Source organism: Alteromonas nitratireducens (assembly GCF_040812025.1).
Taxonomy (GTDB): domain Bacteria; phylum Pseudomonadota; class Gammaproteobacteria; order Enterobacterales; family Alteromonadaceae; genus Alteromonas; species Alteromonas nitratireducens.
In genome coordinates this window covers 1-105,405 of the sequence record NZ_JBFNPK010000013.1, presented here as the reverse complement: position 1 = coordinate 105,405, position 105,405 = coordinate 1, and the positions used below count along the sequence as shown (strand labels likewise).

Sequence of the window (105,405 nt, the reverse complement as noted above, 5' to 3'; positions counted from 1 at the left end):
CTGCTGGGTCGTCAGGTAGGTGTACCTTACATCATCGTATTCATGAACAAGTGTGACATGGTAGATGATGAAGAGCTGCTTGAGCTGGTAGAAATGGAAGTTCGTGAACTGCTGAACGAATACGAATTCCCAGGTGATGACCTGCCAGTAATCAAAGGTTCTGCTCTGAAGGCACTGGAAGGTGACGCAGAGTGGGAAAAGAAAATCATCGAGCTGGGCGAAGCACTGGATTCATACATTCCAGAGCCAGAGCGTGCGATTGACAAGCCGTTCATTCTGCCAATCGAAGACGTATTCTCAATTTCTGGTCGTGGTACCGTAGTAACTGGTCGTGTAGAGCAGGGTATCATCAAGGTAGGTGAAGAAGTTGAAATCGTAGGTATCAAAGACACTACGAAGACTACCTGTACTGGTGTAGAGATGTTCCGTAAGCTGCTTGACGAAGGTCGTGCAGGTGAGAACGTAGGTGTACTGCTGCGTGGTACTAAGCGTGACGAAGTAGAGCGTGGTCAGGTACTGGCTAAGCCTGGTTCAATCACTCCACACACCAAGTTTGAAGCAGAGGTATACGTACTGTCTAAAGACGAAGGTGGCCGTCACACGCCATTCTTCAAAGGCTATCGTCCACAGTTCTACTTCCGTACAACTGACGTAACTGGTGCGGTAGAGCTGCCAGAAGGCGTAGAGATGGTAATGCCGGGCGACAACCTGAAGTTCGTTGTAGAGCTGATTGCTCCAATCGCGATGGACGAAGGTCTGCGCTTCGCAATCCGTGAAGGTGGCCGTACAGTAGGTGCTGGCGTAGTTTCTAAGATCATTGAGTAATAGAAACTAGACTTCACTATGAAAAAGGTCACTTCGGTGGCCTTTTTTAATGCCCGGAGTCACGTGGCCGTACAGTAGGTGCGGGTGTTGTATCTAAAATCATCGGGTAATCGATAACAGATACACGCTTCACAGCGAATAAGAGAAGGGCCGCATTAGCGGCCCTTTTTGTGTCTGTAAAAAATGTTTCGGTTTGACGGCTTACGAGCCGAATAGCACGACCAGTACAGCAAATACCGCGCCTGCTGCCGCAATCTTGAGACTGCTTTTGTACAGGGGAATATGTGGCATAAACATTAAAAAGGCGGACACCACAAAGAAAAGCAGGGTCAGACCAAAGGCAATGTTCAGCCAGTACAGCGGGCTGTTATTCGTCGCTTTATGCAGCTTAACCATTTTATTCAGCACGGCCGGATATTCTTTAGTGGTAACGGTTGCTGCGCCACTCGCTTTGTCGTACTCGCCCATGTTCAGAATGACTTTCTCCGGTGTCTCACTGACCACTTTCAGCCCTTTGACTTTTAGCGTATCAGCCACGTTTGCGGCGCTAAGTGCGGGGCTTAACTGGTGTACTGTCACATTTTCAAATTTCATAAAATCGGTGGGACGAAAAATCAGAAGAATGCCACTGATTGCGTAAACCGACATGATCCCGGCAAGAAAGAAACCGAGCCAGCGATGATATTTACGTAACGTGTTGTGAAACTTCGGGCTTGCCATACTGCATGATTCCTTTTAGCGAATACGACGTTATAAACGAGAATAAGTCTTATTTAAAGTGGTTGTAGTGGCGGAAACGTCACTTTACGACAGGTTGCACTGACAGGCGACCAGCGACTCCTCCATCCCGCGAACTGTCTGGGCCGGCACCGTTTTTGGGTTGTTAGACTTTAGTCTAATGTCCTCGCGTGACGGTGGTGAAGATGCTCTAATACCGCGGTTTTTTCGTATGAACCCCCAATTACGCGCTTTCCCCCTCGGGGCGAAAGTCTGCGAAACCATGATTCCGGGATGTTCGCTGACGTTATGAAATAACACAGGATATCATTATGCAGTCTATTGCAATCGTTCTGCTTGGCATCGTTGGTATGATGCTCGGCTGGTTTGTTTACTCTAAGTTTATTGCTTCAAAAATCTTCAGGCTGGATGACAAGTTTGTCACCCCTGCGCATGAATTACAGGACGGAAAAGATTTTGTACCCACCAATAAGGTGGTCCTGTGGGGACACCATTTCACGTCTGTTGCAGGTGCCGCGCCTATCGTAGGTCCTGCCATCGCCGTGTACTGGGGCTGGGTACCTGCCGTCCTTTGGGTCGTGTTTGGTACCATCTTATTTGCTGGCGTACATGACATGGGCGCATTGTGGGCCAGTGCCCGCCACAAAGGGAAGTCGATGGGTGCGCTGTCAGAGAGCGTAATCGGCAAGCGCTCCCGTGCGCTGTTTATGATTGTTATCTTTCTGGTACTGCTGATGGTGAATGCCGTCTTTGGTGTGGTGATTGCGAATTCATTTGTGTCACAGCCTAATGCAGTATTCCCGGCCTGGGCTGCGATCGTGGTCGCGCTCATTATCGGCCAGTTACTGAAACTGAACTTCAAGCTTATTCCGCTGTGTCTGGTAGGTATTGTGGTGCTGTACGCGTCGGTCTATGCCGGCAGCTACATCCCGATCAGTCTGCCAGAGACCATGTTTGGTCTGGGTGAAAAAGCCAACTGGATCATCATCCTGTTCATCTACGCGGCTATTGCCTCGTTGCTGCCTGTGTGGATGCTGTTACAACCGCGTGACTTTATAAATGGTATGCAGCTGCTGGTCGGTCTGTTTCTGCTGTATGGCGCGGTGTTCTTCTCGATGCCGGATATTACGGCGCCGGCGTTTAACATGCAGACCGCAGTTGATACACCGAGCATTATTCCTCTGCTGTTTGTGACCATTGCCTGTGGCGCGGTTTCAGGTTTCCACGGCATCGTGTCGTCGGGTACAAGCTCAAAGCAGCTGGATAAAGAAACTGATGCGCGATTTGTGGGATACCTGGGCGCCATCGGTGAGGGCTCGCTGGCACTGATCACCATTGTCGCGGTGTCAGGTGTGGCACTGGCAGCGTCTCCCGAAGAATGGCATGAAGTGTATTCACACCTTGGTGCGGGCAGTGTCTCTGCATTTATCACCGGCGGCGCCAACCTGATTGCTCAGGGCTGGGGACTGCCGACTGATTTTGCATCAACCATTCTGGCTGTAATGGTCGTGCTGTTTGCCGGTACCACGATGGACTCAGGGGTACGACTGCAGCGCTATATTATTCAGGAGTGGGGTGACATCTATAACCTGTCATGGCTGAAAAAAGGCGGCGTAGCAACGCTGGTTGCGGTAGGTACATGTTTGCTGCTTGCGTTCGGTGCTGGCGGGTCGAGCGGTGACGGCGGCATGATCATCTGGCCACTGTTTGGTTCAACCAACCAGATCCTTGCCAGTCTGACGCTGCTGGTTATCTCGGTCATGCTGATTAAGCTGAAACGCCCGGCCATTTACACGCTAATCCCGATGGTCTTTGTCCTGACCATGGCGTTTTTTGCCGGCATTATTAAGCTCAAAGAGTACTGGCTTGCACAAAACTACCTGCTGGTTTTCCTTGATGCTGTCGTACTGGTCGTCTCGGTACTGGTAATGCTGGAAGCCTGGTCGGTCATTGCCCGTTTCCGCCGCGAAGAGCGTTAATTTTCAGCGCTGTTTAGCACGACCAGGGTCGTGATATACTTAAACGCAGTTGCTGCCTGGCAGTGGCTGCGTTTTTTTATTTCTTGATTCGGGACCCTGTCAGGGGAGTGAAGCGTGTGATGGCTGATCTGTTGTTACTGGTAGAAAATTTCTTCTCCTTGTTTATGGAGTCGGCACCCTGGCTGCTTCTGGGGCTGCTGATTGCCGGCATCATGCACGAACTGGTACCGGTTGACCTGCTGAAAAAACACATGGGGAATGACAGTGTGTCGGCTATCACCAAGTCAGCTGTAATTGGTGCGCCGCTACCGCTGTGTTCCTGTGGCGTTATTCCTGCGGCCGTAGGGCTGCGTCGCAGTGGTGCATCGCGACCCGCGACAATGTCCTTTCTGGTTTCTACGCCTGAGACCGGTGTTGACAGTGTGTCAGTCACCTACGCGCTGCTGGGACCGGTGTTCGCCGTCTTTCGCCCGATTGCGGCAGTCCTTAGCGCTATTTACACCGGGCTGCTGGTACGCTGGTTTGCAGAGCGCGATGCGCCCGCACAATCTGCTGCACCCGCAGAAAAAAGCTGTTGCAGCAGCAAAGCCGAGCCGGTCAAAGACAGCAGTTGCTGCGACAGTGAGCCCGCAAAGAACGAAGCCTCATGTTGTGGCGCTGACGTCGCACCTGCCACCCCGTCAGCGCCTGCGCGCATCTGGGCGTTTGCAACCGGTAAGCTGCTGAACGACATTGCCTTGTGGTTATTGCTGGGTTTGTTACTGGCGGCATGCATTACCACCTGGGTGCCCACCGACTTTCTGACACAATGGGGCGATGGTCTGATAGCCATGCTGGTCATGGCGTTAATCGGCGTTCCTATGTACATCTGCGCGACGGCGTCAACACCGCTTGCCGTTGGCTTTCTGGCGGCCGGTTTGTCGCCTGGCGCGGTACTGGTGTTTTTGATGGCCGGTCCGGCGACGAACATTTCTACGATGGGCATGATCATGCAGGAAATGGGACGACGCACGCTGGTCCTGTATCTGTTTGGCGTGATCAGTGCCAGCATCATCTGCGGCTACGCACTTAACGCAGTGGTATCGGCATGGGCGCTGGACAGCATGGTCGCCGGGGCGGCACAGGCGCACCTGCATACAGGACAGTATGAAGTAATTTACGCGCTGTGCGCAGTCATACTCGGCGGACTGATGATAATAAACGGCTGGCAGGCATTGCTTGCCCGTCGCGCCCGCACCACCACGTCAGAGTGCTGTCACTGATTCAGTGATTGACGCTGCTGTCTGTCAGTCCGGCAATGTGCCGGGCTATTTTTTCATCCAGCGCCGGGCGCCATGCCGGTGGGACAGTCTGGTCAATATCGGTTAACCACGCGGGACGCGGGTTATCCTGAGGCACCCTTGCCGCCCAGGCGTGCGACCACAAATAGGCTTTTGCCAGCCAGGCCGATGCCTGCTCAGTGGGTGTCTCGGGTGTGATTTTACTGACATAACGGACTGCCGTTTCAAGGTATGCCGGCAGAAAACCGAGGCTTGCCGCGTGCTCCAGCCAGTAAAGCGCCTGCTCAGGATCAGCCGGCGTTGACTGTGCCAGTGTGAGACCGTAGCGGTATGCTTCCGGTCCGTACTTTTTCGCCGCCACGGATAGCCAGTAAACCGCCTTCAGGTTGCTGTCGTTTTGCGGTGATGCAATGAAATGTTCGATGAGATGCCGCTGCGCATAAATAGACCCCTCGGTTGCCGCCGCCTCGCATTGTGCCAGTGATTGCGGGTATCCGGGCTGGTCGTATGCGGTTAGCGCCATCACGTCACAGCCTGCTGCGACCAGGCCATTATCCACTGCGGCCTGGTAGTAATAGTGTCCATCCTTGTTACCACCCTGCGCGTCAAGTATGCCATCACGAAAACAGTGCCCGGCCTCATGCAGTGCAACAGGAATATGCTTGTCACCGGATAACACAAACCACTGACAGGCCTGCTCACGCTGTTCGCTTTTATCGGTGTCCACCGTCGAATTGTCCGCGGCAACTTTGTAGTGCCAGCCAAGGGCAAACTGAGCGAGGGGATTTCCCCTGTCTGCTTCCTGCCGGTACAACAGCAGTGCGCCCTTTTCATCACCCTCTGCCATAAGCTGGTATGCAGGGGCGAGGGCAGACTGCCACTCATCCCCGGCCATGCTATGCGTGCTGATAATGAGCGACGCTAAAATGATTAACTTCTTGATGGGTACACTCCCTGTAATGAAATGATCCAGTTTATACCGAGGTACGGCGAGCGGTTTTCATGAGGCAGGCCTGCGCCGGTAAAACCTACCGCCGTACCGGCATTGGCACTGGGGCTGACCGAACCGGCGTCGGGCATTGTCACCTGCACGCTGTCTGCCTGCATCGCCACGGTTGGCAGTGACGCTGAATAGCTGCGATACATGGTGTTGGTACCGGATGCCGTTGCCAGTACCTTGTCAGTAGGATCGGCTGACGTCGAACGTCCTGAACTGGCATGGATCTGTCCGTCCACCATAACTGAAGTCTCAACGCTTAGCGTGGTGGTCGCATCATGTGAATGCACAGGCATCTGGGAAATCAGCAGGGTGACATTTTCGCTGCCGCCTTTGCTGCCCAGACGATAATCCGACAGGCCAGGCCCTCGCCCGGCACCAATGATGGTTCTGCCTCTGGCGTCCGGTAACGCAAAGGTGGTTCTGCCGTCACCGCCGTAGATGGTTCCCAGTATGGAAAACAGGGCATCATTGCCTGAAATCGATAGCAACTGCCCCTGCATCGACGCCCAGCCTCGCGGGCTGAAATTAAAGGCAACGGGACACACGGTCGCAATAAAGGGTTCTGCATCACAGGCATGTACCTGTGTATTCATGCCCGCCAGCAAGCACACGGGCGCAAAATATCGGATGATTTTTGACATAATGAGCTCCTCAGTCTCGTGACGGATAGATACCATACAAGGCAATAATCCAGTTAACGGCCAGATACGGCATACGGTTTTCGTGACTCTGGCTGGCACCCGTACTTGTAAGGGTTGTCGATGCGGTCGTCGTCATGGTCGAGGACACACTGGCACTCAGCGCGTCGGGTGACAGACTGACATCGGGCGCCTGGGCCGCGTAAACCGCGCTGCTACTATTTTGTGCTAGCATGCCGCCTGACGGTGAGGTCGAGCTGCCAGGCGCATCGTGCGCCTGCAGCGCTGCATCGATTGTCCAGCTGTCCAGGGTAATATCCACTGTGGTAGTGGCGTTATGGGAGTGGCTGGGCATATCCAGTACGGTCAGAGTGACAAAATCTACGCCACCGCGCTCACCCATACGGATATTGGATAAGCCCGGACCGTTGCCCTGTCCAATAGCACTGCGACCACGCAGATCCGGCAGAGCAAACGTTGTGCGCCCGTCGCCCCCGTAGGTTGTGCCCAGCAAAGAGAAGAGTGCAGTATTCGTGCTGATTGGCAATAACTGCCCCTGGGCCATTGCCCAGTTTCGTGGCGCAAAATTACCGCCGAATACACACATACCCCCAATCAAAGGTTGGGCTGGGCATGCCATGGCTGCTAACGAGAGTGACCACAGTAGCAGTGCGCCCGATGCGGCATACCGTGTTTTGATGTTGATGCGTTTGTTTTTCATCACGGTCTCCTAGCTACGCGAAGGGAATATGCCCTGAAGCGCCACAATCCAGTTCAGCGTAAGGTACGGCATGCGGTTTTCGTGGGCCTGTCCGCCGCCATTGTTGGTAACTGCGGTGGTGGCCGACGAGGTGGTCTCCGCACCAATGGATATCGCCAGTGATTCTGCCGACAGGGTGACGTCAGGCGCCGCCGTGGTGTAGTAACCGGCGCGGCGCTGATTGATTACGCCAAGCGACGTGGCGTTGGGCGATGTCGACCCGGCACGTGTGTTGGCAGCATGCAGGGATACATCAAAGCCAGCTTCGAGCTGCGTCGGATCAATCGCGGCGTCAACCGTCGTCACCGCAGAATGGGAATGGTTGGGTAACTGAGCCACCGTGAGGGTAACCGTTTCCTGACCGCCCCGTTGTCCCTGCCGATAAAAGCTCAGGCCGGGCCCGTTGCCAAATCCAATCGCGGTTCGGCCGCGCAAATCCGGCAGTGCAAACGTGGTGCGGCCATCGCCACCATAAATGGTACCGAACAGTGAAAATAACGAAGGGTTTGAACTTATTGGCAGCAACTGACCGTTGGCCAGTGCATACCCTCGCGGTGCAAAGTTGCCGGCAAAGCCGCAAATGCCGCCCAGCATCGGGTTAGAACCGCACGCTGATGCGAGCGGCGTAACACCTGCCAGAACAAGGCCTGGCAGAGCTACAAGGAGTAAACGAATTTTCATGGTAATTCCCTGAAAAGTTGGTTCCCTACCACGCACTCCAGGGAAGTATGGCTATTATCTCTTTCTGCGAGACAACAGAAGTAATCCAAGTCCGCTCAGCAACAACAAAGACGACAGCGGCGCTGGTGCTGAAACCGGTGGCGGTCCGGACAGGTTTTCGACGCTGCGTAACTGCAGTGAAAAACCGCCACTGGCAATGAAATCACTTTCGACGTCATACACGCCTCCGCGTAAGCCGAACAGGCCATTAAGTGACGCCGAGCTGCCGGCAGCAAGGTCAAAGACAAACACGGCGGTGCCGCGCCGGATCAAGGTGTCACCATTGGAACCAAGATCGGTATCATCTTCGGCATCGCCGAAATCAAGATCGGACACGAGGTATTTATCAAACAGAAACGTCAGCCCGTCGTCGAATGCCAGGGTTGACTCAGCAAAGCTGCTCAGACCATTCGCATCAACCAGTGCATTCCAGGTAAAGTCCCAGGTCAGGCGCAGCAGGTCGGTGGTGGTGTTATCCATCATCACCGACAGGTCAAAGATAAAATCGTTACCAAAATCATCGTAAAGCACACCGTCCTGGTCGTCTCCGCCTGTGCTGGCCGTTAGCGACAGGCCATCACCGGTTTCGGTAAAGACCGCTGACTGACCGGATGGGGCGCTGACATCGGTCGGGCCGGTTATGACACTTGCCTGTGTCAGCTCTGTGGTGGCTGACAAAGCGCCAAACGGATCGGCTTCAAGGGTTCCGGCAGTGCCAGTGACATTCAGTCCCACCGGGATAAGCGCGGCAAATGCCGACTGACTGCCGAGCGCGAACAGACTCAATAACATACAGGGCAGGAATTTCCGTTTTGAGTACATGGTAGTGCGTTCCTTTTTGTTGATTAAAAAATAAACATGCATAATTCTGCCCATAATTTTTATTGTTATCGTTTTCATGTGTTTACATTTTTTTTACATGCGTGACGGGCGGGATCTGTAAAAAATACTGACATAAAATGGTGTGGCGACAGCTTTACTTGTAGTCCTCAGTCAGTCACGCATAATAGTCAGTCGCCATTCTGCGTCTTAATGCGTTGAGGATTATGTTTCTTTTACTGGTTTACATTTTTATTGCCCTTGGTTTTTCGTTTCTGTGCTCTATCGCTGAGGCAGTTATCCTGAGCGTTTCGTCGGCCTATATCTCGGTGCTGGAGAGTGAGAAACGACCCAGTGGCAAGATCCTTCGTCGTCTGACCGACGACATCAATAACCCGCTGTCTGCTATCCTCACGCTGAATACGATTGCCCATACCATGGGGGCGGCGGGGGCCGGTGCCCAGGCGGCAGTGGTGTTTGGCGACGCCTACCTTGGTGTTATTTCGGGAGTGCTCACGCTGCTCATCCTGATTTTCTCTGAAATCATTCCGAAAACACTGGGCGCAACCTACTGGCGCGGACTGGCGCCGGTTACGGCTTATTTCCTGAAATATCTGGTTGTTGTGCTGCTGCCGTTTGTCAAAATGTCACAACTGCTGACCCGCAGTTTTAAGGAAGACAGTCCGCTGCGCGGTCTCAGTCGCTCTGAAATGCATGCCATGGCGGAACTGTCTGGTCAGGAAGGGCAACTGGCAAAGCATGAGGCGGCGTTTCTCAAAAGTCTGCTGAGTCTGCACGAATTAAAGGTGAAGGACGCCATTACGCACCGAACCGCGCTGTTTTCTGTCGCAGAGTCGATGACCGTTGAAACCTTTTTTCACAAACACGCCCATATCGAGTATTCACGTATTCCGGTATACGAGGACAATGACTCAGAGAATATTACCGGCTATGTTATGCGCTCTGATCTGCTGGTGGCGCAGGCTCGCGGTAATACCGACAAGCCACTGAGCGATTACGCGAAAGACATGGTCACCATTCTTGGCACCATGCCTCTGGCCGGCACCTTTGAACATTTCCTCAATAAGCATGTTCACATGCTGCTGGTGGTGGACGAATACGGTGGACTGGAAGGCGTGATCACCCTTGAGGATTTGCTGGAGCGTCTGTTGGGCGTAGACATTGTGGATGAAAAAGACACCACGGTGAGCATGCGACGCCTGGCTAAAATGATGACCCGGCGTAAAGAGCGGATGCTGATAAAAAATGTGCCCGATTCTGCCCTCTCAGGTGCTGACAAGGCTGCGGATAAACGCACCGGCAGCGAGTGATGCCAGACATCTGACGCGCCTTAAAAGGTGAACGTTACGGCAAGCTGTAACAGGGTTTCACTGTGGGTACGTGCCTGATTAATCAGCACCCGGTTGTCGGCGCCGCTTTCAACGTACTGAAGCTCGCCTGACAACGATACCGCTGACGATACCTGATACTGGTAATTTGCCGTTACGCCATACCCTGCACTGGCGTTCCGGTCGCTCTGAAAGTCATCGTTGTCGACCACCTGAAACCAGTCGGCTCTGGCGCTAACACGATGTTTTCCGGTGAGATAAGACAGCGCGGCATAGGCAGCATGAAAGTCGTTATTGACGACCTCCTCGCCCATTAAGGTGCTGCCGGTCAGCACCTGGGCATACCACTGCCATTGCGACGAAATAAACTGCCTGAAAGACAGCGAATGAAAGCGGGTATGCCAGCCATACAATCGCTCGGGGGTTATCGCTGTGGGATTGGCGCGGTTGTCATAGTAGTAATAACGCAGATCGACGGTTCGCCGGTATAGCATGTGTGCACCGGCATACCAGCCCCAGCGACCATCAATTTCATGGAACGGCTCTGTCCACGCCGGTGCACCAATGGCCTCCTGTGAGACCACGCCCGGCCAGCGGGGAAAGTGAATTCTGTCGTTGTACAGTGACTGTCGGTCATGCAGCGCAAAGCCGCGCCATGATATCAGGGTGGCAGTGGTATCGTTGCCTTTAAACATGCCGCCGTGAAGCGACCACGAATAAAGGCTGCGAGCCTGTCTGCCCGGCCGTCTGAGGCTGAATTCAGCACCGCCAGTGCGCACTTCCTCACCTATCCACGAATTGATGGCGCTGTTGCTCAGAAAGTGCGGTGACAACCAGCCGGTCGTGGTATTTTCAACTGACAGTGCAGGATAAAAGGCCCCCACTTTCACTGATGGCTTCCATTGTGCTGCAGAAAGCGGCCGGTATTCAGCGTACAACTGCGAAATGCCGGCCTTGCGTTCGCCGTCTGAGTAGCCGTTGACGACAGCATGCAGCCGCCAGTCATGGTAGACGTCAGAGGAATAGCTAACCAACGCTTGTGACAACGCGACCGTGTCGTCATTAAACCGCTGCAGGCCGGTGCCATGACGCTGAAACGACGGCGGTGCGTCACTTGCCAGCAGGCTGAGTCGCACTACACCGTTGGTTTTTGCCTGGCTGCAGATACTGACTGCACTTACCAGTAAGGCAGCAAGTAATCGTCGCATCAGTACTCCTCAAGCCCGTTTTCGCTGTCGGTTGCGGGGTAAAGTGGCTGCGTCAGGGACACGCTCAGCCGGTCATCCTTGTTCACCGTAATGGTGCGGGACATCGCGATGTCGTCTTCATGCATTCTTGGGTGCCAGACCGACAGGGTAAACGTGTCTGCCGGTACCGTCAGGGTTACCTCGCCACCTTTTGGCGTGGTTGCGAAGTAGGGCGTGTCGGTCACATAAATAAAGCCCAGCATCCAGTCGTGAATGTTACAGCCGAGATCCACCACGCCTGCTTCGTCAAACGTGATTGCTGAAGCGCCCGCTTCCTTGTAGAGCTTCAGCTCGAACTGTCTGGCGGGGGAAAACGAATACACGTGGTGAAAAATATTGTCAGAATTAGGAAACGACACCGTGGTATGCGACTGAACGGCCAGCACATGTGGAACAAACTGCTTGTTGATCTGATTCATTATGGCGGGCGGCGCTGATTGTGGCTGATTACGCTCGGCGTCGGTCAGCGCCCGGTCAGGCGTCAGCACAACCACGGCATTACCGACCGGTGTTCCGTCAGGCTCAGTCACGCTTATGGTAAGCGTGTGTGCCATAAGACCCGGGGAGAGCAATAGCGTAGCAAGTAGCAGAAAAAAGCGTCGAAATGTCACCCGGTGTTCCCTTTGTCAGTTCGGCAATAGTTATTCAGACAGGATCAGCATAGCAAATCTTTCAGCCCTGACACGGGAACAAATATAACGCGTGTTGCTAAAAGGCGTTACAACGCGATCAATGAGTAGCTATTCGCCAAGCAGGTGCTGCCACATTTTAAAATGCATTGCCGCTTTGGCTTTCAGCGTGCCGGATACCGCATCATCATCCAGCAGGTGAGCAGGAATGGCATGCAGCATACGATAGAGCGACAGTGTGCAGGTGCCGGCGGCCCAGATTTGCGTGAGGTGAAGCCTGAGCATGTCGGCCTGATCCGCCAGCGCCTGAGTACGCTGTACCAGTGGCGAAGTAATGTGATCAGCAACCGGAAAACTGGCAACGGCCACCTCGAAGTCGCGCTGTAACTGCTCGGCATACTCATCATTGGGGGACAGATCGTGGCCGGTTTTTTCTGCCTGGTCGACCGCGGCCTGCGCCTGTTCCATGGTGTCAAACAGGCGCATGTGCATGTCTGCAAACCAGGGTTCAAGCTTTGCAATTTCAGGGTGTACTGTCGGTTCTGATGACATCGTCCTTTCACTACCCGTTGATGCCAGCCCATGATGGCTGACAGGTTCGCATGTTTTGGTTAGTTTATTTTACCGGCGAAGTCAGAGGCAGGATCAGCTTCACACACACACCGGTATGATCGGGCAAATCAGACAGGGTGATTTTCCCCTTATGATACTGCGTAATCATGTTGGCGATGTAAAGCCCCAGTCCCAGGTGGGGGTGCGCGGCGTCGGCATAACGGCTGGCATCGGCACGCACTGAGACCATCGACTGCAGTAACTGTTCCGCCATCCCTTCAGGCAGCAGCGGGCCGGGGTTGGTAATGGTCAGATGAAGCTGTCGCTGCTGTACCCAGGCATGCAGTGAAATGGTGTCGCCGGGCTGGCTGAATTCCACCGAATTCGCGACAATTTTATCCAGCATCTGGGCAAACAATTCAGGCGCACCGGTTACCACCGCTTGCTCAGCCGACAGACGCAACTGAAACTCGCGCTGAGGATACGCCTGCTGGTAACCGGCAATACAGCCATCCAGTACCTTCACGGCGTCAAACGGCTCCGGCGATTCCTGCGCAATGGCATGCTCCAGGCGCGTTGCCTCACTCATGCTGTTCAAAATAGTGCTGAGACGGCGCAGTCCCTCCTGCGCACGGTCAATGTACAGCCGGTGGCTGTCGGGTTCGTCTACCGTGGCCAGCATATCAAGTGATGACTTGACCACCGCAATCGGGGTACGCAGTTCGTGTGACAGACGCGACGCCATGTTTTCCAGGTAGCTGTTGTATTGTTGCAGCCGTCCCAGCACGTCGTTGAACGAGCGCGACAAATCGCCAATCTCGTCGTGCTGACGGCTTAATGGCAGCGTGCCGACAATTTTGCCGTTATCGTCAATCACCGCCTCGGTGTCATCACGCAGCTTGCGGATGCGGCCTGAAATACGGTTGGCAAATAACAGCAGGCTGAGCGTGCCAATCAGCATGACCGCCAGAATAACGTGGAAGAGTTCTTCCAGTGCCTGATTACGCAGCGTACGAATGCCGTTGGTGGTTTGCTCAACCACCACTGCGCCCATCACGTTGTCACCAATATAGATAGGGTAGGCGGCCGACAGCACCACCGCTTTGTTGTCGGGTGTCAGGCGCCACAGCGAGTCAGGCTGACCGTCCAGCGCCGAACTGATGTCTTTGCCCACCAGTGCATAGGCGTCGTCCAGTTCATCCACAAAATCTGCCGGTGGCTTGGTCAGCACGTGGTAATACAGGGGCAGCAGCCAGTTGTCTTCCACCCACCGCCACCAGGCCAGATCGCTTTGTGTTCGGCCCGGTGCCCTGAAGCCCGCTGACGACTGAATGTCACCGGCGCGGGCCAATACCCGTTTGTGTTTATCAACCACCCACACCCGCGAGCCGGCGTACTGCAGGCCTGACAAAATACGCTCAATTTCCGGTGACGGTGTAACCACGGTACCAAGCGCGTCGGCCCGGTTTGGGTTAGCGGTACCTATGGCGTACTGTTTCCTGCGCGAGCGCGGATCGTCTACATCAACCAGTGCAAACGCCAGTGAGCCCGAGGTCATCGACAGCGGGAAGCGAAGTTCTATGTTGTAGCCGGTGGGGGTGTTTTCCCAGCGTCCCTGAATATCCAGGGCGTTGTCTTTGGCGCGGTAGCGACTGAGATCGTCATCAAGGGCATAGGCATTCACCCAGCCGGCCTGATAGGGCGCAATAATGTAGCGCTGCAAGTCACCCTCTTCCGTAGTCAATCCAATAAGTAAGTGGTCACTTCGGTCTACTGCCAGACTGTTGGACTGGCGCCAGACCAGCTTGTCGTCGGTCACGTCAAACATCGCGTAAAGAAACTGGCCGTAACGGCCTACCATGTGGGTAAACGACAGCGTGGTTGCCGGGCGGGGAAAGGTGGTGTCGAACCAGTTAACCACCTGATCCTCACCATATTGCTGTTTTAGCGGTGTTACGCTGTCCCAGTCACCCAGCCGGGCGTCCAGCCGGATTGGACTGGGAATAGGCGGGGCATACAAATCGGTACCCGGACGCACGTCCTGCAAATACGCTGACTGGCTGTCGAATAAGGCAGGACGCTCATGCAGCGCCGTGGCGACGGCGCGAGCGGTGCCAATCATGGTCTGCTCCTGGCCGCTGCGCAGGTATTGCTCCAGCTCCCACACATATTTGTAGCCCAGCCACGGAATGGTAAACAGAAACAACGACAGCAGCAGTAGCTGTACCCGGATGGAAAAGCGCGGTCGCAGCATCTTAGCTCTGCCAGCGATAGCCCATGCCATACACGGTATCGATATGATCGAAGGTGTCGTCCAGGGCAATGAACTTCTTACGCATACGCTTAATATGCGATGTAATAGTGGTGTCATCCACAACCATGCGCGACTCGTCCATCAGCTGCTGGCGGCTTTTAACATGACCGGGATGCTTAATCAGGGCGTGCAGCATCCAGAATTCGGTGACGGTCAGCGCCACACTCATGCCTTTCCAGCTCACCGTCATGCGTGATACATCCACCTCCAGATGCCCAATTCGCAGCGTTTCGCTTTGCTGTTGCGGCGAGGCCAGTAAGTCGGTACGGCGAAACAGCGCCGCAATACGGGCAAGCAGATGCGCCAGACTGATATCTTTGGTGAGGTAATCATCGGCGCCCATGCGCAGCCCGCTGATGGTATCCACGTCATTATCACGGGCGGTAAAAAAGATAATAGGTAAAGACTGTGACAACTGGCGAAGCTGCTGACACAGCATAAAGCCGCCTTCCATCTCGTCGTTCAGGCCAATATCAATGATGGCGAGATCGGGCAGTGCCTGCGCAAACGCCGCCGAGGCAGACGGACGGTCTGCATAGCTGTTTACCTGGTATCCCTGATTTTTGAGGGCCGCGGCATAGTTATCACGGATTGCCGCATCATCTTCTACAAGCGCAATGGTTCTGGGCATTGTTTTGTCCTGCAACCTGATTCTGGACACACTATATCCGATTGCATTATCAAATTGCCGAACTCAGGCAAAAAATCCTCAAGCCCGCCATCTTTTTGCCACATTCGCGAAGCATGCGACGGAAAGAGAGGGAGGATCCGGTGCAAAACACGTCGTGCATCCGTCCATGGAGACTCCGCCACCGCATCCCTGCGGTGGAGGGTTTTGCACCGGATCCTCCCACTCTTCCCAACGTCACTTAACAAAATGGCAAACAAGGCGGCAAGTGGAAGGAAGTGTTGCAACCGGGAGCTCTGCCGCAGGGATGCGGCAGTGAAGGCCACAAGGATGGATTTACGCCGTCCCCGGTCGCAACACTCCCTTCTGCTTATATCCAATTCTGCCACCAAACATCGCTGCTTTTCCCCGGTATTGCCATAACGTAGCCCGATTTGGGGTGTGTAATAGCTCCATCAACACAGCAACGGCTGACCCTTTGCGCTGTGTACCGACCAACCCGGGCACAGCGCTTTTTTACCTGATTGGAGAAACACAATGAAAAAAACAGTACTGGCAGTAGCAATGGGCACCATGTTGACCTTACCCGCAATGGCACAGACCACCGCCGACGAGCAGAAAACCCAGGCAATTGGCCTGGGCGCAGGCGCGCTGGTTGGGACAGTTATCGGCGGCCCGGTGGGCGGCGTGATTGGCGCGATCATGGGCGGCATGATTGGCAATGACACCGTGCAGGACGATAGACTGCTGGCGGCACAGCAGGCGTTAAACAGTGCCGAGGACGAGCTGTTTGCGATGCGCGACACGCTGCACACTATGCAGGAAGAAGCACGCTTAACGCGGGTGTCTTATCAGGAAACGCCGAAAGAAAAAGTGCTGGCGGTACAAAGCAGCGTTCAGTTTAAAACGGCGTCGGTGAATGTCGAGCCCGCCTACCATGAGCAACTGGACCTGGTTGCCGATGCCCTGAAACGCCATCCGTCATTGCAGGTGCGTCTGACCGGCCATGCCGATAACCGCGGTGATGAAACGTTTAACGAAGCCCTGTCGATGCAGCGCGCGCTGAACGTAAAACAGTACCTGACCCGTCAGGGTGTGGATGCCGGACAAATTCTCACAGTGGCGGTAGGTGAGAAAGGCAGTAAAGGCCAGTCGTATGAAGACACCTTCTTCGACCGCAAAGTGGTGCTTGAGGTAGCAGACACCGGCGAGGTGCTGACTGCCAGGCGGTAAGCCTCAGTCTGGCGTCGGGACCGTCAGGCACTGTCACAGATGACACGGCTGCCCTGCGTACTTCAGCGCGCACGGCAGCCTGTTTTCCACATGTATAAACAGACGCAGGCGCACCCTGCAGGCCATGTTTTCACTTTTATTTACACACAGTTACCACCCACCTGAAAAACATCTACACTTAGCAGACACAATCACGTTATTAGTACGACGCCGCATGGCGGCGGCGATGGCTCAGGTGCAATGGACAGTCGTTCTGCAATGATGATCAACCCGTTCAGGCCGGGGAATAATTTTAATGTACTGCTGCACAGTCCTTCTGCTGAACCCGAACGGCTGTATACCTATTGTCATGGTTTAGTCCATATACACAAGCGGCGGCTGATCAGACAGCAGCCCGGCCAGCTTGTTTTTATTGGTGATGCCGGACACCGGCGCGGTGTGTTCGGGTCGTTAGCCAGCCACGTAACTGAATTCGGCATTATTGATAACACCATTCTGAACCCTTTTCTGTACAACCAGGAGCCTACCCTGTCGGCGATGGTGCCTGATCTGTTGCTGCTTATCGCCTTATCCCAGATGTTAGAGGAAGAACCGCCGGATAAAGCAATGCGCCGCGCTTTTGCGGATATTACTGAGGCGCTCTGGCAGGCGTACGGACAGAAAGTGTCGTTGCGTCTGTTGGTGGAAACATGCCGTGAGCAGGGTGAGACGTTTGAGGCGGTTGCCGACGCGCTGGCAGCGTTTTATCACCTCAGGAACGAGTGCATCATGCGCCGTGAAGATAATTCACTGCAAAACAAAATGTTACCCGTGTCAGGCATAAAGGAAGCCTTGCCGACCACGGCGCGCGAAGTGCATGTGATGCCCCGTGGCTTTCTGTTATCCGACAGCGCCACGCTGTGCACAATTTACCTGTATTTGTTTGCGCTGCAGCAACAGTCGTTACACAGCAGCGAAAAAGTCAGGGTAAGCGTGGTAATGAACGATACCCTGAATGTGTTCAGTAATACCGAATCAGGTGCGTTCAATAGCCAGAGTTATCGCATTTTTGCTGCCCTGCTTAAACAGGCAAAAGCAGCGAGCATGTCGCTGTCCTATGCGTCCGCCCGCCCGCACGGTGCGCTCTGTCAGCGTGTCATTGCGCCGCATGCAGCGCATCATATGCTGTAAGTGATAACCATCAGAGCATGCCTGATCGCGGTGAGTAATTTTCATGGACATCACTGACCGCACTCACTACATTCACTGGTAACAACCACAGGAATTATTTTATGCGACACGCTGCGCTTTTCTTTGCGTTTATGATGATGTCAGTATCAGCGACCGTGCTGGCTGAGCCGGCATCACTGAAGCAGGCCATCGACAACGACTATCCCTATTTGCAAACCTTGTTTGAGCATTTTCACGCCAACCCTGAACTATCCATGCAGGAGGTAAAGACCGCAGCCCGGATGGCCCGCGAGCTTGAGGCGCTGGGGTATTCGGTACAAACCGGTATTGGCAATACCGGGCTGGTGGCCACCATGAAAAACGGAGACGGTCCGACCCTGCTTATTCGCGCCGACATGGACGCGCTGCCCGTGCAGGAGAAAACCGGGTTGCCGTATGCTTCCACCGTCAGGCAGGTGAACCTGGAAGGGAAGGAAATGCCGGTGATGCACGCCTGCGGGCACGACATGCATATTACGTCGCTGATTGGCGTGGCGCGGCGCATGGCCGACATGAAAGACGCCTGGCAGGGCACACTTCACCTGGTCGGCCAGCCCGCTGAGGAAGCGCTGGGCGGTGCCAAGGCGATGGTAGAAGATGGTCTGTATACGCGGATAAAGCGTCCCGATTATGCGCTGGCTATGCATGTTATAGCCAAGTATCCGGCCGGTAAAATTGCCTTCAGTGACGGGCTGATGTACTCCAGTGCCGATGTGGTGCGCATTAAGGTGCATGGCGTGGCCACCCATGGTGCTTCACCGCACCTGGGCAAAGACCCGGTGTTACTGGGCAGTCAGATTGTGGTGGCACTGCAGTCAATCATTACCCGCGAGGTGTCGCCCATTGAGCCTGCGCTTATCACCGTTGGCGCCTTTCATGCCGGTACCGCTGCTAACGTGATCACGGATGTTGCCGAACTGGATATCACAGTACGCGCGAATACCGAGAAAACCCGTGCGCTACTGCTAAACAGCATTCGTCGTGTTGCCATTCAGACCGCCAAAGCGGCTGGCGTGCCCGACACGCTGCTGCCCGAGGTGACCGTGGCAGAAGACGGCGCACCAACCACCACTAATGACGCGGCGCTTGCGCAGCGGGTGCGTCAGGCCATGGTTGACGGCATGGGCGCTGACGCACTAGTGCCCTGGTATCAGTCCGATATGGGTGCAGAGGATTTTCCCGATTTGGTTAACGTTGCGCCACCTATCCCCAGTGTGTATTTTGAGGTGGGCGGAACGCCTGCACAAAAACTGGCTTCGGGTGACTGGGCCGATCACCACTCACCGCTGTTTGAAATTGCGCCGGAGCCGTCTATTAAGGCTGCGGTGGAAGCCATGACGCTGTCAGCGCTGGCGCTGTTACCCAGATAAACCCAACTTTCCAGGCAGTAACCGGGGGCTTTGCGCCCGGTTACTTGCTGACATAAATGTCACCGTCGTACACGCCCTGAATGGTGAGCTTCTGACTGGACAGCGAGCGCAGGTAGTCAATATGGTCCTGCTTAATTCTGAGGCCCGGCACCAGCAACGGGATACCCGGTGGATACGGGGTGACCAGCCCGGCAGCAATACGCCCAACGCTCTCCTGCCAGGGAATGGCTTCACGTTCACCATAAAACGCCTGGCTGGGCAGCATTTCCAGTTCGATTGGCGGAATGGCCGGTGGCAGGGCAACGCGTGTTTTGCTGCGACGCAGCGTGACACTGCCATCATCCAGCTTTTTCAGTGCGTTATACAGGCGCACAATTTTAGAGCGCATACCGCCTAAGGTCAGCAGTACCAGCAGTGTGCTGTGTGTGAATTTCTCAATTTCCAGCCCTACCTCGTCCATCAGAAAACGGTGAATTTCCTGATTGGAGTAATCCAGTTGCGACACGTCTATCAGTATTTTTAGCGGATCGTGCCCCATATTGTCGGTACTGAAATGCGGGAATATCTGGCTGAAATCGTCCTTATCGAGAATTCGGATGCGTCTGAACTTCGCAACCTGCTGTTTCAGTTCACTGACATTCTTCAGCAGGGTATTGAGGATTTTATACCCTTCCATTTCCAGCTGTTTGCGGCAGACATCCAGCGACGCAATAATCTGATACTTCGGCGATGTGCTGGTATGAATGCTGTAGACCTCTTTGAAAAAGTCTTTATCAAAGTCAGGGTCGTTGACATGAATGTAAGACGCCTGTGAAAACGCCGACACCACCTTGTGCGCGGAATGCGTAACATAGTCTGCACCACTGTGAATGGCCGAATACGGCCTGAAGGTGGGATGAAACAGCGAGTAGGCAAACCAGGCTTCGTCAATAAACACCTTCATCCCGTGCTGGTGGCCAAGGTCAACCACCTGTTTCAGATCGGTCAGCAGGCCATCGTAGGTACAGCCGGTCAGCACAATCAGCCGGGCATCCGGGTTGGCCTCAATCTCGGCTTTTAACTGCTCCAGTTTCGGTGGTGCAAAAATGCCGTAGTCCGGGTTCAGCACGCTGTCTAAATACACCGGCATGGCTCTGGCCTGAATAATGCCGTAGTGCACCGACTTGTGACAGTTGCGGTCAACAATCACCTTGTCGCCGTCACGCAGTAAGGTTTGCAGAATGATCTTGTTTGAGGTTGACGAGCCGTTGGTGACAAAAAACGACTGCTGTACCTCAAAAGTGCTGGCCACCACCGACTGCGCGCGACCAATGGCGTGGGTGCCGTCTGACAGTGACCCTAACGAGTCGACACTGACCGACAGGTCGCTGACAAACACGTTGCGACCAAAGAAACGGTAAAAGTCGCTGATGTAGTCAGAATGGCGGAAACTGGCGCCGCCGCTGTGGCCGGGCGTATGCCAAGAGTCATTCGACTCGGTTACGTATTTTTTATACGCGCTCCAGAACGGCGTTTCGCTGCGATCATCAAAGTCGTTGATGATATAGCCCAGCATAGACTCCGGATCTGACAGGACGTCGCTGCGATAAAAGAATGACTCAATCCCGGCGGTCTGATTAACAATGTCCAGCCCCTCCTGCACATCTGACACCACATAAATGGGCAGTTCGTGGCGCACTGCCTTAATGGCTGATACGACCGACGCATGGTCAGACTGTGCCTGCGTGGCGCTGTCGCTGTTGCCGGGGGTGGCATCCCAGTTAAACACCACCGCCTGGATATCACCGTCGTCAAGGACAAGGCGCAGCCCGTCTGACACCGAGCAGACCCCCAGTATCTCTACGTTAATATCGCGGCGGTCAAAGGCGTTGATTGCTGACATAAGCTGAGCGGTAAGCTGATTAAGCAGGGCTTCAGAGTCTTCAATCAGCAGTATTTTGAGTGTTGGCAGCATAGCGTGGCAGTAAGGAAATATAGTGAATTCTGCGCAACAGACTAACAGAAAACGGGCCGCGAGAAACTGTTGTGATTGCGTGCATAACGAAGCTGACAACACGCCGTGCGGTAAGGTAGTCTGGGTAAAGGACTACTCCCACGCCAAAAAGGACAGGCCTGTGCACGCACTACTGATGGAAATTGCCCTGACCGGCAGCATGGTATTTATTGCCAGCGCCCTGCTGCATTATCTGGCCTATCAAAAGGGCCTGCTGCGCGACCGGGAGGTAAGCACACAACAGCACATTCAGACTGAGGCGATATCAGATAAACAAAAAAAGCAGGTAGCTCACCCCCTAATTAGGAAATGGCTGACGTTTGGTGGCGGCTACTATGGCATTATCGCGTTTGTCAGGCTGATTAGCATTGAAGCCAGTCAGGGCTGGGAGCTTGTCACAAACTGGCCGGGAACAGACGCCTTTACCCGCGGCAGCGGCCTGAACAGCCTGATTCATCTGTTTGTCAGTTTTCTGGTTGAGCAGTTTAAAACCTTCGCCCAGGCTATCTCCTGGCCCGCCCATTATGTGAGTACCTTTCCGATAGGGCAGTGCGCGCTATTCATTGTGGCAACCTATCTGCTGTTTATCGGCGCACGGCAGGTTGCCTGGCGATGGTATCTTCGTGGTGAGGGGTAAGAGGGGATGCCCCCAGCATAGTTCGGTCGGAGGGCTTTTAGAGACAAACAGCAGACGTTAAGGTCTTTGTATTCAAGCCTCCGGTTTGTGTCAAAAGCAGGCCATTTTATGTCCCAGTAAAACGACAACTAACGACCTAAAGCTGACGTTAGAAAATTCGAACTATACGACTATATTGGGCGAAAAATCATCATACTTTTAATCAAACTTGGCCTCAGAAAACGCTGTTTAAATAAAAAATATTCAAAACTGGCTTGCACAACTTTAGGGGACGCTTGACTTGGAAACTTGAGTCTTTAATACAAATTCATTTGATACCCATAAAGAAATCTTTCGTACCATATCACCGTGTTGAAAACCCATTAGGATCATAATGAAGGCTGTGATGAAGAATATGACAGCACAACATCTCGTCGCTCGGCGGTCCATCACGACAGGCCCCGTTACAGCGGCTTATGAACTCAAGGTGGAAGCGGGGGAGGTGCAACGAGATGACGCGCAAGTCGCTCTGGCGGCAAAATTCGATGTCCTGCACGAGTCTCTTGCCTCGCTCCCGCCAGCAGCCGTGCGCACTGAAAATCCGACAAAGAGCAGCCGTACAAGCAGCAGTTCACGTTTACTGGCGCGACCCCTGGCATCCGCCCAGTCATTTCTACGAAAGAAGTTCCATTTGTGGTCTTTTGGTCCACCACCGCGAGGCTTGTACATTCATGGACCGGTCGGGGTCGGCAAGAGCTTTCTAATGGACCTTTTTTACGCGTCGGTTACTGTTCCTGATGATGATTCTTGCTGTAATAATGGCAGCCACAGCCTCAAACACGCAAAAATTACCAAACGCCGCGTCCACTTTCATGAATTCATGCTAGACGTTCATCATCGAATCTTTGTCTATAAACAGAAGCACCCGCGAGATGATGCGATTCCCGTCATTGCGCAACAATTGGCACAAGAAGCCCAACTCCTCTGTTTCGATGAATTTCAAGTAACAGACGTTGCCGATGCCATGATTTTGAAGCGACTGTTTTCATTATTATTAGATTGGAATGTCGTGGTGGTGGCCACCTCGAATCGCGCCCCCGATGCCTTGTATGAGGGAGGCATCAACCGATCCCTCTTTTTGCCATTCATAGACATGTTAAAACACACGTTCGACATTATTTCCATGGAGGATTCCGCCAAGGATTATCGACTCGAAACTCGAGCGGATGGTCAATCCTATTTTTGGTCAAATAAGGATGTTCATGGCGATAATAATAGTAAAAACAACATACAGACGCAGTTGGAAGAAATATTTGGTGGCACTGCATCCGAAACTGAGGCTGAGACTATTCCTGTTCTCTTTGGTCGCACCGTCCAGGTCGCCCGATTGAATGACCGGTGTGCCTGGTTTGACTTTTCCGAGTTGTGCTACCAACCGCTCGGGGCGGCCGATTATATTTCCCTCTGCGACCGATTTCCGGTCATCATTATCGAACGCGTCCCCCAACTGGATGCTAATCACCTCAACGAAGCGCGACGGTTCGTGACTCTCATCGACGCGTGTTATGAATCTCGCACCCGCTTGGTGCTGGCGGCACAAGTCCCGCTCGACGAATTGTTTGTTGATTTTGAAGCGCAAGTCGAAAGCAGTGATGAAGATGGAGAATTGATTGTCAGTGAGAAAGGGGGGAACTCGAGTTCTTTTGCGACGACCATGATTCGCACCAAACAGGGGGAATATTATGAGTGGTCGGCGACGGGGCGAATTGGCGTGTCACTGGCACAGTTATCGTCCGCTAATGATCTCGCCTTTTCCTTTCGACGAGCCGCGTCTCGGTTGGTAGAAATGGGTGGAAAGGAATGGGGGCGGCAATGACGAAATATCTTTATCTTCCATTCGCTAATTGAACACAAGATGCTTTGAAACCCACGAGCTGCGCTGACTGGCATCAAAAGACAAAGAGCAGACATTCAACTTTTAAATAAGGGGCTCAAATACGTGTGCAAAAATGGCAAAGCCGCGCACGTGTTTGCGTCCCAGCTAACGAAGTGAGTGCCAATATCGTTTTGTTAGTTGCCATTGCTTGATACTTCCTTTTTATAAGTTCCAGATGTCCCAAACCAAACAAGCAGCGCAAAAATTCCAAATCGCATAACGATATTAATGTAAAAGCTTCGCGGTTCTGATTCTAAAGAATATTCAATTCCTCTCCTGATAATGAAACCATCTCTAACGTCTATCATGATCCTATAAAAAACATACGCAGCAGCAATGCAGAAAAAAATTTTTAAAGGCCAGAAAAGTGACTTCGGAATCGCTACTTGTACTAATTTCAAATTCATTCCTTTGAGTAAACGATTACCACATGGCAACTAACGCTAAGCTAACGGTCAGTGACGTAGCGGCATCATCGCGAAGCGCCGCTGCGTTACTGTCCCAGTGTGGCACGCAGTGCTGCACATGTTAAGCGCTTTGTTAAATGCCATACACCTCGGTAATTTTGGTTAACCAGCGAGGCTCTTTGTCTTTTGCAAACCATCTAAGCATTTGTGCTGCTGCTTCCGGAAAAATATACACATCTTCTGTATTTAAGAATTGAAAGAATAGAGTGTCCTTGTCCATGATTTGCTGATCACTGTATTTCATGTGAATTGTGGCGTCGCGTGCCTGCTTGAGTTTCTTAAATGACTCCCAAGGGCGCTTACCTTTAGGAGTCGAAACTTTAAGTGCTTTCGGAACTACTACAGAAAGTTTTTCGTCTGTAGAAATCTGACGCTCAAGCTCAGAGGGTGACATGAATTCTCTTTTCTTTTTTCTCTTCATTTCCATGCCTTCCTTCAAATGCCGAGAAATAGTGTGATTGCAAAATAGCTCTAAAGCTTGAAATGAAAATGTAACTGCAGCCATACATTCTTCAAAATAGTCGAATAGCATCGTGTGGCAATGGCTTTTGACCGCCAGTCCCGGTCCTTCTGGTGTAGCCACCTCTAAGTATTCTATTTTTTTAAATAGAATATTGGCTTCCGAAGCGGCCTTTAGCGCTTTATTTAACGCCATTGCAGCAGAGCTTGGTAAGTTGAAGCTTATCCATTTATTTTTTTCGTTTAGAACCAAGCTTGATAAGTATAGAGGTGTTCCTGCTTTATGGCTGGGACCACCGGGATAAGCTGCTGGGACATCTGCAGTTATTCTTGTTACTGCTGCGAATCTAAAGTCACCTAAATCATCATCCATAAAAAGATTTATCCTTTGGCATTTAACATTTAAATGAAGCGAACCCTAAGAACCGCATATTAATTTTTATCATGCCGGGCCATCTCCCGCTATCCTTTACTGTGACCGCGCTGGCGTCACTTTTACTATTTTGCGAATCTATTTATATGCGAAACACGGTTAATATATATATGAATTACTGTTGGTATGGTACAGGTATTTTTATTACGCAAGTGTAGTTTTGGAGCAGTCCGCAAGCCCAGGGAGGTTGCGGCCTGCGCCGCAATGACGGTAGCTTTTATAAGCCCTCTCATCGGCAGCTAGGAGCTAGATGTAGCAACGCTCCAGACCCCGAACCATACCCACTACACATGCTTCCCACCCGTCCAGCCGCCTTTTGCCAGCACCTTTTCTCCCAGTGCTTTAGGGCTGTCTTCCAGGTCGGTGGCCATAGAATCATTCCAGCGGTTAAGAAAACCATACAGGCTGACGGCACCTAAAATTTCAACAATCTGGCCTTCGTCCCAGTGTTGTTTCATGGCGTCCACCAGTTCGGCGGTAACTGCGTTCGGCACACTGCCTGCGGCCAGGGCGTAGTCCAGCGCCACCCGTTCGGCATCGGTGTACAGCGGACTGGTCTGGTAATCCCACACCGCGGCTACCTTCTCATCGCTGATGCCGTGAATGCCGGCGGCAATCAGCGAATGCGCCTCGCAGTACTGACAGCCAGCCGCACGGCTGGCGAAATGGGCGATTAGGCGCTTAAAACCCGGGTCAACGGTCGAGCCTTCGCCCATCACGCCTTTGGTCAGTGCTGCAAAGCCTTTTACCATTTCGGGGCGGCGCTGCATGGTTAACAGGGAATTGGGCACAAAACCCAGAATATCGACAAATACGGCAAAATCATCTGCCAGTTCCGGATGGGTGTCTTCTGGCAGTGGGGACAGGTGTGACATACTAACCTCTTAAGGTAAATAGCGCTTATGCCCTTGAATTTTGCTATTTTGTTCGCACCTATAGGGGCATTGCGCCGTAATGATACGGTAGTGAAAACAACACGTTTACGTCACTATCATTGCGGGAATGTGCGCAGGATGCAAATCATCAGCAGCACGGCACGCGTGCAGGACCACGTATCGCCCGATACGGGCCTGTCAGGCTGCTCTGACGCCCTGGCATGCACCATCACCATGCCAGCATTGCACAACACACAAATCAGGTAAGGTATGAAAGCACTAGATATAACCGGGTTAACCAAAACCTACCGCGGCGGCGTGCAGGCCTTAAAAGGGGTCGATCTGCACGTGGACGAAGGAGATTTCTTCGCGCTGCTGGGGCCTAACGGCGCCGGTAAGTCCACTACCATTGGCATTGTCAGCTCGCTGGTGAATCAGACCAGTGGTGACGTCAGGGTGTGTGGCTACGACCTTGCCACCGAAAAAGAAGCGGCCAAATCCTGCATTGGTCTGGTGCCACAGGAATTTAACTTTAACCAGTTTGAAACGGTCATGCAGATTGTGCTGAACCAGGCCGGTTATTACGGTGTACCGCGTCACATTGCGAAAGAGCGCGCGAAAAAGTACCTGGCACAGCTGGATTTGTGGGAAAAACGCAACGCCCGTGCACGCGAGCTGTCAGGCGGTATGAAACGCCGTCTGATGATTGCCCGTGCACTGATGCATGAGCCGCGCCTGCTTATTCTGGACGAGCCCACCGCCGGGGTAGACATTGAAATTCGCCGTTCCATGTGGCGTTTTCTGAAAGAGATCAACGAGCAGGGTATTACCATTATCCTTACTACCCATTACCTGGAAGAGGCCGAAATGCTGTGCCGCAATATCGCCATTATTAACAAAGGCGTGATTGTGGAAAACACCAGTATGAAAGCCCTGCTGACCAAGCTCAGCATGGAAACCTTTGTGCTGGATATTGCCGAAACCGACAAACCGGTTGCCCTGGACGGCTTTGAATACCGCATGACCGACTCGCATACGCTGGAAGTTGATGTAGAGAAAACCGCCGGTCTTAACCCGGTATTCACCCAGCTTACCGAGCAGGGCGTGCAGGTACTGAGTATGCGTAACAAGGCGAACCGCCTGGAAGAGCTGTTTGTGCGCCTGGTAGAAACCGACGAGCAGGCGAAGGAGGCGTAAGATGTCACAGCAACCACTAGCGAAAGAAAGTAATTCGGCCAGCCCCCGTCAGGGCTACTTTAAACAGAATGCCATTGCGCTTAACACCATCTGGATTAAAGAGTGCACCCGTTTTCTGCGCATCTGGATCCAGACCCTGGTGCCGCCTGCCATTACCATGAGCCTGTACTTTATTATCTTCGGCAGCCTGATTGGCGATCGTATCGGGCAGATGGACGGTTTCACCTACATGGAGTTTATTGTGCCCGGCCTTATCATGATGTCGGTGATCACCAATGCTTACTCCAATGTCTCGTCGTCGTTTTTCAGCGCCAAGTTTCAGCGCAATATTGAGGAGCTGCTGATTTCGCCGGTGCCCACTTCGGTGATTATTTTTGGTTACGTGGGCGGCGGGGTTGCCCGTGCGTTACTTATCGGCGTTATTGTTACGCTGGTTTCGATGTTTTTTGTTGATGTGAACCTGCAGCACCCGCTGGTGGTGATTGTGACCTTACTGCTTACCGCCACACTGTTTGCCACGGCGGGGCTGATTAACGCGGTGTTTGCAAAAACGTTTGACGATATCAGCGTGATTCCCACGTTTGTGCTGACACCGCTGACCTACCTGGGCGGAGTGTTTTACTCGCTTAAGCTGCTGCCGGAGTTCTGGCAGACAGTGAGCCAGGCCAACCCGGTGGTGTATATGGTAAATGGCTTCCGTTATGGCTTCCTCGGGCAGTCTGACGTGGGCATTGAGGTGTCGCTGATCCTGCTGGTGGGTTTTAACGTGCTGATGTACAGCGTGGCCTACTACCTGCTGAAAACCGGTAAGGGAATTCGCAGTTAATGGTGTCGGGCAACTCCCGCGCCATCTCAACCAACCAGCAGGGCGTGCATGACAAGCTGGATGAGCTGGTAAAACGTTATCAGTCATCCGCTACCCGCCGCCCGGTCAGCCAGCACACCCAGGCAGCATTTGATGAGGTGAACGACTGGCTTCACGGTTTTGACGGGCCGGTGGTGCTGGACTCGTGCTGTGGGGTTGGTGAGAGCACGGCAAAACTGGCCGTGAAGTATCCGCATGCCCGGGTCATTGGCATTGATAAGTCGGAAGCCCGGCTGGATAAGCACGCCACCTATGCCAGTGACGCCGACAACTACCGCGTGATTCGCGCTGACGTGAATGACTTCTGGCGCCTGGTGGCACAAAGCCAGTGGCAGGTAGAAAAACACTACCTGCTGTACCCCAATCCGTATCCCAAGTCGTCTCAGGTGCAAAAGCGCTGGCACGCATCCGACGCCATGCCAGCATTAATGGCCACCAGTAACGCCTTTGAGGTGCGCAGCAACTGGCTGGTGTACGTGATGGAATTTGCCCAGGCCGCCCGCCATTACGGGCTTGCCTCAGCATTGCGCGAGGTCGATACCGCACACACGTTTACGCCGTTTGAGCGCAAGTACACCCAAAGCGGGCAAACCTGCTGGCAACTGACACTGGCCTCAGAAGAAGCCGAATAACATCAGAACAGGCCGGCGCTGATACGTGGCCACCACATCATCAGTGTGGCCGCCGCCACACCGGTTGCCGTGGTTGCAACGGCAAACAACAGGGCGCTATTCACAAGCAGTCCGCTGATGGGGCTTCGGCGGCGCTGCGCCCAAAAATACACCTCGGCAATGGCCATCGGCAGCAGATAACTGGCGAACGACAGGAACAGGTCCATCGGGCCGTCCAGTGTTGCGTTGTTGCCGTTAGGCCCCTGGTTGACCATAAACCATCCCATCAGCAGCAGCCTGAACGACCACACCCCGTTAATAAGAATAAACGCGTGAATGGCAAAGCGCTGATGCTGCACAAACTGCCGGGCTTTGGCGTAGTGCCATGCCAGCGCTACCGCAACAGGAATCAGGATGCCATTGAGGGTAACACCTAACCCGCCGATATCGCTCAGGCGGGTGTCACGCCCCCAGGTCAGCCACAATCCGGTCAGCGCGCCACTTAGTCCAATCAGCAGAAAAAAACGTCCGTTTAAGCGGTGAAACGCCGGGTAACGCTGGCGCAGTGAAGGCACCAGTTGCAGTACTCCACTCAGGCTCAGCAGCATCACCGGCAAAATATGAAACAGCATGACGGCATTGCCAACGTCGTCGCCGTTAACAAATCCCTTGATCATATGTGCGGTGGTGGTCTCGCTCATTGCACCGGTAACGGTGGGCCAGGTGAATTGGGCAAAAATATACACCGCAAACATCCACTGACCGGTTAGCACGGCAATTACCCATCCGCGCATCAGTAACGCGGTGGACGATTTACCAGACAACCACAGCGGCAGTCTTATTGAAGATAAGGTGGACAACATCGTGCTCATAACAGACTCCTCATTGCACAAAAAACAGTGCCGAGTGTGCGCGGTGACGGGCGCATCGTCCTGTCAGATTCTGAATCTGATACCCAAAATACGCGTGACCGGTCATATTCATTAACAATTGTTGCGGGCGCAGGACGGTTTTTCGGCGTACACTGCGTATGTCAGAAAAGAGGGTAGGGTGATGAACATCAGCACCGCATATAGTATTTTGCTGTGCGTCAGTCTGGGTCTGATGCTGGCGCAACTGTCTGTAGCCCGTAAACGGGCTGAACACATTGTATTTGCCATTTTCAGTGGCTCGCTGGCAATGGTGTCGGTGAAGGTACTGAGCGCTGATCTGGTGGGGCCATACCAGTACATCATCGGGCTCGGCACCTGTGCCACCTGCAACGTTATTTGGCTGGTCTCGCGCGCGATTTTCCGGGGCGATAATGCCATCGGGGCCGGGCACATTGCTGTGGCGCTGGTGGTTGCGCTGCTGGTGATGATGAATCAGGGCGTGCACTTTGCCTCAGCTACCGCTATGCTCTCGACAGACACCTCACAGCTTATCAGTGGTGGTATCGGCGAGGTCACACAGTTACTCTCATCCACCGTGCTTATGCTGAGCATGTGGGAAGCACTCAGAACCCCTGATAACGGTGCAGTGATGCGTCCCTGGCAATGCTATCTGTTTGCCTTTGCGTTCTTTTCCGGCGTGATGCTGTGCACCGTTGTGATTAACCTGATTACCGATCCGGTACTGCGAGCCCGGCTGCAGCCTGTATTCGTGGTGTTTTCAGCCCTGTTTATCCTTATCACAACGCAGTTGCTGCTGGTGTGTAAGGAGCGGCAACGGGAGCAGTCCGGGCCAGCCATGCCGCAAATGGCCGAAGAGGAGAATGTGCCTGAGGCAGACGCCACGGTCATTGATGGGATCCGCACGCAATTTACCACGCATCAGGTTTACCTGACGCCAAGCCTGAAAATGATAGACGTGGCGAATGCCCTCGGGGTCTCGGAGTATAAAATAAGCCGCGCTATCCGCTATCATTTCGATGCAGATAACTTCAGCCATCTGGTGAATCAGTACCGCGTGGCGCATGCCAAAGCCCTGCTCGTTGCTGCACACAGTGCGCAGTGGTCGGTACTGGTGATTGGGCTGGAAAGCGGCTTTTCCTCGTTGTCGTCATTTAATCGCGCCTTCAAAGCCATTGAGGGCTGTTCGCCCAACGCTTATCGGCAGCAGTACCTGCAGCATGGCAATGCCGCGACGGTGTGAGAGAAAACGCGGTGTTACTGCACCGAATAAGGCGTGGGCTGGGGTTTGCTGAACACAAAGCCCTGTGCGTAGCGAATAGGCAGGCGTGAAATCACGTCCAGTAACTCTTCACTTTCAACATGCTCGGCCACCACATCAATACTGCGTAACTGGCATTCGTTGAGCAGGTGGTCGACAAACGCATTCACTTCCGGATCGCTGTCATAATGCCGGACCAGCCCGCCAGCCAGTTTAATGCCGCGTATCGGCAGTGCCAGTAAGCGCTTAATGTTGCCCGGCGGTGTGCCCACATTATCAATAAACACGCCCAGGCCGTGAGGCCGGCTTTGCTCGATGAAATCGCAGACCTTTTCAGGGTGCGTCAGGGCGGTTTTTGCGCTGATTTCAACGCTCACGCGACTGGGATTGGGGTAGTCGGTAAGACACTCAAGAAACCGTTCCAGCAGCGCCGGATTGGTCAGATCGCTCTCTTCCAGATTGATATTCCACGGCATGTTGAGCGTTTGGAAATAGCGCGCCGACTGGGTAAACATGGCCTCTGCCAGCGCCTGTACGTTACTCTGGCGTTCAAGCAGGTGAAGAAACTGGTTAGGCAGAAAGGTGCGGTCGTTTTCGGTTACCAGCCGGGCCAGGCACTCATAGCGCCATACTCTGGACACCGATAAATCCATAATCGGCTGGAAGTAGGGCACAATGTTGTCCATTGTTAATGAGGTTGCCTGAACGGGTGCGCGCATAAATTACTGTGTATTATTTCCCATAAGGGTAAAGATAGCAGAAAAGGGTATAAAGCTGTAAACAACAAACAGACGGATGGGGCGCGTGTTGTGAGCAGCCCGGTCATCGTCTTTCTCTGCGCGAAAATTGAAAGGGCCAATGATGAAAAGCCAACGACTGATAACCGCATTGTGTGTGCTTACCACCGCTGCCACGGTACAGGCAGCCAGTACCCAGGATTTTCTGGATGCGCACGCGGTAAAGCGTACGTTGTCGGGCGACTGGATCACGGTGAAAGGCAGCCGTAAAATCGACAAAAGCCGCATTATGACACAGGCCGAACTAACTGATTGTCTGACCATGGGCTTTAAAATTGATGCGGTGAATACACGGGTAAGGGCAGACAAACAGGCGTTGTCAAAACAGCAGGGCAACCTGTCATCCTGGCAGCGTGATCAAGCCGGACAGCTCGACCGTGAAGCGCGCAGGCTTGAGCAGGAACGTGCCGACATTGCGCGCCTGCGTGAGCAGGCCGAGGCGCAGCAGCAACAGGTTGATGCCTTAAAGCGCAGCCTCGATCGTAACTCGTCGGTACAGGTGAAGCAGTACAATCAGGCCGTTGATGCCTACAATCAAAGCCAGACCAGTTTACAAAAACGCATTACCGCGTTTAATAAAGCCAATCAGGCGTATCAGCAGCAGCGCGCCAGCTTTACCCGCAGCCAGCAGCAGAAAACCCAGTCATATAATGCCGACCTGGATGCCTCGAAGCAGTCCGCGAGAGAAGATTTTGCGCAGGCCAAGGCGCTGGAAACGGCCTTCGGCCGACAGTGTAAATCGCGGTTTTTCAATATTGCAGATGAAGCTGGGGCGGTGGCAGAAGCACGGCAGCGCGCGCAATAAAAAGCCGGTGCATGGGGCACCGGCAAACAGAAATACAGCTTACTGCGCTTTTTCGCTGGCCGCTGGCTGACCGTAGCGCGGTGAGCGCGGTCCGTACAGCAGGCCATTGTGCGAGTCTGCTGACAGCAACCGGTTTGTGGTAATTGCAGCAATGTCGAAACCGCGATCGGTGATGGTTTCGAAAATCTGGTTCACCGCCGCCTCTACCAGCATGCCAATCAGACCATTGTTGTTGCCGCCCCGGGTTTCTGCCGACGAGGCACTGGCCGCGTCCTGCCACAGCACTGTGCCCGTACGCAGATCAACCAGCGTAGCCGAGACGCTGACCACAGTGTCACTGGATATCACCACGTAGCTGGTACCGTATTGTTCCACCGTCAGATACAGTGCGGCATCCGCACCAAAAATCTCGTGTAGTTTTGTTACCGGTACGGCCTGCACATCACTGGCCACAGTCAGACCGTTGTTTTTAAACGTCTGATCAACCAGGGCTACCGGGAAGACGTAGTAGCCCGATTCAGCAATGGGCGCGACAACCTGTGCCATCACACTGTAGGGGGCAATCACTTCCGGTGAGTTATTGATTGGCGGCAACACCAAAATCGAGTGCGGATCGGCATTGCGAAATGCACTGTAGTCGTGCGGCGCGGGCGAACTTACGCAGCCACCCAGCGAGACAAGCGCAACAAGTATGAATAAATAATTACGATTCATGACGTGCGATGCCTCCGGATGTCAGCAAAAAGTTGAGGAACTGCGCCGACTCAGGAAACAGCTGCATTTCCTGTTCAAAATGGAACTGCCCCTGGGTTGGATTGCCTGCCTCAAAGTACAGCATGCCAAGGTGCGCATGCACGCCCGGCGCTACCGGCTTGTTCTTTGCGCTGGCCTGTTCAATCACGTTCTGTAGCGCGGTGATCTGCGCTTCCAGCGTGATATCGTCGGCTTTGAAATAACTGTATACGGCGGTGGTATAGTCACCATAGTAATACTGCGGCTCGGTCGACTTGCATCCGGACAGCAGGGTGACCAGCGCGGCGGTCACCGTTAGCCATGTTACTGCCTTTCTCATACTCAGATTTTCCAGGCGCCTGATTCAATGCCGGTAACCAGCTTGTTGACCACTTCGCGGATGGCCAGATCCAGTACTTTGCCATTCAGTGTGGCGTCATAGCTGGCGGTACTGCCAAAGCCCAGAACCTCGCGTTCTGACAGGCTGTATTCGCCTGCGCCCTGCACTGAATACACGACTTCTGATGTGGTCACATCCACCACGTTCAGCGTGACCTTGGCATACGCAATTTGCGATTTACCCTTACCCAGCAGACCAAACAGCTGCTTGTCACCCACCGCTTTGCGGCCAAACTCGGTAACATCACCGGTGACAACAAATCTGGCGCCGCTGATGGACTGACTGCTGCCGGCCAGGCCTGCTTCCTGCTGCAGCATTTGCATGTTATCTCGGTCCAGCACGGTAAACCGGTTGGTTTGCTGCAGGTGGCTCATCAGCGTGGTTTTTGCCTGGTTACCCAGACGGTCCTGGCCATTGGAGAAAATGCCGTTCTGGAAGCTGGAGCGGTTGACAAACTGACCTACCACAAGCTTGCTTTTCTCACCACTGTAGCTGGTGTTGTAGGAATCAACGGTAGGGGTGTCTACCACCTTAGACGAGGTGGTGGCGCACCCGGCGGCACTGCCGATGGCAACAACAATGGCGGCGGCAGAAGCCAGACGGCTAACGCGGTTATTAAACATAGTTACTCCTGATTATCAGAGAAAAAAATGAAACACGGTAGTGGACGGAGCAACGATGAAACGTTACCTCCCGGGAGGGGTAAGCGGCATCAGAGAAGTCCTTTTTCCGTCTGCTGTTATACAGAACTCACTGCATGACAGCAATCAAACTCGTCATGCACTTATCAATGACGAATAACTGACCGTCTTGCTCTTCACCAACGTATAGACGAAATGACAGGACAGCGCGACTTGGCTATCGCTGCAATCTGGGGTAAAGTTCGCCTCCCTGAAACCATTGTGTTAAGTTTTCAGGATGGCTAACGAGAGCAGTTGACATCCAGTAATGTCAGTGGCGATGCCGGTATGGGGCTCTGAGAAGAGCGGATGTGCAACGTGGATAGAGGTGTGATGTGTGACTAAAGCTCAGGTTAGTCTGGAGCACATGTATCGGGTCTTTACCAAACCTGAACATAAAGACTCTAAACTTGCACAGATAGAACAGCATCTGTCCGACAATATTCTGGATTTTCTGTCCCAGCACGTGGTGACCAAAAAAACCTCGCTGGAAGAAATTGAGCAGGATTTTTCTGACGCCCGGGTGCCGGAGTCGCCAGAGTTTGTCTCTTCCCACGCCGAAGCCCTGCTTGATAAGCTGGTTGCGCATTCAGTCAATACCTACTCGCCAACCTTCATTGGTCACATGACCTCGGCGCTGCCGTATTTTCATCTGCCGCTGGCAAAACTGCTGGTGGGCCTCAATCAGAACCTGGTAAAAATTGAAACCTCCAAGGCGTTCACGCCGCTGGAGCGACAGGTGCTTGGTATGATGCACAACCTGGTGTATGACGAGGATGATGCTTTTTACGCCCGCCATCTGCACAGTGCACGTCATGCGCTGGGCGCATTTTGCTCTGGTGGTACCGTGGCGAACATTACCGCCCTGTGGGTGGCCCGCAACAAACTGCTGGGGCCTCAGCCGGGCTTTGCCGGCGTCGCCCGTGCCGGGCTCGCGGCGGCCTATCGCCATTACAACGTGAATAATGTGGGGGTAATGTGCTCCCGCCGTGGTCATTACTCGCTGTCAAAAGCCGTGGATGTGCTCGGTATCGGGCGTGAACAACTGCTGGCGCTGCCGTGCCCGAACCAGACCCTTGATCCGGCACTGGCGCTGCGCGAAGGCAAGCGTTATCAGGAAGCCGGCAATAAACTGCTGGCCATTGTTGGCATTGGTGGCACCACCGAAACCGGTCATGTTGATCCGCTCGACGAGCTGGCCGATGTGGCAAAAGAACTGGGGTGCTGGTTCCACGTTGATGCTGCCTGGGGTGGCGCAACGCTGTTTTCCGACAGCTACCGCGATCGCCTGAAAGGCGTTGAGCGTGCCGACTCTGTGACTATTGACGCCCACAAGCAAATGTACGTACCCATGGGCGCGGGTATGGCGTTGTTTAAGAATCCCGAAGACGCCAACGTGGTACGCCACCATGCACAGTATATTCTGCGTCAGGGCTCGAAAGACTTAGGCGCGACCACCCTGGAAGGCTCGCGCAACGGTATGGCCATGATGGTATACGCGTCGCTGCATATTCTGGGGCGTCGCGGTTATGAACTGCTGATTGATCAGAGTATCGACAAAGCACGGGCTTTTGCCGACATGATCACCCGCCATCCTGACTTTGAGCTGGTTACCTCGCCGACGCTGTCGCTGCTGACCTACCGGGTTTGTCCCGCGATTGTACAAGAGGCAATGGATGTAGCAGACGAGCGTACCCGTAAACTGCTGAATGAAAAGCTGGATCGCCTGATAGTGAAGGTGCAGAAACAGCAGCGTGAGGCCGGTAAATCCTTTGTTTCACGTACTCGCCTGGAAGCGCCTCGATATCCCGATTACTCGCAAACCGTATTCCGTGTGGTACTGGCGAACCCGCTGACCACCCACAATGATCTTGCCGCCATTCTGGCTGAACAGCATGTGATTGCAACCGGCACAGCGCTGTGGCAGGAAATCATCAAACTGGCTGAAACAGTATTACCGGCGGCGCGCACAGCCTGATCATTGAGGCTATGCGAGCGTAACCTCAATATTGTCAATCAGCCGGGTTTTACCCAAAAATGCTGCGATCAGAATGACCAGCGCCGTGTCCTCCGGCGATGGCGGGGTGAGTGTGTCAGCCTGCAGCACCTGCACATAGTCGGTGGCAAAGCCGGCCTGATTGAGCGCAGCAGCGGTGTCGTCACACAGCGCGGCATAGTCGCGCTCGCCGTTCTCAATGCGTGCCTTCAGTTTACACATCTGTGCATACAACGTTGGTGCAATACGACGCTGTTCATCATTCAGGTAGCCATTGCGCGAACTCAGTGCAAGGCCGCTGTCCTCGCGTTGTGTCGGCACACCAAACACAGTGACCGACATCGACAGATCGCTCACCATGGCCTTGATGACTTTCAGCTGCTGGTAGTCTTTCTTACCAAAAAAGGCTTTGTCGGGAGACACCATGTTAAACAGCTTACAGACGACGGTAGCAACACCACGGAAATGACCGGGGCGGCTGGCCCCGCATACCACATCGGAAATGCCGGGCACTTCAACGAAGGTCTGCACATCCAGTCCGCGCGGGTACATGGCATCCACACTTGGCAGGAACAGGGCATCGGCGTGATGGGCAACCAGATGGGCTTTGTCCTGTTCGATGGTGCGCGGGTAGGTGTCTAAATCTTCATTGGCCCCAAACTGCATAGGGTTAACAAAAATACTGACAATCACCACATCGCAGTGCTTTTTCGCTTCATCAACCAGTGTCAGGTGACCCTGATGCAGGTTACCCATGGTGGGGACAAAGCCAATGGTTTTGCCGGCCTGACGCCAGCCGGTTACCAGCTCACGCAGGGCATTAATCGTATTTACGGTTTTCATGGCTTACTCAAAACTGTGTTCGTCAGACGGGAAGGCCCCGGAGGTGACCTCGTCGATATAATTTGCCACCGCCCCGCGCAGATCTGACGCCGTGGCCAGGTAGTTCTTTGAAAACTTCGGCATGTAGTTTGCGCTGATAGCGAACATATCGTGCATCACCAGGATCTGTCCGTCGGTGTGTTTACCGGCGCCAATCCCGATGACCGGAATAGTCAGTGACTCACTGATCAGTTTACCCAGCGCCACCGGCACACATTCAAGCACCAGCAACTGAACACCGGCAGCTTCCAGCGCTTTGGCCTCTTCCAGCATTTTCGTTGCCTGCTGCTCGGCACGGCCCTGTACCTTAAAGCCGCCAAACACATGCACAGACTGCGGTGTCAGGCCAAGATGACCACATACGGGCACCCCACGCTGAACCAGTCCGGTAATGGTGTCACACAGCCAGCTGCCGCCTTCCATTTTCACCATACTGGCGCCGGCAGCCATCAGCGCTGCGGCATTCTGATAGGTATTCTGCGGCGTGTCATAGCTCATAAAGGGCATGTCGGCTATCACAAAGGCGCGCTGCGTTCCGTTGCGTACAGACCGTGTGTGATAGGCTACTTCCTCAACGGTCACCTGCAGGGTGTCGTCCTGACCTTTCAGCACCATCCCGAGCGAATCGCCAATCAGCAGCACATCGATGCCCTGTTCATCAAACATCTTCGCAAAACTGGCGTCATAAGCGGTGAGGGCAGTGATTTTTTTGCCCTCCTGTTTCATCTTCAGCAGGGTGGATACCGTGACTTTCTTCATAAATCAGGACCTTTATGCGAACAATGTGTGAGGAACTATACGTAATTTATCGTTAATTGGAAGGGGAGCGCAGGCGACGAAGTCCTTCCAGCGAACAGTTTGCAACCCACTGGGCAATGGGTTTGCCATCCGGCATTACCATGGACGGCGCAATCTCAAACAGCGGTACCATCACAAACTCACGCTCCGCCATGCCGTAATGCGGCACGGTCAGCTCTTTGGTGTTCATGGTCAGGCTGCCATAAAGCAGAATATCCAAATCCAGGGTGCGTGCACCCCAGCGCTCGCCCTTACGCTCACGGCCCTGCTCTAGCTCAATGGCCTGCAGGCTGTGAAGCAGTTCAAGCGGTGATAATGCGGTTTCCAGCAAACAGACTGCATTAATAAAGTCAGGCTGATCCTGCGGCCCCATGGGCTTGCTGGCATACAGTGAAGAACGCGAAAGGACACGGGAGTCGCTGATATGATCCAGCTTTCCCAGCGCCACTTCGATTTGTGCTACCGGCTCATCCAGATTGCTGCCAAGGCCAATGTAGGCATGCTCCTTATGCATTGTCAGACCTTTTGGCTGAGCGTCGGCGTCGACGGCGTGGTGGCGGTGCGCCTTCCTGCTTACGTAACGCGGCCACCATGCCTTTCTGCTTACCGGCGTCCGCGTGCTGGAACTGCGTCCACCACTCAGCCAGCTCCATCAGCTTTCCGCCTTCAATTTCACCACGCGCCAGCAGAAAATCGTAACCGGCACGGAATTTAGGATGAGTCAGTAACTGGAACGCGCGACGACCAAAGCGTTTCGGTAAGCGTTGCTGCATGGCCCAGATGTCACGAATGACAGTAGAGAAGCGTTTCGGGATCATGACACGCTGCACCTGACGGGCAATCACTTCGCCCATGGCAATGTTGTAAGCGTCGTGGGCATTCAGGCCGGACTCGGCTTCCAGCTTTTGCGCATGCTCTTCGAGCGGATACCACAGCAGTGCGGCATACAGGAAGGCAGGCGTAACGCGTTGTCCGGTATTAACCCGCTCGTCGGTGTTGCGCAGTACCGCGCGTACAAAGCTCATTTCACGGCTGTTTTCATCGTCAAGAAACGGCGTTAACTGCGGGAACAGGGGTTGCAGCAGGTGATACTCACGCAGGGCCATGAAGGTGGCCTCACCCTGTCCGGACAAAAACAGCTTTAAAGTTTCCTCAAACAGCCGGGCTGGCGGAATGTCATTGAGCAGAGATGCCATTTTACGGATTGGCGCGGCGGTGTCGTCATCCAGTGTCATCGACAGTTTCACGGCAAAGCGAATGGCACGCAGCATGCGAACGGGGTCTTCCCGGTAGCGGGTGGCCGGATCGCCAATCAGCGACACTTTGCGTTTCTTGATAGCGCCGATGCCGTTGGCAAAATCACGGATAGTGAAATCGGCCACGTTGTAATACATGGCGTTAAAGGTAAAGTCGCGGCGCTCGGCGTCTTCTTCAATGGTGCCAAAGACATTATCGCGCAGCAGCATACCGCCTTCGCTCTGTTTGGCTGCCGGTTTGGTGTCATCATCACCGTCGTCGGCATGGTGACCGCGGAAGGTCGCGACTTCGATGATCTCGCGGCCAAACACAATGTGTGCCAGTCGGAAACGGCGGCCAATCAGGCGGCAGTTTTTGAACAGCCCCTTGATTTGTTCAGGAGTGGCATTGGTCACCACATCAAAATCTTTCGGTTGCAGGCCCATCAGCAGATCGCGCACGCAACCGCCAACCAGGTACGACTCGAAGCCGGCCCCGTTCAGGCGATACAGTACCTTCAGTGCGTTCGGACTGATGTCCTTGCGGGAAATACCGTGCTCTGATCGCGGTATTACCGTGGCGTGAAGCCCCTCGGACGATACTTTGTCTTTGGAAAACGCTTGTTTTACGGTTTTAATCACGCGGCTAATAATGACGGCATCTCCTTCCTGTTAAAGCCCGCTATGATAAGTGGATTCGGCGCTATCGACAATGATTTCGGGTGTTTTTGGCACCTTTTTCATGTTCCAGTGACGTACCGCTTCATCAAGCAGTGAGGAGGGGGAGAGATCCTGCCACGCCGGGTCAGTGTGCTGGCCCAAAAAACGCAGTGCCCGCAGGAGGTTTTGCTGCGGAGTGGATAAGTTAAGTGGTGCCGCTTTATTTTGTTTGCTGAGTTTAAAACCCGCTTCGGCTGCCGCCACCGGAATATGCGCGTAATGGGGTGCCGGCTGATTCAGCAGGCCATACAGTGCACGGTGGGTGAAGGTGGTGGGCAGCAGGTCTGCACCCCGCACAATATTGGTCACACCCTGAAATATATCATCCAGTACCACCACCAGATTATAGGCAAACAGACCGTCACGCCGTTTGACGATGGCATCTTCAATTGAACCGGCCAGCGCAGACTGATGGCCAAGAATCGCATCATCAAAGTCAAGGCTGTGGCAGTGTGAACTGCCATCGTCGTCAGTCAGTATAACCCGCACCGCCGCGTCGTCAGCCGGACGGTTAAGATGTCGGCAGGTACCCTGATAATGCCCGCCCGCTTCGCGGATCTGTTTGCGGGTGCAGGTACAGAAATAGGCGTCGCCGTCTGCCAGCCAGCTATCGATTACCTGCTGATAACGTGCATGCGAGCGTGACTGATAGAGGACCTCGCCATCCCAGTGCAGGCCATGCACCTCAAGGGCGTTCAGAATAAGGGTATCGGTGCCGTCGATACACCGGGGTGTATCAATGTCTTCCATTCTGACCAGCCAGCGCCCCTGATGTGAGCGTGCCTCAAGGTAACTCGCCAGTGCGGCAAGTAAAGAGCCGAAGTGAAGTTCTCCCGACGGGGACGGTGCGAAGCGACCGGTGTATGGCGCGGAATGCTGAAGAGACATGGATGTCAGCGTTAACAGACAGGCGTGTTGACCTGTCTGTTAAGGCTTGCCGGGGGTTAGCCCTGAAGTTGTTTTTCTTTGATTTCTGCCATGGTTTTGCAGTCAATGCACAAGTCGGCAGTAGGACGGGCTTCCAGACGACGGATGCCAATCTCGATGCCGCACTGGTCGCAGAAACCAAAATCGTCATCTTCCAGGCGACGCAGCGTTTTTTCAATTTTCTTGATCAGCTTACGTTCGCGGTCACGGGTGCGCAGCTCCAGGCTGAATTCTTCTTCCTGAGCAGCACGGTCAACAGGATCAGGGAAGTTGGCCGCTTCGTCTTTCATGTGCGTCACGGTGCGATCCACTTCTTCACGCAGCTGATTACGCCACGCCTTGAGCAGCAAACGGAAGTGTTCCATCTGCTTGTCACTCATGTATTCCTCATCAGCGTCCGGCTGATAAGGCTGTAGTCCTGCCAGTGCTAATAATCCCAGGGATTTTTGTTCTTTTCCTGTTGGCATGTGCCACATCTCCTACACTACGACATCCACTATGTCCTGAATGAATCGAAGATATATAGCAGAATCGATCCTATCAGGCAATGAAAGTGTCCCTGCCCGCCACGCCAAGGAGTACACCTTTACGGACACCCGCTTACAGGGTGAGGCGGCGCAGAACAACGCGCAAATATGACGTCACGGGGAGAAAAATCAACCTGTTTTTTACAAATTAAGCGGGAGTGCTTGATTTATATTTACTTTTTGTTCACTGATTTCACAACCTACCGCAAACACGCGCACGCCACATTGCATAGCATGATGCAATGCACGGGCGTAATTCGGGTCGATATCGGCCGCCACGCCAACCTGTTTTATTGCAGTGTGCTGCACACAAAATAGCAGCGAGGTGGCAATGCCACGCTGTGCCAGTTCAGCCAGTTCATTACAGTGCTTCGCGCCGCGCGCTGTCACCGCATCAGGAAAGACGCCGTCGGTGCCACGCGCCAGCGTGACGGATTTCACTTCCAGGTATTCAGTGCCCGTGGTGTGCTCAATGGCAAAATCAAACCGGCTGGTGCCACCCGGCGGTGTGACCTCGCGCTTAAATGACACAATATCGTCCATGCCGGGTAACGCATTGTTTAATAACGCCTCTTCAACCAGCTTATTGGCATTGTGCGTGTTAATACCTATCCAGTCGCCTTGTGGTGTCTGTGCCAGCTCCCAGGTATACGCCAGTTTGCGCTTAGGGTTATCAGACCGGCTAAGGTAAGCGGTAAAGCCGGGTTCCGCGCAACCTGTCATCGCTCCGGTGTTTGGGCAATGCGCCGTAATTATTTCTCCGCTGTCTGTTTCCACATCAGCAAAGAAGCGCTTATAACGCTTAACCAGCGTGCCTTTAATCAGCGGCGTATTGAACTGCATAGTGACTCATCCGTAAAAGCATGAAACCATAAAAAAGAAAAACCAGATAGCACCGCGGCGGTGTTGAGTGCGAGGCGACAGACGGTGTGGGCGGGTAATATGAAACCCTCCAACCGCAGGGAGGCGGTTGGAGAGCCCCCAGGGATGGGTTTACGGCGTGTTTCATATTACCCGCCCGCACCGGCTAAGCGCCCGGCGCCAATGCCGACGCGAGTGCATCGTTTTCCAAAAGTGGAAAAGTTTAACAGATGAGGACATAGAACGAATGACTGATTTTACGGTTACGCTGTCGACCACACCGGCTGATGCCGCCTGGGGTGAAAATGCCAAGGTAAGCTTTTCTGGAAATGGCGCTACCATTCATTTGCCTGAGCAGGGCGATGATGAGCGGGTGATCAGACAGGCTGCGCGCAAGCTGGATGAAATGAGTATCCCGGCGGTATCGCTGAGAGGTGACTGGAGCAAGGCGCAGCAGTGGGCATTTGCGATGAGCTACACCCGGGCACGTAATCCTGGCAGCATTCAGTGGGCCGATAACGCCGATGGTGACGCACTGGCAAAAGAATACAGTGCACTGCTGTTTACCCGTGAACTGGTGAACGATACACCGGAAGACTTATCACCGGAGACGCTGGCGAAACGCGCCGCTAACTGGCTGGAATCGCTGGGTAATGGCAAGGTCTCTCACAGCATGATTGTTGGCGAGGCGCTAAAAGAGGCTGGCTGGATTGGTATTTATAACGTTGGCCGTGGCAGTGAACGTCCACCGGTGATGCTGGAAGTGGATTACAACCCCAGCGGCGACGATAACGCACCGGTTGACGCTGTGCTGGTGGGTAAAGGCATTACCTTTGACAGTGGCGGTTACAGTATCAAGTCCAGCGAAGGCATGCTGACCATGAAGTGCGATATGGGCGGCGCTGCGACGGTAACCGGTGCACTGGGTCTGGCAATTACGCAGGGGCTGCAAAAACGTGTGAAACTGATCCTGTGCTGCGCTGAAAACCTGATCAGCGGTCATGCCTATAAACTGGGTGATGTGCTTACCTATAAAAATGGCGTTACCGTTGAGGTGGTGAATACTGACGCGGAAGGGCGACTGGTGCTGGCCGATGGTCTGATGCGGGCAACCGAAACCGGTGCGCCTCTGATCATCGATGCGGCAACACTGACCGGCGCAGCATCGGTGGCGGTGGGCCCCGATTATCACGCGGTATTTTCTATGGACGATGCGGCGCGCCAGCACATGCTGAGCTGTGCGCAGGATGAGAATGAGCGTTTCTGGCCACTGCCGCTTGAGCCGTTCCATCGTGACCGTTGCCCGTCACCGTTTGCGGATACTGCAAACAGTAAGCCGGTCAAGGGCGGTGGCGCAGGTGGCGCATCGAATGCAGCAGGTTTTCTGTCACGATTTGTGGAGCCTTCCGGAAAAGGCTGGGTTCACCTTGACCTGGCGGCAGCGTATACCGGGAATGCGAACGGTGAAATGCCGGCAGGGGCTACCGGCATTGGTATTAAGTCGGTGGCAAAAATGCTGCACACTTACCGGTAAAACATTCTGACGCACTACCGGTAAAACATTCTGACGCACAATGAAAAAGCGCCCTGTAACTTACGTTGCAGGGCGCTTTATTAATTTTACATGGTAGGGAAGTGACCGGTGCCGGTGTGTTACAAACCGCCTAAACGTTCCGCCAGTTTTTTATAACGCTCAACATCGCCACTATCAAAGAGTGGGTTGTTCTCTGCGTCGCGCTCTTTAGCAACCAGCAGACTTTCCCGTTCGAGACGCTCTACACGAATTTCCTGTACACCCAGAAACTCCGCTACGTCCTTAACTGTCATCAGACTCATTTTTTGTTTCCTCTCTTTGGAATAGTAAAATTTAATAGACAATGCGACAATTTACGAGTGTTTTTTAATGTTGTGTTACCAATCCTGAAAAAGTAACACGCTAAGCCGGTTAACCATAACAGGAGTCACCCGCAACCATGGATACCTGGTCCGCTGCTGTCATGCTCTTTCTTATCATGGATCCACTCGGTAATTTGCCGGTGTTTATGTCTGTGCTTAAGTCGATTGAACCCAAACGCCGCCAGATTATTCTGATCAGGGAGCTGCTGTTTGCGCTGGGTATTCTGTTTCTGTTTTTGTTCAGCGGTCAGTCGGTGCTCAACTTCCTGAATGTGGAGCAGGAAACGGTCAGTATTGCCGGTGGGATCATTCTTTTTCTGATTGCACTGAAAATGATTTTTCCACAGTCTGGCAGTCCAACCGGGCTGGCGGTGGGGGAAGAGCCGTTTCTGGTGCCGCTGGCTATCCCCATGATTGCCGGCCCGTCTACACTGGCCGCCCTTATCCTGCTGGCGAACCAGAATCCGGATCGCATGGTGGACTGGTCGCTGGCGCTTGGCGCGGCATGGCTGGTCAGCGCGGTGATCCTGATGTTTTCAAACCTGTTCCACCGTTTGCTGGGGGAGCGGGGCCTGATTGCGATGGAGCGGCTTATGGGAATGATACTGGTGATGATTGCCATTCAGATGTTGCTGGACGGCGCAACGCAGTACTTTATTGATGCCACCGGAGTAAAATAATGGCAGACAACAAACTGAATACTTTTGCCCGGGTGCGTGCACTGACGGGCTGGCAGGCCGTCGCATTCAGTGCGGCGTTACTTGAGCGCATGCTGCCCAACTATCTGCTGTTCTGTGAGCTGACCGGGTTTGACGACGGCAAGGCCTGTCGCACCTGCCTGGACCTCATCTGGGAGTCGGTGAAAGCACCGAAAAGTAAAATCAATGTGGCAGTGCAGCTGGATAAAGTGGAGGAAGCCACGCCGGATACGGCCGAATTTGATAATTTCGGGGTATACCCGGCCATTGATGCAGCCATTGCCCTTGCGGCGGCACTTAACCTGATAAAAGGCGACGATCCGCAGGGCGCAGTTGTGGTCAGTAAGCTGTCGCAGGGGAGCGTGGAAGCTTATCTGCTGCATACCGGTGAGGCGACAGATGACAACGTCAAACAGCATCCGCTGATGCAGTTTGAAGTGGAAGTGCAGCAGGAACTGCTGGCGATTGCCGAAGCCGGCGGTGCGCGCGCAGAGGTCGCCAGTGCACTCAAAACGGCAGCGCTGGAAGCGGGTATCTCCAATATTGGTATTGAACTGGCCTGAGACAGATAAAGTCAGGCGACCTCTTCAGGCGACCTTTTCTAGGCGACCTCTATCAGGCCATAATGAAGGGACGAGGTTGATTTTTGCTTCGTCCACTCCCATTTATCAGGCAGCGTCAGCGGTGTTGCGGTTGCCTCGTATTCTGCATAAATCAGCGTGCCGGGTTTAACACAACGACTTGCTGCCAGCGCGTCAATGGCTGGTTGTAACAGCGCCTGACCAAAGGGTGGGTCAAGAAACACCAGGTCAAAACACAGGTCTTTGGCTGATGACAATAACTGCAGTGCGTCACCCTGCTCAACGCGGGCATGGGCGCCCAGTGTCACCAGATTTTGTTTAAGCTGCTCAGCGGTTTGCTTGTCTTTCTCGAAGAAAACGCAGTATCTGGCATAACGCGACAGCGCTTCGATACCCAGCGCTCCTGAGCCGGCAAACATGTCCAGACAGGTGGCCTCCTGAACTGAGCTCATCAGCCAGTTAAACAGGGTTTCTTTGTTGCGATCGGTCGTGGGTCGAAGACCATTGGCATCGCGTACCGGCAGGCGGCGACCGCGCCACTGCCCGGCGATCACTCTGACAGTGCCTGCAGCTGACGACGGAGAACGTTTTTTAGTGACTCGCTTCATGATGGCCGACAGTGTTATCATTGACTTTCAGCCGGCCAGTGTAGCCGAATTTGTAGTGATTTTATAAGGATTTGTCCACACCATGTCGAAACTCTTTGGCTGGTTCAACAAGAACAAAAAGGCCGATAAGGCCGCCACTGACACTGCCGACGCCGGGCAGGAGAACAGTCAGGTTTCCGCTGATGAGGCGCATAACGCGTCTGCCAATACGCCTGAAACAGACGCCGGTACGCTGCGCAGTACTGCTGAACCAGAGGCAGACGGCAACGTCACCGCACCGTCTGTGACCGCTGATGAGCCGTCCACTGTGCCCGCCGCTGAGTCTGAGCCTGAAACAACGGAGCCTGAAACGCCTGACGAGGTGGCTCCAGTGTCAGTGCCCGTTGAGCAGAGTCATAACACAAAGGCCAGTAACGAAACGGCAGACAAGCCGTCGTTTTTCAAGCGTCTGAAAGCAGGGCTGTCCCGCACCCGTGAAAACCTGGGTGGCGGTCTGGTAAGCCTGTTTAAAGGCAAGGCTATCGATGACGAGCTGTACGAAGATCTGGAAACCCAGTTGCTGGTGGCTGATGTTGGCATGGCAACCACGCAAAAAATCATTGATTCGCTGACCGAAAATGCCAGCCGTAGGCAGTTGAAAGACGCCGAAGCGCTGGTAGATATCTTAAAAAACCAGATGCATGACATGCTCAAAACGGTTGAAAAGCCGCTGAGCGACGAGATTTCCCGTCACGATCCGGCGAACGGCCCGTTCGTGATCCTGATGGTCGGCGTCAACGGGGTGGGTAAAACCACCACCATTGGTAAGCTGGCCAAACAGTTCCAGCAACAGGGTAAAAAAGTGATGCTGGCTGCGGGTGATACCTTTCGTGCTGCGGCGGTGGAACAATTACAGGTATGGGGTGAGCGAAACGCCATTCCTGTCATTGCACAGCCTACCGGTTCAGACAGTGCATCGGTGCTCTATGATGCCCTGGAAGCGGCAAAAGCCCGCGGCGTGGATATTCTTATCGCCGACACGGCCGGTCGCCTTCAGAATAAAAATAACCTGATGGAAGAGCTGAAAAAAGTCGTGCGGGTAATGAAAAAGCTGAACCCGGACGCCCCTCATGAGGTCATGCTGACGCTGGACGCCGGCACCGGACAAAATGCGGTCAGTCAGGCCAAACTCTTCAAAGAGGCTGTGGGTCTGACCGGGATAAGTCTGACCAAGCTGGATGGTACGGCCAAAGGCGGTGTGATCTTCTCGATTGCTGATCAGTTCGGCATTCCAATTCGCTATATTGGCGTGGGCGAAGGCATTGATGACCTGAGAACATTTGACAGTCAGGACTTTATTGACGCATTGTTTTCAGACTCACAAGGCATCACCAACGATTAACCACAGTGTGACACACGAAACGGGCAGGGGTCAGGGCAGGACATAATGATCAAATTTGAGCAGGTAAGCAAAACCTATCCCGGTGGCCAGCGCGCACTGAGTAAAGTGAATTTTCACATTGAGCCCGGGGAAATGGCCTTTCTGACCGGGCATTCAGGTGCCGGTAAAAGTACCCTGCTTAAGCTGATCAGTATCATGGAGCGCCCGACAGTGGGTCGGGTACTGATTAACGGACATGACCTCAACAGCATTCGTCGTCGCGATATTGCTTACATCCGCCGCGATATTGGCATGATTTTCCAGAGCCATCAGTTGCTGATGGACAAAACGGTGTTTGACAATGTGGCCCTGCCGCTGGTGATTGAAGGGTACACCCGTAAAGAAACCACCAAGCGTGTGCATGCAGCACTGGAAATGGTTGGGCTGAGTGATAAAAGCCGCAATCTGCCGATTACTCTCTCTGGGGGTGAACAGCAGCGGGTCGGGATTGCCCGCGCCGTGGTGAATAAGCCGCCGTTACTGCTGGCTGACGAGCCCACCGGTAACCTCGACCCAAAATTGTCGATGGAAATTATCCGCTTGTTTGAGGACTTTAATCAGGCTGGCGTGTCCGTGTTCATTGCCACCCACGACCTGGGGCTGATTGCCCGCATGCGCTACCGCACGCTGACCCTCAAGAACGGCCAGATGATAACCGACGGGCTAAGCGATGACGAGTCCGGAGGTGTGTTGTGAGTATTCTGTTTAAAGGGCGCAAAACCGGCGCCAGCTCCCACAGTATCGGTACCATGCAGACGATTGTCATGTTTTTCGTCTCTCACATTCGCCAGGCGCTTCACAGCCTCGGTGAGCTATGGCGCCAACCGGCGGCATCACTGATGACGATAGGGGTACTCGGGCTGAGTATCACGTTGCCAAGTACCCTGTATATCATGGTCAAAAATACCGAAAAAATCAGCGCTGGCTGGGAGCAGGCGTCAGAAATCTCACTGTTTCTTAAAGCGAATACGTCAGCCGCCTCGGCACAGCAACTGCTTACCCGTCTGTCCACCTGGCCTGAAATTGACAGCGTGACCTATGTCCCGGCCGATGATGCCCTAAAGGAGTTTCAGCACCTTTCCGGGCTGGGTGACGCGATTGCCTACCTTGAGTCTAATCCGTTGCCGGATGTGGTGCTGGTGACACCGGTAGAGCGTCACGCCGGGCCGAATGCCGCGCAGGCACTGCTGGATAAGCTAAAGCAGCAGCGTGAAGTGGATATTGGCAAACTCGATATTGAATGGCTGGAGCGTTTGTATGCGGTGCTGGATATTGTGCGTGATCTGGTTACGCTGATTGGCGGGCTGCTGTTTATTGCTGTAGTGCTGATTATTGGTAACACCATTCGCCTGAATATTTTAAATAAACGCGATGAAATTCTGGTGATGAAGCTGGTGGGCGCGACCGATGCGTTTATTCACCGGCCCTTTCTGTACACCGGTTTCTGGTATGGTCTGCTCGGTGGCCTGATTGCCTGGTTCGCCGTTATCATCATTTTGTGGTGGATGGACAGCAGTATTCAGGCGTTTGCGTCGCTGTATGAAAAAGACTTTGCGATTACCGGTCTGACCGGCAGTGCACTGCTGACCATGCTGGGACTGTCCGTTGGACTGGGGCTTGCCGGTTCGATGATTTCAGTGCAGCGTCACGTCAGGGAAATCGAGCCTAAGTAACGCGCCGCCAGGCTGACGTGCTGTCAGCCTTTAGCGACAGAGCGCGGGAAGTAAGACGAAATTGCGCTGCGCACCCCATTACCCCAGACAATCGCCTGGTTGTAGATGCCATGCAACTGCTTCTGGTCAATGTTCAGGGCTTTTGACTGCTTAATCACGTTCATCCACAACGCCCCCTCAAAGGCACGTGCCAGCGACAAATACGCATTAAATTCGTCACTTTTGCCAAGCAGCGCATCACTGACATCATCGCTGAGCGGCAGTTGTTTAAGTATGGCTGTCATATCCTGATCAAGCAGGGCATCCAGTAATGAGAACAGGCCCACCAGAAAACCAATTGGTGGATTGGTATGCATTTTTCTGGCTTGTGACAGCAGGTCAAAAAACTTGGCTCTGACCAGCGACATGTGGATAAGCTCAAGTGGCTTGTCGTCACCCAGGTTGGCCAGCGACAACAGGGCGATAAATTTCTTTATTTCCACCTCACCCATGTAGGTGAGCGCATGACGCAGCGAGTTAATCTTGTGACGCTTGTTGATGGTCGGGTTGTTGATGAACTTCAGTAGCAGATAGCTGAGTGCGGCGTCCCGTTCAATAATCTGATTAATGCGGTCAATATCGAATCTGGCACTGGAGCTCTCACCAATCAGATCAACCAGATTAAGTTTGGAAGCCGGTAGCTGTTTAAGAATACGCGCTGTCGGCTGCGCGAAGAAATAGCCCTGGAACAGATCAAAGCCCAGTTCGTCACAGGCTTTGAAGTCTTCCTGGGTATTCACTTTTTCGGCGACCAGCTTGACGTTAGCATCAAGGAAACGCGGAATATTCTTTTGAATGATCTCGTAGCGCGCCTGTGATACATCCACCTTAACCACATCGATCAGTGGGAAAATGTCGTGCTGCCCGCTGATCATCATCGGGTCGTCAATGGCCAGCTTAAAGCCCAGCTGTTTAATATGCTTGCAGGCTTCCATCAGACCGGATTGATCCAGAGGGTTCTCAGCCAGTTCAACGACCACTGTTTCCGGGTTCAATGATGTGGGGAAGCGCGAGATCAGGGTTTCGCTGGAAAAGTTAATAAATGACGTTTTTTCACCGCAGATGTCATCAAGGCCGAGCGGATGAAAATGTTCAGCAATATATTTAACTTTCTGAGGATCCATCTCCTCGGGATAGGTGCCGTTTTTGCCGTCACGAAATATCAGTTCGTAGGCAAATACTTCTTTCTGTTTGTCGAGAATGGGCTCACGTGCAATAAACGCAAACATAGACTTAATATCCCTGTTTCTGCCGAATTAACTGATTCAATGCGTGCACCCGTTAATTGTAGCAGCGCTGAACAGCATTTACGTTTTAGTCGCCACTTTACCGCATGGTTATGTTTTATGCTATAGATCCGCGCGTGGTTAAGTTACGAAGCCAGTCGCGCACTGGCATTCATCGCGCGAGCCCACTTAATGGCTTCGTTATAAAACGCGTGCAGCAGCGTTTGTTTGACACCGTATTTGTCGGCAAAGCGACGGATCCCGCGCCAGTTCGCCGACTCAAAGCACTGAATAGCTTCAAGGCAGTCCCGCAGCAGGTTAGGCTCACCACACAGGGCTGATTTAACCCGCTCGCTGATGGGAATTTTCTTAACCAGTTCCGTCATGCTTTGCTCCATCATGGCGTCCAGCAACGACAGCAGACCGGTTAAAAAGCCGGTGGGCGGATCTTCCCGCTCTTTCAGCAAAATTGAAATGAGTTCACAGAACCTGGCTCTGACCAGCGCCATCTGCAGCAATTCATTAGGCTTGCCTTCGCTCAGGTTAGCCAGCGCCAGCAAGGCAATAAACTTCTTCACTTCTACTTCGCCCATATAATTGAGCGCATGCTTAAGCGACGTAATTTCATGCCGCTTGTTGAGCAGCGGGTTATTGATAAACCGCAGTAACAGATAAGTCAGTGAGGCATCGCGCTGAATAATCGCGTTAACCTCATCAAGATTAAGCTCAGGTGACGCACTGGCACCAATCAGGTCAATCATGGTGAGTGCTGACGGACCAATATTACGATGGCGAACAATCTCGGGGCGGGCCAGGAAATACCCCTGAAAATAGTCGGCGCCAAGGGTCCTGAAGGTTTCAAACTCGTCGCTGGTTTCGACCTTCTCGACAATCACTTTAATACGCTGCGCTTTAAGTTTAGGGATAAGCTCAGCAATACGGTCGTGCGGGATTTCGGTGATATCCAGTTTGATGTAGCTGGTAAAGGGCAAAAACGCATCCCAGCGACCATCCAAATCGTAATCATCCAGGGCAATGGGATAACCCAGCCCGCGGATATGCTTACAGGCTGCCAGAATAGCGTCATTGACACCGATGGTTTCGACCACTTCAATAACCACACTGTTAGCATCCAGCGATGTCGGGAATCGGTACATCAGGGTATCCCGGTGAAAGTTAATAAACGCCAGCTTGTCACCGGTGATTTCTTCAATACCCAGGCTCAGGTGTGTGGATGTAAGAATCTTTGATGTGGCTTCATCTGGAGGGATATCCGGAAAGCAGTTATCTTCGCCGTTACGGAATAACAGCTCATAAGCAAATACATCCTTGTTTGCATCAAAAATAGGTTGTCTTGCTACATAGGCAAACATGCAAACCCCAAAGGTACAGCGTTTTACTTAAGTGGTGTCCGGCAAGCACGTCCGAACGCATTTTTACTACGACTAATGACCTGTAGAAGACACACTATCGTAATATAGTAGATGTAGTATAGTGTCATTCTTTCGGTTGGAAGAAAAATGAACTTTCGTATGAAAATACGGTCTTGATATCAGCGAAACCGTCCCAACATAGACTGTTTGGCTATATCTAACATTGTTAAGGTATCGCGCAATCCTGGCTCCTTTGTTATACTGTGTGCCTGTTATGAATGAGGTGATTATGAGCGAAAACATGCAATCCATGGCCTTGTCAGTGCCTCACAGCGGTAGCATCGAAGGCTACATCCAGGCGGTGAGCAGCATTGATATGCTGAGCGCAGAGGAAGAGCGTGAACTGGCGTTGCGGTTACGTGAAGACGACGATCTGGAAGCCGCACGCAAACTGGTTATGTCGCACCTTCGCTTTGTTGTACATATTGCTAAATCATATTCAGGATATGGCCTGCCGCAGGCAGACCTGATCCAGGAAGGTAACATTGGTCTGATGAAAGCCGTCAAGCGTTTCGACCCGTCAGTGGGTGTGCGTCTGGTGTCTTTCGCAGTTCACTGGATTAAAGCCGAAATTCACGAGTTCGTGCTGAAAAACTGGCGCATCGTAAAAGTTGCCACGACCAAAGCTCAGCGCAAACTGTTCTTCAACCTGCGTAAGGCTAAGAAGCGCCTTGGCTGGTTTACTCATGACGAAGTTCAGACCGTAGCGAACGAGCTGGGTGTCAGCACCAAAGAAGTGCTGCAGATGGAAGCACGCATGAGTAGTCAGGATCAGGCATTTGATCTGAGCGCTGATGACGATGACAGCGGCAGCTTTGCCCCGGTACAGTACCTGGAAGACAAGTCTGCAGATGTGGAAACTGAAATCATCAACCAGGACTGGGATGCAAACGCCAGCAAGCGTCTGTATTCAGCAATCAAAACACTGGATGAGCGGTCGCAGGACATCATCGAAACCCGCTGGTTAGCAGACACTAAAATTACACTGCAGGACCTGGCCGATAAGTATCAGGTGTCAGCAGAGCGCGTTCGTCAGATTGAGAAGAATGCGATGAAAAAGCTGCAGGCAGCTATGGTTGCCTGATAGCAAACTAAATTAAAAAAAGCGCCTGGTGGCGCTTTTTTTATGTCTGTAGTCAGGATAAAAAAGTAGCCAGAAGAGGGGAGCTACTTTTTACTATTGTCAGGCAACACCCAGTATACGCCTTTAAATTCAGCGACGGGGTTATCACCGTCAAGTATCTCTACTTCCAGTTTCAGGCAGCATTTTTTGCCTTTTTCCAACGGTGAAAACTTGCCGCTCAGTGTTTCGATATTGCAGATAGCACGGGGCTTCATGGTGATCGGCTTATGGTAGTGAATATCACCGTCGCCCAGCACAATGTCGCCACTGAGTTTTTTCTCTTTCAATTGCAGGAAGATCATGCCCCAGCCGGTGAGGGTGGCCAGTGAAAAAATACTGCCGGCAAACATGGTGCCGTGAATATTGATGTTTTTATTCAGCGAAGCGCGGGTTTCCAGCGTTCTGCCTGAATACTGGTGCAGGCGAATCCCCATATGTTCGGTGATGGGGATCGTGTCGGTCCAGGTATGCTGAAGCTCTTCACACCATTTCGGGTGTAATACCAGGCTGTCGGTGACAGCCAGCTTTTTCACCATTTGCTGGCGTTTCAGCAGACCCAGTTCGTTAGGGGCTTCCCGCTCAATCACAAACCCACAGGCTTTGAAAAAATCAATCGAGGTTTCCCGGCTATTGGTGACGGCCCGCACAGCGCCCTGTTCCCGGGCGACGTTTTCAAGTGCGCCCAGCATCATCTGACCAACGCCTTTGCGCTGGTGGTCAGGATGCACCGCAATATGCCTTATCTGCGCTTCTTCCGCAGTATTAAGGTGTACCCGTCCGGTCGCCACGATATTGCCGTGGCCGTCTACAATCATCCGGTGTTCGGCTACCTGCTCGTATTCGTCTTTTTCTGATCCGGGAGGAAAATTCCACGGCTGGCGCAAGTGCTGCCAGCGAAACTGATAGTACGCGTCAAAGGCTTCGTCGGAATCGGGCGTGACTACTTTATAAACCATGTATGGCTCTGCTGTGTCGAAACTGACCCTCATTTAACCTTATGCGCGACAGGCTAACAAGGGCAAGCTGAGGGAATTAAAACTGAAACTGGAACGTGACCGGGCCATCGTTAACCAGGGACACCTGCATGTCTGCGCCAAACTGTCCCGTCTGCACCGGCAGGCCGGCTTGTCTGGCGGCGCTGATTAGCTGTTCATACACTGCCTGGCCGTGTTCGGGTGTGGCGCCACGGGAAAAGCCAGGACGATTACCCTGCTGGGTATCTGCAACGAGGGTAAACTGCGAGACAATCAGCACCTCTCCATTGATCTGCTGAACATTGAGGTTCATTTTGCCGTTCTCGTCAGAAAAAATGCGATAATTGGCTAGTTTTCTGACCATTTTTTCTATTTGCGCCGGCCCATCGTCTTTCTCTACCCCTAATAAAAGGAGCATACCCTGCCCGATGCGGCTGATTTCCTGCCCGTCAACACTGACACTGGCAGACGACACGCGCTGAATTAGTCCAATCATACCTGCGACTCCATGATGAACCTGGCCATATCCCGGGAAGCCCTGCACAGAGCATAGGCAATGCCTGGCTCGGAGGTGCTGTGGCCGGCATCAGGAATAATCTGAAGCTGGCTGTTACTCCATGCTTTGTGCAGCGAATAAGCGGCTTCCATTTTGCAAATGACATCGTAACGACCCTGCACAATTGTGCAAGGGATATGGGCAACACGGTGGATGTTCTCAAGGATGACATTTTCGGGGATGAAGCAGCGATGGCCGAGGTAATGACATTCCAGGCGGGCCAGACTGGTCATCAGCTGAACCGGATAGTGTGCGGTCACATCGCCGGTGCCCGGCGGCAGTGTGAGCCGGGACAGACGCTCTTCCCAGACATACCAGCGCTTGAGTGCGGCAAGCCGGTGTACGTCATTATGTTTGTCCTCGAATGCATCGTGATACCAACTGCACACATTGTCGCTGGTTAGTGGCGCGGGAATACCTTCGATAAACTGGGCATAATGGTCTGGAAACAGCGCCGCAGCCCCGCCTTCAGGTGCCAGAAACCAGTCACGATCTTCCTGACGGCCAAGAAAAACACCGCGCAGGATGACGCCAGAGACGGTGTCGGGCGCATCCAGTGTCGCCAGTATCGCAAGCGTTGCGCCCCATGACCCGCCAAAGATAACCCAGTGATTAATGTTCAGGTGACGCCGCAACAGCGATATGTCGCTGATAAGGTGACCTGTGGTGTTATTTTCGAGACTGCCAAACGGCGTCGAGCGACCACAGCCTCGCTGTTCAAACCCAATCACATGGTATTTTGACGTATCAAAAAAGCGTCGGTAGTTAGGCGCGAGACCGGCTCCCGGGCCACCGTGAATAAAAAGAACCGGGATCCCGTCCGGGTTGCCACTTTGCTCATAATGGAGTGCATGCCCGTCGCCGGTGTCCAGCATGCCGGTATGAAAAGTGCCCGTGTCGGGGTAAAGTCGTTTCATTTTATGTCTATTCGTTGTGCAGGGGCTATATTTGTTTTAGGTTATAGTCTTACACTACTCAATCATAATTTGTGAATAATTGCGAGGATGTCAGCATGGCAGGACAGGGTTCAGGTGGAAACGTTTTAGCAGCAATCTGTAACTTTTTTATACCCGGCTTGGGTCACCTGGTACAGGGACGCATTTTGGGTGCGCTGTTTTACTTTATTTCAGTTGGCGTTTGCTACGCGCTGGCTGCAACCGTAGTACTGGCGATTGTGTTCTGGCCGTTAGGCATCATCCTGCATCTGGCCAGCATTATCAGTGCCGCACGGTATCGTTCCGGGGACGCAGTCTGATGACGCTGGCTCGCTGGTGTGTGCTGCTGGCGCTAAGCGCACCTGCGCTCTCTGGCTGCCAGTCAGCTTATTATGCTGCCTGGGAAAAGGTTGGGGTGGAAAAGCGCGACATCCTGGTTGACCGTGTTTCGGACGCAAAAGAATCTCAGGAGGAGGCGCAGGAACAGTTCAGCTCGGCGCTCGAAGAGTTCAGTGCACTGATCAATTTTGACGGCGGCGAACTGGAGCGGGTCTATGATGCACTGAGTGCGGAATATGATGACAGTGTCGCGGCCGCAGATGAGGTCAGTTCACGTATCGACAAGGTGGAAAGTGTGGCGAATGCGCTGTTTGAAGAGTGGGAAAACGAACTTGAACAGTATCAGAGCGCGTCACTCAAACGCGAAAGTGCTCAGAAACTGCGGGATACGCGTCGGCGTTACCAGAGTATGCTGGACGCCATGCGCCGCGCAGAGAGCCGGATGCAGCCTGTGCTGACGGCGCTGAATGATAATGTGCTGTATTTAAAGCATAACCTTAATGCCAGTGCGATTGGCGCCCTGCAGGGTGAACTGGCGACCATTCAGAATGATGTGTCCCGACTGGTGAATGAAATGAAAGCGGCGATAGCCGAATCAGATAAATTCATTGCTTCCATGCGCTAACGCAGCATACTTCGACTTAACAAGGCTGGCCTTTGCCAGCCTTTATTTTTCCGGAATTTTGCGGTTTTCATCATCCGTGTCGTCGTGACCAAAGGTGTCATCCAGACTGCAGGTAAATTCTGCACCGAGCAGCACGACTATCCACGACAGGTAGACCCACAAAAACAGGATAGGCACAACGGCCAGGGCACCATAGATAACCTGATATGACGGGAAATTGGTGACATACAGCGCAAAGCCCGCTTTGGTGCCTTCAAACGCAAGTGTCGCCAGTACCGCGCCACCCAGGGCATACCGGGGCTTAACGCGCTGGTTTGGTACCAGCATATACAAAATGATAAAAGCCAGCAGGGCGGCGAAACTGGGGACCAGTTTCAGCATAAAGGTACCAAGACCCGGTGTATATTCCTCGGCAAATGCAGCCAGACCGGTCAGATAGGAAGACACCACAACACTGGAGCCTATCAATAGCGGGCCAAGGGTGATCACCATCCAGTAGATGGCCAGCGTATAAATAGTGGGACGGTCACTGGGTGTGCGCCAGATGCGGTTAAGGGTCTTATCGACGTTGGAAATCAACAGCAGTGCCACAATCAGCAGCGACAGAATACCGATAGCCCCCATCTCTGACGCGTTGCCGACAAAGTCACGCATATAGTCGCTGACAACATCGCCAGCGGTCGGAACAAAGTTATCAAAGATAAAGCTTTCGAGTTTGGCGCGTACCGACTTAAATGCCGGGAAGGCCGACATAATGGTGAACGTAACCATGATAAAAGGTACCAGCGATAACAGGGTTACGTAGGCCAGATGCCCCGCCGAGACCGCAATCTGGTCGCGCTTACAGCGAGCAATAAACGTGCGGCGAAATTCGGCAAGAACAGGCAGTCCCTGCTTAACCTTGTCTTTAAACTGCTCAATGTCCAACGGGTCGGTCCTTGTTTGAATAACCTTTCTTTTAAGAATGGTATACCGCTGGAGCGGTTATCGGCAAAGTTTTTTAACCGGATTAGCCACGCACCCCCAGCATATGGCAAATGGCATAGCTTAGTTCGCTGCGGTTTAACGTATAGAAATGAAAGTGCTTCACGCCCTCTTTGGCTAACACCTTGACCATGTCCATCGCAATGTTGGCGCCAATCAGGTTACGGGTGGTCTGGTCGTCCTCATCCAGTCCTTCAAAGTGTTTATGCAGCCAGCCGGGCACATGGACGTTGGTGAAACCGGCGAACTTAATGAGGGTCTGGTAGTTGGTTACAGGCAGGATCCCCGGCACAATATCCAAATCAATACCGGCTGCCGCAGCGCGGTCGCGGAAGCGCAAAAAAACACTGGTGTCGAAGAAAAACTGGGTGATTGCCTCACTGGCCCCTGCTTCTGCTTTGCGCTTCAGGTTGAGCAGGTCGAACTGGGCATTCGGGGCTTCGGGATGCTTTTCCGGGTACGCCGCCACTGAAATGTCAAAGTCGGCAACGTCTTTTAACAGGGCCACCAGGTCAGAGGCATACATATCGGTTTTGGTAACACCCTGGGGCAGATCGCCACGTAACGCAACAATACGACGTATGCCGGAATCCCAGTAATCGCGTGCAATCTGCTGCAACTCTTCTTTCGACGCGTCGACACACGTAAGGTGTGGTGCGGCGGCAACACCCGTTTGCTGGTGGATGCGCTTGACGACGTCATGGGTGCGATCACGCTCACCGCTGTTGGCTCCATAGGTGACTGACATATAGCTGGGCTTCAGGGGCGCAAGACGTTCAACCGACTTCCACAGGGTCTTCTCCATCTGCTCAGACTTTGGCGGGAAAAATTCAAACGACACGTCAATATCGCGCAGTTCTGACAAAGACTGGTTGAGTGCGTCCACACCCTGAGCATAAGACACCATAACGAAACCCTTCATAGACGTTTAGACGTCTAAACTAATTAATATATGTCTAGACGTCAAGCGGTTTACACTGCTCAATTGACCTTTTCTGTGCATTGTTTAAAATTTCACAAAATTAAAACAAACAAAAAAGCAGGCAACCTAATGGCAAAATGGAATGGTAAGTATATTCATCCCTACGCGGAGCACGGGAAAAAGAGTGAGCAGGTAAAGAAAGTTACCGTGTCCATTCCTATTAATGTGCTGAAGGTGCTGACCGACGAGCGCACGCGCAGACAAATTAACAATCTGCGTCATGCAACCAATTCGGAATTATTGTGCGAAGCGTTTTTGCATGCGTTTACCGGTCAGCCGTTGCCCAGTGACGACGATTTACGCAAAGACAACCCCAACCGCATTCCGGCCGAGGCCAGAAAGATTATGCAGGAGATGGGACTGGAGCTGGAAATTGAACAGGAAAATGGCCCGGACTAATACCGGGCCTTTTTATAACTACGATCAGTCCTGCTGGTACGAGGCCGGCAGGGTATCGAGTCGGGCGACACCCGAATCTATCGCCGCTTTTGCTACCGCAGTCGCAATACGCGAACACAAACGCGGATCCATCGGTTTAGGAATAATGTAGTGTTTACCAAAGGTCAGTGATTCACTCTTACTGGCTTTCAGCACCTCTTCAGGAACCGGCTCCTTTGAAATAGCGCGGATCGCCTCAACCGCCGCCACCTTCATTTCGTCGTTTATTGCGGTTGCCCGCACATCCAGTGCACCACGGAAAATAAACGGGAAGCACAGGACATTGTTAACCTGATTCGGATAGTCTGAGCGGCCTGTCGCCATAATCAGATCATCGCGTACGGCGTGAGCCAGCTCCGGCTTGATTTCCGGATCCGGGTTGGAGCAAGCGAACACGATGGGGTTTTCCGCCATCAGCGCCAGCGTCTCTGGCGGCAGTACATCCGGGCCAGACACACCTACAAAGATATCTGCACCTTCCATGACATCGTCGAGGGTGCGCTTGTCAGTATTGTTGGCAAACAGTTTTTTGTGTTCAGTCAGATCGTCGCGGCGGGTATGGATAACGCCTTTGCGATCAAGCATGTAGATACGCTCGCGCTGTGCGCCACATTTTATCAGCAGTTCCATACAGGCCACGGCTGCCGCACCGGCTCCCATACAGACAATGGTCGCGTCTTCAATTTGCTTACCCTGAATTTCGAGGGCGTTCAGCATACCGGCGGCGGTGACGATGGCGGTGCCATGCTGATCATCATGAAACACCGGAATGTTACAGCGGCGAATAAGTTCCTGCTCAATCTCAAAACATTCCGGCGCTTTGATATCTTCTAAGTTAATACCGCCAAAGGTGTCAGCAATGTTTGCGACGGTATTAATGAATTCTTCAGTGGTGCGGTGTTTGACTTCGATATCAATAGCGTCCAGTCCTGCAAACCGTTTAAACAGCAGTGCCTTGCCTTCCATGACCGGTTTTGACGCAAGCGGCCCGAGGTTGCCCAGACCAAGGATAGCTGTACCGTTACTGATCACCGCAACCATGTTGCCTTTGGCGGTGTACTGGTAGGCCAGATCCGGATCATCGGCAATTTCGCGCACCGGCTCGGCTACGCCCGGACTGTATGCCAGTGCCAGGTCGTCAACACTGTCGGCGGGTTTGGAAAGTTCGACGCGAATTTTGCCCGGGGTAGGTTTAGCATGATAATCAAGCGCGCGTTGTCTGAAGTCTGACATGGGTAAGCGTATCCTTTTTGTAGGGTTGAGGTGTTTGCTTTTTCGGCAATGCCAGTGTTGTTATTGTTTATTATTGGCGATGACAGTGCTGAAAACCGTACCTGATGCTGCCTCATCAGGCCAGGCGGCGTGAACTCTACCATGCAGTATTCACCAGACATATCTGATCAGCGACTGACATCACTAATCTAATAGACTGGTGTCAGGAAAACCAGCGAGATCTGCGAATAGCTGATATAAATTTTATTTATGCAAAATGGTTTTGCTATATAGGAAATGTATCTGATGACGTGATGGATGAACGGGCACAAAAAAAGCGCCCTGAAGGCGCTTTTTTGATGATACAGCCGGACTTATTTTTTGCCCAGTGCACCAAAACGTTTCTTGAAGCGGTCAACACGACCACCAGTGTCAACGTTACGCTGCTTACCAGTGTAGAACGGGTGACACTCTGAACATACGTCCAGGTTGATGTCTTTGCCCATGGTAGAGCGAATTTTCATTACGTTACCGCAAGAACAGGTTGCAGTAATTTCGTTGTAATCAGGATGGATACCTTGTTTCATGGGATACCTCATACAAAAGGCCGTATCGCTATCCAGCCCGAAGCTGAACACCATACGTAACAATATTTTCATACAAGGCTCTGCTAAGGTGTAACAGAGGCCTTGCCGTAAAGAGCGGCGCATATTAATGTATGGCGCCTTAATAATCAAGTGAATTGTCTGTGATTTGCACAGTGCGTCAGCCACGCAAAGACAGGCGGTGACAACCGGTTATCTGCCTGCCATACAAGGATAAATGACGATGCACTATCTCGACGTAGCGGTGCCTGTTCCGCTGCGCCAGACCTTTACCTATACCACCGATAAACCGCTGTCGCCGGGCGTGCGGGTGCGTGTGCCTTTTGGGCCGCGCTCGCTGGTCGGCGTGGTGCTGGGGCCCGGTAAAAAGCCCGAAGACGACAAGGTGACTATTAAGGCGGTGATTGAGGTGCTGGACGTTGTGCCGGTGTTGTCGGACACCATGCTGAAGCTGGCAGCGTGGCTGTGGCAGTATTACCACCACAGTCCGGGCGACGTGCTGCATACCATGCTGCCCGTGCGCCTCAGAAAGGGCGAGCCAAACCAGCTTGCGACGCAAAGTTGGGTGTCGCTGACCGACGCCGGACAGCGGGAAGACAGTGCGTCACTGTCGCGCGCACCAAAACAACTGGCCTGTATCGCGGCCTTGCGTGATGGCCCTCAGCTCAAAAGTTCGCTTAAACTCATCGTGTCTGATGCGGTCATTAGTGCGCTGAAAGACAAGCACTTCATCACCGAAAGTGAAGTGGAAAAGGCGCCAGTAGAGAAGGCCTGGCTCGACGCCATGCAGATTGGCGCCAAGCCTGTCCCTGATAAACAGCAAGCGGTCGCCATTGCGGCCCTTAATCAGCAAACTGGCTTTGCGGTCAGTCTGCTTGAGGGTGTAACCGGCAGTGGCAAAACGGAAGTGTATCTGCAGGCCATCGAACGTGTACTGGCGGCGGGCCGACAGGTTCTGATCCTGGTGCCGGAGATAGGACTGACACCACAAACGGTGGCGCGCTTTCAGGCACGCTTTTCGATAGAAATTGGTGTGCTGCATTCGCAGTTGAATGATGCAGAACGCCTGTCGGTATGGCAACGGGCGCAGGGCGGCGAACTGGGTATTATCATTGGTACCCGTTCTGCCATTTTCACCCCGCTTAAATTCCCCGGTATGCTGATTGTTGATGAAGAGCATGACGACTCTTTCAAACAGCAGGACGGGCTGCGCTATCACGCGCGTGATTTTGCAGTCATGCGCGCTAAGGAGGAGGGGATCCCCCTTATCCTCGGCACTGCGACGCCGTCTCTGGAAACGCTGAACAATGCGTTGTCGGGGCGTTACGCCCATTTAATCCTGACCGAACGGGCGGGTGGTGCCCGTCATACCCATCAGCAGGTGCTTGATGCCCGCGATCAGGCAATTCGCCATGGTATTGCTGACGGGATGCTGGGGATCATGCGATCGCATCTCGACAAGGGCAATCAGGTGCTGGTGTTTGTGAATCGACGCGGCTATGCCCCCGCGCTGCTGTGTCATCACTGTGGTGAGTCGGTAATGTGTCCGCGTTGTGATCGTCCCTACACGGTACACCGCGCCCAGCGTTATCTGCAGTGCCATCATTGCGCTGGCACACGGGCCATTCCCAGACAGTGTGAGTGCTGTCAGTCCGGTAAACTGGTGACCGCGGGGGTCGGTACCGAGCAGGTTGAGGCCGGGCTGGCTGAGCTGTTTCCGCAGGCCAGACAGGTTCGGATTGACAGCGATGCGGTGCGCGGTAAAGGCAAGCTGCAGGCAACGCTGGATGCGATAAACCGACAGGAATATCAGCTGCTGGTGGGCACGCAGATATTGTCCAAAGGGCACCATTTTCCGCATGTGACGCTGGTGGTGGTGCTTGACTGTGACGGTGCGCTGTTCAGTGGCGATTTTCGAGCGCCCGAGAAGCTTGGACAGCTGGTCACCCAACTGGCGGGGCGTGCCGGGCGGGCAAGTAAACCGGGGGAGATGTGGCTGCAAACCCATAACCCCGACCATCCCCTGCTGCAGGATCTGATTCACAACGGCTACAGCCATTTTGCCCGGCAGGCGCTGGAAGAGCGCAAAATGGCTGGGTTACCGCCGTTTGCCAGTCAGCTTATCATTCGGGCAGAAGCCAATAACGCGGGCCTGGCACATGATTTTCTGGCGGATGTGAGGGCTGTGTTGCAGCGTGTCGATGCGACATCACAACTACAGGTAGCCGGTCCGCTGCCGGGTCTGATCGAAAAGCGTCAGGGCCGGTATCGCTTTATGCTGGTGCTCAGCCACCATAAACGTGCGCCGTTACATCAGGCGGTGCGTCATGCGCTGCCGGCGATCAGTGCACTACCGCTGGCATCGAAAGTGCGCTGGTCACTGGACATCGACCCACAGGACTTTAGCTGAGTGCAGGCAGACGGACGGAAAGCGTATCCAAAAACTCGCCGTTAACCCAGTAAGAGTCTCTCCTTGCCGCTGAGGGTTTCCGAACCCACTGACTCTCCTGCTGACCGTCGGCTATGCTACCGATGGCGATGAATGAGCAGCTTTTACCGGAAATAACGGGTACACTACGGCTGTTAATCCGAGGTTCGTTATGGCAGCGTATGAGGCCATAAACAGTATGTTGTAAAGAGGATATGTGCCGGATATGGCTCAACGAGATTATGTATCCCGTGGTCGTGCGCCACAGAAGAAAAATAATAAAAAGCCGCAATCAAAAGTGAAACCGTCAACCCCCGTCGCGTCATTTCCAATAGCTCGCCTGGTGGTGGTGCTGGTATTGCTGGTGGGCTTTGCCGTGTTTTTATGGAATATCAAAGATGCGTCAGACACCAGGCCGGATGCACCGGTACAGCAAACGACTAAGGTGGCCGAAGATGAGTTGCCTGAATTACCTGAGGAAGAGTGGGAATACATCAAGACCCTGCCCGGTTATGAAGTCGAAGTTGAGGTAGAAGAGCAGGAAGCGTCAGACAAGCGCTACCTGATGCAGTGCGCATCATTCAGAACCCGCGCGCAGGCCGAAGAGATGAAAGCCAAAATTGCCTTCCAGGGGCTGGAGGCGCAAATCCGTCCAAGCTCTGGCGCTAATGGAGACTGGTTCCGGGTTATCTTAGGGCCGTTTGATTCCAAGCGTGACGCCGAGCGTGCCAAACACAGTCTGCGTAAAGTAAATATTTCAACCTGTCAGATTTGGTACTGGAATTTGTAGCGCGGAGGAGCTGGTGGGGCTCTCCAACCGCATCCCTGCGATTGGAAGGTTTAAGATTGAAACAGCCCCACCTGTCTCACGTACACGAACTTTTGTCATAGTGAACTAATGGAGTGCGTTATTCAGGCCAGGCATTAGTTCGCCAATGCTCTTGAAATTTGCCCCATCCACCCCACCTTCTGTTCATTGAGAATAAATTGGTTAGTGGCCTTATGCTGCTGCACCCAACCATAATGGGGAAGATACGTGACTACGATAGTTTCTGTCAGACGAGATAATCAGGTGGTGATGGCCGGTGACGGTCAGGTATCACTGGGTAATACGGTAATGAAAGGGAACGCCCGTAAGGTGCGTCGGCTCTACAACAATAAAGTGCTGGCTGGCTTTGCTGGCGGCACGGCAGACGCCTTTACGCTGTTTGAGCGGTTCGAAGCCAAACTGGAGGCGCACCAGGGACATCTGACCCGGGCGGCGGTGGAACTGGCTAAAGACTGGCGCACTGATCGCATGTTGCGTCGTCTCGAAGCCCTGCTGGCCGTGGCCGACGAGACCGCTTCATTCATTATTACCGGAAACGGTGACGTGGTGCAGCCAGAGCAGGATCTGATCGCCATTGGTTCTGGCGGGCCTTATGCGCAGGCTGCGGCGACGGCCTTGCTGGCAAATACCGCATTGTCGGCCAGGGAAATTGCGGAGAAAAGTCTGAGCATTGCCGGTGATATCTGCGTATACACCAATCACAGTCAAACCATAGAAGTTCTGGATTACTAAGCTGGCTGCATACGCAGTCCGCTGCTGGCATTCGTCAGAGAGTTAAGTAAGGGTTTTGCATGTCTGAAATGACACCAAGAGAAATAGTACATGAGCTTGACCGTCACATTATCGGTCAGCAACAGGCCAAACGTGCCGTGTCCATCGCGCTGCGTAACCGCTGGCGTCGAATGCAGCTTGAGCCAGAGCTGCGCCAGGAAGTGACACCAAAGAATATCCTGATGATTGGCCCTACCGGGGTAGGTAAAACCGAAATTGCCCGCCGTTTGGCAAAGCTGGCCAATGCGCCGTTCATCAAAGTCGAAGCAACGAAATTCACTGAAGTGGGTTATGTCGGTAAGGAAGTCGAGTCGATTATTCGTGATCTGGCTGACATCGCGGTGAAAATGACCAAAGAGCAGGAAATGCAGAAGGTGAAGTACCGCGCCGAGGAAGCGGCGGAAGAACGGATCCTGGATGTTTTACTGCCACCCCCCGAAGATGTGTGGGGTAATAAGGAAGAGGTGGAAGATCGCGGTACCCGCCAGAACTTCCGCAAAAAGCTGCGGGAAGGTGCGCTGGACGACAAAGAAATTGAAATTGACGTTGCACTGCCACAAATGGGTGTTGAGATCATGGCACCGCCGGGCATGGAAGACATGACCAGTCAGTTGCAGAGTATGTTCCAGAACCTGTCTGGCTCGCAGAAGAAAAAGAAAAAGCTGAAAATTAAAGAAGCCTACAAACTGCTGGTTGAGGAAGAAGCCGCGCGTCTGGTGAATCAGGAAGATCTGAAAGAGAAAGCCCTCGAAGCCGTTGAGCAGCACGGTATTGTGTTTATCGACGAAATTGACAAGATTTGTAAGCGCGAAGGCAACACCTCCGGTGACGTATCCCGTGAAGGCGTGCAGCGCGACCTGCTGCCGCTGGTGGAGGGCTCAACCGTCTCGACCAAGCATGGCATGGTCAAAACTGATCACATTCTGTTTATTGCCTCTGGCGCATTCCAGATGAGTAAACCGTCTGACCTTATCCCTGAGCTGCAGGGGCGCCTGCCTATTCGTGTTGAGCTTCAGGCGCTGAAAGTAGAAGACTTCAAGCGTATTCTGACTGAACCGAATGCGTCCCTGACAGCGCAGTATATTGCCCTGATGAAAACCGAAGGCGTAGACATTCAGTTTGAGGAATCGGGGATCCAGCGCATTGCTGAAGCAGCCTGGCAGGTGAACGAGCGCACCGAAAATATCGGTGCACGCCGATTGCACACTGTACTGGAGCGTCTGATGGAGGATATCTCGTACGACGCATCGGAAAAATCCGGTCAGTCTGTCGTGATTGACGAGAAATACGTCAACGATCATCTTGAATCACTGGTCGACAACGAAGACCTGTCCCGCTTTATTCTCTAACGCGGGTAACCTCTGTACCGCCGGGGGCGGTGCAGAGGCTTTTGCCGGGGCTGCTGCCGAGGCTGTTGCTGTCAGCAGCTTCAGTAACCGCCCGGTCAGATCCAGCCCCGTGGTGTTCTCCACATAAAGAAAATACGGGCAGGGGTTGGCCTCAAGAAATACATACTCGCCTGCTGGCGTCAGTCGCCAGTCAATAGCACACCAGTACATACCAAAAGCCTCGCAAATTTGCACTGACAAGGCGTTGATGCGCGGTGGTACGCGGGTGGTGACTGGTGTCACATGCTGGTCAGTACGATAATCCACGTCATCACTGTCTAACTGAATATGCACGGCCTCACTGCCAAACACATAGGTGCGAATATTGGTGCCGGGAACAAACACCTGGAGGGTCACCGGTGCCTCTGAAAGATGACGTTTCACAGCAGCGGCAGAAGTGCGCTTGGCGGTTGTACCGCCTTTCACCGGCTTTATGATCAGCGCGCCCGAAGACTGACAAAACACGTTAGCCTGGGCCGGCGCATTGCCTGTCCAGGTGGACGGAATTGTCGCACCCAGCCGGTAAGCATGCATAAGCTGAACGGGTTTGCACTGATGGTATTGCAGCGCACCCAGCGGGTTAATCCATCGCGTGTCGGGCAGCAGAAACCAGCTGTGCAGGGCGCTGGCCGTATTTGGCGCGTGGAGGGATGTGTTGCTGTGTACTGAGGCCGGTCTCGGCGTGCGATAGCGATGCCAGTACACACTGTGAATGTCAGAAAGACACACTGTCTTATCGTTAAAAACAATCTCGCCATCTCCTGTCGCCGGGTTCATGGACAGGCGCCAGGCATGGCCAAAGTCAGCAGTATCGGCTATCACCGGCGTTGCTCCGCTGGCAGCAATTGCACTGTGCATATGGCGCACCTGCGGGTCATTGTGTTCCCCCAGTATGACAATTAGCATGATGGTGGCTCCTGCGAATGTAAAAAGGCGGACCGGCGTGACCGCCGGTCCACAAGCGGCTCAGTAAATGTCATAGGGGATCTCACCCCCGTCCTCGCCAATCGCCTGGGTAACATAGACCGGAGGCTCAACGGGTGAGAGATCCTTGGGGTAAGGGAAAGGAATGTGACCAGCGGCACCAGTGATGTTGCTGATTTCCTCGTCGTTCAGGGGCATTGTGGTTGTTGTAGCAGACATGTGTTTCTCCTTGTCCTGGTTCAGGCGTCATTGCCTGGTTTTACAGCCGGTATGGCTGAAGCGTTATGTTGCGCTGTGGTTAAGCCGCAGACTGCGGCTGATACAGCGAACGAAAATAAGCAGCCATAAGTGCTGCGCGGTTAGGGATGGCCAGTTTCCGGTAAATATTGGCGCAATGAAATTTCACGGTGCGTTCGCTGATGAACAGGTGTGAAGCAATGCGCTTGTTTGGCAGGCCTTCCATAATTTTATGTGCCACCTGCAGTTCGCGTTTTGATAACGACGACAGCGGCAGGGCGTTTGAGGTTGAGTTGTCCATAATCATCTCCTTAGGGTTATAAAGTTTCTGCTATACCGGGTACGGCAGAAGGTGTGCGTAACACCAGCGAACCGTTGCATAGTTCATATACAACGTCCGCCATCGCAATGGTCTGTGGCCGGTGCGCCACAATAATTCGTGTCAGGTCCAGTTGTTTCAGGTTCTGGTTTATGCGCTGCTCGTTGGTGGTGTCCAACTGACTGCTGGCTTCATCAAGAAACAGCACAGCAGGTTCGCGGTAAAGAGCCCGGGCAAGTAACAGGCGCTGGCGCTGTCCGCCCGACAGCGCACTGCCCATGTCACCCACCAGCGTCTGATATTGCATAGGCATCGCCATAATGTCGTCATGCAGACAGGCCAGTCGGGCAGAGGCCACGACCTTATTGATGTCGGGCTGTTCATCAAAGCAGGTAATATTCTGAATGATGGAGCCGTTGAGACAGACATCGTCCTGCATGACCGAGGCAAACAACCGCGCGTGAGCCCAGGTTGGCGATACTTTAAGGTTGCCGAATGTGACCTGTCCCTGGGTCGGTGCGTAAAGTCCCATCAGACACTTGAGCAGCGTGGATTTACCACTGCCACTGGCGCCTACGATGGCCACCGTTGACCGTGGTGGGACATCAAGCTGAATCTGACTGAAAACGTCTGCCTCGGTGCTGCCATAACGAAACGTGAGGTTGTTAACACGCAGTGCCGACTGACGTGAGGGCGTGCATGCGTCTGTTGGCAGTGTGGTTTCAGGCAGGGTGACCGGAGTCAGCACAATGTCTGATAACCTGTCGAGGTGGACATGCAGCATGCGGTACTCGATCAGTTTATTCACCACACTGTCAAGCGCGCTGGTAAAGCGACTTTTATAGGCGATGAACGCGTAAAGCATGCCAACGGTGAAGGTGTTATCCATGACCAGCAGTGCCGCCAGATACACCACCAGAATATTCTCAAGACCAAACAGACACTGATTCAGGGTTGCTGCGCTGATATCCAGCCGCCCCAGTTTTACGTCGTTATTGAGTGTCTCCACTAGCAGGTTCTGCCACTGATGCTGACGATGATTTTCCTGCTGATAACGGCGCAGAGGCTGGATAGCACGTACAGACTCAATAAAGTGGCTTTGCTCGCTGGCCGCGCTGGCGATACGCTCGTTGGTGTGGCGTCTGACCAACGGAAGCAGTGCCAGTCGGGCGACAATGTAAAGTAGCACGGTGACCATTACCGTCAGGGTCAGCATTGGCGAATACAGCGCCATTACAATCAGTGTCAGCAGCGCCATAAGACCGTCCAGCATAACGGTGACAAACCCAACCGTAATAAACTCGCGGATATAGGCCAGTGAACTGAACCGTGAGACCAGGTCGCCGGTATGGCGTTTGGCAAAGTATGCGAGCGGCAGGTGGATAAGATGGCGAAAGACGTTCGCAGACATCTGCAACTGAAGCCGCGTTGACATCGACAAAATCAATAATTTACGCAGCACAGAAATGCCGGTCTCGAACAACAGTAACAGCACAAAGCCGAGTGCCAGTGTCAGCAGTAAGTCGTGATTCTGGCGCAGCAGTACGTCGTCAATGACGGTCTGTAAATAATAGGGTGAAGCGATGGCCGCCAGTTGCAGCAACCCCGACAGGATAAACAGGATGATCAGGCTGCGTTTAAGGCCGCTGATGCGCTGCCAGAAGTGAAACAGTGTCAGGCCGGGAGGTGGGCTGATGATTTCAAAATTCCGGCCTGGCGACAGCTCAAGTGCAATGCCGGTGAAATGTCGTGATGCGTCTTCTCGTGACAGGCGGCGACGGCCCAGTGCCGGATCATGAATCGTTACCCGGTCACCGCGCACATCCACCAGTACCACATAGTGCTGCATGTCCCAGTGCAGGATCGCAGGACGTGTCAGTCTGTCCAGATCTGCCAGCGACAGCTTTAATGCACGGCACTGAAGATGCAGACCGCCAGCAATATTAATCAGCGTTTGCAGCCCGGCCCCACGCATCGATACAGGGTATCGCTCGCGCAAGTCGTTAAGTCCGGTATGGTTTCCGTAAAATGCAGCGACCATGGCCAGGCAGGCCAGCCCACACTCGGCTGCCTCCGCCTGCAATATAATGGGAACCCGCGCAGACAGACCCGGTAGCCAGCGTGTGGGATTGTGGGAGAGTGTACCTGCCGGCGTCATTGGAACCGTCCTGTGATACTTAACAATGGTTCAAGCAGCCATTCAATCAGGGAGCGCTCACTTAAATTAACATCAGCGGAAAACGTCATGCCCGACTTCAGGGCGACCGGTTTACCGTAGGCCGAGATATGCATGTCTTCCAGCGATACCCGTACCAGGTAACCTGGCTCAGTCACCGATACCGGCGCGTCCGGCCAGTCTCCCGGCAGCACAATGCTGTCAGATATCATGCTGACGGTGCCTCTGGCTTGCCCAAATTTTTGGTAGGGGAAAGCATCGTAGCGCAGATCCACGCTCTGCCCGTGCTCGATAAATCCGGCGGCGTGCGCCGGAACAATAAGGCGTCCAATCAGGTCGGAAGATGCTGGTGTGATGGACAGGACAACCTGTCCGGGACTGACCTGCTGGCCCGGGAAAACATCAATGTGACTGATCGTGCCCGGACTGCTTGCCAGCACAACCTGCTGGGTCTGATTTTTCAGCTGAACGATGCGCTGCCTGAGTTCGCTGTGCTGATTGGCAAGTAACAAACTCTCTTTTGCCTGTTCATCGGGTAACTGTTTTAGTTGTTGCCGGATATTCACCAGCTCATGATGAAGGCGAGCCTCCTCACGCCCGGACTGACCCAGTTCCTGCTTCACCGTCAGCAGATCGGCTGAAATGCCGGATAACTCATGCCGGGGCAGATGCCCCTGACTGACCAGTTGTAAGGCCGCGTGATGCTTGCTGTTTAGGATGTCGAGACGCTGGCGGGTGAGCGTCAGAATGTGCGTGATTGCAGTGCGCTCTTCCTCTATCGCCGTGATGCGTTGTGTCAGTTGTTCGCGCTGCATGATATGCAACTGGTGCATATGCTGTTGTTGTTGCACTATACGTGTTGTCTGGCTTTGCAGCGCCTCCAGCTGCGCCTGGTTGGCACTGTCGCCGGTATCAATGGCATCGGGGGTGACAATACTGAATAGCCGGTCGCCCGCGACCACCTGATCGCCTTCGCTGACCCACAGTGCACTCAGATTACCGTAACGCTGCGCGTGCAGCCGTAACTGGCCAGCCGCAGGTTCAAGCCATCCGGTGACGGTAGTGTGGCGACGGTACTGGCTGGTAAATAAAAAATAGCCCAGTACCGCAATCCAGATCAGCAGGCAGCAGGTCAGCAGCGGGTAGTGCAGGCGTGGTGTCAACAGCACCTGTCCTGGTAACCGTTGTTGCTGATGATCCAGCGCCTGTTTTCTGAATAGTCCTTGTCGCATTCCTTTTCCTCAACGATGAAATGACGCGCTGTATCCGGCTAATCCTTCCGCTGGATAGCATGAAGTCCTTGGCATCCGCTCCCTGGCACCTCCTTCTTTGGCGCACCGGATACAGCCCTGCGTCGTCAGTGCCTTGACTGACAATGACAGCTTAGAACGGGGTGTGTTTAAGGACTTTTACTGCGGGGACAAAAAGAAAAAATATTGCCTGAAAGCGACGGTTTGGCTCAATTTTGATAATCCATGTCCTATATTTGCTATTTTTCGGAAACAGATGTTTGCGTTTACATGAATAAAATTAATACTGTTTTTATAACGCAAGGCTATGCTATAAATTTCAATGATGAGTGGTCTGACGTCACTCTTATCAAAAAATAACAACCTGTAGTGGAAGGAAGGACATGTTTGTACCCAGCATCTTATTAAAACAACTCTATACACACGGCAGCCTCACAAAAACCGAAGAGGGTGTCTCGTTCATGCTGAAAAACCGTCTCAAGGACGCCACCATCAAAGAGCTGCGATGGGTATCGATTGATGGTGAGAAAATTGATAGCGACAAAATTACCATGCAGGTTGGGCCGGGCGAATTGCTGTCGGTTGATGAGCTGAATGACAAGGGCGACGTTAAGTTTGACCTCAAACAGGTCATTACCTTCCACCTTAAACTGGACGCCTCTGCCAGCCATGAAAAGCGTAAAATCGGTATTTCGTTTGTGGCATCGCCGTTTGGTAAACTGAAATTTGAAGTCGAAGACAACATCACTGAACCGAGCTCACGGGGCGGCCATATTCCGCGTGATGACCATGACGATTATGGTGAGTCCATTATCAAGGAACGCCAGCGCTACTTTGAGAAGCAAAGCGGCGGCAAGGTGAACCATGTCGGCAAATATTCTATCGATCCGTCTGAGCTGAAAGGGAACATTGAACACTTTATTGGTGTGGCACAGGTACCGATGGGTATTGCTGGCCCGCTCAAAATTGATGGTGAGCATGCGAAAGGTGAGTTCGTGGTACCGCTGGCGACCACCGAGGGCACGCTGGTGGCTTCCTACAACCGTGGCATGAAACTGCTGAACATGAGCGGCGGCGTGAAAGCCACCGTGCAGGATGATGCAATGCAGCGTGCACCGGTGTTTGTTTTCAAAGATGCACGCGGTGCCCGCGACTTTGTGAAGTGGGTGAATGAAAACATGGACTCGATTCGCAAAGAAGCGGAGTCGACGACCAGTGTGGGCAAGCTCACTTACATTGATAACTTCCTGTCCAACAAGTTTGCGTTTCTGCGTTTTAACTACAAAACCGGTGATGCTGCAGGGCAGAACATGGTTGGCCGCGCGACGTTTGCAGCCTGTGGCTGGATCCTGGACCACTATGAAGGCATTGAAAACTTCTATCTAGAGTCTAACTTCGCTACAGATAAGAAAGCTTCGCAAATCAATATTATGCGCACACGTGGTAAGCGGGTTACTGCGGAAGCCACGATTAAGCGCGAACACCTGCTGTCTGTCATGCGGGTTGATCCTAAACAGATTGATTACCACGGCCGGGTGGCCGGTGTTGGTTCGTTCCTGTCAGGTGTGAATAACACCGGTCTGCATTCGCCAAACGGCATTACTGCCATGTTTATTGCGACCGGGCAGGACGTGGCGAACGTGTCTGAATCCTCGGCTGCAATCCTTTATTCTGAGCTGACCGACGAAGGCGATCTGTACCTGTCGATTACCATTCCTTCGCTGATTGTAGCCACCTACGGTGGGGGTACCGGCATTGGAACACAGAAAGAGTGTCTGGAGCTGCTGGGCTGTTATGGCCGCGACAAAGTCCACAAATTTGCAGAAATTGTGGCGTCAGTAGTATTGGCGGGCGAAATCTCGCTGGCCTCGGCCATCTCGTCGTCTGACTGGGTTTCATCGCACGAAGAGTACGGTCGCAACCGCTAAAACGCACCATACAACGGGAGTATTACCGTCTGAGCCTTATCATCGTGCTGGCAGGTTGGTGCGATGGGAGCAGAAGGTAATACTCTTTTTTTTATGCGTCGCTAAGCGGGATGAGATACGGGTCAGTCGCGCTGGTGGCAGGCCCGGTGTTCTTTTTATTAAACGGACGTTCGTTATGAAAGCAAGCCGTGGGGTGGCAAAAGCCGCCTTGTTACTGGCGGTGACATTCGTGTCGGGTGTCGTCAGCGCGACCGCCAGTGAAGCGCTGGATACCCCATGGGGACCTGCGCCGACAGTGCAGGCCGTATCCGGTACGTTAACGCCAGGTCAGGTTTATCGCGTACCCGCTAATCCGTCAGCCGGGTTTCATTTCCCATACTTTTTTACCGTGCCGCGCACGCTTAACGCAGGCTATCCCGTTTTGTGCAGCCCCAACAACGATGGGCAGGTTGGCATCCCGGCACCACAGCGCGATTACTTTGCCAGCATCCTCAATGAAGAGCTTCACAATGCGATGGGGAGTAAGCTGGGAGTGGTGGCGCTGACGCCATCGTTTCCGCGCCCGGCCTCAGAGCACAACGACAATCTTTATGTTCATGCATTAACACGTGCAGTTATTACCACACAAAAAACCGAGCTATATCGGGTCGACAGGCAACTGTTGGCGATGCAGGCTGATCTCAGACGTCAGCTTGCTGACGCCGGTATCAGTGTTTCCGACAGCTTACTGCTATATGGCTTCTCTGCCGCCGCTGACTTCGTCACCCGATTGACTGCACTGCATCCCGGGCGGGTAGAGGGTGTTGTAGCGGGTGGACTTGGCGGGTTGCCGATACTGCCTGTTTCACATCTTAATGGCGAATTACTCACCTACCCGGTTGGCGTCGGTGATTTTTACCAGATGGCGGGAAAGTCATTTGACGCCCCGGCGTTTTCGCAGACGCCCATGTTGATGGTCCAGGGCACCAATGATGAAAACGATTCTGTGCCGGAAGGCAGTGAACTGGAAGAGGAACAGCGGTTCAGTTCAGATTCGTACAGCTATCAGCAGGCGGTCTGGATTAATGCGCAGCTTGGATCTGTGCCAGTAAACCGGCTGCCACAGGTACGCGATGTTTATCAGTCGTTGGAGCCGGTCGATTTTGCCTTCGCTGAGCTTGCCGGAGAACGCGACACGGATAAAAAAATAAAGCCGTACGCTGTTTTTTTTGACTGCGTGTTGTCGCGTAGCGGCGCATGCGCGCATAAGATAAAAACGGAGATAGAAGCAGTGACTCCTGGGTTTAATTGAGTTATTTGCGGATAAAAAAAGGGGAGATAGCTCTCCCCTTTGATTTATCGGTAACGCTTAGTGTTCCCAGTGATATTTATGGGCTTTCGCGCTGATTTCACTGGCGGTCGCTTCTGGCATAAAGGTGGCGTTGTCCTCTTCAAAGAAGAACGGCGCACGCTGCGTTTTGCTGCCAACCTCATTCATCGTGGCGGCATCGTAAACACGACCGTTGATGACCGTGTAGGTCACGTACTCACTGCGACGAATATCGCTAAGCACGTCACCGTCGATGACCGCAAGATCGGCGAGCTTACCCGGCTCAATACTGCCGATGTCCTTACCCATGCCGAGGTGCTTCGCCCCGTCGATGGTACCGCCTCGCAGCGCTTCCCATGGGGTAAATCCACCCTGGTTCATCAGCCACAGTTCCCAGTGTGAGGCGAGACCTTCGCGCTGACCATGGGCGCCGATATGGACGCTTACGCCATTGTCACGCAGCGTTTTGGCATAACTGGCAACTTGAACGTGGTTATACTGGTTGTCAGGCGCAGTTGGTCTGCGAATCGCCCGCGAATCCAGCAGGAAAGACGGGGTGTAGCGCAGCAGACGCTCGTTTTTCCATACCTCAGTGCGATCATACCAGTATTCCTCACCCATCATGCCGCCGTACGACACAACAAACGTCGGGGTATAACCAAAGTCAGTTGCTTTCCACAGCTGCGTCAGGTCGTTGTAACCACGCTCAATCGGAATGCTGTGCTCCAGACCGGTATGACCATCAACCAGCATGGTCACGTTTTGCTGGAACTTACCACCGCCTTCCGGCACCACCATCATCTGCTGGTTTTTCGCTGCCCACAGGATCTGCTGGCGTTGATCTCGTCCGGGCTGGTTGTAGCTCTTCACCGAAATGGCTCCGCTTTCTTTCAGACGCTCAACGTGGAAGTACGCATCATCGTAGTTATTGACGATCGCTTTGTAACCCAGCGCTTCCGCGCCATACAGAATGGCACCAGTAGAATAGATCCGCGGCGCAACGATATCACCGCTGCGCTGCAGTTCAGCGGCGGCAAAAATTTCGGTCGTATCGTTGGACGGATCATGGATGGTGGTTACCCCAAACGCCAGGTTGGAGTACTGACTCCAGTTTTGTTGCGGGATAATTTCATTCCGGCCCTGTGCACCGTGCGCGTGCGCATCGACCAGACCAGGAATAATGGTCTTGCCGGTAGTGTCAATTTTCATGGCGCCGGACGGAATTTCGACCTCGTCACGGGTGCCCACAGCCTCAATCCGGTTGTCCTTAATCAGAACCACGCCGTCGTTGATGACTTCCTGAACGTTATCAGCGTCGCGCATGGTGACGACAGTGCCGCCAACCAGTGCTTTATAGCCGCTGGGCTTGTCCGCTTTTGCTTTAAACGACAGATCCAGCCCTTTGGCTTCTGGCTCGGGCAGGGTTTCAGGCGCGTTTTCGACAAATGCAAACGCATCGTTCAGGCTGCGCTGATAGTAAACCGGGCCGTGGAACCAGCCCACGGTGTCACTGTCCGCAGACCAGCTCAGATATTCGCCGGCACGGGCCGACAACTGGGTAACCGGCAGCGACGTCATATCCGGACCGATGGTGAACTTTTTGCCGTTGTCGACAAACGGTGCCACATACGTTTTGAACTGGTAAACAAAGGCGACCCATTTTCTGTCTGGCGACAGACGGTACTCGCTGACCTTGTCAGCACCGTACAGGTGCGTGCGCTTATCATTGCCTTGCAGATTAACGCTGGAAAGCTGGGTCTCAGGGTACGGCGTTCCGCCGACTGACTCGGTAAAGTAAACACGGTCATCGGCACCGGCAAAATGGGCATCAAAGCCACGATCGGCAACTTTGGTATGGCTGCCGCTGTTCAGGTCGGCCACATAAATGCCCGGCTCCACCGAGTATTTCGGATCGAGCAGATAGCCACCGGTAAACTTGCGGTACACCACTTTGCTGCCGTCATTTGAAAACGCAGGTTCGATGTAATGACCAGGTGCTTTACTGATCACTTTACTCTTCCCGCCCTTCGCAGGGATCACGCGCACACTGCCCAGCTTTTTATCGTGCCAGGTGGTGTACACAATGTGCTTCCCGTCGCGGGAGTAGCGTGGGTAATACTCGTCGTGCTCGTCCTGGCTGGTGAGGCGTGTGACGTTACCGTTTTTCAGGTCGCGTACATACAGTTTACCCAGCGCCTGGAACAGCACCGACTTACCATCAGGTGAGGTTTGCGACCAGCGGATCATACGCACGTCGAACTCATCAGGAGCTACGTCCACATCAAAACGCAGGGCGTCGGCAAACTTCACGTTCGCTGTCACATTTACATCAATGGTCGATACCGACTTGTCATCGAGACTGATTTTGTGAAACTTACCGCCGGTCCAGTAGACGATTGCTGATGAATCAGGCAGCCAGTCGTAGTAGGCGAAGTAACCTTCAGAACCGAAACCTTCCTGCATATCGCGCTCAAGCTCCAGTGTTAATGGTTTTTCGATGCCGGTCTCAATGTCTTTAATGAACAGGCCGGTTTTATTTTTTACCCGGCGGATAAAGGCAATATATTTACCATCCGGTGACGGCGTCGGGACGACAGCGCCGCCCGTGCCGCTGATATAGCGGTCTTCATCGCCGGTTTCACGGTCATAGCGGGTGATAGCGAAAATTCCTTCCAGAGGATCCCGGTTGTAGTCAAAGCCCGCACCAGGCACCGTGTTCTGGGTGTAGTAGATGTATTTGCCATCGTGTGAGAACACCGGATCGGCAATGTTCTGCTGATCGCTTGGGCCATTGACCCGGGCTTTAATTTGCAGGCCGCTGCCGCCGGTGTGGTGATACATCCAGATTTCACCAGCCGGAATACTGCGGCTGGACATAATGCCCTTGGTCGCCACAATGTATTCACCATCGGGACTCCATTTAGGCGAATGAATGAGATTGCCCTTTTCTTTAGTAACCTGGCGCAGGTTCTCCCCGTTGCTGTCCATTACCCAGACATTAGACAAACCGCCACGGTCTGAAATGAACGCAATTTTTGACCCGTCAGGAGAAATGGCCGGGTGAATATTCCAGGCGAAGTCCTGGGTCAGAGGGGTGGCTTTCCCGCCGTCAATATCAACCCGATACAAATCGCCAAGCATATCAAACACCATGTATTTACCATCCGGCGACACATCCAGGCTCGACCAGGTGGTTTCATTGGTGTTGATTGTGACTTCATTAAGTTCAAAGGGTGGGTTTAACACATCCCAGTTTTCAGTATCGTACGTCTGACCTTCTGTTTCTTCGGCATTAAGCGGGCTGCCCGCCACGCCCAGCACCAGCATCAGGCTGGCTGCCAGTAGGGTTTTTGGGGTTCTTATCATAGTGTGTTCCCGTTGTTATTTTCATCGGTGATATGACGACAGGATGCTGTCATAATGTCTGCCAGCGTAGACAGACAAAGAAGATACCATGCCAGTCAGGGAGCGACTTTACCAGTCAGGCCATGACCAGCCGCTGGTTTTTTACGGTGTAGTACGGCTTTTTGGATGTGAGCCGGATAGCCCTAGTCTTCGCGATACAGGGTGACACGGTTACGGCCGGTTTTTTTCGACTCGTAAAGTGCCACATCGGCATTGGCCAGGTGCTTGGACATTGGCTCTGACGGCGAACCCACGCTTACGCCGAAGCTGGCGGTCAGCGCAATGTCCTGTCCATCAACGGGCACGGGTTGAGCCTGCAGCGCGGTCCGGATTTTTTCTACCAGTGCCAGGCAGGTGTGTTTGGGGATGTCATGCATCAGCAGGACAAATTCCTCACCGCCCCAGCGGCAGACCGTATCACCTGCGCGCACCAGTGTCTGAAGCCGGTGCGCGACCTCGCGCAGCACGGCATCACCGGCGTTATGGCCAAACTTGTCATTAATTTGTTTGAAGTGGTCTAAATCGACAATCACCAGGCTGACAGTCTGTGCTGAGTGTTTACGCCGCTGATAGCGGCGCTGCAGGTAACTGCGGTTCGCTAGGCCGGTGAGTGCATCAATTTCTACCCGTTTCTCCAGATTGCGTTTATAGGCAACAAATGCAATAAACAGCGCCGTGATGAGAATAATGATAACCGACGACACCAGGCCGGCATTGACGGCGAATGTCTCAGTCAGTTTAGCCTGTCTCTGCTCTAGTGGAGATAACAGTAACAACCGCCAGTTTAACTGCTGAATATCAATTTCAGAGATCAGGACATCCTCACCGTTGACGGTCACAATCTGACTGTCGAGATTTTGCAAATCAACGTCGTCCCCATCAAACCAGGGTAGGGCATTCAGTTCAGGAATAAATTCGCCGGTGACGATAAGATCGGGCAATGAGGTAAGGATGACCTGATTGTTTTCATTTACAAACAAAAAGTCGTAGCCATACTGCTTTTTATACGTGGCAAAGGTGTCAACAAAAGAGCGGATACGTTTTCCGACGCCGACGAAACCCAGAAACCCGCCGTCATCATCATAAATTCTGACGTCAAAAAACAGGTGTACATCACCCACCTGGCCAAGGTCAGCAAGGATCCGTTTGTCAGATTTCAGCGCCTGAAAATACCAGTACACCTTGCCTTCAATTAAATCGAACTGGCGTCCGTTAGACATCAGCTGCTTGCGCTGGTTTTCAAGCGCGACAAAAAAGGTCAGCCCCAGGCGCTGCTCCATTCTGGCCAGCTGTTCCAGAATATGTGCTTCATCGACATCGCCTTCCAGCAAGCGATCAAAGGTGATGGTTTCAGCAAAGGTCTCGGCAATGTGCAGTGGCTTTAATAATTCGCGGTTTACCAGCGAGTACACCGGTGAAATGGCCTGCTGCTGGATGCGGCTTTGCTCTGAGACAATATTATTAATGGCAATATAGCCGGTAACGGCAAACACACTCAGCAGTGTGAGCAGGATAAGGATAAGCAGGCTCTGATAATGCTTTGCAATGGACACCTTAATCATTTGTCACCTTTATTCTGCTTACTGTGGTGCTTCAGGCACTAATATAAATGATTTTTTAAGGCCAGGTGCGGATTAATCTCGTAAAAAGGGCCTCAGTCCGACATGGTGACGTTAAGATAGCGTTTGGTTTTGTGGGAGAGGGGGACTGTCAGTGTTGTAAATCCGTCTGAGGCATGGATGCCGAAGCCGAGCCCCCATGGATGGGTTTACGGCGTGAAGTACGACACTGACAGTCCCCCTCTCTGCGATGCGGGATAAACTTATCGCCGCACGATCATGTCATGGTAACGAATTCTTCCGCGCTGGTCGGGTGAATGGCCACGCAGGCATCGAAGTCGGCCTTGGTTGCGCCCATTTTCATGGCAACCGCAAAGCCCTGGAGAATTTCGTCCATGCCATGGCCAATGCCGTGCAGGCCAATCACACGCTGGTCTTCGCCCAGACAGACCAGCTTCATTTTAGTGGCCTGACGATGGCGGGTGACGGCGGTGTACATCGATGCAAAGGACGAAGTATACACGGTGATGTTGTGCTCGCCGTGGAGCGCAACCGCTTCAGGCTCGGTCAGCCCCACTGTACCAATGGTAGGGTGGCTGAACACCACGGTCGGGATCAGCGAATAGTCCATGTGCGCGTGCGGCTGGTTATTGAACAAACGCTCACTGAGCAGGCGGCCGGCCTTAATTGCGACTGGCGTAAGCGCTGCTGCACCGGTGATATCACCTAATGCATACACGCCGTTGACGGTCGTGTTCTGATACTGATCCACCGTCACAAACCCTTCGCGCGTGACGGAAACGCCCGTATTTTCAAGCCCGATATTATCGGTCATTGGTTCACGGCCAATAGCCCAGATCAGACAGTCGGTCGCGATAGTGTTACCGTTATTCAGTGTGACGATTAGCTCGCCTGATGGCAGTTTTTCAACGTGGGTGACTTCAGCATGGGCATGCAGTGTCGGCCCGTCGTCCTGCATCAGTTCCGTCAGCGTATCAGATATTATCGGGTCGAAATGGCGCAGTGGGGCGTGGCGTCGCACCACCAGGTTAGTATCGGTGCCGAGGCTGTGAAGTACGCCGGCAATCTCAACGCCAATATATCCTGCACCGACAACCACGGCGCGCTCAGGTTGCTTATCCAGCGCGAAAAAGCCGTCAGAATCAATGCCGTGTTCGGCACCGGGGGTGGACGGAATCATCGGGCGTCCGCCTGTTGCAATCGCAATATGGGGGGCGGTGTACTGCTCACCATTAACCTCGATAGTGTGATCGTCAACGAACCGGGCAAAGCCATGAATCACGGTAATGCCATTGTTGCCAAGCACTCGGTCATAGGACGCATGAATACGCGAAATATAGGCATCCCGGCTGGCAATCAGGGTGTCCCAGTTAAATGCATTAACCGACACATCAAACCCATAATCCGGCGCGTAGCGATGAATGGCTTCTGCCACCTGGGCGCCGTACCACATGGCTTTTTTCGGGACGCAGCCCACATTCACACAGGTGCCGCCAATGGCTTTACCTTCGATAATGGCCACTTTCTTTCCGTATTTGGCGGCGCGGTTTGCCGATGCGATACCGCCACTGCCGCCGCCAATACAGATATAGTCAAATTCCTTCATTTGCTTTAATTCCGCTTTGTTCAGATTACGGTGCACACTGACCGCAAGCGTGTTTGATACGTTTCATGTCACGCTATTGTGACAAGAGTTGCTGCTAACGTGAATACCGAGTGTGACACAGACCGGATTACCAGACGACGTCATTCATCAGGATAATGCTTGTTTTTAGCCGGCCGCGTCCTTACATTCAGTCACTATGAGTAGCAAAAAAGAGAACCCCATGACGCCAATTGAGAAGACTGACGGACTGCCGACCTTTTCGGCGATTACGCCAGAACAGATTAAGCCCGCAGTAGAGCGTGCGATTGCGCACTGCAAAGCGGAAATTGAGGCCGTGGTTTCATCTGATGACTTCACCTATGCCAATGTCGTGGCACGCCTTGAAGAGGCGGATGATCAGCTGAGTAAGGTATTTTCGCCGGTATCCCACATGAACTCCGTGGTCAGCAGTGATGCCCTGCGCGAAGCGCATGATGCCTGCCTGCCGCTTCTGTCAGAGTATGGGACCTGGGTAGGTCAGCATGAAGGTCTGTATAACGCCTACAAGGCCCTGAAAGACAGTGATGAATTTGCCACACTGGATGAGCAGGCGCAAAAACACATCACCAATACGCTGCGTGATTTTACCCTGTCAGGGGTTGCCTTGCCTGAGCAAAAGAAAAAGCGTTATGCGCAAATTCAGTCTCGTCTGAGTGAACTGTCATCGACGTTCAGCAATAACGTGATGGATGCCACCATGGGCTGGACTAAGCACGTGACGGATGACACTGAACTGGCCGGTATGCCGGAATCGGCGCTGGATGCGGCAGCGCAGGCGGCAAAAGAGAAAGAGCTTGAGGGCTGGCTGTTCACGCTGGACATTCCCTCGTATCTGCCGGTCATGCTGTATGCCGACAACCGCGCGCTGCGTGAAGAAATGTATCGCGCCTACGCAACCCGTGCGTCGGACCAGGGGCCTCAGGCGGGTAAGTGGGACAATACCGCGATTATCCAGGAAATTTTATCGTTACGTACCGAGCTGGCCGGGTTGCTGGGCTTTGACAGCTATAGCGCATTGTCGCTGGCAACAAAAATGGCGGAGTCGCCAGAACAGGTTACCCGGTTCCTGCATGACCTGGCAGACAAGTCGCGGCCACAGGCGCAAAAAGAGCTCGATGAAGTGCTCAGCTACGCCCGCGAATCGCATGGAATGGACGAGCTGAAAGCCTGGGATATTCCTTATTACAGCGAAAAGCTGAAGCAGGAAAAATACACCATTTCAGATGAAATGCTGCGTCCGTATTTCCCGGAAGATAAAGTCATTTCAGGCTTGTTCGAAGTGGTCCGGCGTTTGTACGGACTGACCATTGAAGAGCAACGCGATGTCGATACCTGGCACAAAGACGTGCGGTTTTTCACAATTACCGATAAGGATGGTGAGCAGCGCGGCAGTTTTTATCTTGACCTGTATGCCCGCGCGAAAAAACGCGGTGGCGCCTGGATGGATGAGTGCCGGGTTCGCCGTGTAAGACAAAACGGTGAGCTGCAATTACCGGTCGCCTATCTGACCTGTAACTTTAATGCGCCGGTCGGCGATAAACCGGCATTGTTTACGCATGATGAGGTGGTCACCCTGTTCCACGAATTTGGTCACGGTATTCATCATATGCTGACCAAAATGCATGTGGCGGGAGTATCCGGCATTAATGGCGTACCGTGGGATGCGGTGGAGCTGCCCAGTCAGTTTCTGGAAAACTGGTGCTGGGAGAAGGGCGCACTGAACTTTATCTCCGGCCACTATGAAACGGGTGAACCGTTACCAGAATTACTGCTTGAACGCATGCTCGCAGCCCGGGATTTCCAGTCAGCCATGCAGATGGTCAGGCAGCTGGAATTCAGCCTGTTCGATTTCCGTTTACACCTTGAAAAAGGCAGCGATGTCGATGTGCAGGGCGTGCTGGATGAAGTCAGGCAGGAGGTGGCGGTCATTATTCCGCCGTCGTTTAATCGCTTCCAGAACAGCTTTGGCCACATTTTTGCGGGCGGTTATGCTGCAGGCTATTACAGCTATAAGTGGGCGGAAGTGTTGTCGGCCGATGCCTACAGCCGGTTTGAGGAAGACGGCATCTTTAATCAGGACACCGGTCAGGACTTCCTTGAAAATATTCTGGAGATGGGCGGCAGTCGTGAACCGATGGATCTGTTTGTCGCGTTCCGTGGGCGGGAGCCCAGTGTTGATGCGTTGTTGCGCCATAGCGGGATTGGTCAGTAATGGCCGAGTCGTTTAACGCTATCTACCAGCGGGCTTGCGAACGAAAGGGCGGTAAGGCCGCCCTCGAGGCCCGGCTTGCACGCCCGCTTAGCGCTGAACAGGTAGCGCGTATCCCGGATGACCGGTTTTTGGCTGCCATGACAAAAAAGGTGTTTCAGTCTGGCTTTGTCTGGCGCGTGATTGAGAAAAAGTGGCCGGACTTCGAGGAGGTGTTCTTCGACTTTGATGTCGAGAAAGTGCTGCTGATGCCGGATGAAATGCTCGAGCAAAAAGCCAGCGACAAACGCATTGTCAGAAATTACAAAAAGGTAATGACAGTGCGCGACAACGCGCTGATGATTAAAGACGTGGCCCGCGAGCACGGCAGCTTCGCCAGCTTTGTCACCACGTTTGACTACACTACGATCACTGAGCTGTGGACGTTTCTGAAAAAACGCGGCGCCCGGCTTGGGGGAAATACCGGCCCGTACATGTTGCGCTCGCTGGGTATTGATACCTTTTTGCTGTCGAAGGATAACGAAGATTACCTGCGTAAGCATGACATTATCAGCGGCGGTGCCAGCACCCAGAAAAGCCTCACAGCCATGAATGCGGTGTTTGCCGGCTGGCATGAGGAGAGCGGGCGTCCGCTGACACAGCTCAGCCAGATCCTTTCCATGAGCTGGGGAACGAACCGGGTATAGCCAACGCCACACACGCGAACACCCCTGCGCGACTTTTGACTGTTGCCGTGTCCGTTTATTCGGTACACTTTGCCGCATGTTGAGCCTGCCGTGCAAAAACAGCAGGCGGTGTGAGAAGAGTAAGGTAAGCAAACGTCATGAATGACAACCAGCAGCCGCAAACAACCGGCAGTGAACAGGCGGCCTCTGCAGAGCAGACGCATTTCGGGTTTAAGCAGGTAGAAAAAGGACAGAAAGCGTCGCTGGTGGCGAACGTGTTTGATTCTGTCGCGGCAAAGTACGACATCATGAATGATGTGATGTCAGCCGGTATTCATCGCTTGTGGAAGCGTTACACCATTGACTGCGCCAACGTCAGACCCGGTTATAAGGTGCTGGATATTGCCGGCGGAACCGGCGACCTGACTGCGAAATTCTCTCGTCTGGTTGGCCCCACAGGCCGGGTTACCCTGGCCGATATCAACCTGTCTATGCTGAAAGTCGGTCGCGATAAACTGCGTGATCGCGGGCTTATCAGCAACATCGATTATGTTCAGGCGGACGCCGAGGCGCTGCCGTTTCCGGATAACCATTTCGATGTCGTGACTATGGCGTTTGGCCTGCGTAACGTGACCGAAAAGCAAAATGCACTGAATTCAATCTATCGTGTACTGAAGCCGGGCGGCCGTTTACTGGTGCTTGAGTTTTCCAAGCCAACCTCAGAGCAGCTCAGCAAACTTTATGACATGTATTCATTCCATATTCTGCCGAAGATGGGACAGCTGATTGCGGGTGACGCAGAAAGCTATCAGTATCTGGCCGAGAGTATCCGCATGCACCCGGATCAGGAAACCCTGAAAGGCATGTTTGAAGAAGCCGGGTTTGAGCGCTGCGACTATCAAAATCTGACCGGTGGCATTGTGGCACTGCATCGGGGATACAAGTTCTGATGCCAGCCAGTGCGCTTGCAACCAGCGCCATTGAATCAGCGCTGAATACATTGTTGTCACTGGATCCCGATTCGCCCGCGCGGTTAAAGCCGCTGAACGGGCAGCGACTGTATTTGTATATCTCGCCCCTGCCGGACGGCTTGTGTCTGGCGTTTTCTGACCAGATAGATGTGCTCAGTGTGTCCGACAGTGCCAGTGATATCATTGCCGGGCTCGACAAAATGAGTTGCTGTATTCAGACCGACATGACAACGCTGCCGTCGCTGACGGACACCAGCGCACTGACCCGCCTGATTCAGCAGCAGAAGCTGCAGCTGGATGGGGCACTGAGTATTGCCCAGCATACCAGCGCGCTGTTTCAGTCACTGGATATTGACTGGGAAGAGCACATTGCGGCTGTCACCGGGGACGTAGTGGCAAATCAGCTGACGCGCACTGCGGCAGCAGTGAAAGCCCATGCGCTTAAACGTCATGCGCAGTTACAGAAACTGGTGGGTAATGCGGTTACAGAAGAAAAACGACTGGCGGCGCACCGGCTGGCGGTGATGCACTTTTCAGATGAAGTCAGTCAGTTACGGGACGATGTTGCGCGCGCCGAAGCCCGCCTTCGGCGACTGGAAGAAAAAGCAGGTAAATAACAAGCATGCGTACACTGCGGTTATATCAGATAAATAAAGTGTTGCTGGAGCATGGCCTCGATGAACTGATCCCGCGGCGCTGGATGCCCTGGTACGTGCGACCTTTACGTTACCTGGCATTCTGGATCCGTAACAAGCACAAAGACAAAAATGCCGGCGAGCGTATTACGCTGGCGTTACAGTCACTGGGCCCGGTGTTTATTAAATTCGGACAAATGCTGTCGACGCGGCGCGACTTGCTGCCTCCCGCTATTGCCGATGAACTGGCGCGTTTGCAGGACAAGGTCACCCCGTTTGGCAGTGATGAAGCCGAGCAGATCATTCGCCAGTCGCTCGGGCTGACCCGCCTGGATGAGTTGTTCAGTGACTTTCAGTCAACGCCACTGGCGTCTGCCTCTATTGCACAGGTACACACCGCGACGCTCAAAACCATCAATAAACCGGTGGTGGTTAAGGTGCTCAGACCGAACATTCGTAAAACCATCAATGCCGACATGGAGCTGCTGTTTACGCTGGCCAGGGTATTACAGAAGTGGCTGCTGGATGGTAAACGTCTGCGCCCGGTAGAGGTGGTCCGTGAATACCGGAAAACCATCGTGGATGAGCTGGACCTGCTGCGTGAGTCGGCTAATGGTATTCAGCTACGACGAAATTTTGAGGGTTCCGAGGCGCTCTATGTGCCGGAAATCTACAGCGACTATTGCCGCCAGAATGTGCTGGTGATGGAACGTATTTACGGGATACCGATTGCCAACATAGATGCCTTACTGGCGCAAAATACCAACATGAAAGTGCTGGCAGAACGTGGCGTGGAAGTCTTCTTTACCCAGGTGTTCCGCGACAGTTTTTTCCATGCCGATATGCACCCCGGCAATATTTTTGTGTCTGCCGAGCATCCGGAAAACCCCCAGTACATTGCCATTGATTTTGGCATTGTTGGCACCTTGAATCGCGATGATAAGCGGTATCTGGCCGAAAACTTCATTGCCTTTTTCAACCGAGATTACCGTAAGGTAGCTCAGCTCCACGCGGACTCCGGCTGGGTACCCGGCGATACCAACATTGATGAGTTCGAAGTGGCCATTCGCACTGTGTGCGAACCCATTTTCCAGAAACCCCTGGCGGATATCTCGTTTGGTAACGTGTTGCTCCAGCTCTTCAATACGGCGCGTCGCTTTAATATGGAAGTGCAGCCGCAACTGGTGCTACTGCAAAAAACCCTGCTCTATATTGAAGGGCTTGGCCGCCAGTTGTATCCGCAACTGGATCTGTGGAAGACCGCCAAGCCGTTTCTTGAAAACTGGATGAAAGAGCAGATTGGTGTCAAAGCCATGGTCTCGAAGGTCCGGGAAAACCTGCCTTACTGGTCGGAGAAGTTGCCCGAAATGCCCGACCTGATCTATGACGGTATGCAACAGGTTAAGCGGCTACCGCTGCAGCAACAGCGTATGCATGAGCAGATGGTAATGCTGCAAAAGCGCACCATGCGGGCGACCCATTTTGCTATCACCGGTGCGACCCTGATCCTGCTCAGCGCAGTATTGCCGCTGCATGGCGTACACTGGGGCTGGCCAGTTGTCGCAGGGGTAAGTGGCCTGTTCAGTCTGGCAATGAGCTGGCGACAGGGACAGTAATCACCCGTCCCCTTTGGCATAAAAAGGCCGCCTGTGCGCAGGTTACCGATTATGACAGTCGTGTGATATTTTTCGCTAACCGGCTAATATTTGTATCATTTCCCGCGATCGGTGGTATAGTGACCGTGGCTTTGAAAGCCCACTGGCTTTTTTGTGCTCGAGTTGACTGATTATTTGCTCCAGGTAAAACCGCTCAAGTTACGTAGTGATTTGTTGTAAGACGTTTTTCGAAAGTTAAGTAAGACCTACTCATCCGAATCCACAGAAAGGCAGTGCAGATACACACGCATTTTTGCGTATTTTGATTTGCAAGATTTGAGGTCTATACGACATGTCTAAAGTAACAGGCACAGTTAAGTGGTTTAATGCGGATAAAGGTTATGGTTTCCTGACTCAGGATGACGGCGGCAAGGACGTTTTCGTTCATTTCCGTGCCATCATGACAGAAGGTTACAAAACGCTTCTGGAAGGTCAGCGCGTAGAATTTGAAATCGAAGAAGGTCAGAAAGGTCTTCAGGCTGCTAACGTGCAGGCGATTTAATTCTAAAAGGGCAGCATTCGCTGCCCTTTGCTTTTCCCCCTCATATTAATTTATTGTCACCCTCGAAAACGAACTAATCATTGGTTACAGTGTCAGTTAATCAGACACCGACCAAAACACCATCTGGTCAGGTGTGTAACCTGCAGTATTTCTACCCCAATGTCCGGGTAAACAGAACGCAGGTATGTCAGTGTTAACGCAATAGCTGTAAGGAAAACGCGATGCGTCTGTTAGTGTCACTTTTCACCGTAGTGGTTTTGCTCTCATCGTCAGTCACAGCACAGGAAGATGTTGTTGCTGAATTGTTTGGTCAGCCCGTCACACTGGCTGATCTCAGTCCCGATGCGAAAACCTTAAGTCAGTTCGCCCGCATGAATGCGGCCAGCAAAGATATGGCGCTGGCGCAATATCAGCATGCCATGCTGTCCGACAAAATTCTCAAAGCTGTGCTTGACGATTATCAGCAACAAAAACAGATAACGGTGGATGACGCGCTGGTGGAAAAATTTAAGGCCCGTTTTGCAGCGTCACTGAATTCTCCGTCGATGACCAGCGATGAGCGCAAGTCAGCTGACGAGATTGCGAAGAAACAGGTATTGCGGTGGCAGATAGACAAAGCGTTGTATGAGCAATACGGTGGCACGGTCATTTTTCAGCAAAGCAACCCGCTGATGCCGGCCGGGGCCTATGACATGCTGCTGAAAGCCTACCGTGATAATGGCGCCTTCGCGATTACCGATGATCGTTTCCGCGCCGTATTCTGGGAAGCCATTGAACCACCGTACCCGTTTGTGATTGATGCCGCGCAGGTCGACTTCAGTCAGCCATGGTGGCTGAATTAAGGTTAGCCGGCAGACTGGCCGATAACGCAGGTAGTGGCCGGGACATGACCGGCTGATGTTGACATAAACATGGAAATGACATGCGTATTGAACTCCTGGTCATGCTGGTATGTTTCTGCCTGCCGCTTCAGGCGCAGCAGCGCTGTGGCTCGTTCTCCTGTCTGGAAGTCAGGCAGCTTGAGTCAGGCTGGCAGTTACGTGTTATTCCACAACGTCCTGGTATTTATGCCTGTTTCATCCGTTACGAAAATACCAAACTGATTGATGATAATGTCACGATTGCACTCGGGCCTGTCAGGCTGAAACCAGGCTATCCGCCAAGTATGGTTCAGTTTCGCTGTGACCCTGCCAACAGCTGCCCGGTATGGATGCGCGAGGCGGCGCTGTGCAGCCGGCGCGATACGGCCATCCGCAATCCTCAGTAGCAATCAAACTTTACACACCTCAACGGTAACTTTCAGGTTCCTGTCACCCCCCTCTTCTCGCGCCTGAACGGAAAAGATACACTCGGTGTATGCGAATTTTTCTGACGGGTAACAGCAATGAGTGATAATGCACAAAGTAACTGGGACGACATACTGCTGCTGGATAAGCAGTTGCATGAGGATGAACGCTTAATCCGGGACTCTGCCCGTGAGTTTTGTCAGCAAACACTGATGCCGGGCATTTTGCAGGCTAACCGGGATGCTCACTTTGACACCCGGATCATGCGGCAATTTGGTGAGCTTGGGCTTCTTGGCGCAACCATCGATGGTTATGGCTGTGCCGGTGTTAACTATGTGTCGTATGGGCTGATTACCCGCGAAGTCGAGCGCGTTGACAGTGGCTATCGCAGCGCCATGAGTGTGCAGTCGTCACTGGTGATGCACCCCATCAATACCTTTGGCAGTGACGCCCAGAAACAGAAATACCTGCCAAAGCTGGCCACAGGTGAATGGATTGGGTGCTTTGGACTGACCGAGCCTGACGCAGGTTCCGACCCTGCGGGTATGAAAACCCGTGCGAAGAAGGTCGAGGGCGGATACCGGCTAACCGGCAGCAAAATGTGGATCACCAATTCGCCGGTTGCCGATGTCTTTGTGGTCTGGGCGAAAAATCAGGACGAAGACAATGCAATCTGTGGCTTCATTCTGGAAAAGGGCATGGCCGGCCTGAGTGCACCGGAAGTGACCGGAAAGCTCTCTCTGAAAGCCTCCATCACCGGGGAAATAGTCATGGACAACGTGTTTGTGCCAGACGAAAACCTGCTGCCGGGCGTGCGCGGACTGAAAGGACCCTTTAGCTGTCTGAATGTGGCACGTTACGGTATTGCCTGGGGAGCGATGGGAGCCGCCGAATTCTGCTGGCATGCGGCAAGACAATACGGACTGGAACGCACCCAGTTTAATCGCCCGCTGGCGCGAACGCAGTTATTCCAGACCAAACTGGCCGACATGCAGACCGAGATCACCCTGGGGTTACAGGGCGCACTGCGGGTAGGGCGACTGATTGATGAGGGGCACAAAGATCCGGTGATGATTTCGCTGATGAAACGAAACAACTGTGGCAAAGCGCTGGCAATTGCCCGTCAGGCGAGAGACATGCACGGTGGTAACGGGATCAGTGACGAATACCATGTCATGCGGCATATGATTAATCTGGAAACCGTGAATACCTATGAAGGCACCTATGACATTCATGGTTTGATCATGGGGCGGGCCCAGACCGGACTACAGGCCTTTTTCTGACATAAATGTGCCGCGCCGCCGGAAGGCTGGCGCGGCATGTCGGCGTCAGTAGTAACTCAGCTTTTCAGACTTACCGGCAAAGATGCGATACACCATGAAGGTGTATGCCAGGATACAGGGCACGACCACGACCGTCCCTACCAGCAGAAAGCGCAGTGAGTCAGGATCGGAAAGCGCCTGCATAATTGTCAGCTTGCCCGGGATCACAAACGGATAGTAGCTGATACCGAACGCGGCAAAACACAACACAAATACACAAAGCGCAATGGCAAATGGCAGCCACTCGCCTTTGCCCCCCGCCCCGGGCAGGCGTCTGAGCACCATGGCGCAAATGCCTAACAGAGCAAAACAGGCAACCGGAATGGCCATCAGCAGCAGGCCCCAGGGCGATGACAGCCACAACGCATTGACATCATCATGCAGCGTCAGGTTGGCAATGCTGACGGCGATGATGCCCGCAGACAGCATCACCAGTCCGCGTTTGGCCCAGACATAGGCTTTTTGCTGCAGCGGCCCGTCTGTTTTAAGAATCAGCCAGCATGCACCAATAAACGCATAAGCAGCGGTGACGCCGAACGCGGCAAGCAGCGCAAACCCCTGCGCCCAGAGATCCATTCTCAGGCCTGTGACATAAATGCCCAGCATATAACCCTGCGACAATGTGGTGAGCAGTGAGCCGTATTTAAATGCCATATCCCACTTACGTTTGTGCTGTGCGACCACTTTTGCCCTGAAATCAAACGAGACACCACGCAGGATCAGGCCCAGCAGCATGAACGTGGCCGGCAAATAGAGGGTTTGCAAAAATTCACTGTGGGCGACCGGGAATGCAATCAACAGCAGTCCGACAGCCAGCACCAGCCAGGTTTCATTCGCGTCCCAGTAAGGACCAATCGACGCAATCATCGAGTCGCGAAAGGCTTCCTCGCGTGGAGGAAGCAACACCCCGATCCCAAGATCATAGCCATCAAGTACAGCGTAAACCAGAACGGCAAGCCCCAATAAGCCAATGTAGATATTGCCCAGCATCTCTGCAGATACACTTTCAAACGGCATGCGACCTCCTATGCCTGAACCGGATGTGATGACGCGTGCACGGGTGTTTCATCACGCGTGAACTCTTCAATGTCCACTGACCGCCGGCACATCAGACGAAGTGTGCTGATGTACGCCACCAGGAGGACAGCGTAGATGATTGCGTAGAGGGTGAACGACAGCGCGATGTTGCCTGGGGGTAACGTGGTCACCGCATCAGACGTACGCAGCACGCCACTGACAATGTATGGCTGCCGACCGACCTCAGTCACGTACCAGCCAGCCAGCGTGGCAATCCAGCCACTGAATGTCATGGCGACAAACCCCTTTGACAACCATACCGGCAGTTCACGATGGCGATACAGATACCAGGTACCCGCCCAGGCGAACAGCAGCATCAGTACGCCAAGCCCTACCATGATCCGGAAGCTGAAGAAAACCGGCGCAACGGGCGGATGTTCACCCTCAAACTCGTTGAGCCCTTTAATTTCTCCATCAGCGCGGTGGGTCAGGATCAGACTGGCACCATACGGGATCCCGATCTCAAAATGATTGGTCTTTGTCTCTTCGTCAGGCAAGGCAAACAGCAGTAAGGGCGCTCCCTGTTCGGTTTCCCATACGCCTTCCATTGCGGCAATTTTTTGCGGCTGATGCTCAAGTGTGTTGAGCCCGTGCATATCACCGGCAAAAATCTGAAGCGGGATAAGCACCGCCGCAGTGTATATGGCTGTTTTTAATGTCAGGCGCGGCGCCAGTTTGTTGTCACCTTTCAGCAATCGATAGGCCGACAGACCGGCAATAAGGAAGCTGGCTGTCAGTCCGGATGCCAGCAGCATGTGAGCAAACCGATAAGGAAAAGACGGGTTGAAAATAATCTCAGACCAGTCTTTGGCTATCACGATACCGTTGACGACGTCATGTCCCTGTGGTGTTTGCATCCAGCTGTTCAGAGACAGGATCCAAAAGGCTGAGGCGGTCGTTCCTGCTGCCACGATAAAGGTGGACAGGGTGTGTAGCCAGTTCGGTACCTTGCGGATCCCAAACAGCATAATGCCAAGGAAGGTGGCTTCAAGGAAAAACGCGGTAAGCACTTCATAACCCAGTAAGGGACCGGCCACATTCCCCACTTTTTCCATGAACCCGGGCCAGTTGGTGCCGAACTGGAACGACATGGTGACACCACTCACAACGCCAAGTGCGAACGTCAGTGCGAATACCCTGACCCAGAACCTGTAGATACGCATCCAGACCGGATGGCCGGAGAGGTTGGACCGGCATTTGAAGTAAAAAAGAAACCACGCCAGTGCGATGGTGATGGTCGGAAAAAGAATATGGAAACTGATATTGAGTGCAAACTGCAATCGAGACAGCATAAATGCGTCCACGGTAGACTCCTTAGTGTTCGGATGGTTTGCCAGGCAGCAGCTTATCTTTCAGCTCAAGCATGCGCCCGACACCGGCCCCCAGTTTCATGAGGGTATTGAGTTTTTCTGGCCCCAGTCCCTGTAGCTCTTCCGACCAGGCGGTCACCGATTCAAGTAAATCGTGGATTTCGGTTAATTTAGCCTGAGCATTTTCTTCCGTGTCGTTAGCGGGTGCATCAAGAATAAGGTCACGTAGCAGGCTGAGCGTGGGGTCAATTTCACGCTTACGGCGCTCTTCAAAGACCCGGTTTGCCAGCACCCAGATTGAACCGGCGGGAATAAAGAAGTCTTTGCGCTCGCCGGGCACCAGATGCTGCTTGATAAGACGCCATGACTGCAGTTCTTTTAGCCCCATGCTGGTATTGCCACGGGAGATATTCAGTGCGTCGGCAATTTCCTGCGCCGAGAGGGGTTTGTCGTAGAGAACAATCAGCGCCAGAATTTGACCGACTGTGCGGTTGAAGCCCCATCGGCTGCCCATTTCACCAAAGTGCATTACCGCGGAGGTAATTAATGGCGTCATCTTCATAATTCATACTCTTGTGAAGTTTCAGAAATTACTGAAAGTTTATGATCTTCTTTGACGCCGATCAATCAAATTAAAAATAATTCATCAAGTGCAGGTAACAGAGACTCTGCTATGAAGGGGTCCAACCCGGCGTCACTGATCTCTTCATGGCGCCCCGCGTAGTAAAGTCATCTGAATTTAGGAGACGATTATGACCGTAGGCGCGATGGCGTTCACTGCGGACAGGGAGCGTTTGTCTGCAGAACAGAATATTTCATCATCCGGACAGGACATTGTTTTTTCACTGAACCAGGACTTCTCGGTCAAACGGTTACTGCCCAGTGCACAGACATTTTTTGGAACTCTGAGCGGTTCTGACAGTGCATCAGCGCAAAACCTGATCGCCCGCGACACGCCAAAAGCGGTGCTGGATGAGATACGTAACGCGGTGAAAAAATCGTTGTCGTGGGTGGGGATCGTTGCATTCCAGACGAGTCGGGGTGTGGTCTGGAAAGAAGCCTTCGTGCGTCCCATATACCGCAACGACGATATCGTCGGAACACAGTGGTTACTGAGCGAGCCTCCCGCCGGCCTGGTGGCAAAAGCACATCAGGTGTATACCGGTAAAACCGCATTTCCCTGGCTGAGCGCGACGGTCATCAGTGTGTTTGTGATACTTGCTGTAATCAGCGTGCTGCTGCCATCAACCGGGTTTACGCCGGTGCTGATGGTTATTGCGGCATGGCTGGGGTTCTTTATTCGCCCACACATGACGCGTATTGCGGTGGCGATACCATTGGATGCTGATAGCCTGAGCCTTTCTCCCAGGGTGTATTCTACTGTGCCAGCGCTGGCGAAGCTGGAATACGAGATAGCACTGAAGCGAGCAGCACTTGCGGCAGGCATGTCACGTATTGAAGCGGGCACCAACCAGCTGGATGACGCCCTGACGGCAACCCGGGACAACGCCCATGAACTGGCATCAGCGGCCGGGCAGGCGCAGGTTGCCTCTGAACAGGTCTCGGCATCATCGGAGCAAATGTCTGCCGCCATGTCACAAATCTCAGAATCTGCAGAAGTTACGTCGGGGGCATGTAAAGAGGTGCGAACGCTGGTCACGCGTTCTGCCGATCGTATTGATGATGCTTCAGATGCTGTGCAGGCGCTGGCGCGTTATATTGAGCATGCGGCCGAATCGACATCAACGCTGGTGGAGAAAAGTGAGTCAGCAAAACAGTTCAGCGAAAAAATCGATGCGATTGCCGAACAGACCAATCTTCTGGCGCTCAATGCGGCAATCGAAGCCGCACGCGCAGGAGAAAGTGGCAGAGGCTTTTCGGTTGTTGCCGATGAGGTAAGGGCGCTCTCGAAAAGTACCCAGGAAGCGGTGGATGAAATTGAAGATACCATTACGTCCATCGCGGATTCGATAAAGCTTTGGCAGGAAGAGATGCTACGTCAGGTTGAAATCGCCAAGCGCTGTCATGATGACAGTGAGTACTCACGTTCAGAAATTCTTGAGATCAAAACGGCGGTCTCAGATATCAGCGAACAAATGGACCAGGTTGCGGCTGCAACAACCGAAACACAGCAGGCACTGGTAGAAATCTTCGATGCCATCAAAGATAACAAACAGGCAGCGACGCACATTTCATTACTTGCGCGTGATTCTGAGTCTAATATCGACAGTGTAGGGCATCGGATCCGCGAGTTCCGCTCACTGACTAATGCGCTCGATGAGGACTAACCGCTCACCAGCGTTTTATCATGGTGCGATATACGCTGGCATCAAGCAGGCTGGGGCGGGGTGAGGACGCGCTGGGTTCGCCTGCTGCCGTTAGCCTCTGGCGTACTGCCTCCCAGTCTGGAAGGATATCGCCATCAACCACAAATACGGCGTCAACTGATGGCTTCGTTGCATCCAGCGGGTAGGCGAAGCCAAGCACGGCACTGTCCAGTGAGGTATGAGGTAGTGCTGTTGAAGTGATGTAGTCAGCGACGCCATCGCCAGTGATATCTTTGGTCAGCCAGTTAAGTGCCAGTAGCTTGTTGTACGTACCATCCTGTTGCATGGCGGCGATGGTTTTATCGAATGAATCAAGCAACGCTCCGGCGTCCGGCAGTGTCTTTCTGACCGACAGGCGGATACCCGCAATCACCAGCGGTGCGCCGGAAAGCATCAGCAGTTCTTCGTTATCGGCGGCCAGCAGGCGGTTAAACTCATCAATCAACAGCCGGCTGCTCAGCAGATAAGGAGCCCGGTCATCAGCGACCTGGCGAAAGGTATCAAAGGTGCTGGGGTTACGTGACCACTTAACGTCTTTTATCAGACGGAAGCGTGGGGTGTTGGCAAACCGGTTTTCAATGGCAATACGAGCGTCTGAGAGGTGCGGTACTAACCGCATATCGGTTACATCCTGACGCTTTGAGGCAACATAAAGGTAGACCGGAAGATAGGTCTGAGAGTAATACACAGTGTCGCTGACATCGCCTAAATCAATACTGGCGAATTCGCCGTCCGCTTTTTGTGACAGCAGGGCGCTGCCGAGAAACGCCTGGCGCATCACATCCAACTGCACATCCTGCCCCATTCGTCGGAAGGCTTCGGTAACCAGTGCATTCAGCCGGGCCGGTTCACCCTCATCGTCAACGTAGGTAGCAAAGGGCGCTGCCGCCAGTACAACAGGTTTGGCATTCAGCGACACGCTGAATACGCTCAGTACGATAAGCCATAAACCGATTCTAGCAATTGCCATCCAAAGCCTGCCATAACCAAATGATTTATCGAGTATAACACTTAAACACCACAGGGGTGAGGGGAGCGGTTGACAGCGCCGGCGTCATGCTGCGCCTGCGCTGTCAGTGCAGGAACAGCTTATTCGCCAAAGCTGCCCGCGGCGCCAGGAAAGACCACAGGACTCTCAAAGCCGTCTTTACTGACACTGGCGACGCCGAAGAAATAGTTGTCGATTACGATGTTTTCCAGCGTTGCCTGGGTGACATTGCCAACAAACTTACTGAATTCCCATTGCGGTGCATCAGTATGACGCCAGTAAATTTTATAGCCCGCCAGCTGCGGATTCTGCGCATCATCGGCGGCATCCCATTTGAGCGTGGTTGACGGCTGGACTGCACCTTCAATAGACACGTTCGCCGGTGGATTGGGAGCCCATGACATGGATGCCAGTGCAACAGCATTAAGCCCGGTTAGTTTTGCCGCATACGCAAAGTTAACGCCATCAATGGTATCGCCATAGGTAATGCCGTTTTCCTCACGCAGGTCCTGGTGCTGACGTGTGTAGTTTTCGTTGGTTTCCATAATACGGATCCCCGGATAGCCGAGGTCGTTGAACGGACGATGGTGACCACCACGACCAAAGCGATCCAGACGATAAATCACCATGGTATCCAGGTTCTCAATGTATTGGTCAGCCAGCTTGTCAATGTAGCGGGCGAGATTGCGGCTTGGGGAGTCGACCTCACCACCGGTAAAACGTCTTACGCGGGCGTCGCGCTCGGTCTCTGTGACCCGTGTTCCCTCGGCAAACAGACGCGCAGTGGTGTTATTAATGACCCCGTTAACCCCTTCAATATTGCCGATCATGTCGTTATTCAGCACGGCTTTGATGCGCCAGCCGTCTTCTTTTGCCTTTGCCGCCATGATCTTTCCGCCAAACAGACCCTGCTCTTCGCCGGAGAGTGCTGCGTAGACAATAGAGCCGTTGAAGGTATATTTCGACAGCACGCGTGCCGCCTCCAGTGTGCCGGCGACGCCTGAGGCGTTGTCGTTAGCGCCCGGGGCATCTGACGTAGCATCCATAACATCAGACACACGCGAGTCGATATCGCCGGACATGATCACATAACGCTCCGGATCAGTTGTACCGCGCTGAATGGCAATGACATTCACCACTTCCACCGGGTCGGGAATGCGTTTTTCACCGCTGATCGTATCGGACAGATAATACACTTCCAGACAACCACCGCACTGCGCTGAGATTTTTTCAAACTCTGCTTTAATCCAGCGACGTGCCGCGCCAATGCCGCGGGTATCGCTATCAGTTTCTGACAGGGTATGACGCGTGCCAAAGCTGACCAGCTTACGAATATCCTGCTCAATACGGTCGGGTGAGACTGCCCGGGCTATATCATGCAGCGCATCCTGGTCCTGCGTGGGGTTGGTTTCTGCCAGCGAAACGGCAGAAGTGAACAGCAGACTGCCTGCCAGTACAAATCGCGATAGTGTCATGGTGGTATACCCTGATTGTTAACAACAAGTGCATACGACACTACTGATTATCAGGCTCACCAACAATACCGCTTATCCGCTTAATCGGGGATTCTGTCGACCTGCAGGAAGTTACAACGTTCTGAGTGGCGCCGCCTTAAATAAACGAAAACGCGTCGCCGAACAGATGGTCTTTTTTCAGGCCGCGTACGCCGAAGTCTTCGCGCACGGTTTTGGCCATTTCGAAGCGGCCGGCCACATACACCTGATAGCGGCTGAAGTCAGCGTGGTCTGCCATCACAGCGTGGTGAACCCATCCCGTGCGGCCAGTCCAGCTGTCTTTGGCAAACTCGACCACCGGCACAAAGTGAAAATGCGGGTAGTCCGCATCAAGCTTGCGCAGTTTATCAGCAAAATACAGGTCTTCCTCGTGGCGGCCACCCCAGTAGAGTGTCATGGGCGTAGTACTGCCACTTGCCAGATGCTGCTGCAAAATAGAATACGTATAAGAGAATCCGGTACCGCCGGCGATCAGAATCATAGGCTGACCATTAGGCTGCAGAAAGGCATCACCGTGACCGCCACTGATTGTAATCTCGCCTTCCTGCTGCATGCGGGTCAGTACCTCGCTGGCATAGGTGTTGTCAGGATCTGCGCCAATATGGAGCTCTATGCGGTGATTTTCAGTTGCCGGATTGGCAATCGAAAACGGACGCATGTCTTTTTCGCCCATGTGTACCAGAACGTACTGCCCGGCCTTAAATGCCAGTGGCGTAGCGGGAATAAGATCCACCTTGTACACTGACCCGGTCAGTGGAGTGATAGTGTCAACACGACATAAGATTTCTGACATGATTACTCTTCTTTACGTTACTGGCTGTTATTTTTTTGCGGTGGGCATGATACCAAGCTCATCCCACATGTCATCCACGCGCTGTTTGACAGCCTCGTCCATAACAATAGGTTCGCCCCATTCGCGACTGGTTTCACCCGGCATTTTGTTGGTCGCATCCAGACCCATTTTCGAGCCAAGGCCCGATACCGGCGACGCGAAGTCGAGATAATCAATAGGGGTATTCTCGACCATTACAGTATCCCGTGCGGGATCCATCCGGGTGGTAATTGCCCAGATGACATCGTTCCAGTCCCGTGCATTGACATCGTCATCGCACACCACCACGAACTTGGTATACATAAACTGTCTGAGGAAAGACCATACTCCCATCATTACGCGCTTGGCATGGCCTGGATACTGCTTTTTCATGGTCACGACGGCCATGCGGTATGAGCAGCCTTCAGGCGGCAGATAGAAATCAACAATCTCGGGGAACTGCTTTTGCAGAATAGGGACAAAAACCTCATTCAGCGCAACACCCAGAATGGCGGGCTCATCGGGTGGACGGCCGGTGTAGGTTGAATGATAAATCGGGTTCTTACGATGCGTGATATGGGTTACCGTAAAGACCGGAAACTCATCCACCTCGTTGTAGTATCCGGTGTGATCGCCGTACGGGCCTTCCGGCGCAGTTTCGTTCTGATCAATATAACCTTCCAGCACAATTTCGGCGCTGGCTGGCACCTGCAGATCATTGCTGACCGACTTTACTACTTCGGTTTTATCGCCACGCAGCAAACCGGCAAACGCATATTCAGACAGCGTGTCCGGTACCGGGGTGACGGCGCCCAGAATGGTGGCAGGGTCGGCGCCAAGCGCCACTGATACAGGGTAAGGTTCACCCGGATGCGTCTGACACCATTCACGAAAATCCAGGGCTCCGCCGCGATGTGACAGCCAGCGCATGATCAGCTTGTTTTTGCCCAGCACCTGCTGGCGATAAATGCCCAGGTTCTGGCGCTTTTTGTGCGGTCCCCGCGTAACGGTCAGTCCCCAGGTGATCAGCGGCGCCGCGTCGCCGGGCCAACAGCGCTGTACCGGCAAGCGGGTCAGATCGACATCGTCTCCGGTCAGCACCACTTCCTGACAAACGGCTTTTTTCACCACTTTGGCTGGCATGTTCAGCACCTGCTTGAAGACGGGAAGCTTATCCCACAGGTCTTTTATGCCTTTCGGGGGTTCTGGCTCTTTGAGGTATGCCAGCAGCTTGCCCACTTCCCGGAGCGCTTCCACTGAATCCTGCCCCATGCCCAGCGCTACACGTTCTGGCGTGCCAAACAGATTGGCCAGCACGGGAATATCGTGGTTCTTCGGGTTTTCGAACAGGATGGCCGGGCCACCGGCACGCAGCGTGCGGTCGGCGATTTCTGTCATTTCCAGGTCAGTATCAATTTCCCGGGTAACACGCACCAGCTCACCACGCGATTCCAGCTTGTCTATAAAGTCACGTAAGTCGTTATATTTCATTTGAAGAGGTGATATCCAAAGACTACTCTTTTGGCAGTACTATACCATTAATCATGGATATCCGATCAGATGCATCTGAAATTGCTGACGGTAGCCCTCGCGGTATCGCTTTTTTCTCCCGTGTCGCAGGCCGCGTGCGACACGCCCGCCTATTCCCAGTTTGACTTCTGGCTGGGAGACTGGGCAGTGACCACGCCGGATGGAAAACAGGCTGGCACCAATCAGATCAGCAAAGCCTATGACGGTTGTGTTATCACAGAACATTACAGCAATGCCGCGGGGCCCTATGGCACCAGCCTGAATATTTATGATCAGTCTACCGGAACATGGCATCAGACCTGGGTGGACAGGACAGGGTTACGGCTGATGCTGGACGGCAATCTACAGGGTAATCAGATGATTCTGTCCGGCAAAACGTTATCTAAAGATGGCGAAACCGTGCAACACAGGATAATCTGGACTGACAACGACGATGGAACCGTGCTGCAGCACTGGGCAGTTGTGCAGCCGGGCGAAAGTCAGTGGCAAACGCTATTTAAAGGCGTATACACAAAACAATAACGTACACAGTGCCTGAAGGTGATGTATGACAATATTCGACACGGATTTAACCGAAGAACTGAATCTTATTCTGCGCTTTCCCCGCGAGAGCCTACGCCAGGGACTAAAAATCCATCATGATGCCAGTCAGGCTATCGTTAATGCGGCTGAAAGGCTGTATGCAAAGGGGATTATTACTCAGCCCGATGGCGGTTACCTTACAGATCTGGGCATGGACATTGCCGATCACGCGCGCCGTATTCAGGACGCGCTATTGATGAAGCTAAACTGACTTCAGATATCCGCCGGGGTGTCGATATAAAGAACACTGGTTAGGTGAGGTGTTATTGTCATGCGTTTTTCTTTTCTGCTTTCAGGACTGCTTTTTGCTGTCAGTGTTGCTGCATCAGCGCAGGAAACAGGCAACGAGATAAGAGCGGTGCAGTTGTATTCGCAGGATGACCTTATCCGCATGATCAACAACAATACTCACCTGGATCGGGTTGTGCTGGACCGGTGCCAGCTGGTGCAGGATATTGAAGCCCGTGCTGAAGTGCTGAAAGTACCGTCCTATCAGTTTTTGTGGGGCGACATGCTGGCCTGGGGCGTGTGTGTGGATGCTGAGCCTGAGCGTGGCGTTCACTTTATGGAAGACGCAGCAAACCAGGGGTTGCCCGCGGCACTGGAACAGCTGGGCCGTTACTATGCGACAGGTACGCTGGTACAGCAGGACAAAGAACGCGCCGTTGTTTATTTACGTGAAGCAGCCGCGCTGAACAACCTGAAAGCGAAGCTGCAGCTGGCAGAGCTGTTTATTGAAGGTTATGGCAGCCCGTACGATTACGAAGATGCCTATCACTGGCTGTACAACGCGGTCACCGACGACAAAAAGATCCACGCTAAAATTGCCAGCTATATGGCGAAACTGGAAACGCTGATGCATCCAAAAGCGGTACGTGCCGCGAGACGGCCGGCAGACAGCTAATCGCGCGGGCGACGCGTACCTGTAATCATAGGGCGAATCAGCTCAATGTTACCCTTCCATAGCGTAAAAACTACTGCCGCAATATGAATACACACCAGCGCAAACAGCGAGTTCGCCGCGAGTTCGTGGATCGCTTCCAGCATATCGTTGCCAAATAGCGCGTCCACTTCTTCCATTAAAAAGCCGGTCACGCCGAGCACGCTAAACAGAAATAACACCGCGAACACCATCAGCCAGCCAACCGGATTATGGCCGCTGTCGGTTGGAATGGACTGACTTACCAGATGCTGTTTGTGTTCAATGAGCGCACGGCGCGAGAAATGGAAGTGGCGGAAACCGGCGTAGCCGCGACTGAAGAAACCCCAGAAGAGCCGGACGATGACCAGGGAAAAGACCGTGTAGCCTGCGATTTCATGGGCGTCTTTGCCCGGTTCCAGAATAAAGTAGTTAAGCACAAAGCCGGCGACAAAACTCCAGTGACAGATCCTGACGAGAGGATCCCATACAGGTATGCCGCCGTTCCTTGTCATCAGTGCATCTCTTGCTTAACAATGCTGCCATCGACCGGGTTGAAATAAATTTCAACTTTGTTGTCTGATGAGTCAAAACCGTAAATTTCGTAGCAGTTGCCGTCGGTCACTTTAAACTCATTAATCTGGAAACCTTTGTCGAGCAGCGATGACTGGAATGCATCTGCGTCCATCCATTCGCTTTGTGGCGCAGTGGTACATTGTGTTGTTTCATGTGTACTGCAGCCCGCGGCAGCAAACAGAGCAAGCGCGGAAGTAAGAAGAATTTTACTTTTCATATCTGATTCCTTTTAACCCAAGTTAAACAATGAAAACCTGATGCTTTGATATCCTACACACAAAAACGTTCAAGTACAGTGACCTGAATCAACAGAAATCCGCATAAATACCGCTACAGGCACAAAGACTGTTATACTGCCAGCGTCCTGTGGGTAGTTCGACGGGAGTTGAGAGGAAGGCGCTATCCAAAGCACGCCGTAAACCCGCCCCTGAGGCCGCAAAGTTTCGGATAGCGCCTTCCTCTAAACTCCCTTCCTCAATGCGAACGCCCTGTCACAAACAAGTTAAGGTAAACATAAAATACATGAGTGATGATCCGCATTACGAAAGAGAGAAAGAAAAATACGAGAATCCCGTCGCCAGTCGGGAATATTTGTTAAGTGTACTGAAAGCGCATGGTAAGCCCATGTCGTTTCTGGAGATCTGCAGCGAAGTGAACGCCAGTGACGAAGACAGTCGCATTGGAATTCAGCGTCGGTTACGCGCAATGGAGCGGGAAGGGCAAATTCAGTTTACCCGCCAGAAAACCTATCAGTTACAGAATAAAGACGAACTGATCCGGGGCCGCCTGATTGGCCACCGAGACGGGTTTGCATTTTTGCGCCCGGATGATAAAAGCGGTGACCTTTACGTCAGCGCGGGGCAGATGCAGTTTTATATGCATGACGACATTGTTGAAGCCCGTATCAGTGGTGTCGACCGCAAAGGCCGTAAAGAAGTCTATATTACCCGGCTGATTGAGCCGCGTAGTGAGCCCATTGTCGGGCGATATTTTGTCGAGCATGGGTTCGGCATGGTGGTGCCTGACGACAGCCGTTTACAACATGAAATCGTGATCCCACCGGAAAGTACCTGCGGTGCCCGTATGGGACAGGTTGTGGTTGTGGAGATCACACAACGTCCCCGTCGCCGGGTGAGTCCGGTTGGTAAAATCGTCGAAGTCCTCGGTGAGCATATGGCACCCGGGATGGAAATTGAGATGGCGCTGCGCACCTTTGATATTCCGCATAAGTGGCCTGATGGTGTAACCCGACAGACCGATAAGCTGGGGGAACAGGTACCGGATAAGGCGAAAGAAGGCCGGATTGACCTCAGGCAACTGCCGCTGGTTACCATTGACGGCGAGGATGCCCGGGATTTCGATGACGCCGTTTTTTGTGAACCGCTCGATGACGGCGGCTGGCAACTGTGGGTCGCCATTGCCGATGTCAGTTATTACGTGCGTCCGGGTACAGCACTGGACGATGAGGCGAAAAACCGCGGTAACTCGGTGTATTTCCCGGAGCAGGTTATCCCGATGTTGCCGGAAGTGCTTTCAAACGGCCTTTGCTCGCTGAATCCTGAGGTGGACCGCCTGTGCATGGTATGCGAAATGACGATCACCGAACAGGGCAAGCTGGACAGCTATCAGTTCTACGAGGCGGTTATGAACTCTCATGCCAGACTGACCTATACCAAGGTCTGGCAAATCCTGCAGGGTGACAAAGAGTTGCATCAGCGTTATGCCGAGCACGTACCGCATTTACGCAACCTTCACGACCTGTACCGCGCACTGAAGAAAGCCCGTCAGCATCGAGGGGCGATTGAATTTGAAACGCAGGAAAGTAAGTTCGTCTTCAACGCTCAGCGTAAAATTGAGAACATTGTGCCGGTTGTGCGCAACGACGCGCACAAGCTTATTGAAGAGTGCATGATCATGGCCAACGTCAGTGCCGCGCTGATGTTGGAGAAGCACAAAGCGCCTGCGCTGTATCGTGTGCACGATAAGCCCGATGCCGACCGTCTTAGCGCATTTACCAGTTATCTGAGCGAAATTGGTGTACCGCATCGCATTACCGAAGATGCCTCACCCGCTGACTTTACAGACGTGGTAAATAAAACCCGTCAGCGCCCTGATGAAGAACTGATCCAGACGATGTTACTGCGCTCAATGAAGCAGGCCGTGTATGACGGTGAAAACATTGGTCACTTCGGCCTGGCCCTGGATGCGTACGCGCACTTCACGTCACCCATCCGGCGTTATCCTGATTTGGTGGTGCACCGTGCGCTGAAAAGCATCATTGCTAAGCAACAGGGTAAACAGGCGGTCACTGGTGCCAAAGCCTATACCATCGAGGAAGTTGAGGAACTGGGTGAGCAGTGCTCGATGACCGAACGCCGGGCAGACGATGCAACCCGTGATGTGGCGGACTGGCTTAAATGTGAATTTATGCTGGATCATGTCGGCGATACCTTTGATGGCGTGATCAGCTCGGTGACCGGGTTCGGTCTGTTTGTGCGCCTGACCGAGTACCACATTGACGGTTTGGTACACATCACGTCACTGGATGATGACTATTATCAGTTTGATGAAATTAAGCAGACGCTGTCGGGCGAGTCGGGGCACCGGCAGTTCCGCCTGGGTGATACGGTTGAGGTTAAAGTGGCCGCGGTTAACCTGGACGAGCGTAAGATTGATTTGGTGTTTGACCAGAAGACGCTGCGTGGCAAAGGCGGTAAAAAGGTCGCGGTGAAAACCGTAAAACGCAGTAAACGCGACGAAAAAGCGTCAGCAAGAAAAGATCGGAAAACATCGAAACCTGCCAAAAAAGGGGGCCCGAAGCGCGCCCGCAGAGGTAAATAAATGGCACAGCAAGAATGGTTATACGGCCTGCATGCGATGCAGTCGGTATTAGAAAAAGAGCCCGAGCGCATACTCGAAATGATGGTGCTGAAGGGACGCAGTGACGAACGACTGGTGAACCTGGTTAATCAGGCCCGCCGGTTCGGGATCAGCGTACAGTTCTGCCAGCGTAAAGTGCTCGATGACAAAGTGGGTGGACAGCAGCACCAGGGCGTAGTGGCCAGAGCGAAACCGGCCAGAGTGCTGGATGAGAAAGATCTTGATGAGGTGCTGAGTCGTCATCAGCAGCCCTTTCTGCTGGTACTGGACGGTGTGACCGATCCGCATAATCTTGGTGCCTGCCTGCGTACGGCCGACGGCGCCGGTGTGCATGCCGTGGTAGTGCCTAAGGACAAGTCTGCCAGCCTGACGCCAACGGTACGTAAAGTGGCCTGTGGTGCCGCCGAAGTGATGCCCCTGATTCAGGTGACGAATCTGGCGCGTACGTTAAAAGACCTGCAAAGCAAAGGGGTCTGGATAGTCGGTACAGCGGGTGAGACCGACAGTCTGCTGTACGATGTTGATCTGACCGGTCCGCTTGCCCTGGTCATGGGGGCTGAGGGTAAAGGGATGCGACGGCTTACCCGCGAACATTGCGACTCGCTGGTAAAACTGCCTATGGCGGGCAGTGTCAGTAGTCTCAATGTGTCTGTTGCTACCGGCATTTGTCTTTACGAAGCAGTCAGGCAGCGCTCTCCTCGCTAGTTGTTCCTTCCTTCTCGTCAAAAAAAGCAGGCATGTGAAGTGACCCCCAATAGTTGGACATTCCAATTACTGGGGGTCTTTTTATGTCCAAATACAATAGAGCGTTTAAGTTAAAGCTCGCCAAACTCGCTCAAACTCTATCTTCCGGGGAG

The 105,405-nt window shown here is 53.2% G+C and carries 102 protein-coding genes; 47 read left to right on the top strand and 55 right to left on the bottom strand.

Features of this window, described 5'->3' with window-relative positions; translation table 11 throughout:
• A partial coding sequence (locus AB1N33_RS12260; RefSeq protein ID WP_411271843.1) for an elongation factor Tu occupies positions 1–825 on the top strand: 825 nt, incomplete at its 5' end.
• A gap of 201 nt (positions 826–1,026) precedes the next feature.
• Here AB1N33_RS12260 and AB1N33_RS12255 read toward each other — a convergent pair.
• A complete protein-coding gene (locus tag AB1N33_RS12255) occupies positions 1,027–1,545 on the bottom strand; it encodes a hypothetical protein (RefSeq protein WP_411271842.1) in 519 nt (172 codons plus the stop codon).
• A gap of 329 nt (positions 1,546–1,874) precedes the next feature.
• Here AB1N33_RS12255 and AB1N33_RS12250 point away from each other — a divergent pair, with 329 nt between their 5' ends.
• Both AB1N33_RS12250 and AB1N33_RS12245 read left to right on the top strand, forming a co-directional pair.
• Entirely contained in the window at positions 1,875–3,542 is a 1,668-nt protein-coding gene (locus tag AB1N33_RS12250; protein WP_411271841.1) for a carbon starvation CstA family protein, read from the top strand.
• Between the two features lie 119 nt (positions 3,543–3,661).
• On the top strand, positions 3,662–4,804 hold the full coding sequence (locus tag AB1N33_RS12245) for an SO_0444 family Cu/Zn efflux transporter (RefSeq protein ID WP_411271840.1): 1,143 nt from the start codon (positions 3,662–3,664) through the stop codon (positions 4,802–4,804).
• Between the two features lies 1 nt (position 4,805).
• On the opposite strand, the gene AB1N33_RS12240 is transcribed toward AB1N33_RS12245, so the two are convergent.
• Genes AB1N33_RS12240 through AB1N33_RS12220 form a run of 5 tightly spaced genes read right to left on the bottom strand, consistent with a single transcriptional unit; the run spans position 4,806 to position 8,762 of the window.
• Positions 4,806–5,717: an SEL1-like repeat protein gene (locus AB1N33_RS12240; RefSeq protein WP_411271839.1), complete on the bottom strand. Its 912-nt coding sequence runs from the start codon at positions 5,715–5,717 to the stop codon at positions 4,806–4,808.
• 35 nt (positions 5,718–5,752) lie between these two features.
• Positions 5,753–6,463: a phage tail protein gene (locus AB1N33_RS12235; protein WP_411271838.1), complete on the bottom strand. Its 711-nt coding sequence runs from the start codon at positions 6,461–6,463 to the stop codon at positions 5,753–5,755.
• Positions 6,464–6,473: 10 nt separating this feature from the next.
• On the bottom strand, positions 6,474–7,181 hold the full coding sequence (locus tag AB1N33_RS12230) for a phage tail protein (RefSeq protein WP_411271837.1): 708 nt from the start codon (positions 7,179–7,181) through the stop codon (positions 6,474–6,476).
• 9 nt (positions 7,182–7,190) lie between these two features.
• Complete coding sequence (locus AB1N33_RS12225) at positions 7,191–7,901, bottom strand: phage tail protein (RefSeq protein ID WP_411271836.1); 711 nt, start codon at positions 7,899–7,901, stop codon at positions 7,191–7,193.
• 54 nt (positions 7,902–7,955) lie between these two features.
• Positions 7,956–8,762 (bottom strand): hypothetical protein, encoded by an 807-nt coding sequence (locus AB1N33_RS12220; RefSeq protein ID WP_411271835.1) that lies wholly within the window; start codon positions 8,760–8,762, stop codon positions 7,956–7,958.
• Between the two features lie 224 nt (positions 8,763–8,986).
• On the opposite strand from AB1N33_RS12220, the gene AB1N33_RS12215 reads away from it, so the two are divergent.
• Positions 8,987–10,090 carry a CNNM domain-containing protein gene (locus tag AB1N33_RS12215; RefSeq protein ID WP_411271834.1) on the top strand — a complete coding sequence of 368 codons (1,104 nt, stop codon included), beginning with the start codon at positions 8,987–8,989 and terminating at the stop codon, positions 10,088–10,090.
• A 20-nt stretch (positions 10,091–10,110) separates the two neighbouring features.
• On the opposite strand, the gene AB1N33_RS12210 is transcribed toward AB1N33_RS12215, so the two are convergent.
• The 5 genes from AB1N33_RS12210 to pdsR form a co-directional block, all read right to left on the bottom strand.
• The gene (locus AB1N33_RS12210) at positions 10,111–11,316 is read right to left on the bottom strand and encodes a hypothetical protein (protein WP_411271833.1); all 1,206 of its coding nucleotides are present in this window, start codon (positions 11,314–11,316) and stop codon (positions 10,111–10,113) included.
• Positions 11,316–11,966 carry a methylamine utilization protein gene (locus AB1N33_RS12205; protein ID WP_411271832.1) on the bottom strand — a complete coding sequence of 217 codons (651 nt, stop codon included), beginning with the start codon at positions 11,964–11,966 and terminating at the stop codon, positions 11,316–11,318. Before AB1N33_RS12205 ends, AB1N33_RS12210 begins: the two co-directional genes overlap by 1 nt.
• 129 nt (positions 11,967–12,095) lie before the next feature.
• The gene (locus tag AB1N33_RS12200; RefSeq protein ID WP_411271831.1) at positions 12,096–12,536 is read right to left on the bottom strand and encodes a hypothetical protein; all 441 of its coding nucleotides are present in this window, start codon (positions 12,534–12,536) and stop codon (positions 12,096–12,098) included.
• 64 nt (positions 12,537–12,600) lie between these two features.
• The gene (pdsS, locus tag AB1N33_RS12195) at positions 12,601–14,790 is read right to left on the bottom strand and encodes a proteobacterial dedicated sortase system histidine kinase (protein ID WP_411271830.1); all 2,190 of its coding nucleotides are present in this window, start codon (positions 14,788–14,790) and stop codon (positions 12,601–12,603) included.
• Between the two features lies 1 nt (position 14,791).
• On the bottom strand, positions 14,792–15,481 hold the full coding sequence (gene pdsR / locus AB1N33_RS12190) for a proteobacterial dedicated sortase system response regulator (protein ID WP_411271829.1): 690 nt from the start codon (positions 15,479–15,481) through the stop codon (positions 14,792–14,794).
• A gap of 534 nt (positions 15,482–16,015) precedes the next feature.
• Between pdsR and pdsO the strand changes: the two genes are divergently transcribed.
• The 3 genes from pdsO (at position 16,016) to AB1N33_RS12175 (ending at position 19,290) form a co-directional block, all read left to right on the top strand.
• On the top strand, positions 16,016–16,711 hold the full coding sequence (pdsO, locus tag AB1N33_RS12185; RefSeq protein ID WP_411271828.1) for a sortase-associated OmpA-like protein PdsO: 696 nt from the start codon (positions 16,016–16,018) through the stop codon (positions 16,709–16,711).
• A gap of 240 nt (positions 16,712–16,951) precedes the next feature.
• Positions 16,952–17,881, top strand: coding sequence for a hypothetical protein (locus AB1N33_RS12180; protein WP_411271827.1), 930 nt, complete (start codon positions 16,952–16,954; stop codon positions 17,879–17,881).
• 101 nt (positions 17,882–17,982) lie between these two features.
• On the top strand, positions 17,983–19,290 hold the full coding sequence (locus AB1N33_RS12175) for an amidohydrolase (protein WP_411271826.1): 1,308 nt from the start codon (positions 17,983–17,985) through the stop codon (positions 19,288–19,290).
• 40 nt (positions 19,291–19,330) lie between these two features.
• Here AB1N33_RS12175 and AB1N33_RS12170 read toward each other — a convergent pair whose 3' ends face one another.
• The gene (locus AB1N33_RS12170; RefSeq protein WP_411271825.1) at positions 19,331–21,244 is read right to left on the bottom strand and encodes an aminotransferase class V-fold PLP-dependent enzyme; all 1,914 of its coding nucleotides are present in this window, start codon (positions 21,242–21,244) and stop codon (positions 19,331–19,333) included.
• A gap of 160 nt (positions 21,245–21,404) precedes the next feature.
• Here AB1N33_RS12170 and AB1N33_RS12165 point away from each other — a divergent pair, with 160 nt between their 5' ends.
• Together AB1N33_RS12165 and zapE are read left to right on the top strand one after the other, a co-directional pair.
• A complete protein-coding gene (locus tag AB1N33_RS12165; protein WP_411271824.1) occupies positions 21,405–21,920 on the top strand; it encodes a hypothetical protein in 516 nt (171 codons plus the stop codon).
• A 385-nt stretch (positions 21,921–22,305) separates the two neighbouring features.
• Entirely contained in the window at positions 22,306–23,775 is a 1,470-nt protein-coding gene (gene zapE / locus AB1N33_RS12160) for a cell division protein ZapE (RefSeq protein WP_411271823.1), read from the top strand.
• A gap of 194 nt (positions 23,776–23,969) precedes the next feature.
• Here zapE and AB1N33_RS12155 read toward each other — a convergent pair whose 3' ends face one another.
• The 3 genes from AB1N33_RS12155 to AB1N33_RS12145 all read right to left on the bottom strand — a co-directional run bounded on the left by AB1N33_RS12155 (position 23,970) and on the right by AB1N33_RS12145 (position 26,069).
• A complete protein-coding gene (locus tag AB1N33_RS12155; protein WP_411271822.1) occupies positions 23,970–24,236 on the bottom strand; it encodes a hypothetical protein in 267 nt (88 codons plus the stop codon).
• Between the two features lie 139 nt (positions 24,237–24,375).
• Positions 24,376–25,134 (bottom strand): hypothetical protein, encoded by a 759-nt coding sequence (locus AB1N33_RS12150; RefSeq protein ID WP_411271821.1) that lies wholly within the window; start codon positions 25,132–25,134, stop codon positions 24,376–24,378.
• Positions 25,135–25,478: 344 nt separating this feature from the next.
• Positions 25,479–26,069 (bottom strand): carboxymuconolactone decarboxylase family protein, encoded by a 591-nt coding sequence (locus tag AB1N33_RS12145; protein ID WP_411271820.1) that lies wholly within the window; start codon positions 26,067–26,069, stop codon positions 25,479–25,481.
• A 90-nt stretch (positions 26,070–26,159) separates the two neighbouring features.
• On the opposite strand from AB1N33_RS12145, the gene AB1N33_RS12140 reads away from it, so the two are divergent.
• Genes AB1N33_RS12140 through trmB form a run of 4 tightly spaced genes read left to right on the top strand, consistent with a single transcriptional unit; the run spans position 26,160 to position 28,763 of the window.
• Positions 26,160–26,336 carry a hypothetical protein gene (locus AB1N33_RS12140; RefSeq protein WP_411271819.1) on the top strand — a complete coding sequence of 59 codons (177 nt, stop codon included), beginning with the start codon at positions 26,160–26,162 and terminating at the stop codon, positions 26,334–26,336.
• 3 nt (positions 26,337–26,339) lie between these two features.
• Positions 26,340–27,266 (top strand): ABC transporter ATP-binding protein, encoded by a 927-nt coding sequence (locus tag AB1N33_RS12135; RefSeq protein WP_411271818.1) that lies wholly within the window; start codon positions 26,340–26,342, stop codon positions 27,264–27,266.
• Position 27,267: 1 nt separating this feature from the next.
• Complete coding sequence (locus AB1N33_RS12130) at positions 27,268–28,092, top strand: ABC transporter permease (protein WP_411271817.1); 825 nt, start codon at positions 27,268–27,270, stop codon at positions 28,090–28,092.
• Positions 28,092–28,763, top strand: a complete 672-nt coding sequence (gene trmB, locus AB1N33_RS12125; RefSeq protein ID WP_411271816.1) for a tRNA (guanine(46)-N(7))-methyltransferase TrmB — start codon at positions 28,092–28,094, stop codon at positions 28,761–28,763. The genes AB1N33_RS12130 and trmB overlap by 1 nt, the downstream gene beginning before the upstream one ends.
• A gap of 2 nt (positions 28,764–28,765) precedes the next feature.
• Here the strand turns inward: trmB and AB1N33_RS12120 are convergent, their stop codons facing one another.
• A complete protein-coding gene (locus AB1N33_RS12120) occupies positions 28,766–29,614 on the bottom strand; it encodes a DUF2306 domain-containing protein (protein WP_411271815.1) in 849 nt (282 codons plus the stop codon).
• Between the two features lie 181 nt (positions 29,615–29,795).
• On the opposite strand from AB1N33_RS12120, the gene AB1N33_RS12115 reads away from it, so the two are divergent.
• Positions 29,796–30,875, top strand: coding sequence for an AraC family transcriptional regulator (locus AB1N33_RS12115; protein WP_411271814.1), 1,080 nt, complete (start codon positions 29,796–29,798; stop codon positions 30,873–30,875).
• A 14-nt stretch (positions 30,876–30,889) separates the two neighbouring features.
• Here AB1N33_RS12115 and AB1N33_RS12110 read toward each other — a convergent pair whose 3' ends face one another.
• A complete protein-coding gene (locus AB1N33_RS12110; RefSeq protein ID WP_411271813.1) occupies positions 30,890–31,612 on the bottom strand; it encodes an EAL domain-containing protein in 723 nt (240 codons plus the stop codon).
• 139 nt (positions 31,613–31,751) lie between these two features.
• Here AB1N33_RS12110 and AB1N33_RS12105 point away from each other — a divergent pair, with 139 nt between their 5' ends.
• Complete coding sequence (locus AB1N33_RS12105; protein ID WP_411271812.1) at positions 31,752–32,495, top strand: hypothetical protein; 744 nt, start codon at positions 31,752–31,754, stop codon at positions 32,493–32,495.
• Between the two features lie 39 nt (positions 32,496–32,534).
• Here the strand turns inward: AB1N33_RS12105 and AB1N33_RS12100 are convergent, their stop codons facing one another.
• From AB1N33_RS12100 to AB1N33_RS12090, 3 genes are read right to left on the bottom strand one after another with little or no spacing between them, the layout of a single operon-like run.
• Complete coding sequence (locus tag AB1N33_RS12100) at positions 32,535–33,209, bottom strand: DUF799 domain-containing protein (RefSeq protein WP_411271811.1); 675 nt, start codon at positions 33,207–33,209, stop codon at positions 32,535–32,537.
• On the bottom strand, positions 33,199–33,567 hold the full coding sequence (locus AB1N33_RS12095; protein ID WP_411271810.1) for a DUF4810 domain-containing protein: 369 nt from the start codon (positions 33,565–33,567) through the stop codon (positions 33,199–33,201). Before AB1N33_RS12095 ends, AB1N33_RS12100 begins: the two co-directional genes overlap by 11 nt.
• Before the next feature lie 2 nt (positions 33,568–33,569).
• Positions 33,570–34,250, bottom strand: coding sequence for a CsgG/HfaB family protein (locus AB1N33_RS12090; RefSeq protein ID WP_411271809.1), 681 nt, complete (start codon positions 34,248–34,250; stop codon positions 33,570–33,572).
• A 394-nt stretch (positions 34,251–34,644) separates the two neighbouring features.
• Between AB1N33_RS12090 and panP the strand changes: the two genes are divergently transcribed.
• A complete protein-coding gene (gene panP, locus AB1N33_RS12085) occupies positions 34,645–36,285 on the top strand; it encodes a pyridoxal-dependent aspartate 1-decarboxylase PanP (RefSeq protein WP_411271808.1) in 1,641 nt (546 codons plus the stop codon).
• A gap of 9 nt (positions 36,286–36,294) precedes the next feature.
• On the opposite strand, the gene panC is transcribed toward panP, so the two are convergent.
• The 7 genes from panC to sfsA form a co-directional block, all read right to left on the bottom strand.
• A complete protein-coding gene (gene panC, locus AB1N33_RS12080) occupies positions 36,295–37,146 on the bottom strand; it encodes a pantoate--beta-alanine ligase (RefSeq protein ID WP_411271807.1) in 852 nt (283 codons plus the stop codon).
• 3 nt (positions 37,147–37,149) lie between these two features.
• Positions 37,150–37,944 carry a 3-methyl-2-oxobutanoate hydroxymethyltransferase gene (gene panB / locus AB1N33_RS12075; RefSeq protein WP_411271806.1) on the bottom strand — a complete coding sequence of 265 codons (795 nt, stop codon included), beginning with the start codon at positions 37,942–37,944 and terminating at the stop codon, positions 37,150–37,152.
• A 52-nt stretch (positions 37,945–37,996) separates the two neighbouring features.
• Positions 37,997–38,497, bottom strand: a complete 501-nt coding sequence (gene folK, locus AB1N33_RS12070; RefSeq protein ID WP_411271805.1) for a 2-amino-4-hydroxy-6-hydroxymethyldihydropteridine diphosphokinase — start codon at positions 38,495–38,497, stop codon at positions 37,997–37,999.
• Positions 38,490–39,791: a polynucleotide adenylyltransferase PcnB gene (gene pcnB / locus AB1N33_RS12065; RefSeq protein ID WP_411271846.1), complete on the bottom strand. Its 1,302-nt coding sequence runs from the start codon at positions 39,789–39,791 to the stop codon at positions 38,490–38,492. The genes folK and pcnB overlap by 8 nt, the downstream gene beginning before the upstream one ends.
• A gap of 99 nt (positions 39,792–39,890) precedes the next feature.
• Positions 39,891–40,826, bottom strand: a complete 936-nt coding sequence (gene gluQRS, locus AB1N33_RS12060; protein WP_411271804.1) for a tRNA glutamyl-Q(34) synthetase GluQRS — start codon at positions 40,824–40,826, stop codon at positions 39,891–39,893.
• A 56-nt stretch (positions 40,827–40,882) separates the two neighbouring features.
• A complete protein-coding gene (dksA, locus tag AB1N33_RS12055) occupies positions 40,883–41,332 on the bottom strand; it encodes an RNA polymerase-binding protein DksA (RefSeq protein WP_411271803.1) in 450 nt (149 codons plus the stop codon).
• 201 nt (positions 41,333–41,533) lie between these two features.
• A complete protein-coding gene (sfsA, locus tag AB1N33_RS12050) occupies positions 41,534–42,235 on the bottom strand; it encodes a DNA/RNA nuclease SfsA (RefSeq protein WP_411271802.1) in 702 nt (233 codons plus the stop codon).
• Positions 42,236–42,500: 265 nt separating this feature from the next.
• Between sfsA and pepB the strand changes: the two genes are divergently transcribed.
• Complete coding sequence (gene pepB, locus AB1N33_RS12045) at positions 42,501–43,787, top strand: aminopeptidase PepB (RefSeq protein WP_411271801.1); 1,287 nt, start codon at positions 42,501–42,503, stop codon at positions 43,785–43,787.
• Positions 43,788–43,906: 119 nt separating this feature from the next.
• Here pepB and AB1N33_RS12040 read toward each other — a convergent pair whose 3' ends face one another.
• Entirely contained in the window at positions 43,907–44,089 is a 183-nt protein-coding gene (locus tag AB1N33_RS12040) for a helix-turn-helix domain-containing protein (RefSeq protein ID WP_411271800.1), read from the bottom strand.
• 137 nt (positions 44,090–44,226) lie between these two features.
• Here AB1N33_RS12040 and AB1N33_RS12035 point away from each other — a divergent pair, with 137 nt between their 5' ends.
• Together AB1N33_RS12035 and AB1N33_RS12030 are read left to right on the top strand one after the other, a co-directional pair.
• Positions 44,227–44,829, top strand: a complete 603-nt coding sequence (locus AB1N33_RS12035; RefSeq protein WP_411271799.1) for a YhgN family NAAT transporter — start codon at positions 44,227–44,229, stop codon at positions 44,827–44,829.
• Complete coding sequence (locus AB1N33_RS12030; protein ID WP_411271798.1) at positions 44,829–45,410, top strand: YjaG family protein; 582 nt, start codon at positions 44,829–44,831, stop codon at positions 45,408–45,410. Before AB1N33_RS12035 ends, AB1N33_RS12030 begins: the two co-directional genes overlap by 1 nt.
• Before the next feature lie 38 nt (positions 45,411–45,448).
• On the opposite strand, the gene rsmD is transcribed toward AB1N33_RS12030, so the two are convergent.
• A complete protein-coding gene (rsmD, locus tag AB1N33_RS12025; protein ID WP_411271797.1) occupies positions 45,449–46,057 on the bottom strand; it encodes a 16S rRNA (guanine(966)-N(2))-methyltransferase RsmD in 609 nt (202 codons plus the stop codon).
• Between the two features lie 61 nt (positions 46,058–46,118).
• Here rsmD and ftsY point away from each other — a divergent pair, with 61 nt between their 5' ends.
• The 3 genes from ftsY to ftsX are packed head-to-tail and all read left to right on the top strand — an operon-like array spanning position 46,119 to position 49,129.
• The gene (gene ftsY / locus AB1N33_RS12020) at positions 46,119–47,417 is read left to right on the top strand and encodes a signal recognition particle-docking protein FtsY (protein WP_411271796.1); all 1,299 of its coding nucleotides are present in this window, start codon (positions 46,119–46,121) and stop codon (positions 47,415–47,417) included.
• Positions 47,418–47,462: 45 nt separating this feature from the next.
• On the top strand, positions 47,463–48,152 hold the full coding sequence (gene ftsE / locus AB1N33_RS12015; RefSeq protein ID WP_411271795.1) for a cell division ATP-binding protein FtsE: 690 nt from the start codon (positions 47,463–47,465) through the stop codon (positions 48,150–48,152).
• Positions 48,149–49,129: a permease-like cell division protein FtsX gene (gene ftsX, locus AB1N33_RS12010; RefSeq protein ID WP_411271794.1), complete on the top strand. Its 981-nt coding sequence runs from the start codon at positions 48,149–48,151 to the stop codon at positions 49,127–49,129. Before ftsE ends, ftsX begins: the two co-directional genes overlap by 4 nt.
• Positions 49,130–49,152: 23 nt before the next feature.
• Here ftsX and AB1N33_RS12005 read toward each other — a convergent pair whose 3' ends face one another.
• Both AB1N33_RS12005 and AB1N33_RS12000 read right to left on the bottom strand, forming a co-directional pair.
• Positions 49,153–50,397, bottom strand: coding sequence for an EAL and HDOD domain-containing protein (locus tag AB1N33_RS12005; protein WP_411271793.1), 1,245 nt, complete (start codon positions 50,395–50,397; stop codon positions 49,153–49,155).
• A 143-nt stretch (positions 50,398–50,540) separates the two neighbouring features.
• Positions 50,541–51,767 carry an EAL and HDOD domain-containing protein gene (locus AB1N33_RS12000; RefSeq protein ID WP_411271792.1) on the bottom strand — a complete coding sequence of 409 codons (1,227 nt, stop codon included), beginning with the start codon at positions 51,765–51,767 and terminating at the stop codon, positions 50,541–50,543.
• Positions 51,768–52,056: 289 nt separating this feature from the next.
• Between AB1N33_RS12000 and rpoH the strand changes: the two genes are divergently transcribed.
• Positions 52,057–52,911 (top strand): RNA polymerase sigma factor RpoH, encoded by an 855-nt coding sequence (gene rpoH / locus AB1N33_RS11995; protein ID WP_411271791.1) that lies wholly within the window; start codon positions 52,057–52,059, stop codon positions 52,909–52,911.
• 83 nt (positions 52,912–52,994) lie between these two features.
• Here rpoH and AB1N33_RS11990 read toward each other — a convergent pair whose 3' ends face one another.
• From AB1N33_RS11990 to pip, 3 genes are all read right to left on the bottom strand, one after another.
• Positions 52,995–53,906 (bottom strand): bifunctional GNAT family N-acetyltransferase/hotdog fold thioesterase, encoded by a 912-nt coding sequence (locus AB1N33_RS11990; RefSeq protein WP_411271790.1) that lies wholly within the window; start codon positions 53,904–53,906, stop codon positions 52,995–52,997.
• Between the two features lie 76 nt (positions 53,907–53,982).
• Positions 53,983–54,420 carry a D-aminoacyl-tRNA deacylase gene (gene dtd, locus AB1N33_RS11985; RefSeq protein ID WP_411271789.1) on the bottom strand — a complete coding sequence of 146 codons (438 nt, stop codon included), beginning with the start codon at positions 54,418–54,420 and terminating at the stop codon, positions 53,983–53,985.
• The gene (pip, locus tag AB1N33_RS11980) at positions 54,417–55,397 is read right to left on the bottom strand and encodes a prolyl aminopeptidase (protein WP_411271788.1); all 981 of its coding nucleotides are present in this window, start codon (positions 55,395–55,397) and stop codon (positions 54,417–54,419) included. The genes dtd and pip overlap by 4 nt, the downstream gene beginning before the upstream one ends.
• 95 nt (positions 55,398–55,492) lie before the next feature.
• On the opposite strand from pip, the gene AB1N33_RS11975 reads away from it, so the two are divergent.
• Positions 55,493–55,735 (top strand): hypothetical protein, encoded by a 243-nt coding sequence (locus AB1N33_RS11975; protein WP_411271787.1) that lies wholly within the window; start codon positions 55,493–55,495, stop codon positions 55,733–55,735.
• Positions 55,735–56,379: a DUF2959 domain-containing protein gene (locus AB1N33_RS11970; protein ID WP_411271786.1), complete on the top strand. Its 645-nt coding sequence runs from the start codon at positions 55,735–55,737 to the stop codon at positions 56,377–56,379. Before AB1N33_RS11975 ends, AB1N33_RS11970 begins: the two co-directional genes overlap by 1 nt.
• 42 nt (positions 56,380–56,421) lie before the next feature.
• On the opposite strand, the gene AB1N33_RS11965 is transcribed toward AB1N33_RS11970, so the two are convergent.
• Together AB1N33_RS11965 and metF are read right to left on the bottom strand one after the other, a co-directional pair.
• The gene (locus AB1N33_RS11965; protein WP_411271845.1) at positions 56,422–57,300 is read right to left on the bottom strand and encodes a virulence factor BrkB family protein; all 879 of its coding nucleotides are present in this window, start codon (positions 57,298–57,300) and stop codon (positions 56,422–56,424) included.
• 88 nt (positions 57,301–57,388) lie between these two features.
• Positions 57,389–58,270: a methylenetetrahydrofolate reductase gene (gene metF, locus AB1N33_RS11960; protein WP_411271785.1), complete on the bottom strand. Its 882-nt coding sequence runs from the start codon at positions 58,268–58,270 to the stop codon at positions 57,389–57,391.
• 144 nt (positions 58,271–58,414) lie between these two features.
• On the opposite strand from metF, the gene metJ reads away from it, so the two are divergent.
• Positions 58,415–58,744 (top strand): met regulon transcriptional regulator MetJ, encoded by a 330-nt coding sequence (gene metJ, locus AB1N33_RS11955; protein WP_411271784.1) that lies wholly within the window; start codon positions 58,415–58,417, stop codon positions 58,742–58,744.
• A gap of 24 nt (positions 58,745–58,768) precedes the next feature.
• Here metJ and AB1N33_RS11950 read toward each other — a convergent pair whose 3' ends face one another.
• On the bottom strand, positions 58,769–60,016 hold the full coding sequence (locus AB1N33_RS11950) for a malic enzyme-like NAD(P)-binding protein (RefSeq protein ID WP_411271783.1): 1,248 nt from the start codon (positions 60,014–60,016) through the stop codon (positions 58,769–58,771).
• A gap of 353 nt (positions 60,017–60,369) precedes the next feature.
• A complete protein-coding gene (gene rpmE, locus AB1N33_RS11945) occupies positions 60,370–60,582 on the bottom strand; it encodes a 50S ribosomal protein L31 (RefSeq protein ID WP_411271844.1) in 213 nt (70 codons plus the stop codon).
• A 241-nt stretch (positions 60,583–60,823) separates the two neighbouring features.
• Between rpmE and priA the strand changes: the two genes are divergently transcribed.
• The 4 genes from priA to hslU all read left to right on the top strand — a co-directional run bounded on the left by priA (position 60,824) and on the right by hslU (position 65,977).
• Entirely contained in the window at positions 60,824–63,010 is a 2,187-nt protein-coding gene (priA, locus tag AB1N33_RS11940; protein ID WP_411271782.1) for a primosomal protein N', read from the top strand.
• A 244-nt stretch (positions 63,011–63,254) separates the two neighbouring features.
• The gene (locus AB1N33_RS11935) at positions 63,255–63,818 is read left to right on the top strand and encodes an SPOR domain-containing protein (RefSeq protein WP_411271781.1); all 564 of its coding nucleotides are present in this window, start codon (positions 63,255–63,257) and stop codon (positions 63,816–63,818) included.
• Positions 63,819–64,064: 246 nt separating this feature from the next.
• Positions 64,065–64,589, top strand: a complete 525-nt coding sequence (gene hslV, locus AB1N33_RS11930) for an ATP-dependent protease subunit HslV (RefSeq protein ID WP_411271780.1) — start codon at positions 64,065–64,067, stop codon at positions 64,587–64,589.
• A 59-nt stretch (positions 64,590–64,648) separates the two neighbouring features.
• A complete protein-coding gene (gene hslU / locus AB1N33_RS11925) occupies positions 64,649–65,977 on the top strand; it encodes an ATP-dependent protease ATPase subunit HslU (RefSeq protein ID WP_411271779.1) in 1,329 nt (442 codons plus the stop codon).
• Here the strand turns inward: hslU and AB1N33_RS11920 are convergent.
• The 5 genes from AB1N33_RS11920 to AB1N33_RS11900 form a co-directional block, all read right to left on the bottom strand.
• Entirely contained in the window at positions 65,936–66,922 is a 987-nt protein-coding gene (locus AB1N33_RS11920; protein WP_411271778.1) for an ATP-grasp domain-containing protein, read from the bottom strand. The genes hslU and AB1N33_RS11920 overlap by 42 nt on opposite strands.
• A 60-nt stretch (positions 66,923–66,982) precedes the next feature.
• Positions 66,983–67,159 (bottom strand): hypothetical protein, encoded by a 177-nt coding sequence (locus AB1N33_RS11915; protein ID WP_411271777.1) that lies wholly within the window; start codon positions 67,157–67,159, stop codon positions 66,983–66,985.
• A 79-nt stretch (positions 67,160–67,238) separates the two neighbouring features.
• Positions 67,239–67,478, bottom strand: coding sequence for a helix-turn-helix domain-containing protein (locus tag AB1N33_RS11910; protein ID WP_411271776.1), 240 nt, complete (start codon positions 67,476–67,478; stop codon positions 67,239–67,241).
• 16 nt (positions 67,479–67,494) lie between these two features.
• Positions 67,495–69,654: a peptidase domain-containing ABC transporter gene (locus AB1N33_RS11905; protein ID WP_411271775.1), complete on the bottom strand. Its 2,160-nt coding sequence runs from the start codon at positions 69,652–69,654 to the stop codon at positions 67,495–67,497.
• Positions 69,651–70,904, bottom strand: coding sequence for an HlyD family secretion protein (locus AB1N33_RS11900; RefSeq protein WP_411271774.1), 1,254 nt, complete (start codon positions 70,902–70,904; stop codon positions 69,651–69,653). The genes AB1N33_RS11905 and AB1N33_RS11900 overlap by 4 nt, the downstream gene beginning before the upstream one ends.
• A 401-nt stretch (positions 70,905–71,305) precedes the next feature.
• On the opposite strand from AB1N33_RS11900, the gene AB1N33_RS11895 reads away from it, so the two are divergent.
• The gene (locus AB1N33_RS11895) at positions 71,306–72,850 is read left to right on the top strand and encodes a hydroxymethylglutaryl-CoA reductase (protein WP_443983624.1); all 1,545 of its coding nucleotides are present in this window, start codon (positions 71,306–71,308) and stop codon (positions 72,848–72,850) included.
• Between the two features lie 175 nt (positions 72,851–73,025).
• The gene (locus AB1N33_RS11890; protein ID WP_411271772.1) at positions 73,026–74,141 is read left to right on the top strand and encodes a hypothetical protein; all 1,116 of its coding nucleotides are present in this window, start codon (positions 73,026–73,028) and stop codon (positions 74,139–74,141) included.
• Between the two features lie 57 nt (positions 74,142–74,198).
• Here the strand turns inward: AB1N33_RS11890 and AB1N33_RS11885 are convergent, their stop codons facing one another.
• From AB1N33_RS11885 to gorA, 3 genes are all read right to left on the bottom strand, one after another.
• Positions 74,199–77,525 (bottom strand): amidohydrolase family protein, encoded by a 3,327-nt coding sequence (locus tag AB1N33_RS11885; RefSeq protein WP_411271771.1) that lies wholly within the window; start codon positions 77,523–77,525, stop codon positions 74,199–74,201.
• A gap of 182 nt (positions 77,526–77,707) precedes the next feature.
• Positions 77,708–79,126: a sensor domain-containing diguanylate cyclase gene (locus tag AB1N33_RS11880; protein WP_411271770.1), complete on the bottom strand. Its 1,419-nt coding sequence runs from the start codon at positions 79,124–79,126 to the stop codon at positions 77,708–77,710.
• Positions 79,127–79,400: 274 nt separating this feature from the next.
• Positions 79,401–80,750: a glutathione-disulfide reductase gene (gene gorA / locus AB1N33_RS11875; RefSeq protein ID WP_411271769.1), complete on the bottom strand. Its 1,350-nt coding sequence runs from the start codon at positions 80,748–80,750 to the stop codon at positions 79,401–79,403.
• Between the two features lie 220 nt (positions 80,751–80,970).
• Here gorA and prlC point away from each other — a divergent pair, with 220 nt between their 5' ends.
• From prlC to AB1N33_RS11830, 9 genes are all read left to right on the top strand, one after another.
• Complete coding sequence (gene prlC / locus AB1N33_RS11870; RefSeq protein ID WP_411271768.1) at positions 80,971–83,001, top strand: oligopeptidase A; 2,031 nt, start codon at positions 80,971–80,973, stop codon at positions 82,999–83,001.
• On the top strand, positions 83,001–83,684 hold the full coding sequence (locus tag AB1N33_RS11865; RefSeq protein ID WP_411271767.1) for a DNA-3-methyladenine glycosylase I: 684 nt from the start codon (positions 83,001–83,003) through the stop codon (positions 83,682–83,684). Before prlC ends, AB1N33_RS11865 begins: the two co-directional genes overlap by 1 nt.
• A 137-nt stretch (positions 83,685–83,821) precedes the next feature.
• On the top strand, positions 83,822–84,613 hold the full coding sequence (gene ubiE / locus AB1N33_RS11860) for a bifunctional demethylmenaquinone methyltransferase/2-methoxy-6-polyprenyl-1,4-benzoquinol methylase UbiE (RefSeq protein WP_411271766.1): 792 nt from the start codon (positions 83,822–83,824) through the stop codon (positions 84,611–84,613).
• The gene (locus AB1N33_RS11855; protein ID WP_411271765.1) at positions 84,613–85,251 is read left to right on the top strand and encodes a ubiquinone biosynthesis accessory factor UbiJ; all 639 of its coding nucleotides are present in this window, start codon (positions 84,613–84,615) and stop codon (positions 85,249–85,251) included. The genes ubiE and AB1N33_RS11855 overlap by 1 nt, the downstream gene beginning before the upstream one ends.
• Before the next feature lie 5 nt (positions 85,252–85,256).
• Positions 85,257–86,885 (top strand): ubiquinone biosynthesis regulatory protein kinase UbiB, encoded by a 1,629-nt coding sequence (gene ubiB / locus AB1N33_RS11850; protein WP_411271764.1) that lies wholly within the window; start codon positions 85,257–85,259, stop codon positions 86,883–86,885.
• Positions 86,886–87,216: 331 nt separating this feature from the next.
• Complete coding sequence (gene cspE / locus AB1N33_RS11845; protein WP_411271763.1) at positions 87,217–87,426, top strand: transcription antiterminator/RNA stability regulator CspE; 210 nt, start codon at positions 87,217–87,219, stop codon at positions 87,424–87,426.
• Between the two features lie 221 nt (positions 87,427–87,647).
• A complete protein-coding gene (locus AB1N33_RS11840; protein ID WP_411271762.1) occupies positions 87,648–88,268 on the top strand; it encodes a hypothetical protein in 621 nt (206 codons plus the stop codon).
• Positions 88,269–88,348: 80 nt separating this feature from the next.
• A complete protein-coding gene (locus AB1N33_RS11835) occupies positions 88,349–88,693 on the top strand; it encodes a hypothetical protein (protein ID WP_411271761.1) in 345 nt (114 codons plus the stop codon).
• A gap of 117 nt (positions 88,694–88,810) precedes the next feature.
• Positions 88,811–89,995: an acyl-CoA dehydrogenase gene (locus AB1N33_RS11830; RefSeq protein ID WP_411271760.1), complete on the top strand. Its 1,185-nt coding sequence runs from the start codon at positions 88,811–88,813 to the stop codon at positions 89,993–89,995.
• A gap of 45 nt (positions 89,996–90,040) precedes the next feature.
• Here the strand turns inward: AB1N33_RS11830 and AB1N33_RS11825 are convergent, their stop codons facing one another.
• The 3 genes from AB1N33_RS11825 to AB1N33_RS11815 are packed head-to-tail and all read right to left on the bottom strand — an operon-like array spanning position 90,041 to position 92,983.
• Positions 90,041–91,051, bottom strand: a complete 1,011-nt coding sequence (locus tag AB1N33_RS11825) for a cytochrome d ubiquinol oxidase subunit II (RefSeq protein ID WP_411271759.1) — start codon at positions 91,049–91,051, stop codon at positions 90,041–90,043.
• Between the two features lie 8 nt (positions 91,052–91,059).
• Entirely contained in the window at positions 91,060–92,415 is a 1,356-nt protein-coding gene (locus tag AB1N33_RS11820; RefSeq protein ID WP_411271758.1) for a cytochrome ubiquinol oxidase subunit I, read from the bottom strand.
• A 10-nt stretch (positions 92,416–92,425) separates the two neighbouring features.
• Entirely contained in the window at positions 92,426–92,983 is a 558-nt protein-coding gene (locus tag AB1N33_RS11815; RefSeq protein ID WP_411271757.1) for a GbsR/MarR family transcriptional regulator, read from the bottom strand.
• A 190-nt stretch (positions 92,984–93,173) separates the two neighbouring features.
• Between AB1N33_RS11815 and AB1N33_RS11810 the strand changes: the two genes are divergently transcribed.
• On the top strand, positions 93,174–94,709 hold the full coding sequence (locus AB1N33_RS11810) for a methyl-accepting chemotaxis protein (RefSeq protein WP_411271756.1): 1,536 nt from the start codon (positions 93,174–93,176) through the stop codon (positions 94,707–94,709).
• Between the two features lie 4 nt (positions 94,710–94,713).
• Here the strand turns inward: AB1N33_RS11810 and AB1N33_RS11805 are convergent, their stop codons facing one another.
• From AB1N33_RS11805 to ubiD, 4 genes are all read right to left on the bottom strand, one after another.
• Positions 94,714–95,718 carry a substrate-binding periplasmic protein gene (locus AB1N33_RS11805; RefSeq protein ID WP_411271755.1) on the bottom strand — a complete coding sequence of 335 codons (1,005 nt, stop codon included), beginning with the start codon at positions 95,716–95,718 and terminating at the stop codon, positions 94,714–94,716.
• Positions 95,719–95,837: 119 nt separating this feature from the next.
• Positions 95,838–97,211 carry a M28 family metallopeptidase gene (locus tag AB1N33_RS11800; protein ID WP_411271754.1) on the bottom strand — a complete coding sequence of 458 codons (1,374 nt, stop codon included), beginning with the start codon at positions 97,209–97,211 and terminating at the stop codon, positions 95,838–95,840.
• A gap of 136 nt (positions 97,212–97,347) precedes the next feature.
• Entirely contained in the window at positions 97,348–98,043 is a 696-nt protein-coding gene (gene fre / locus AB1N33_RS11795) for an NAD(P)H-flavin reductase (protein WP_411271753.1), read from the bottom strand.
• Positions 98,044–98,070: 27 nt separating this feature from the next.
• Positions 98,071–99,552, bottom strand: coding sequence for a 4-hydroxy-3-polyprenylbenzoate decarboxylase (ubiD, locus tag AB1N33_RS11790; protein ID WP_411271752.1), 1,482 nt, complete (start codon positions 99,550–99,552; stop codon positions 98,071–98,073).
• Between the two features lie 69 nt (positions 99,553–99,621).
• Between ubiD and AB1N33_RS11785 the strand changes: the two genes are divergently transcribed.
• From AB1N33_RS11785 to AB1N33_RS11775, 3 genes are read left to right on the top strand one after another with little or no spacing between them, the layout of a single operon-like run.
• A complete protein-coding gene (locus AB1N33_RS11785; protein WP_411271751.1) occupies positions 99,622–100,113 on the top strand; it encodes a hypothetical protein in 492 nt (163 codons plus the stop codon).
• A 25-nt stretch (positions 100,114–100,138) separates the two neighbouring features.
• On the top strand, positions 100,139–100,384 hold the full coding sequence (locus tag AB1N33_RS11780; RefSeq protein WP_411271750.1) for a TIGR02647 family protein: 246 nt from the start codon (positions 100,139–100,141) through the stop codon (positions 100,382–100,384).
• A 60-nt stretch (positions 100,385–100,444) separates the two neighbouring features.
• Positions 100,445–101,077 carry a tetratricopeptide repeat protein gene (locus tag AB1N33_RS11775; protein ID WP_411271749.1) on the top strand — a complete coding sequence of 211 codons (633 nt, stop codon included), beginning with the start codon at positions 100,445–100,447 and terminating at the stop codon, positions 101,075–101,077.
• On the opposite strand, the gene AB1N33_RS11770 is transcribed toward AB1N33_RS11775, so the two are convergent.
• Both AB1N33_RS11770 and AB1N33_RS11765 read right to left on the bottom strand, forming a co-directional pair.
• On the bottom strand, positions 101,074–101,607 hold the full coding sequence (locus AB1N33_RS11770; protein WP_411271748.1) for a cytochrome b/b6 domain-containing protein: 534 nt from the start codon (positions 101,605–101,607) through the stop codon (positions 101,074–101,076). The two genes, AB1N33_RS11775 and AB1N33_RS11770, sit on opposite strands and share 4 nt — an antisense overlap.
• Positions 101,607–101,885 carry a PepSY domain-containing protein gene (locus AB1N33_RS11765; protein WP_411271747.1) on the bottom strand — a complete coding sequence of 93 codons (279 nt, stop codon included), beginning with the start codon at positions 101,883–101,885 and terminating at the stop codon, positions 101,607–101,609. The genes AB1N33_RS11770 and AB1N33_RS11765 overlap by 1 nt, the downstream gene beginning before the upstream one ends.
• Positions 101,886–102,190: 305 nt before the next feature.
• Between AB1N33_RS11765 and rnr the strand changes: the two genes are divergently transcribed.
• Positions 102,191–104,509, top strand: a complete 2,319-nt coding sequence (rnr, locus tag AB1N33_RS11760; RefSeq protein WP_411271746.1) for a ribonuclease R — start codon at positions 102,191–102,193, stop codon at positions 104,507–104,509.
• Positions 104,510–105,253 (top strand): 23S rRNA (guanosine(2251)-2'-O)-methyltransferase RlmB, encoded by a 744-nt coding sequence (gene rlmB, locus AB1N33_RS11755; RefSeq protein ID WP_411271745.1) that lies wholly within the window; start codon positions 104,510–104,512, stop codon positions 105,251–105,253.
• The last annotated feature ends 152 nt before the right edge of the window (positions 105,254–105,405 follow it).

Excerpts from the sequence above, each read along its gene's own strand:
- rnr (WP_411271746.1), top strand. The coding sequence starts at position 102,191 with ATGAGTGATGATCCGCATTACGAAAGAGAGAAAGAAAAATACGAGAAT.
- AB1N33_RS12180 (WP_411271827.1), top strand. The coding sequence starts at position 16,952 with ATGGACAGTCGTTCTGCAATGATGATCAACCCGTTCAGGCCGGGGAAT.
- panC (WP_411271807.1), bottom strand. The coding sequence starts at position 37,146 with ATGAAAACCGTAAATACGATTAATGCCCTGCGTGAGCTGGTAACCGGC.
- AB1N33_RS11855 (WP_411271765.1), top strand. The coding sequence starts at position 84,613 with ATGCCAGCCAGTGCGCTTGCAACCAGCGCCATTGAATCAGCGCTGAAT.
- pepB (WP_411271801.1), top strand. The coding sequence starts at position 42,501 with ATGACTGATTTTACGGTTACGCTGTCGACCACACCGGCTGATGCCGCC.
- AB1N33_RS11805 (WP_411271755.1), bottom strand. The coding sequence starts at position 95,718 with ATGGCAATTGCTAGAATCGGTTTATGGCTTATCGTACTGAGCGTATTC.
- AB1N33_RS11935 (WP_411271781.1), top strand. The coding sequence starts at position 63,255 with ATGGCTCAACGAGATTATGTATCCCGTGGTCGTGCGCCACAGAAGAAA.
- priA (WP_411271782.1), top strand. The coding sequence starts at position 60,824 with ATGCACTATCTCGACGTAGCGGTGCCTGTTCCGCTGCGCCAGACCTTT.
- rlmB (WP_411271745.1), top strand. The coding sequence starts at position 104,510 with ATGGCACAGCAAGAATGGTTATACGGCCTGCATGCGATGCAGTCGGTA.
- AB1N33_RS12120 (WP_411271815.1), bottom strand. The coding sequence starts at position 29,614 with ATGAGCACGATGTTGTCCACCTTATCTTCAATAAGACTGCCGCTGTGG.
- AB1N33_RS11895 (WP_443983624.1), top strand. The coding sequence starts at position 71,306 with ATGTTTGTACCCAGCATCTTATTAAAACAACTCTATACACACGGCAGC.
- zapE (WP_411271823.1), top strand. The coding sequence starts at position 22,306 with ATGAAGAATATGACAGCACAACATCTCGTCGCTCGGCGGTCCATCACG.
- dksA (WP_411271803.1), bottom strand. The coding sequence starts at position 41,332 with ATGCCAACAGGAAAAGAACAAAAATCCCTGGGATTATTAGCACTGGCA.
- prlC (WP_411271768.1), top strand. The coding sequence starts at position 80,971 with ATGACGCCAATTGAGAAGACTGACGGACTGCCGACCTTTTCGGCGATT.
- AB1N33_RS12110 (WP_411271813.1), bottom strand. The coding sequence starts at position 31,612 with ATGCGCGCACCCGTTCAGGCAACCTCATTAACAATGGACAACATTGTG.
- ftsY (WP_411271796.1), top strand. The coding sequence starts at position 46,119 with ATGTCGAAACTCTTTGGCTGGTTCAACAAGAACAAAAAGGCCGATAAG.
- AB1N33_RS12035 (WP_411271799.1), top strand. The coding sequence starts at position 44,227 with ATGGATACCTGGTCCGCTGCTGTCATGCTCTTTCTTATCATGGATCCA.
- AB1N33_RS11800 (WP_411271754.1), bottom strand. The coding sequence starts at position 97,211 with ATGACACTATCGCGATTTGTACTGGCAGGCAGTCTGCTGTTCACTTCT.
- AB1N33_RS12090 (WP_411271809.1), bottom strand. The coding sequence starts at position 34,250 with ATGTTTAATAACCGCGTTAGCCGTCTGGCTTCTGCCGCCGCCATTGTT.
- AB1N33_RS12150 (WP_411271821.1), bottom strand. The coding sequence starts at position 25,134 with ATGGATGATGATTTAGGTGACTTTAGATTCGCAGCAGTAACAAGAATA.
- AB1N33_RS12170 (WP_411271825.1), bottom strand. The coding sequence starts at position 21,244 with ATGCTGCCAACACTCAAAATACTGCTGATTGAAGACTCTGAAGCCCTG.
- AB1N33_RS11830 (WP_411271760.1), top strand. The coding sequence starts at position 88,811 with ATGAGTGATAATGCACAAAGTAACTGGGACGACATACTGCTGCTGGAT.
- AB1N33_RS11900 (WP_411271774.1), bottom strand. The coding sequence starts at position 70,904 with ATGCGACAAGGACTATTCAGAAAACAGGCGCTGGATCATCAGCAACAA.
- panB (WP_411271806.1), bottom strand. The coding sequence starts at position 37,944 with ATGAAGAAAGTCACGGTATCCACCCTGCTGAAGATGAAACAGGAGGGC.
- fre (WP_411271753.1), bottom strand. The coding sequence starts at position 98,043 with ATGTCAGAAATCTTATGTCGTGTTGACACTATCACTCCACTGACCGGG.
- AB1N33_RS12230 (WP_411271837.1), bottom strand. The coding sequence starts at position 7,181 with ATGAAAAACAAACGCATCAACATCAAAACACGGTATGCCGCATCGGGC.
- rpmE (WP_411271844.1), bottom strand. The coding sequence starts at position 60,582 with ATGAAACAAGGTATCCATCCTGATTACAACGAAATTACTGCAACCTGT.
- AB1N33_RS11780 (WP_411271750.1), top strand. The coding sequence starts at position 100,139 with ATGACAATATTCGACACGGATTTAACCGAAGAACTGAATCTTATTCTG.
- AB1N33_RS12225 (WP_411271836.1), bottom strand. The coding sequence starts at position 7,901 with ATGAAAATTCGTTTACTCCTTGTAGCTCTGCCAGGCCTTGTTCTGGCA.
- AB1N33_RS11835 (WP_411271761.1), top strand. The coding sequence starts at position 88,349 with ATGCGTATTGAACTCCTGGTCATGCTGGTATGTTTCTGCCTGCCGCTT.
- AB1N33_RS12135 (WP_411271818.1), top strand. The coding sequence starts at position 26,340 with ATGAAAGCACTAGATATAACCGGGTTAACCAAAACCTACCGCGGCGGC.
- sfsA (WP_411271802.1), bottom strand. The coding sequence starts at position 42,235 with ATGCAGTTCAATACGCCGCTGATTAAAGGCACGCTGGTTAAGCGTTAT.
- AB1N33_RS11990 (WP_411271790.1), bottom strand. The coding sequence starts at position 53,906 with ATGGTTTATAAAGTAGTCACGCCCGATTCCGACGAAGCCTTTGACGCG.
- AB1N33_RS12100 (WP_411271811.1), bottom strand. The coding sequence starts at position 33,209 with ATGAATCGTAATTATTTATTCATACTTGTTGCGCTTGTCTCGCTGGGT.
- AB1N33_RS12255 (WP_411271842.1), bottom strand. The coding sequence starts at position 1,545 with ATGGCAAGCCCGAAGTTTCACAACACGTTACGTAAATATCATCGCTGG.
- AB1N33_RS12240 (WP_411271839.1), bottom strand. The coding sequence starts at position 5,717 with ATGGCCGGGGATGAGTGGCAGTCTGCCCTCGCCCCTGCATACCAGCTT.
- AB1N33_RS12145 (WP_411271820.1), bottom strand. The coding sequence starts at position 26,069 with ATGTCACACCTGTCCCCACTGCCAGAAGACACCCATCCGGAACTGGCA.
- hslU (WP_411271779.1), top strand. The coding sequence starts at position 64,649 with ATGTCTGAAATGACACCAAGAGAAATAGTACATGAGCTTGACCGTCAC.
- AB1N33_RS11950 (WP_411271783.1), bottom strand. The coding sequence starts at position 60,016 with ATGTCAGACTTCAGACAACGCGCGCTTGATTATCATGCTAAACCTACC.
- rpoH (WP_411271791.1), top strand. The coding sequence starts at position 52,057 with ATGAGCGAAAACATGCAATCCATGGCCTTGTCAGTGCCTCACAGCGGT.
- AB1N33_RS11765 (WP_411271747.1), bottom strand. The coding sequence starts at position 101,885 with ATGAAAAGTAAAATTCTTCTTACTTCCGCGCTTGCTCTGTTTGCTGCC.
- AB1N33_RS12040 (WP_411271800.1), bottom strand. The coding sequence starts at position 44,089 with ATGAGTCTGATGACAGTTAAGGACGTAGCGGAGTTTCTGGGTGTACAG.
- AB1N33_RS11920 (WP_411271778.1), bottom strand. The coding sequence starts at position 66,922 with ATGCTAATTGTCATACTGGGGGAACACAATGACCCGCAGGTGCGCCAT.
- AB1N33_RS12005 (WP_411271793.1), bottom strand. The coding sequence starts at position 50,397 with ATGTTTGCGTTTATTGCACGTGAGCCCATTCTCGACAAACAGAAAGAA.
- gluQRS (WP_411271804.1), bottom strand. The coding sequence starts at position 40,826 with ATGTCTCTTCAGCATTCCGCGCCATACACCGGTCGCTTCGCACCGTCC.
- AB1N33_RS11785 (WP_411271751.1), top strand. The coding sequence starts at position 99,622 with ATGCATCTGAAATTGCTGACGGTAGCCCTCGCGGTATCGCTTTTTTCT.
- AB1N33_RS12250 (WP_411271841.1), top strand. The coding sequence starts at position 1,875 with ATGCAGTCTATTGCAATCGTTCTGCTTGGCATCGTTGGTATGATGCTC.
- dtd (WP_411271789.1), bottom strand. The coding sequence starts at position 54,420 with ATGATTGGACTAATTCAGCGCGTGTCGTCTGCCAGTGTCAGTGTTGAC.
- AB1N33_RS12030 (WP_411271798.1), top strand. The coding sequence starts at position 44,829 with ATGGCAGACAACAAACTGAATACTTTTGCCCGGGTGCGTGCACTGACG.
- AB1N33_RS11975 (WP_411271787.1), top strand. The coding sequence starts at position 55,493 with ATGGCAGGACAGGGTTCAGGTGGAAACGTTTTAGCAGCAATCTGTAAC.
- AB1N33_RS12220 (WP_411271835.1), bottom strand. The coding sequence starts at position 8,762 with ATGTACTCAAAACGGAAATTCCTGCCCTGTATGTTATTGAGTCTGTTC.
- AB1N33_RS12105 (WP_411271812.1), top strand. The coding sequence starts at position 31,752 with ATGATGAAAAGCCAACGACTGATAACCGCATTGTGTGTGCTTACCACC.
- AB1N33_RS12130 (WP_411271817.1), top strand. The coding sequence starts at position 27,268 with ATGTCACAGCAACCACTAGCGAAAGAAAGTAATTCGGCCAGCCCCCGT.
- AB1N33_RS11825 (WP_411271759.1), bottom strand. The coding sequence starts at position 91,051 with ATGCCGTTTGAAAGTGTATCTGCAGAGATGCTGGGCAATATCTACATT.
- AB1N33_RS11770 (WP_411271748.1), bottom strand. The coding sequence starts at position 101,607 with ATGACAAGGAACGGCGGCATACCTGTATGGGATCCTCTCGTCAGGATC.
- AB1N33_RS12095 (WP_411271810.1), bottom strand. The coding sequence starts at position 33,567 with ATGAGAAAGGCAGTAACATGGCTAACGGTGACCGCCGCGCTGGTCACC.
- pdsR (WP_411271829.1), bottom strand. The coding sequence starts at position 15,481 with ATGCCCAGAACCATTGCGCTTGTAGAAGATGATGCGGCAATCCGTGAT.
- AB1N33_RS11910 (WP_411271776.1), bottom strand. The coding sequence starts at position 67,478 with ATGGACAACTCAACCTCAAACGCCCTGCCGCTGTCGTCGTTATCAAAA.
- AB1N33_RS11880 (WP_411271770.1), bottom strand. The coding sequence starts at position 79,126 with ATGATTAAGGTGTCCATTGCAAAGCATTATCAGAGCCTGCTTATCCTT.
- AB1N33_RS11810 (WP_411271756.1), top strand. The coding sequence starts at position 93,174 with ATGACCGTAGGCGCGATGGCGTTCACTGCGGACAGGGAGCGTTTGTCT.
- ubiE (WP_411271766.1), top strand. The coding sequence starts at position 83,822 with ATGAATGACAACCAGCAGCCGCAAACAACCGGCAGTGAACAGGCGGCC.
- AB1N33_RS11885 (WP_411271771.1), bottom strand. The coding sequence starts at position 77,525 with ATGATAAGAACCCCAAAAACCCTACTGGCAGCCAGCCTGATGCTGGTG.
- AB1N33_RS11970 (WP_411271786.1), top strand. The coding sequence starts at position 55,735 with ATGACGCTGGCTCGCTGGTGTGTGCTGCTGGCGCTAAGCGCACCTGCG.
- gorA (WP_411271769.1), bottom strand. The coding sequence starts at position 80,750 with ATGAAGGAATTTGACTATATCTGTATTGGCGGCGGCAGTGGCGGTATC.
- AB1N33_RS12175 (WP_411271826.1), top strand. The coding sequence starts at position 17,983 with ATGCGACACGCTGCGCTTTTCTTTGCGTTTATGATGATGTCAGTATCA.
- folK (WP_411271805.1), bottom strand. The coding sequence starts at position 38,497 with ATGCATAAGGAGCATGCCTACATTGGCCTTGGCAGCAATCTGGATGAG.
- AB1N33_RS12000 (WP_411271792.1), bottom strand. The coding sequence starts at position 51,767 with ATGTTTGCCTATGTAGCAAGACAACCTATTTTTGATGCAAACAAGGAT.
- metJ (WP_411271784.1), top strand. The coding sequence starts at position 58,415 with ATGGCAAAATGGAATGGTAAGTATATTCATCCCTACGCGGAGCACGGG.
- AB1N33_RS12245 (WP_411271840.1), top strand. The coding sequence starts at position 3,662 with ATGGCTGATCTGTTGTTACTGGTAGAAAATTTCTTCTCCTTGTTTATG.
- ubiD (WP_411271752.1), bottom strand. The coding sequence starts at position 99,552 with ATGAAATATAACGACTTACGTGACTTTATAGACAAGCTGGAATCGCGT.
- AB1N33_RS11775 (WP_411271749.1), top strand. The coding sequence starts at position 100,445 with ATGCGTTTTTCTTTTCTGCTTTCAGGACTGCTTTTTGCTGTCAGTGTT.
- AB1N33_RS12115 (WP_411271814.1), top strand. The coding sequence starts at position 29,796 with ATGAACATCAGCACCGCATATAGTATTTTGCTGTGCGTCAGTCTGGGT.
- AB1N33_RS11915 (WP_411271777.1), bottom strand. The coding sequence starts at position 67,159 with ATGTCTGCTACAACAACCACAATGCCCCTGAACGACGAGGAAATCAGC.
- AB1N33_RS11905 (WP_411271775.1), bottom strand. The coding sequence starts at position 69,654 with ATGACGCCGGCAGGTACACTCTCCCACAATCCCACACGCTGGCTACCG.
- AB1N33_RS11840 (WP_411271762.1), top strand. The coding sequence starts at position 87,648 with ATGCGTCTGTTAGTGTCACTTTTCACCGTAGTGGTTTTGCTCTCATCG.
- ubiB (WP_411271764.1), top strand. The coding sequence starts at position 85,257 with ATGCGTACACTGCGGTTATATCAGATAAATAAAGTGTTGCTGGAGCAT.
- AB1N33_RS11865 (WP_411271767.1), top strand. The coding sequence starts at position 83,001 with ATGGCCGAGTCGTTTAACGCTATCTACCAGCGGGCTTGCGAACGAAAG.
- AB1N33_RS12215 (WP_411271834.1), top strand. The coding sequence starts at position 8,987 with ATGTTTCTTTTACTGGTTTACATTTTTATTGCCCTTGGTTTTTCGTTT.
- AB1N33_RS11815 (WP_411271757.1), bottom strand. The coding sequence starts at position 92,983 with ATGAAGATGACGCCATTAATTACCTCCGCGGTAATGCACTTTGGTGAA.
- cspE (WP_411271763.1), top strand. The coding sequence starts at position 87,217 with ATGTCTAAAGTAACAGGCACAGTTAAGTGGTTTAATGCGGATAAAGGT.
- AB1N33_RS12210 (WP_411271833.1), bottom strand. The coding sequence starts at position 11,316 with ATGCGACGATTACTTGCTGCCTTACTGGTAAGTGCAGTCAGTATCTGC.
- pdsS (WP_411271830.1), bottom strand. The coding sequence starts at position 14,790 with ATGCTGCGACCGCGCTTTTCCATCCGGGTACAGCTACTGCTGCTGTCG.
- trmB (WP_411271816.1), top strand. The coding sequence starts at position 28,092 with ATGGTGTCGGGCAACTCCCGCGCCATCTCAACCAACCAGCAGGGCGTG.
- pip (WP_411271788.1), bottom strand. The coding sequence starts at position 55,397 with ATGAAACGACTTTACCCCGACACGGGCACTTTTCATACCGGCATGCTG.
- ftsE (WP_411271795.1), top strand. The coding sequence starts at position 47,463 with ATGATCAAATTTGAGCAGGTAAGCAAAACCTATCCCGGTGGCCAGCGC.
- metF (WP_411271785.1), bottom strand. The coding sequence starts at position 58,270 with ATGGTGTCTTATGCTCAGGGTGTGGACGCACTCAACCAGTCTTTGTCA.
- AB1N33_RS12235 (WP_411271838.1), bottom strand. The coding sequence starts at position 6,463 with ATGTCAAAAATCATCCGATATTTTGCGCCCGTGTGCTTGCTGGCGGGC.
- AB1N33_RS11890 (WP_411271772.1), top strand. The coding sequence starts at position 73,026 with ATGAAAGCAAGCCGTGGGGTGGCAAAAGCCGCCTTGTTACTGGCGGTG.
- pdsO (WP_411271828.1), top strand. The coding sequence starts at position 16,016 with ATGAAAAAAACAGTACTGGCAGTAGCAATGGGCACCATGTTGACCTTA.
- AB1N33_RS12200 (WP_411271831.1), bottom strand. The coding sequence starts at position 12,536 with ATGTCATCAGAACCGACAGTACACCCTGAAATTGCAAAGCTTGAACCC.
- rsmD (WP_411271797.1), bottom strand. The coding sequence starts at position 46,057 with ATGATAACACTGTCGGCCATCATGAAGCGAGTCACTAAAAAACGTTCT.